We start from the raw sequence: 115,343 nt of genomic DNA, 5'->3' as shown, positions 1-115,343 counted from the left end.
ACACCAACAGAATCCTCTGCACTGGGCGGTATCGGAGCCATTATCCTGTCGGTTGTTTACGGCCAGTTCAGTTTCAAAATGCTGTATGAATCCGCTCAGGAAACCGTCAAAATTTCTTCCATGGTTTTCGCTATTCTGTTGGGCGCAACGGCATTTTCTATGGCCTTCAGCTACACTGGTGGTGATTACATCGTTGAAGAAATTTTATCCGGCTTGCCGGGTGGCCAGATGGGTTTCCTGATTCTGTCGATGGTTGCCATTCTGATTCTGGGCTTCTTTATCGATTTTGTGGAAATCAGCTTTATTATTGTTCCGATTTTGGCACCTGCAGCGATTGCGCTGGATATTGCCCCGGTTTGGTTTGCCATTCTGATCGCGATGAACTTACAGACATCGTTCCTGACGCCACCGTTTGGCTTCAGCCTGTTCTACCTCAAAGGGGTAGCACCGGACGGCGTCAGAACAACCGATATTTATCGCGGTGTGATGCCATTTATCATGATCCAGGTGGCTGTTGTAATCTCCATTCTGCTGTTCCCGGAGTTTTACGGCCTGACCGATTATTAACAACACACTATGAAAGAGTACGATACTTTTTCACAGGTTTTATGATACAGCGACACTTTGGCGGCCTATGGCCGCCCTTTTTCGTTATCCTGAGATGAAAACGATAATAAAAAACCGGCGAAAAACATGAACATCACCTTAAAAGCAAAAATTTTATTGCTGACCGTCTTACCTCTGGTCGCACTGACACTGACCATTACCTGGGTCACACAACGCCAGGCAAAAAGTTTATCTGAGCAACAACAATCGATTGTCAAAGAATCACTCATGGAAGATAAACGCCGTGCCTTACGTGATTACGTCAATCTGGCAATGACCTCCATTACACCCATTCTTGAGGAAATGGATGAAGGTTTTAACCTCTCCAGAACCCGTACCGAATACGAAATCAAACGCATTTTATCCAGCCTGACCTATGGCCCTGATGGTTACTTTTTTGCCTACGGTGACGATGGCGTCAATATCGTGCTTCCGGTACAGCCCGATTTAATTGGCCGCGATTTGATTGACACACAAGATGTGAATGGCCAGTACATCATTCGCGATATGCTGAAAATAGCCGAATCTGGTGGTGGCTTTTATCAGTATGTGTGGCATCAGCCATCCATTAATAAAAAAACCAATAAACTCAGTTATGTCGTTCATATTCCTAAGTTGAACTGGATGATGGGCACTGGTTTGTACCTTGACGATATCGAAGCAGAAGTTCAGCAACTGGAAAATAAAGTGGATGCCAATATTCGCCGCACCTTTGTGGCAGCCTCTTTATTATTGGCCGTAACGCTGGCTCTGGTGGTTGTTATCGTCATTATTATTAATATCCATGCCACACAACTGGCGGATGACCGCCTGAAAGAGCTGGCGCATCGCTCAGTCACCTTTCAGATTATGCAATGCCGGGCATTTGCCAGAGAACTACACGATGGCATCAACCAACTGCTGGTGTCCGCAAAACTGCACCTGGGTCTGATTAAACGTAAGTGGCCCGAAGACCTGGACAAACAACACCTGGGCAAAACCGAAGAGTTATTAAATCTGTCGATTCAGGAAGTTCGCCGTGTTTCACACAACCTGCGCCCTATACTACTGGATGATCTGGGATTAAAATCGGCAATCCATGGCATTCTGGACTCCCTTGAAAATCAGGGACAAATTGATGTGAAACGTAAAATCCGTTTACCGGAAGCACGTTTGCCGGATGCCATTGAAATGACCGTATATCGCCTGATTCAGGAAGCGATTACCAATATTCAGAAACATGCACACGCCACCGAAGTAAGAGTCGACATTCGCTGTAACGACCGCTTTGTGACTGTGATTGTTGAAGACAATGGCAATGGCTTTGTCCCTAAAGAGCACCTCGACTCCGGGATTGGTATGATGAATATGCGTGAACGTGTTGAGCTGCTTGGCGGTAAGTTCAATGTACGCAGTCACCACAAGCAAGGCACCAGTATTCGTGCTGAGCTTGCCCTGAACCCTACCCCGGTTCAGGATCTGAGTTCGACTACAGAACTCACTGAACACGACCCAAAAGGTCTGAGAAATATAATATCCGGTGATGAAGTCGATCCTTCAGTCACTGATTACAGTACAACCTCCACTCAACGCAGAGAGAGCAAATAATGTCTAAATCGATCCGTATTATTATTGCCGATGATCATCCGATGGTTCGCGAAGGTTTGAAAGTCAGTCTCGAGAGTGAAGAAGGTCTGAGCGTTATTGCCGACGTTAATAATGGCCTTGAGGCGTTACAAGCCGCAGAAGAGTTAAAACCGGATGTCGTTATGCTGGATATCTCAATGCCAGTAATGAATGGTATGGAAGCCTGCATTGAATTTAAAAAACGTTATCCGGATATTAAAATCCTGATAATCACCATGCATGATGACCGCGAGTATATTCTGAAAGTTGTACAAGCCGGTGCTGCCGGATATGTATTAAAAGATGTCGCTGCAGAAGAGTTAATTCTTGCGGTTCAGACGGTACATCAAGGGGGCACCTACTTCAGCTCCAGCGTTGCAAAAACTCTGTTTACCGATTTCAGCGATACCCGCCAGAAGCATAGCGACGACATACTCAGCCCTCGTGAAGAAGATGTGCTGGTGCTGCTTGCAGATGGCATGGGCAATAAAGAAATTGCCCGAGAGCTGGACATTTCTGTACGCACCGTCGAAGCCCATCGCCTGAAAATCAAACAAAAGCTGAATATTTCAACCTCCGCCGGGTTGATTCGTTACGCGCTGGATAAAGGTATCACTCGCCGCTAGCTATCTTTGTTGCGTGACCTTTCTGCCGGAACAAACAATTGTTTCAGCAGATATTCCTTAAAATCATCCGGGTATGGCTGCTGATCCGCAGCCACTTTCATACACAATAACCAGGCATCGCGTTCGGCTGGGCCAATTTCCAGATGGCGATGCGCCACCGGAATCCGTATTGGCCCGTATTTTTCGCTGAACAGTTTTGGCCCGCCGAGCCAGCCACTTAAAAAGCGTGCCAGCTTATCGCGCGATTCATCCAGATTATCCGGATGCATATCACGTACTTTTTTCGCCTCCGGCAATTCACACATGGCATCGTAAAAGGCATCCACCAGCTTACGAACACCAACAACGCCGCCAGCCGTGCGAAACGAGCCATCATCTTCGCCATAAGTGAGGCCGGTTTCATAAATAGCTTTATTCATACAATATTCCTGAGTTCACTACTAAAAACGTTTCCGAGGCAGTCAGCACAAGGCATAAAATCAGCGAAAAAGCGCAGTTTATAAGTCATAAATGAGCATTTTGAGCTGATTTTTAACGTAGTGCTGGCAACGTAGGTAGTTTTTAAGCGAACTCTTCCATAAAATCGAGACCCGCCTGATGTCGAATCGTGCGGCGATGATTCGCCCACAACTCTTTCACCTTATCCTGATTACACTGCTGTCGATCCACCAGCACCTTAGTCTGTAATTCCCCTTTGCTTTGCCCTCCCACAAGAGGCACTTTGGAGAACACAAACTGATTAGACACCAGATCCATAAACGGGCCTGATTTACTGGTTGGCATAATAAACAACAACTGCAAACCGAGGCTTTCGGTCAGGTAGTTGATCACTTCTTTAGAACGGGTTTCGTCCATCTTCGAGAAGGCTTCATCCACCAGCACCACGCGAAGGTGGGTATCCCCTTCGTTAAAACGGAATGCTGAGGTAATCGCGGCAGAGCGGATAATATACGCCGGTGTTTCCAGCTGACCGCCAGAGCCGGTACCGTATTGGCTTAACGCAATTGGGTCTTTATTGGCTGGCTGCTTATAAATTTCGTAAGAGCGGTAGTTACGGTAGTCGGAAATACGCTCCAGTTCACGCATGGCTTTTTGTTCGTCTTCGTCCAGCAACATCGCCATTAACTGATCACGCACGCGCTGGGCGGATTTTGGCAGATCCGCATCAAACAAGGTAGCGCCATCACCCAACGATGGGTTTTTGATAATTTCTTCAAAGAACTGCCAATATTCTTTGTATTCCGGCACCCATTCCCAATCGAACCAATAGGTTTCCCGGTCGGCACCAAACTGATGGTGCGCCAGTTCTTTATTGAGGTCTTCAAGAATACGTTTGCCGTCATTAATGGCTTGGTAAATTGAGTGGCACAGGTTGGTAACAAAGGCGTTGTTAAAGCTTTCACGTAGCTGTACTAACTGCTCCTGTTTTTCCACCAGAATATTATTTTTCAGGCGGTTATGAACCCGCTCCACTTCTCGCTCTAAACCACACACGGTTTTAAAGAAACCAATGCCGTGTTCATCACGGTAATTGGGGGTATACACAATGGCATCCACCGTCTGACAACGCAGGTTATGTTCGCCAATATTGCGTTCAATTTCGTAGGCGGTGCTGTTTAATTCCTGTGCGATGGATTTACGCTGGTTTTCAACTGCTTCGGCTGGGCTTTCAGCCGCTTCGTCATCGGCGGCTTTTAAGCGAGCTTCGGTATCAAACTCTGGCCATACAGAAACAATATGACGCAAGTTTTCTTCTTTTTGATCGGCAATTTCAGAAGTACGTTCCTGCTCATCCGACAGCTTTTTACACTGACGTTCACTGTCATTTAATTGCTGCTGTAAACGACCTAATTCCCCGTCCAGATCTTTGATCTGGGCATCCAGATCGTCGCCTTTTTCTTTTAATGCACTGAATTCATCTTCCAGATGGGAGAAGTCGGATACATCGACATTATTTAGCGCGTTTTCGGCCTGCTGCATCTGATACTGAGTGTCCAGCATGTTCTGAATCTGGTCAGCAAAGGTGACATGGCGTAATAAATTCACCGCATCGTGGAATTGCTCCACCTGACGCAATTGGAACTGCGCTTCGTTGGCTTGTTCCGCCATGGCATCCAGCTCGGATTTTTTCGCCGCCAAAGCCCGTTCACGAGCACCCATACCAAACACCAGCTCGGTGTCGTCAAGGTCACAACGGTAAATCGAATAGGAACCGGAACCCAGACCTTCTTTGGTGACACCACGGCGGGTCATACGCAGCACGTGCAGGTCTTCGACTTGCTCGACGGTGCCGTAACTGGCTTCTAAATAATAACGAGCAGTCGCGTGTTCAAATTCCATTAAGTGGGTTATGGAATTCGACGGCACACGAATACGATCACAGTCTTTTTTCGCTTTTTCACCCTGAATTACCCGGGCACGGCTGCCACCAGGGATCGAGCGTAATATATGCGCTGCTTCCGCTTCGAATTGAGATTCCACAATAATGCTGAAACGTGCACCACCGATATACCCTTCAATCGCGCTTTGCCAGGCCGGGTCGGTGATTTCGACGTAGTCGGCTAATACACGCGGATCGGCCTGCGGGCATTCACGACGAATCACTTCCAGCGCCTGACGCACAAAACCCGGGTAATTTAACTGACGCGCTTCCAGGCTATCGATATCCGCCTGCTTCTGCGCCATTCGGCCCTGAATCTGTTGCAGCTTTTGTTCGCGCTTATCCACCTGCTTGGAAATCTGATCGCGTAGCGAAATACCACTGCTTTCCAGCTCAACATTATGGAAACGATCACGCCATTGATTTAATAAACTCTGTTGCTCGCGGGAATCATCCAGATGCGCTTCCAGCGGCGATAAATCAATCCAGTCTTTGCCCATCAGTTTGCGGAAATCCACCGCGCCCTGATCTTTAATGGCTAATACCTGTTTCGCCTGATCGATGATTTTTTTCGAACCCAGCGATGGAATGTCCAAGCCAATCGAGGTTTTCTGCAACGCGCCATACACCAGCTCAGTAGCACGTAAGCTGGCTTGTAACATCTGTTCTTGTTCTAACAGCGGCACCGCTTGTTGTTGCAGTTGGCGCTTGCCCTCTTCAATCGCTTGCTCCGCTGCATCTTTATCCTGCAGCGCATCAATACCACGGCGCTGAGCTTCCATGGAGATTAATTGCTCACGTAATTGCTTACGACGTTCCTGAGAGACTTCACGCTCTTTTTCAGCATTGCTTAAACGTTCACGTAACGCCTGCTGACCTTCTTTTGCCGACAGGTACAAGCGCTGGTCGTTTAAATAGCGACTTTTGGCGGCAGTGTATTCCAGTACGTTGTAATCGATCCATTGGTCAATATAACGATCCGACGCACCTTTGGTATTGGTCAGAATCTGAATGGTTTCGGCCAACGTATTGGCATCTGACTCCATCGCATAAATGGTTTTCATCAGATCGGACACGCTGCGAATGGCATCCCCGAGATCTTTGGCTTCAAGAATTTCATTCTGCACAAAACCATTGATGCTTTTCACCGGCTTATACGCCATAAAACGTGAGAAGGTACGGGCGGCATTCATCGCCTCACGCTCATTCACTGCATCATGACGACCACGCAAAGCACCGTATAAACGACGCAGATATTGTTTTTTTGTGTCGTATTTTTCAACGTTGTCGCTTTTGATGCGGCGCTTTAAATTAGCGCTGAATTTATTAAGCGGTAATACGTTTTTAGCGCCTTCTAAATCTTCTGAAATAAAGTCCGACAGCGTTAACTGCTCACCGGAAACAATAAAAAATTGCAGATCATTCTGACGCGCCACTGGCTGGCTACCAGCACGATCAATCGACGCACTAACCCCAATGACAGCGGTAAAGGGTTCACCACTTTCCCCCTGAGTTGGATGAAACACCGCCGCTAAATAACCCACCGCACCGTTCGGGCGAGCGTAGGAGCCGTCATCACAACCTAAAACATAAGACGCTAACGTCCGTACGTTTTTACCACGACCACGCTGTGTGGCTTCATCCTGGCCAGGGTTGTAATGGAATAAAGTATCGTGGGCGGCGGTCATAATGGTTTGCACCGCATCCGCTGCGGTGGTTTTACCCGAGCCGTTACCGCCAGATAATAAATTAATTGGGCCAAATTCAAATTCGGTGGCTGGAATATTGCCCCAGTTTACGTATACAAATTTCTTTAAAAACATGGTGCTGTCTCTTATGCCTCCGATGAATCGCCAAATAAGCTGGCAGGCGCTTCTTTTTCAGACTGTGCCGGTTCTGAAGATGCTTCACTTTCTGCTGTCTGTTCTTCGCTTTCAGCTTCGCCTGATGGTTTCGCTTCTGCTTCTGCAACGTCCTCTTCTACAGTGTTCTCTTCTACAACGTCTGCTTTAACAGTGTTTGCGGATTCAGGTTCTTCATCAGAATTTTCAGCATTTTCTTCAGACTCTGAATTTTCTTGCTGCTCTTCTGAACCTGAAGTTTCTGCATTTTCAGCATCATCCGTTTGATTTTCAGATTCTTCGTCCGACTCATTTTCTAATAATTCGGATAACACCTGATCACTGACGTAACTCATAATCATCGGACGAACACGTAACCACATATCGCCATCGGTCAATTGATCTTCGTTACTGATTTGCACCAAACGTAATTGCTTTAAGCGGCGGAACAGTTGTTTACGTTCGGTCAGATTGTCAGGCAAAGTACGCTTCAGCAGGTTTTTCATGGCAATGCTGAGGCTTTCCAGCGATACCATGACACAGCCCTGCTCGTCGACTAAGCCTTCACGCAGCGCTTTATCGTATTGCGCTCGTAATACCAGCGTTAACGCCACTTCGTTTTGAGTTAAACGAGTGCGGAACGCCTGGTTGCCCGGCTGAGGATCTTCTTCCATACCCGGTACCTGAGCACCTGGTGGATACAACCGCACAAACTGAAAACGACGATCATGCTGAATACGAATACCCAACACGGTTAAATAATCCGCGACCAATTCTTCCAGACGTAAATAACGGTCGTATAGTTGTTGCTCTACCTGGCTTTCATCACGGCAGATCACACCGTAATCCAACAGGCGAACTAATAATTCGGAAAAGTCGCGCTGGCTGAGGCCTTCTTTTTCTAAGTCTTTATCAATGGCTTGTAACATATCGGTTCTCTCTAATCCGCCTGGGCCTCGGTATTGCTCTTTTGTTCACCAGTCTCAGGACTGGTTTCAGCGGAAGCGCTTTCTTTCATCACCAGCTCAAAACTGAAGTGGTCTTTTCGTTCAAAATATTCGCCAGCGGCACCGTCATTTTCGGCGGTGGCGTTCGGCAGGTCCGGGCCATAGCCGTCGGCGTAATCAATACGGAATTCAAATTCGCTGGATAAACCATCGGAAGCACCCAGGCCAATCGCGTGGGAAACGGCGAGGAAATCCTGAGCCGATTCAATCGGTAAATCGCGGGTGGAAATTTTGTTACCCGAGGTTAAATGCTGGCGCATATAAGACCGCAGTGCCTGCTGGTTCACCAAAAACGCCTGATCCAACACCTGCTGCACATAAATATCTTTACGTGCATCAATATCAAAATCACCGCCGCCATCATCCAGTCCGGCTTCAACGGTACGACGTTGACGAGTCGCGTGCATTTTCACGCTGGCCGGATCGACAAAACCAATCTCCGGCACCGCCATCATATCGCCTGCGCGTAATAACAATTCGTTTTGTTTTTCTTCCGGCTGAGACGCCAAATGTTTGCACACAGACAGCACATCGTTGTGCTGCTGTGATGCCAGATAACTCATCTGGCGAATAATAATATCGGCACGTTTGGTAAAGCTTTGTAGCGCTTTACGCAACGCTGGCAACATAATATCGCTGGCGTTACGCAAACGCTGATCGATACCATCTAATAAGGTCCACAACACCGAGGTGCCTTCTTGAGCCAGTTCCGGCAATAACTCACGCAGGCGCTTTTCCGCTGACGCTTTAAACACTTTATCTTGCTTGCGGATGCCTTTAATCAGCTTGCTGATCTGGTCCCGGTGTTTTTCCACGTTATCTGCTGATAAACGGACTGAAAGATCCGGCTGGAAACGATTTTCCATAAAATCAAAAAAGGCTTCACTGGCACGTTGTACCAGCAACTGATCTTCCATTTCACGCACCAGATCGCGTTTACGCTCTTCCAGCTCAGCAATCACATCGGTGAAGTCGCTGATAATACGTTCGGAATATTCGTAGGCATCCAGCAGATCGTATACATCGCCACGCTCGAGGAAAGATTCCAGCGAGTTGCGGGTGTTACGGGTATTGCGATGACGGGTACGTGCAGTGGTGCGGCTTTCCGATACAAACGGCTCGGTAAACAAACGACCATAACGACTGAAGGCAAAGGTACTTTGCAGCGTTGCTTCATCTACCTGCTTTTCAATCCAGCCGTGATCCATTAGCTGATTCAACACCCAAACCGAGTGCTCACGACTGTTTTTAAAGCGGCCTTCGTGCTCGGCTTCACCACCCGACTCAACATCAGCCTGACTGCTTTCAGGCTGACTAGTTTCAGCATCGTCGCCATCGGCCAGCTGGGGCGAGCGCACCAGCGCTTCCTGGAAAATTTCAATTAAGGTATCGCGAGCCAATGCCTGGCCGTAGTCGGCGCTGCTGGAGCTGTAAAGGCGCTGATACAACTCGCGCAGGCACTCCATTACCTGAGCCCGGTATTTACCGGTAAGAGGGCGGAAAAACTGCCCTCGTTCCTGTTCAAAAAACATACACTTCTATTTCGGCGCTGACTAAAACCGACCTAGATTACTGAAAGCAGCGGATGAACACCAGCCCACATTCACAACCATTTACAAAGCTTAATAAGAAGCGCCCAGACAGGGGTTCGCGTCGGTGAAAAGCATGGGTATACTGCGTAGGCATTTTGTTGTGGAAACCGTTATGCAGCAGCACAAAGAAACTCAGGAAAAGAGTTTATTTTTCCAGATAGGCACCGAAAAACTGATTGAGCTATCGCTAGCCTCATTTGGCCTGTTCGGCTTGGTTTGGAATTACCAGAACTGGCTACAAATTGAACGCCAGAATGGCAATGTGAACCCCTTCCTCAGAACTCTGTTCAGCATCATCTATCAATACGACCTGTATCGGCGCGTGCATCAGCAAGGCCAGCAGGATGATGAAAAACCGCGCTGGAGCCCTGCCCGAGTTTATTTATTGTATGTATTGTTTAACCTGATTCCGGTTTGGTTACTGCTGACCGACCACCCCTGGGGAGCCTTAGTGTTTATGCTGACACTGTTGCCAAATTTATTGGCTAACCAGACCATCAACCTGATACACGACAAACGCCTGCACTTTTTTGCCCAAAACACCGACCTGAACGGAGCCGACTGGGGCATCATCATTATCGGTTTTGTAATATGGCTGACGGTGATGATTGTGGCGATGGTATAAACCACTCGCCGCAACCCTGTCGTTATACCAACACGACTGACGTTATATCAGATCCAATAAAGGGTTCTGATCCCAGGGTTCTGCAAAAAAGGCGTTAATATGCGCCTCCTGAACCTCATCAAATTGGGCGGGCATCCATTTAGGCTGTCGATCTTTATCGATCAATAACGCCCTGACGCCCTCTTTAAAATGACCATATCGGGCACAGTTAACCGACAATGTCAGCTCCATCTGAAACACTTGCGGCAACGATAAATCCTGGCCACGAATCAACTGCTGCCACACCAGATAAGGAGTAACCGGACAGCCGTTCGCTAATGTTTTTGCCGCTTTAGCACACCACTTATCATCGCCATGATAGGCCGTGATATTGGCGACAACGGCGGCTAAATCGTCATCTGCACACACCTCATTAATCCAATCGATATGCGCCTCGATATTCCCCTCTGGCCGCAATGCGTTTGCCTGCTGAATAAAAGGCTGCAACACCTGATCAACATCGCGATGATTGGCAACGTCAGCCAGAGCAGCCATCACCTGTTCTTTTGCGGCATCAGCAATAAAATGATCAGCAAAGTTCAGATACAAAGCATCACTGCCATTGATTTGAGCTCCGGTAAGGCCCAGAAATAACCCTGTTTTTCCAGGAGTACGATTCAGAAACCAGGAGCCACCCACATCCGGATATAATCCAATGGTAATTTCTGGCATGGCGATACGAGTGCTTTCAGTCACCACCCGATGGGAAGCACCATTCAATAACCCCATTCCGCCTCCCATTACAAAACCATTGCCCCACACAATAATGGGCTTGGTAAAGGTATGGATCAGATAATCGAGACGGTACTCTTTCTCAAAAAAATCGGCGCATTGTGTATTGGGTAATGTTTCGCCGTAAGCCGCCGAATGTGCGTGTAAGGAAACCACATCGCCACCAGCACAAAATGCCTTTTCACCCGCACCATGCAAGAACACACACACAATATCGTTATCGGCTTGCCACTGCTGCATTTGAGGTAATAACAGATCAACCATGGATTGACTGAGCGCGTTCAACGACTTCTCAGCGTTTAATTGCGCAATACCAATTTTTTTACTGGCGACGGCTTCACGCTCTTCAAACAAAACGGCGTCTGACATGGGTTTTCCTGTATAAAAATGAGTGAGATTAAAATTACCGTAGTTTATTTACCAAGGCAGCACACTGCCATCCCAATGCAACAGCTTGCCATTATCTTCCTCTGTTAAGTGCTCCATCACGTTCAGCATTCGCTGTGCGGTTAAGTCGGCACTGTACAATTTACCCGGTTGAATATTCTTCTGGAATGGTTCTGATAATCGGGTATCGGTGGTTCCCGGGTGCACTGCAACGGCAATTGTTTTTGGGCTTTTGCGTTGCCATTCGATGGAGAGGTTTTTTATCAGCATATTCAGTGCGGCTTTGGTCATCCGATAGCTGTACCAGCCACCTAGCTGATTATCGCTGATGCTGCCGACCATGGCCGATAATGAAATCCAACGCAGGTCATGCTGCCGTGTAAGCGAGCGTTCTACGATTTGTGCCAAAGCAATATGCGGCCAGACGTTGGCATCAAGACTGTGGTGTAACCATTGGAGGTTCATGGCTTTGAGGTTTTTCTCTGGCATCTGTGATTCATCATGCAAAATGCCATTGCAACAAAACACCCGGTGTGGCGGATATTGCTCCACTACGCCCGTTAATTGTTTGCCTGCGTCTTCTGTTAGCCAATCCAACTGAATCGGAATAATCCTTGCACCGCCAGTCTCTTCTTTATTAATAGAAACCGCATTGCGTGACAACACGATGATATTAGAGACATCCGGTTGAATATTCAGTAATTGAATCAGGCTTTGTGCAATTTCTGAGCTACCTCCGGAAATCCAGACATTTTTCTTTTCAGACATCGGCGGAAATTCCCCTACGTTGATTCACCTCGGCGCATCTATCCACTATGCTAATAAAATAAATACGACGTTGGTTAAGGAAGTATAAAAAATGATCAAAGTAATTATTGAGCGTGTTATTGCTGATGGTATGGAGTCAACCTATGAGCAGGCTATTAAAAGTACACTGCGCGCAATTTTAGAAGCGGATGGCTATATTTCTGGCGCGACCTATAAAGATGCCAACAAACCCAACCATCGCTTTATCATTACTAACTGGCAAAGCGCTGAAGCGTGGAATCAATGGTCTCACTCCAAAGCACGCCAGGATGTTATTGGTGCCATTCAGCCAATTTTGGAACAGCAGGAAAAAATTACCATTCTGACAGCGTAACTCTTCTCCTGCTTATTTCTTTCGGCGTTATTCACAGCGCTTAACCCGGGCATTTTTCAGCGAGTGAGAATAGCCCGGGAGAACTCAGCCAGGCTTTGTGCCGCAGCTTGTATATTTCTCTCATGAGTAAAGCCACTGGCTTTTCTCGGCTTTAAATCATGGTCACCATCCGGCAACCACTGAATCATCAGTTCATCGGCGAGTGAATAACTACCCACTTCTTTCTGATTTCCCATTTTGTCACGCGTGCCCTGTAGAATCAGCGTCGGGCAAGATAACGCCTGCAAATGTTCGGTACGAAGGTTGTCGGGCTTGCCTAATGGGTGAAAGGGATAGCCCAATGCAGCGCATCCTTTAATCAGGGGCTGATCCTGTTCAGCCGCTAATAAAGTCGCCATCCGGCCTCCCATGGATTTGCCGGCCACGACACAAGGACGATCAAATTCCTGAATCACCTCCTGGTAGGCCTGCAACAGTTTGGATGCACGATCTGGCGGGCGCTTTTTGCCATCCTGCTCACGCTTCTGCATATAAGGAAAATCAAAGCGCACCACATATAGATCCAACTCAGCCAACCACTGAGCCATTTGCTGCATAAAAGTACTATTCATACCGGCGCCGGCGCCATGTGCCAGAAAGACCAGAGGGTGATCCGGATTACCGTCCTGTAAATACTGATTACTCACACATCACTCCATTCATTTTATCTACTGCGGATTCTTTAACCACTTACAAAACAAGGACATTTCTCTGTCACTTCTTTACATCTATTGCGTTATATCAATATTTTGACTGGGCACCAATTTAATATTCAGTCTGTGGTTTCAGGTAGTTCTTTTCGGGCTACTCTGGAGTAACGAAGTGATAAGCTTGGCTGAGGAGCGGTGGTGTTGAGAGCCATTCTCAATAGCGAGCAAATAATCACAAAAAATGTGGCTTAAGCTGCTGAAAATCATGCGTTTTTTCTGACTTTAAATTGCAAATAGCAGTTTCTGCGCGGATAATGTCGCACCGATTTTTTAACCCTCAACCCTCGCTGTTAAATGGAATATGATCATGAGCACAGCATTTGACCATCCCGAGTACAACTACAAGGTGGTAAGACAATTTGCCATTATGACTGTAGTTTGGGGCATTGTTGGCATGGCAGTCGGTGTTTTAATCGCTGCCCAGCTGGCATGGCCTGCATTAAACTTTGATACCCCTTGGTTATCGTTCGGTCGTTTACGTCCGTTACACACCAATGCGGTTATTTTCGCCTTTGGTGGTTCTGCATTATTTGCAACCTCCTACTACATTGTTCAACGTACCTGTCGCACGCGTCTGTTCTCAGACACATTAGCGTCGTTCACCTTCTGGGGCTGGAACGCGATTATTGTTGCGGCGGCGATCACTCTGCCACTGGGCATGACATCCGCTAAAGAGTACGCCGAACTGGAATGGCCAATCGATATTATGGTTGTGCTGGTATGGGTTGCTTATACCATCAACTTCCTGGGTACTGTTGCGATCCGTAAAGAAAGCCACATTTATGTTGCTAACTGGTTCTTCGCGGCGTTCATGATCATGGTTGCTATCCTGTACATCGGCAACAACCTGCAAACACCAGTATCACTGACCAAGTCTTACTCTGTTTGGGCTGGTACCGTTGATGCGATGATTCAATGGTGGTGGGGCCACAATGCGGTAGGTTTCTTCCTGACGGCGGGCTTCCTGGGCATCATGTACTACTTCGTTCCTAAGCAAGCAGGTCGTCCGGTTTATTCTTACCGTCTGTCGATCGTTCACTTCTGGGCACTGATTTCTATCTACGTTTGGGCTGGTGGTCACCACCTGCACTACTCTGCACTGCCTGACTGGGCACAAACTGCGGGTATGATTATGTCTCTGATCCTGCTGGCTCCATCCTGGGGTGGTATGATCAACGGTATGATGACGCTGTCTGGTGCATGGCACAAACTGCGTAACGATCCTATCCTGCGCTTCCTGGTTGTCTCTCTGTCTTTCTACGGTATGTCTACCTTCGAAGGCCCGATGATGTCGATCAAGACCGTAAACGCACTGTCACACAACACTGACTGGACCATTGGTCACGTACACTCCGGTGCTCTGGGCTGGGTTGCTATGGTTTCTATTGGTGCTCTGTACCACCTGATCCCAATCATGTTTGGCCGTAAAGCCGGTGAAATGTACTCAACTTCACTGATCAACGTTCACTTCTGGATGTCGACCATTGGTACCGTTCTGTACATCGCGGCACTGTGGGTTAACGGCATTATGCAAGGTCTGATGTGGCGTGCAGTAAATGCTGACGGCACCCTGACTTACAGCTTCGTAGAGTCTGTTGAAGCATCTCATGCTGGTTATGTGGTTCGTACCATCGGTGGTGGTATCTTCCTGCTGGGCATGGTGGTGATGGCTTACAACGTCTACATGACTGTGCGTGACGCCAAGAAAGAAGCTGCGAATGCAGCACCGGCTCAGGCTTAAGGAGTAACAAGACAATGATTAAGCATGATGATATTGAACGCAGCTTACCCTTAATGGTGGTCATGATTGTGATCGCTTTGAGCTGGGGTGGTATGGCTGAAATTGTTCCTCTGATCTTCCATGAAGACACTAACCAACCGGTTGAAGGCCTGAAGCCACTGAATGCAGTGGAACTGGAAGGCCGTGACATCTACATCCGTGAAGGTTGTCACGTATGTCACACTCAAATGGTTCGTCCTTTCCGTGCAGAAACCGAGCGTTATGGCCCGTACTCTGTATCTGGCGAGCACGTGTATGAGCACCCATTCCTGTGGGGTTCTAAGCGTACTGGTCCGGATCTGGCACGTTTAGGTGGTCGTTACTCTGACGAATGGCACCGTGCTCACATGTACAACCCACGTGATGTTGTACCTGAGTCCATCATGCCTTCTTACCCATGGTTATTCGAAGACACTGTTGATGGTCGTGAAACACCAAACAAAATGATTGCTCTGCGTCGTGTAGGTGTTCCTTACACAGATGAAGACATCGAAGGTGCAAAAGCGGCAGTTGATGGCGTCACTGAAATCGAAGCTCTGGTTGCTTACCTGCAACAACTGGGCACTGTGGTAACTAAGCGATAAACGACGGGAAACCCATGGATATTAACGACGTGCGCGGTTTGGGCTCTATTTTCGCCCTGATAGCTTTTAGCGGAATCTTGTGGTGGGCCTATGGCTCCAGCCGCAAACAACGGTTCGACGATGATGCTCAGATTCCATTTCATAACAATGATGATGGAATGCCGCCGCACGACGATAACGATCGGAGTAAATAAATTATGTTAGAGACATTCTGGCAAGTATGGGTCGCGGTAATTGTCGTTGGATCCATCATTGGTTGCGGCGTACTGATTCAGTACACCAGCCGCGGCATGAGAAAAGAAGAAACTGATCAAACTACCGGCCATGAGTACGATGGTATTCAGGAGCTGGACAACCCATTACCACGTTGGTGGGTAATGATGTTTTGGTCCACCATTATTTTTGCAATTGGCTATATGTTCGTATACGGCCTGGGCAACTGGAATGGTTTCCTGACGGTTGAAGTCGACGGCGAACAAGTTTCCTGGTCTTCTTCAAACCAATGGAAAGCGGAAGTTCAGTCGTTCGAAAAAGATATCGAACCTTTGTTCAACGAATATGCTGCAACGCCGATTCCAGAGCTGACCAAAAACAAAGAAGCGATGGAAACCGGTAAGCGCTTGTTCATGAGCAACTGCTCTATCTGTCACCAGACTGACGCAGCAGGCACCAAAGGCTTCCCGAATCTGACCGACAGCGACTGGCTGTATGGTGGTAAGCCTGAAAACATCGTACAAACCATTAAGCATGGCCGTATGGGTGCAATGCCAGCATGGGGCGGTGTTCTGGGTGAAGAAGGTGTTGCCGATATGACCGCTTATGTGCGTTCTCTGGCAGGCCTGAAGCATGATGCAGCATCTGCTGAACGTGCGGCACCTAAGTACCAGCAACTGTGTATGGCTTGTCACGCTGTCGACGGCACTGGCAACCAACTGGTTGGTGCACCTAACCTGACTGATGACGTATGGCTGTATGGCGGTTCTACCAAAGACATCACCTTCACTCTGAAGAATGGTCGTAACGGTAAGATGCCAGCATTCGGAGAGATTTGGGATACCAATACGGATCAGAAGATCCATATTGTATCGGCCTACATCTACTCTCTGTCTCAGAAGTAATTTGTCAAAGCCAGCCTCTGCCATGGCGGAGGTTGAGCTAAGACAATAAAAACTGAAAAAAGCGGCCTTGAGCCGCTTTTTTCGTTATAAGCTTATTCCAAAAGCTATATAATTGGAGCGTTATATAAGGAACGCCGGGGTTAACCAACCCGATAGGGAAATTTGATAATTCAGGCAAAGATAGTCTAAACCTTGACTACCGATCTGAAAAAATGATGAGAAGCGCTGCAGCTGACCTGAAAAAGAGTTACCAGACCTTTTCTGGCCGAGCAAATGCAACCAAGAGACCCAACCAAGGTGATTTGCTGTTATGAGTAATATTCCGGTTAAGGACGTTACCCCACCTCCCGCTAAACAACCTCAATCCATGTATGAAAAACGTAAGAAAATTTACGTTCGTGAAGTTGAAGGGTTGTTCCAGAAAATTCGTACCTATTCCCTGTGGGGCCTGATGCTGGCGTACTTTGGTACCGCCTGGCTCAATTGGGGTGACCGTCAGGCAGTATTTTTTGACCTGCCTGCACGACAGTTTCATATTTTTGGCATGACCTTCTGGCCACAGGACTTCCCGTTGCTGGCAGGTATCCTGATTATCTGTGCTTATGGCCTGTTTACTATTACCAACATGGCTGGGCGTATCTGGTGTGGTTATACCTGCCCACAGTCGGCCTGGTCATTTATTTTTATGTGGATCGAGGAGCGTGCAGAAGGCACTCGTAACCAACGTATTAAGCTCGACAAAGAAAAGATGTCAGCAACCAAATTCCGCAAAAAAGCTATCAAACATATTGCCTGGCTAGCTGTCGCGTTCTGGACAGGTGTTACTTTTGTCGGCTATTTCACCCCAATTCGTGAACTAATACCGGACATGCTGTCATTTGGCATGAACAGCTGGGGCGTATTCTGGATGTTATTCTTTACCGCCGCCACCTACATCAATGCCGGCTGGATGCGTGAACAAGTCTGCATCTATATGTGCCCTTACGCCCGCTTCCAGTCGGTTATGTATGACCGTGACACACTAGCGGTATCGTATGACGAAAACCGCGGCGAGCCGCGCATGCATCGCAGCAAGAAAAAGCTGGCGGAAATGGAAGCGAAAAACGAAAAACCGGGCGACTGCGTCGATTGCTCTTTGTGTGTCCAGGTATGTCCAACCGGCATCGATATTCGTGATGGTCTGCAATATCAATGTATTGGCTGTGCCCTTTGTATTGATGCCTGCGACTCGGTGATGGAAAAACTGGACCTGCCAAAAGGCCTGATTCGCTACACCACTGAAAACGAGCTGGAAGGTCAGAAAACCCATTTCTTCCGCCCTCGTCTGGTCGGTTACGCCGGTATTCTGGTACTGATGATTGGTGGCCTCATCTACTCCATTGTCACCCGCACACCGTTTGAGCTGGATATTGAACGTAGCCGTGGCGCTCTTTACACCGTCACCGCCAACGATACCGTGAAAAACTCGTACTACCTGAAACTGATGAACATGTCTCAAACCGCTGAGACGTATGTTCTTAAAGTGGAGGGCCTCGACGGAGCGACCACCAATGCACCGTCAGAATATGAGCTCGAAGTAAACGATCTGGAAGAAGTCGCTCTGACTCTGGAGTTGGATCCGGCTGAGCATCCACTGGCGACCAGCAAAACCACCATTGAGTTTGTGGTCACCCGCAAATCGAGCGGTGAAGAAGTGGCCCGTGAAGAAAGCCGCTTCATTGCTCCGCGTCAGTAAATAAACGCAAATCGTCGGGGCAAAGCCCTAGAGCAAAACCGCCCAAGTCGTTAAACTTGGGCGGTTTTTTTATGCAGGTTCAGACTGAGAGAATTATGAAACCCGAGAATCAAGAGAAAGTAACCCGGTTTTATCAGGAACCCCTGATGCTGATTGTCATCGGTATTCCGATTCTGGCCGTGATCTGGGGTTTTATCATGCTCTCAACTGCATTAAAAACCAAAGACTCTCTGGTGAGTGATAGCTACTACAAAGATGGGGTCAGCTACACCGAAAATCAGGCTGCCGATGAAAAAGCACGCTCTCATCAGATTAATGCCACTGCGGTATTCACCGCCGATGAAATGCGCCTGACACTGAATGGTTTACTGGATGAATTTCCTAATACCCTGCAAGTGCATTTGATTCATCCAACACTGGAAGATCGTGATGTCACACTGCTGCTGCAACAAATGTCGGATGGCAGTTATGCAGGTGTTAACGATATCGAATTACCCGGCCGTCGTCGCATTTGGGTTGATAGCCTCGAACAAGGCTGGCGTATACGCGCTTACCCATTCATTGAATCGGGTAAAGAGATTCAGCTGAACGCTCAATAATCATTTCTTATCTCAGTGAGTAATCGATGACGAGCGCTGAAACACATCCCGGGCCAAACAAAGAGCTTTGTTTTGGCCCTAATACCGCATGCTTTCATTGCGGTGAGTTAACCGACGAAGGTGACCGTTGGTCTACCGAAATCGACGGCCAGCAACAACCCATGTGTTGTCCGGGCTGTAAAGCCGTAGCAGAGACCATTATCGCCAGCGGCCTGAAAGATTATTACAAACATCGCACTGAACTGCCGGAACTCAGCCCTGCTAACAGCGATGACACCGACCTCACCGCCCGCGATACCCTGAAACTCTACGACTCAGCCGCTCTACAAAAAGGCTTTGTTGCTCACCTGAGCAAGAATGATCAAGGTCAGAGCGGCCATTACGCCGAAGCCACTCTGATTATTGATGGCATCAGCTGCGCCGCCTGTGCCTGGTTGATTGAACATCGGGTGAATCAACTCAGTGGCATTGAAAACGCGGTGTTAAATATGTCGAATCACCGCCTGGTGATTCGCTGGCGTTTTGATGAAATTCCACTTTCCAGCATCGTCGAAGCAATCTATCGCCTCGGCTATCGTGCTTCGCCGTTTTCGGCTACTGAGCAGGAAGCGCAGCGCAGCAAAGAAAGCAAACAAGCGATCCGCCGTCTGGCCGTTGCCGGAATCGGCATGATGCAGGTGATGATGATTTCGGTGCCGCTGTACGTTGGTATGGCGACCCAGTACGAAATTTTTATGCGCTTTGCCGCCATGGTGTTAACCTTGCCAGTAGTGCTATTCAGTGCTAAGCCATTCTTTATGGCAACTATCAGGGATCTGAAAACCCGCCATTTAACCATGGACGTGCCGGTCTCGCTGGCGATCATTCTGGCCTTTACCTCGAGTATCTGGAGTACCTTCAATCAAGGACCGGAAGTGTATTTTGACTCTGTTTGTATGTTTACCTTCTTCCTGCTGCTCGGCCGTTTTCTGGAAATGCGCGCCCGTCACCGCATGGGCAAAGCCGGTAACAACCTGATGACCTTATTGCCAAATGTGGCGTTAAAGGTAGTGCCGGGCCAAGACGACGAAGTCATCAGTAGCGAAGAGATTCAGGTGGGCGATATTCTGCGCCTGAAACCCGGCCACGCCATCCCTGCTGACGGCCTTGTTGTGGATGGTCAGAGCTCGGTGGATGAAGCCGCACTGACCGGTGAGTACATGCCAATCACCAAGTCTGCTGGTGATTCTCTGATCGGCGGCACCTTCAACGTTGAAAACCCGATGCAGATGAAAGTGACGGCCACCGGTGCTGAAGCACAGCTATCAACGATTATGCGTCTGATGGATCGTGCCCAACAGGAAAAACCACGGGTTGCTTTACTGGCCGACAAGGTTGCCAGCCATTTTGTTGCAGCCGTGTTACTGATCTCCGGCAGTGTGTTTGGCTTCTGGGCCTGGCAAGGCGATGATCATGCGTTTTTTATTGCGCTATCCGTTTTGGTGGTGACTTGCCCATGCGCCCTCTCCTTGGCGACACCCACTGCCCTGACCGCAGCCACTGCAGCATTACGCGAAGCCGGATTGCTTATCAGCAAAGGCCATGTATTAGAAACCCTGACTCAGGTTGATCGTGTTGTGTTTGATAAAACCGGCACCCTGACTCAGGGGAAACTGTCGATTGAGCAGGTCATCCCTCTTAACCAGCAAACAGAACAAGGGGTGCTGGAACTGGCTGCCGCACTGGAACAACATTCGACTCATCCGATTGCACGAGCGTTTCAGCAGATTGAACCGGCAAATAGTGCCACCGATATCGAACAGATTCCGGCTCAGGGCATCCAGGGCACCATTGCAGGCCAGCGTTATAAACTGGGGCATCTTGCCTTTGTCTCAAATCAGCCGGCTTTCACCTCAAACCAACCGCTGCAGCAACCAGAAGACAGCGAAGGCCAGTGGTTATTGCTGGCAGATGAGCAACAGCCGCTGGGCTGGATTCAGGTGAACGACTCATTGCGCAAATCCGCCTATCGGTTGTTAGCTGGGTTACGTCAGCGTGGTATTAAAACGGCGTTATTAACCGGCGACCCCAGCGGTTCCGGCGAACGGATTGCCACCGAACTGGGTATTGATGAATTACGCACGGGCGTTTCACCAGAAGAAAAGTTGCAGCAAGTCAGCCAATGGCAACAACAAGGTGAGCGCATTTTAATGGCTGGTGACGGTATAAACGATGTTCCGGTTCTGGCCGGTGCCGATATTTCACTCGCAGTGAACGAAGCCACTGATTTGGCAAAAACCAATGCCGATACGGTGCTCACCAATGGCCGCCTGGAAGTGATTCTTGCGGCTCTCGATGGCGCGGTGGCTACCCGCCGCAATATTCGCCAGAACATTGGCTGGGCACTGGGGTATAATCTGGTGGCATTACCCATTGCTGCCGCCGGACTGGTTCCCCCTTGGGCGGCGGCCATTGGCATGTCATTAAGTTCATTGATTGTTGTTACCAATGCCCTGCGCCTGACGCGCATTGGTCGTCTTATCCGGGAGAAATAAGCCATGGATATCATTTACGTTCTGGTACCTTTATCTTTGCTTCTGCTGGCGATTGCGATTGGTATTTTCTTTTGGGCCGTTAAAAGCGGGCAGTTTGATGATATGGACTCTCCCGCTCATAAAATCCTGTTTGATGACGACGACGATTTGCCCCGCCAGAAAGATTCCTCGAAAGACTCTTCAGACAACCACTGAGCGTTAGTATGAATGAACCTCTTTCGCTCATCACCGCGCTATTGCTGGGCTTATTTGGCGCAAGCCATTGCCTGGTCATGTGCGGTGGCATTGCTGCTGCAACCGGAGCCGCCGCTAACGAAACACACAGTAAAGTTGCCACCCTGCTGGCGTTTAACATCGGACGCATTTCGTCTTACACCTTTGCAGGACTCATCGTCGGATTCTTAGGCCTGTGGCTGCAACAGTTACACGATGGACTGATGCTGTCGCTGCGCTCACTCGCCGGCGTCATGCTGATACTGATGGGGCTTTACGTTGCCCGGTGGGCCAGCTGGCTAACCCGCATTGAGCAACTTGGACAAGGGTTATGGAAGCGTTTACAACCCTCGGCCGGAAAGCTGATGACCCAATCATCGCTGCGCTCCCGGATCGCTCTGGGCATGTTATGGGGCTGGTTGCCTTGTGGCCTGATCTACAGCACGCTGAGCTGGGTAGCCGCTAATGGTGATCCATTGCTGGGCGCTTTAACCATGGCCACCTTTGGCCTGGGCACTCTACCCGCATTATTTGCCGGCGGGCTGGCTACAGCCACGCTCAGCCGTTGGTTAAATCATCAACTGACGCGGCAACTAGCCGGACTATCGCTCATCATTTTTGGACTCTGGACACTGGTTTCTATTTGGCTTCCTGTTCTTGACAGATAAGCCTATCACTAGGAACATAGACCCAGTTTTTCACAGCAGTCCCATCATGGGATTATCGTTGCAGGCTTTATTTATGAAACCATCCTCTGTATCAACCCCATTGCGTGGCACTCAACCTCATTGCCAGACCTGCTCGCTGAATGCGCTGTGTCTGCCATTGTCACTGAATGACACTGACATGGAACGCCTTGACGATATCATTCGTCGTGGTCGCCCGATTCAGAAAGGCCAGCTGTTATTTCAACAGGGCGAAGCGTTTCAATCCGTATTTGCCGTTCGTACCGGCGCATTAAAGACCTATACCTTGGCTTCTAACGGCGAAGAACAAATTACCGGTTTCCATCTGGCCAGTGAGCTGGTTGGCCTGGCTGGCTATAACAACGAATACTATCCGTTATCCGCCAAAGCACTGGAAACCACAACCGTCTGTGAAATTCCGCTGACTCAGCTGGATGAACTGGCCGATGAATTGCCCGACCTGCGTAAGCAGCTGATGCGCACCATGGGTACTGAAATCCGTCACGACCAGAACATGATGCTGCTGCTGAGCAAAAAGAATGCTGAAGAGCGTGTAGCCTCCTTCTTGATGGATATTTCCACTCGTTATGCCCGTCGTGGCTTCTCGGCGACTCACTTCCGCCTACCAATGTCTCGTGTTGATATCAGTAACCATCTTGGCCTGGCAGTAGAAACCATCAGCCGTGTATTTACTCGTTTCCAGAAAAACGGACTGATCGAAACTCAGGGCAAAGAAATTATTCTGCAAGATCTGGATCTGTTAAAAGAAATGGCCGGATTATTGTCCGAAGAAGAATGTGGCCATGCCACAGAAGAAGAATAAGCCGTTTTATTATTGCCTCACCAGAATAACAGCTTATCAAAAGCGCCCGGATTGTATCCTGGCGCTTTTTTTATGTACTTTATGCAGCCCGATAATAATCATTCATTCCCACTGAGGCCTGTTTATGAGTTGCCAGGCAACCCTGACAGTTGAGCAACAAATTGCCACTATTTGCTTTAGCAATCCCGACCAGCATTACATGACGGTTGAATTGCTGGAGCAGATTCAACACGCTTTTCTCAAGGCAGAAGATGATCCTCAAGTACGTGCCATCGTTCTTAAAAATCAGCAGCCGGGTTATTTTATTACCCACTACTCACTGGATGAAATCAATCAGGTGCTGGAACTGCCGATGAAACTCAAGCCTTGGCTGAAACGGTTGTTTCCGGCAACACTTCGGCTGTCGATGGCGCTGTCGCGTCAGCTAATTCGGCTTGATCACAGGGCCAGTACTCAGCGCATATTGGATAAAGCCACGCACAATACCTTACTGCAGGGCACCATCACCTACGCCCGGGTGAATCGGTTTTTATTACGCTTAAGACAGAGCCGTAAACCGGTGATTGCTATGTTGGCTGGTAACACTCAGGGTTATGGAATGGAGCTGGCATTAGCTTGTGACTTCCGCTTAATGGCCCGTGGAGAATACCATTTAGGCCAAATCGAATCGCTGATTGGTCTGATTCCCGGCTCCGGTGGCATGCATCACCTGGCACGTTTAACCGGTACCGCAAAAGCCATGGAGTTATCCATGCTGGGAACCCGGTTGAAAGCCGACGAAGCCGAACAACTCGGACTCATTTATAAAGCCTGTGACGAAGATGCGCTGGAGCAGGAATGTTATCAATTGGCGCAACAGCTCTGTTTACGCAGCCCGTTATCGTTAAGTTATATCAAACGAAATATTAACCGGGGTCGCAGCCTGGACTTTGCTCAGGCGATCAAAATGGATGAAGTAGGATTTATGGACAGCGCTTGTACACCACAAGCCAGTGACACTTACCGGCAACAGCGGCAGCGTCTGAATCAGGGTGAGAGTATCAATAACAGCTTTGAACATTGGCAGCAGACAGATTTAAACCAGACTTTGAAGTGAGCCTGAAGTAAGTCAGCCATAAAACAAACGTGGCTGACACGATAAAATCGCGTCAGCCACGCAGGGAAAACAGACGAATCAGCTCGTGTGTGCCGCCTGCATATCTTCATTAATATGGCGACTGGCACGGGTAAACTGCCAGATACCCACCGCCGCAGCGACAAAGGATACGATCAATACCGAATAGCCAACCGAGCGGGTACCAAAGTCATCACTCAGCATGTCACTGCCAATACCAATCAGGAATGGCCCTAAACCTAAACCAATAATATTGGTGGTAAAGAACAACACAGCCGATGCTAAGGCGCGCATTCTGGCTTCAACCATACCCTGCACCATCGCAATACTTGGCCCCATAAATACCGTCGCCATCATTGCTGGCACCATAAACAGGCTCAGTACCAGATACATGGAATCCAGCGTGTAGGTTAAGTACAAAAAAGGCAACGTAATGATCACAGCTGCCGTTGGAATCCAAGTGTACCAGCGACGATCATGACGACCTTTTTTATCCGCCAGATAACCACCCACCAGTGTTCCCAAACCACCCAGAATACCGCTGCCTAACGCCAGCCAGGTACCCAGTTCACCGGTCTGAATTTCAAAATTACGCAGCATATAAGGCGCAAACCAGATCGCACCGCCATAACCAATCAGGGTAAAGCAGGAAGCACCAATCGCCACATGACGGAAGGCTTTTTTGCCCATCATCATTTTCATCGACGCCATAAAGGATGGCATTTCACCACTGCTTTTGATGGCATCCGTAGCGCCACGTACCGGTTCACGAATGGTAAACTGCAGCAACAGAGCAATCAGAATGCCCGGCACACCCACAATAATAAAGGCCATGCGCCAGCCGTAATATTCGTTAATCCAGCCACCTAATAAGAAGCCGAATAAAATACCAATATTCAGACCAACCGAATAAATCGATAACGCCGTAGCGCGTTTTTCCGCAGGGTAGATATCCGAAATAATCGAGTGCGCCGGGGGACTGCAACCGGACTCACCTACACCCACGCCAATACGGGCTAATAATAACTGCGGAAAGTTTTGCGCCATGCCACACAACACGGTCATCAGGCTCCAGGTGCCCGTGGCAATACTCATGATGCTGCGGCGTACCCAACGATCCGCCAAACGGGCAACGGGAATCCCCATAATCACGTAAAAAGCGGCGAAGGCGATGCCGGTTAACAACCCCAGCTGAGAATCACTCAGACCCAGATCCTGTTTAATCGACTCCTGCAGAATCACCATGATTTGTCGATCAATAAAATTAAAGGCGTAAGTAATGGTTAACAATAATAAAACGTAATTGCGATACAGCTTATTGTCATAAGGCCGATCATGATTGCGCTCAGGCTCTGTCGTAGAGAGCAAGGTTTGTTGCTTGTCTGGCATGAGTGTGTCCTGAAGTATGTCTGGGTTTTTATCATTATTTTTAGACTGACCTAATGAGGTATCAGGTCTGACTACAGCCGATACTATCTAAGACTTTAATCTAATTGCACCACAGGACCAGCAAGACTCTTATTCCATTCCCGACACACCAGTAACATAACAACTTAGCGCTCTTTATCCGGCAGGCTAACCATTCTCTCCAACCAGGCTTGTTCTTCAGCCGGGTTATGCAGCTGATCGGATGATGCAAGATCCAGAGTCATCTGCGAGAAAGGCTGTAAACGGGCAAACACCACCACATTGCGATAACCGGGCAAGTCGATGATACGGGTGCAAGGGAAATGTTCGCGAATCACCAACAAAAAGTCGCGCAACTGTAGGTCATCTTCAGGTATCAGATTGATCGCCAGGCAGCCATCAGAGTCCAACATCGCAGCGGCGTATTCACACTGGCTCAATACATCAACAGGGTCACGGCTGGTCAGGTGATCCATCAAAATAATGTTATAGAGTGAACTTGCAGCATCAGAAGCACGCTGTTTCAGAAAACGCTCTGCATCCATCGGAAAAATTTCCATACCACCGCGGATGTGCTCCGGCGGCAGTACAAAATTTTTTTGTATCGCAGCGATCAATTCGCGGTTAATTTCAACAGAATGGAGGGTCGCATCAGGAAGAATACGAGTAAAAAATCGCTCAACGGATGCCCCACCCATCCCCAAATTCAAAATACGAAAATGCTCTTCTTTGGCCTGATAGTTCGCAAAATAACGGGTCATCAACATCAAACGCACGGTCGGCAAATACGGTACATCCGGACAATCCATATTGATCACGGCCTGCACCGCGCGATCGCCAAAACTGAGCCAGCGCAGACTACCCTTCTGGTACAGGATGAAACTGTTATCGTCTGACTGATACAACAACTGGCTGTTCTTTTTTAAATCAGCCAAATCCTCGCCTTTGGTAAAAATAATCCCAGCCCCTTACATCATTCAATTTTCTGTTGCACAGAAACAAAAAAACCCGGCATAAGCCGGGTTTTTTCTGCATTAATCTAAATCAGATTACATGCGCTCCCAAACGGTCGCGATGCCCTGACCCAGACCAATACACATGGTAGAAACACCGAACTTCGCATCTTTCTGCTCTAATACGTTGATCAGAGTAGTCGAGATACGAGCACCGGAACAACCCAGTGGGTGACCCAGAGCGATTGCACCACCGTGAATGTTAACGCGATCTTCAGCGATGTCTTTCAGCTTCAGATCTTTAACACATGGCAGGGACTGAGCAGCAAATGCTTCGTTCAGTTCCCAGTAGTCGATATCAGTTACGTCCAGGCCAGCACGCTTCAGTGCTTTTTTGGTCGCAGGAACAGGACCGTAGCCCATGATCGCAGCATCAACACCAGCAACCGCCATACCCAGGATACGAGCACGTGGCTTCAGACCCAGTTCCTGAGCTTTTTCGTAGCTCATCAGCAGCATCGCAGACGCACCGTCGGTGATCTGAGAAGAAGTACCTGCAGTAACAGTACCAGCTTTAGGATCAAATGCAGGACGCAGTTTGCCCAGGCTTTCCGCAGTTGTTTCCGGACGAATGGTTTCGTCTTCAGTAACCAGGATTTCTTTGCCGTCAGCATCGTGACCGTACATTGGAACGATTTCGTTTTTGAAGTCGCCGTTCAGAGTCGCAGCGTGAGCACGACGGTGAGAACGAGCAGCAAACTCATCCTGCTGCTGACGAGAAATACCGTGCATTTTGCCCAGCATTTCAGCAGTCAGACCCATCATGTTCGATGCTTTCGCAGAGAACTTAGATGCTTCAGGGTTGTGGTCGAAACCGTGCTGCATGTTAACGTGGCCCATGTGCTCAACACCACCAACAACGAATACATCGCCGTTGCCAGTCTGAATCGCCTGAGCAGCTGTGTGGATTGCAGACATTGCAGAACCACACAGACGGTTAACAGTTTGTGCGCCTGCTTCTTTAGGCACAACTGATGTCAGAGAGATCTGACGTGCTACGTTGAAGCCTTGCTCCAGAGTCTGGTTTACACAGCCCCAGATTACGTCTTCTACCAGCGCTGGGTTTACACCAGTGCGCTCGAACATAGCGTTAATCAAGTTTGCAGAAATAGTCTCTGCACGTACGTTGCGGAATACACCACCTTTGGAACGACCCATCGGTGAGCGCACTGCGTCAACAACAACAACGTCTCTTGGCCCAATTGGATTTGGCGTGTTAGACATAGTTAAATTCTCCTAATGTGCTCTATTAACCAATGAGGTCAATTAACCAAAGTAGCTTTCGCCGTTCGCAGCCATTTCACGCATACGATCGGTTGGTTTGTACAGGTTGCCCAGGTCAGCGTACTTGTCACACAGAGCAACAAACTCAGCCATACCCACAGTGTCCATGTAACGGCAAGCACCGCCACGGAATGGAGGGAAACCAATACCGAAGATCAGACCCATGTCAGCTTCGTTTGGTGTATCAACGATGCCTTCTTCGATACAACGAGCCACTTCGATACACATTGGAATCATGCAGCGAGCGATGATTTCTTCAGCGTCGTATTCTTTCGCTTCAGAAACAACTGGCTTGATCAGCTCGTAAGTTGTTTCATCAACAACTTTCTTCGGCTTGCCTTTCTTATCGGTTTCGTAAATGTAGAAACCTTTACCGTTCTTCTGGCCATAACGCTCGTTTTCGAACATGACTTCCATAGAAGTTTTGAAGTCAGCCTTCATACGGTCTGGGAAGCCTTCCGCCATTACTTCGTTAGCGTGAACACCAGTATCGATGCCAACAACGTCTAACAGGTAAGCAGGACCCATTGGGAAGCCGAACTTCTCCATCACTTTGTCGACTGCCTGGAAGTCAGCGCCATCGCGAACCAGACCAGCAAAGCCTGCAAAGTAAGGGAACAGTACACGGTTAACCAGGAAGCCCGGGCAGTCGTTTACAACGATTGGGGTTTTGCCCATTTTCTTCGCGTAAGCAACGGTCGTCGCAACGGCTTCTTCAGAAGTTTTCTTACCACGAATAACTTCTACCAGAGGCATCATGTGTACTGGGTTGAAGAAGTGCATACCCAGGAAGTTTTCCGGGCGCTTCAGGTCTTCAGCCAGCAGATCGATAGAAATGGTAGACGTGTTAGAAGTAACGATGGTGTCTTCACGCACGTTGTCTTCCAGCTCAGCCAGAACCATTTTCTTAACTTTTGGATTTTCAACAACCGCTTCAACCACAGTATCAACGTCACCGAACTCAGCGTAAGACAGAGTTGGACGGATGCGGTTCAGGGTTTCACCCATCGCCAGAGGCTTCATCTTCTTGCGCTCAACACGCTTAGACAACAGCTTGTTCGCTTCGCTCAGACCCAGCTCGATACCAGCTTCCGCGATATCTTTCATCATGATTGGCGTGCCTTTAACAGCAGACTGGTAAGCAATACCACCGCCCATGATGCCTGCGCCCAATACTGCAGCCTTGTTGGTTGGCTTAGCAGTTTTGTCGTAGTCTTTTGCTTTTTTCTTCAGCAGCTGGTCGTTCAGGAACAGACCGATCAGAGCTTGAGACTCAGTGGTTTTCGCCAGTTTAGCGAAGCCTTTAGACTCAGCATCCAGTGCTTTTTCACGGCCAGCATTCGCCGCTTTTTGCATGGTTTTGATTGCCATGATTGGTGCTGGATATTGACCTTTGGTCTGACCCGCTACGAAACCTTTAGCCGTTTCGAATACCATCATTTGTTCCATGCTGTTCAGGTGCAGCTTAGATTTCTTCTCTTCGCGGCGCGCTTCCCAGTTGATGTCACCAGCAATCGCCAGTTGCAGCATAGCAACGGCTTGCTCTTGCAGCTTGTCAGCCGCAACAACAGCGTCTACAGCGCCGTCTTTCAGAGCTTTTTCTGCTTTGTTTTCAGCACCCATGCAGATCCATTCGATCGCATTGTCAGCACCAATTACACGAGGCAGACGAACAGTACCGCCAAAACCAGGCATCAGGCCCAGCTTAACTTCTGGCAGACCAACTTTTGCCTTGTCAGACATAACACGCATGTCAGCTGACAGACACATTTCAAAACCACCACCCAGTGCGATGCCATTGATAGCAACCAGAGTAGGAACAGGCAGGTCTTCAAACGCATTGAAAATGTCGTTTGCTTTGAGAGCCCATTCAGCGATTTCTTCTTCGCTGTTTTTGAATGCATCGCCGAATTCGGTGATGTCTGCACCAACGATAAAGACGTCTTTACCAGAACTTACCAGTACACCTTTAACGTCGCCGTTGCCTTGAATCGCTTCAATTGCGGCCTTCAGGTCTTCCAAAGTAACGCGGTTAAATTTGTTAACTGAGTCACCTTGCAGATCGAATTTTAACTCGGCGATGCCGCCTTCGATCATATTTACCGTGATGGCTTTACCTTCGTAAATCATCAACTGATCTCCACTTGGGTTAGCTTGGGCTGATCAGAATAGTACTGAATCAGCATTTTGCTTGTGAGTGAACCAACGCCCTGGCCGTTTGCTGAGTATTAAACGACCGATTCATACGAGCGTTTGAATCCGTGCCGCACACCTTCTGACAAAGCCAATCGAAAGTCAATACATGAAAACGAAATGCGGCAGATTTGGCCTTTAATATGAATCAGCGACCGAAATACACAGCCAAAAGAGTTGATGAATACCCTTGAAATTTGTAACCTTTTGTAACCACCTATAGGGCTAAAAGCGCCTTTCACATAAACTCCAAGAAATTCAGTCGTTCCAAAAACAAAAAAAACAACGGTGATGAATATTATGATGATTCGATTCGTGCAGCTTTTGGCACTGTTCTTACTGACCAGCATGTCTCATGCGACCCCACAACAACTCCTCACTGAATTGCAGCAAATGCGCCTCGCATCAATTGAGGTGGTGACTAACTTTTACATGTTTACCGGCCTGGACGCAGACGCCAAATACGATCGCCGTATGCAGCAATCCGCTGAACGTTTTAAAACCTCACTGGAAAATGCCAATGAGCTGGCAATCGCTAACAATGCCAGCGACAACATGGCCAACATCACCGCCGATTGGAAGAAGCTGAATGAGTTATTAATGTCTAATCGTGAAGATATGATGACTCAGGGTTTTCCCGAGGTACTTCTGGTGGATGAAATGGATCGTGCCAGCCAGAGCCTGGTGAAAAAAATCACCGGTACTTACCAGCAAATACAGCAGGAAACGGGCATTACCCCGCCGGAAATTGTTAAGAAATCACGTTCTTTAGCCCTGCTGATGGAAGAGATCACAGCTCAGTATGCTGCCCGTGCAACCACCAATCTGGGTCAGGTATTTATGGGCAATTCGGAACGTACACTGGAGCAAATGGCGGATGAGTTTCAGGTAGGACTGGAAGAATTACGGGCCATGCTTCAAGGCAAACAAGCCGACAACATCCTGAAAAGCATCGACAGTAAGTGGAAGTTCATGTCGAACTCCGTGAAAAATTACAATCAGAATACTGTTTTATTCCTGGTCGTCAGTTACAACGATCGTATTCTGATGCACCTGAAAGAGCTGGAAGAGCGCTTTCAATAAACAATTCATCAGCACCCTAGCAAGATCGGAAACCGGATAAAGAGGAACTTTATCCGGTTTTTTTGTGCTTACGGTTACCCAACAAGCCAAACCAGAACAGCCCCTCAAAGACCAATCCTAATAATAAAAAGGCAATGCCTCCCTTAGGAATCCCAAAGGTGTAACAGCCAATGGCCGCTAACAAACACACAACCATCAACACAAAGCGCTTGATCCAATCAGCCATACTTATTCCTTAATAAAACCGAGTTCCTTAATAAAACCGTGCTTCTTAATAAAACCGTGCTTCTTAATAAAACAACCACTCACCTATAAAAGCAACTGCTCCATCATATTGCCGTAACCCACTACTAACCGGCCAGAGCCTGTTTGGCGACATCCATAACAGCAGAAATAGGGAACATAAAAAATGCCCCGCCAGCATGGCTGACGGGACATTGATAAGCACTCATTTTTTAATATGAGGCCTAGAGCATCTCTGAATAATTCAGTGCCCTAGAGCAGGTACCGCGATTTATTCGGCATCGCTGGTTGAACCAATCTTATGAATGGACAAGTCAGCACCGTTAAACTCTTCTTCTTCGTCCAAGCGAATACCTGATACCGCTTTCACCAGACCGTACACCAGGAAGCCACCAACAACTGCCACAACGATACCAGCCAACGTACCAACCAGCTGAGACATAAAGGTTACGCCACCTAAGCCGCCCATCGCTTCTGTACCGAAGATACCCGCAGCGATACCACCCCATGCACCACACAGGCCATGCAGCGGCCATACGCCCAATACATCGTCAAATTTCGGGAATTTGTTTTGCGCCAGAGTGAAGATATAAACGAACAAACCACCAGCAACACCACCAATCACCAGTGCGCCAATTGGGTGTAGCAAGTCAGAACCAGCACACACTGCCACCAGACCCGCCAACGGGCCATTATGAATGAAGCCCGGGTCATTCTTACCCACCACCATGGCAACAATAATACCGCCAACCATCGCCATCAGGCTGTTTACAGCGACCAGACCAGAGATACCATCCAGTGTTTGTGCCGACATCACATTGAAGCCAAACCAACCGACGGTCAGAATCCAGGCACCCAGAGCCAGGAAAGGAATATTCGACGGTGCAAACGCAACCACACGGCCTTCACGGTAACGACCTTTACGAGAACCCAGCAGCGCAACAGCAGCAAACGCGATCCAACCGCCTACACCGTGAACCACAACAGAACCGGCAAAGTCATGGAACTGAGCACCAAAAGTTTCTTCTAACCAGCTTTGGAACCCATAGTTGCCGTTCCAGATAATGCCTTCGAAGAAAGGATAAACAAACGCAACGGTTAACGCAGATGCGATTAAAATCGGATAGAACTTAGCACGCTCAGCAATACCACCAGAAACAATGGCCGGAATCGCCGCAGCAAAGGTTAACAGGAAGAAGAACTTAACCAGCTCATAACCATTGTTTTCGGTCAGTTGCGTGGCACTGGCAAAGAAGTCCATGCCGTAAGCAATCTGATAACCGATAAAGAAATAGGCCAGGGTTGAAACACCAAAATCGGTGATGATTTTCACCAGAGCGTTTACCTGGTTCTTATGGCGAACCGTACCCACTTCTAAAAAAGCAAAACCGGCGTGCATCGCCAGTACCATAATGGCACCCAGCAGGATGAACATGGTGTTGGCACTTTGCATCAGAGTTTCGACTGCGCTGTTAATACTGGTTACGTCAAGATTTTCCACTTGAGTTCCTCTTAAATTGTTATGTTGTTCCGAGCCTGCACACTGAACTCTTATGGTTCATTGGTGCATCAAGCAAGCAGTCAGGATGCTCAACGGGAGAGCACGCCAGCCTCAATTGCTTTCTTTGGCAGCATATAAACAGCGGTTTAGCAGAATACATACCAACTTTGTCACCTTTGGCACCAAGCACGGCGATAAATCTCGTCAGTCCAGCACCATTGCGGATCACAGCGCTTCAGAAACGATCACAACCAAAACATTTATAGGGTGGAGTTCTGATTTCTATCAGCAAAAAATCCAATGCGAGCACATTATTTGTGCTCAAAATAAAAGCCAGCACCAAAATAGTGCGAAATAAAATTAACCAGCGTGACAATATGACGCAGAGAAATTCACATTCCCCAATAGATATATAGATTCAGGGTGATTAACATAACAACTCAGTTATATGAGAAAGATTCAGATGAGATTACTGACCGTCACAACCGCCGCCCTGCTTTTATTCACTCACACTGGCCAGGCAGACACAGCGCCGATCGATTCAAGGCAAGTGGTTGAACTCAACAAAGAGCAACAAGCTTTTGTGCTCGACCATATGAAGTCCATGCTGGAAACCATCAGCACGATTCAATCAGACCTGGCACAGGGGCAAGCTGAACTCGTGGCTCAACGTGTAAAGGCATTAAAAACCAACGAACATCAAAATAAGCCCAGGGGTTTGGGAAAATCATTCCCGAAAGGGTTTCGCGCGATGAGCCAACAAATGAATCAACACTGGGAGGTATTGCTGAAACCAACAACAGATGACAAAAAGATCCAGCAGGAATTACATCTGATTCTGAATCAGTGTAATGCCTGCCATAGGAGTTATCAGCTAAAACGGTGATCCTGAGGAGCAGCCGTTGTACCTTACTGATGCTCTACCCGATTACGGCCATTTTTCTTAGCTCGGTAAAGTGCGTCGTCTGCCCTTTTAATGATTGAGTCAGACGTTTCATCATTTTCGTAAACAGCCACACCAAAACTGGCTGTTTTTTGCTCTGACACACTAAACTGAAATGCTGAAACCTTCGATTTGAGTTCATTTGCCAGGAACAGCAACCCATCCAGATCAGTGTTGCTACAAATGATCATAAATTCTTCTCCCCCCCAACGGCCAACAACATCCGTTTTCCTTGAGTGGGATTTCAGAACGGTTGAGAATTCCTTTAAAACGACATCTCCGACCTGATGCCCGTAAACATCATTAACCGGCTTAAAATAGTCGACGTCTAATAAAATGATTCCAAATACAGTCCCATATCTCTGGCTTCTGTTGACTTCACAATCTAAAACCTCATCCAGCTTATTCCGGCTGGATAAACCGGTCAGAGAGTCTGTCACATAAAGACTCTCTAACTCTTTATTTTTAAATTCAAGTTCACGAGTACGCCGCTCAACCTTTTCTTCCAGGCTGATATTTAGCTGCTTTTGTTCAGAGATTAATTGATTGATGGTACTTGCCGTAGCGTCAAATGCTTCCTCCAAATCCCCTATTTCATCAAAAGCCTTACGTTTTAATTTAATATTATAGTTATTACCCGCTAACATCTTCGCAGCGCTAACCAGGCCATTAATACGCCTACTCAAGAAACTTCCGGATAAAAAAGCCAACAGGGTCAAACCCAAAAAAAGAGCCACACCCACAGTGGCAAGTCGATATAGTAAATGATTGTAGGGCTTTAGAATCTCATTTTTATTAATGACGGTTATGACAACCCACTTTTGATCAGGCATATAATGGTAGTACATAAGTTTATCAACTGCGACGCTTTCATTGCCACGCTGACGGTAAGAAAACTCCTGCCAGCCGTCGACTACATCTCCCTTATATTGCTGCTTTATGGTATCCAGCATATCCTGAATAAAATAACTCCCGGTTTTTGTATCCTGAAAATAAATGGCAGACTTTTCTTTAAAAGATGGGTGATACAACAGATTACCTTTATCATCCAATATAGTGATATAACTACCTTCAAGCGTTGTAGGCTGAACCTTTGATAAGCTATTCTCAAAATCTTCAATATCGACCAACGATTTGAGTTCATCTTTATATGGGTTAACACTGATAATCCACTGCCAGGGCTCAAAATAACTCATATACCCAACTTTTTGTCGAGCGGCTAGGTCACCCGGGTTTTTCCATGTAGTTTCAAAATAACCATTCTTCTGCTGATACATTTGCTGAATAAAATCATAACCTTCAACCCTTTGACCTTTGATATACGGGTGAATAGCAGCAGTAATATTATTTTTTCCTTTCGATATATCAGAAACAACCATGTATCCGGTTTCTCCGACAACCTGAGACAAAATGATTTCTTCAAATTGATCAATCACATCAGCTTTAGAAAGCTTACCCGCCTGATGCTGTGAATACAGATAGTTAAGAGTACTTAGGTTGGTTTCGGTAATCCCGCGCATATAGTTACGCAATGTATTCTCATATAAGGACTCGGCAGAAGCAGCTGCCAAATTGGTGGTGGTAACCAACTCTTTTCTGGCACTATTAACAATAGTATTTTTAACCCTGGGTAACGACGTTAAGATAGCAGCAGTGAAAACCAGCATCGCCATAACAAAAACGATGATGGTCTTGCTTCTTATATTCAGAGACTTAATAAAACCGACCAATGCAGAGCATCCCAGGTTATCGGAACATGACATCGCTTAGTATAGTACACACTCTGCCTTGCAGTACTGGTAAAGCACAACTTTAACCGTGCTAAATTGTGAAAATACTTTCCTTATCAAAGCGATACAGCTTAAGCGCGATATAACATGTAAGCACCTATCACGACAAAACCCGTGCCAGCTATGTCAGCCAGTATCTTTTCATTCAGATACTCTGACAACACGCTGCCCGCCAGCATACCCAGGGCTGAAGAGACAATCAGCGCAGCCGAGGCGGCCAATGCTCCGGTTAAACGCTGATCTACTTACGCTGACCCAACAGGATATATTCAAGGTAAGCGTTTTCATTACCGCATACGTAGGTGTAACCCAGCTCAACCGTTAATTGATTCGCCACCGCTAATGCCGCTACTTGTGCGGCTTCAGCTGCATTTTCCAGTGACTTAGGTATAACCACTGCTTTCACAGGATTTTCACCGGAGCAGTCCGTCTCGATCTCTTTCGCCGGATTCAGAATTACAACCTTGTTTTTAAAATCATTAATCCAAATTCCAGATATCTCGGTCGAGAGAATTCTTTGTTTTTCCTTCGCCAATCCAAGTGCTGGAACGAACAGCATTGCGATGAACAGTAACTTTTTCATTTCAGATCCTTCTTATGTTGGTGGGCAGTGACTATGCAGAATACAAAGTGTAAACATTAATCACAACAAACCAGCAGTTACTGCAATGTACTGCAAGCGGAGGTGAGGCAGTAGCTCTGGGATATGGCCAGCGCTGCTGAAGAATACGGCGATGCTGCAGATCGCCAGAATCAGCGTGGCGATGGTGAAAAGTTTCTTAACCATCAATTTCATCTAAGTCTTTATTGGTCACACTGTACTTTGCCATTAGTAAACTCAGCCTAGATTAGATTTTGGCACCTATTTTGACATGGCAAAAGCACTACCCTGCTTGAACGATTTATTATAAGCAGTTACTTGTTACACAGCGCTTACTTAGATTCGTTAACCTTTTATTTTTGCTTACCAACTTTAAACGAACATCATCCCAATCCAGAAGGATAGGAACCGTTTCGACCAATCTTTCTATTGGTTTTGATTCTTGGTATTTCTGTGCAGCAAGCCCAATACAATCCCCATTATTTACAGCTGAATATTTAGAAATGGCGCCGGATATTATTGCTCTAGCACCTGCTACAGAGTCGCTTATAAGATCTCGAATTTGTATGTGACAATCACTAATAGACTCTACGTATTTTCGTGCAGCTCCGATCAAATCAACTTTATCAGGCATTTCGCGCAACACAGGTCTTTTAAACGTGCTGTCATTTTCAAATTCGCTTCGATGTGAAAATAGCTTTATACCAAACTCCATAAGCCCGTCACTTCCTGAAGAAGTTCGCCTACTGCTATGCGAGGTAGAATGGACCGCTAACCCCCTGTGTTGAACATAGTTTCTCAACGCTTCCATAAAGCGATATTCAAACTGTTGATCATATTCATTTGAAAAATATTGTTTAACTGTTCTTTCTGCTTCAAGATCATCAGGCAAGCAAGCTTTAACGTGCTGTTTAATTTGATCCACATAAAGTCTTGTAGAAGTGAGCAAGTTAACCACTCTTTGATTAAAGGTTAACCTTACATCAAAAAATCCAGAATAGTCTTTAAACCCGTACAACATATCATCAGCAGCCACACTAAGAGACTCTTTTTCTAGCTCTAGGTAATTACTTAGGAGCAATTCGTATTTTTCTTCGACTGCCATTGCTGCATATAGAACTTCTTTTGCCTCACAAATTTCGCGATATGTAGTTTCGTCGATATCCAATTCTGGATAAGCTCCAGCGGCGTGAACTCTTAATTTATAATACATAATTTGATGACTCCCTCCACTACTTGCAACATCTACCGCAGTCACAGACATAATGGGTATTTTGTAAAACAAGCGAATTATTTTACAACTTCTACGACTATACCAGAGCTAAACACCCACAAAAAAACCCGGCTTAAAAAAGCCGGGTTTCTTCAGCGCTAAAGGCTAGCTTAGGTATTAATAGGCGATGATCACATCATGCCGCCCATGCCACCCATACCGCCCATGCCACCCATATCAGGCATTGCAGGAGCGTCGCCCGCTGGCAGTTCAGCAACCATTGCTTCGGTAGTGATCATCAGACCAGCAATAGAAGCAGCCGCTTGCAGAGAGGAGCGAGTTACTTTAGCCGGATCCAGAATACCCATGTCGATCATATCGCCGTACTCACCAGTACCCGCGTTGAAACCGAAGGAACCTTCGCCTGCTTTCACTTTATCGACTACAACAGAACCTTCTGCACCAGCGTTTTCAGCGATCTGACGGATTGGAGCTTCCATCGCACGCAGTGCCAGAGTAATACCAACGTTCTGGTCTTCATTGTCGCCGTTCACTTCAACAGAAGCCAGAGCGCGAACCAGAGCAACGCCACCACCCGCAACAACGCCTTCTTCTACGGCTGCGCGAGTTGCGTGCAGAGCGTCGTCTACGCGGTCTTTTTTCTCTTTCATTTCAACTTCAGAGCCAGCACCAACCTTGATCACGGCAACGCCGCCAGCCAGTTTGGCAACACGCTCTTGCAGTTTTTCTTTATCGTAATCAGAAGTAGAAGATGCGATTTCAGCGCGGATCTGCTCTACGCGGTTTGCCACTTCAGTTTCTGCACCAGCGCCGTCTACGATGACGGTGTTTTCTTTGCTGATTACAACTTTCTTAGCGGTACCCAGCATTTCCAGAGAAGTGGTTTCCAGAGACATACCGACTTCTTCAGAAATTACCTGACCACCAGTCAAGATTGCGATGTCTTGCAGCATAGCTTTACGACGGTCGCCGAAACCAGGAGCTTTAACCGCAGCCACTTTGAAAGTACCACGCAGGTTGTTAACAACCAGAGTTGCCAGTGCCTGACCTTCAACGTCTTCAGCAACGATCAGCAGAGGACGGCCCGCTTTTGCAACGCCTTCCAGTACTGGAATCAGTTCTTGCAGGTTGTCTACTTTCTTATCAACCAGTAACAGCAGCGGGTTTTCCAGCTCTGTGGTCATTTTTTCCTGGTTGTTTACGAAGTATGGAGACAGGTAACCACGGTCGAATTGCATACCTTCAACCACGTCCAGCTCGTCTTCCAGACCTTTACCTTCTTCAACGGTGATTACACCTTCTTTGCCCACTTTTTCCATCGCTTCTGCGATGATACGGCCAACGGTTTCGTCAGAGTTTGCAGAGATAGTACCTACCTGAGCAATCGCTTTAGAATCAGTACATGGCTGAGCTTGTTCTTTCAGAGACTCAACAACCGCAGCAGTCGCTTTGTCGATGCCGCGCTTCAGATCCATTGGGTTCATGCCAGCAGCAACAGACTTCAGACCTTCGTTAACGATGGACTGAGCCAGTACGGTGGCAGTGGTAGTACCGTCGCCCGCCTGGTCGTTGGCTTGAGACGCTACTTCTTTAACCATTTGTGCGCCCATATTTTCGAACTTGTCTTCCAGTTCGATTTCACGTGCTACGGATACACCGTCTTTGGTGATGGTTGGAGCGCCGAAAGACTTCTCCAGAACCACGTTACGGCCCTTAGGACCCAGAGTTACTTTTACCGCGTCAGCCAGAACGTTTACGCCATTCAGCATTGCAATGCGGCCATCATTTCCAAATTTAACTTCTTTAGCAGCCATCAGACTTTCCTTTTAACTTGTATGTATTCAGTAGGTGTATTAACAAAAACCGGAAGGCTTACGCTTCCAGTACACCGTAAATTTCGCTTTCGTTCAGAATCAGTAACTCTTCACCGTCGATGTCGATGGTGTTAGAACCTGAGTATTTGCCGAATACCACAATGTCGCCTTCTTTCACGGCTAATGGGCTGGTTTCGCCGTTATCCAGAACTCGACCATTGCCAACAGCGACAACCTCGCCTTGATTTGGCTTTTCAGCAGCAGCACCTGGCAGAATGATGCCACCAGCCGTTGCTTGCTCTTCTTCCTTGCGACGTACAACGACGCGATCGTGTAAAGGACGGATTTTCATTTGAAGTTTTCTCCAACATTCAATTAATTAGCCCGGCGGAGTACGTTCTCCGCAAGGCAATATGTATAGTTCAATTTCGTAAATAGGGTTAGATAAAGCGATTTCAACAGCTGATTATGAAATTTTTTTGATTTTCCCGGCGAGATTGCCAATTCCTGCTGCAGCTGTTGAAGTTTTGATCAATCTTCGCGCTTAAAGTCGCCTTCAATCACATTTTTCGGGCCATCGTTGCGATGGATATCTTTCTGATCAGGATGAAATGGATTATGTGGCTGTTCATGGCCCGGAGGCTGATGCGACTGATAGCTGTTGCCATGCTGCTGAAAGCCACCCATCACCATCTTAGGCTTCAGCATCTTCATCACCGAACCTGCCATGGCACCACGCACGCCCGGCATTAATAAAGAAAAGCCAAAGGCGTCAGTCAGAAATCCCGGAGTCAGCAATAAGGCACCTGCTAACGCCAGCAAAAAACCTTCAGCCAATTCCTGAGCCGGAATGCCCCCTTCTGCCAGACGTTGCTGGGCTCGCATCAGGGTCGATAAACCCTGCAGCTTCAGCAGACGCACACCAATAATGGCAGTGATAAAAATCAGTGCCAGAGTCCACAATACACCGATATAAGAGCCCACCTGAATTAACACGGCCAGCTCGATCATAGGAACAACAATAAAAATCAATAAAAGAGGCACAACGCTCTCCGCTTAAGTTTCATAAATGGCATAAAACCTATATGGAGCTACCCCACACAATTTCAAGGTGCTTGACGATGTCGATGTTTCGACCTCATAATTGTTACATTATAACATTTCAAGAGTTCTGGAAGTTTATCAATGAACAATGCTACTGCCCCAGATATGGCAACGTCAGGCATATCAACTGATGCCATAACCAGCGACATACAGGCCCAACCAGGCTCGTCAGCCAACAAGAAAGACATGATGGGCATTGTTTGCTCAAGTCTTTGCCTGGCTCACTGTTTATTGCTGCCGATGTTATTGGCGACAGGAGTACTGGGGTCTGTTGGTGCGTTATTGGCAAGCGAAAAAGTACACCTGATGTTACTCATCCCCGTCATTCTGCTGGCGGTTCTCAGCTTTCCATCGGGTTATAAAAACCATGGCAGTCACACCCCGGTTATAACAGGTGTAGCCGGACTCACTCTGTTACTGCTGGCACTAGTTATGGGTGAGGCGTTTGAAACGACTCTGACGGTCATTGGCGCAATCACGCTGATTAGCGCACACCTGATCAACCGTAATCTGTTAAAGCGCAGCTTATTAAAGTAGAGGTCTATCTATGGCTGAATCGGCTATCGCATGTAATGTCGCCAACGCACTAAAAGGAAACAGCCCGGATGTATTGCCTTTGATCTACCAGGAAGGCATTAACCTGATTCAATGGCAACGGAGTAATAACCCATCCATTCACAACTATGCCGAATTCCTGACTTCGGACGATTGCCGCTTTTCGGTATTTAAACACCGGGTAGAAGCACAAAATATTCAGCAAGAACTGGCAAACGAATTTCCGGATCACCCCGATAAACAGCCTTTTATCGATGACATCACACTGCTGATTGATATGTTCTGCACTCTGTTTGAACTGCCAGCGGCTTTAGTACGGCTGTCAGTTCTGGACTCAGCCATGTGTCCGAAATTTCATACCGATAAAGTGCCCTGCCGTTTGGTCACCAGCTTTTGTGGCGCAGGCACCGAATGGTTAGAAAACCATCAGGTTCGCCGTCATAAAATGGGGCATAACACCCAGGGTAAATCTGATAAACAAGCCGGTGTTTTTATTCACCAGCGTTTTATTCAAAAAGTAGACACACAAGATGTGGTATTACTGAAAGGAGAAGCCTGGGAGGGTAATGAAGGTAACGGTGCGGTACATCGTTCACCGATGCCCACGGCAGGCGAAAGCCGTTTATTACTGACTCTGGATTTTTCCGACTGATATGAAAAATAGTGTTCTTTGTAGCATGTTAACAATGCTGGCTACCTCTGTAGTATTGGCCGATACACATCAGCATGAAGCCCACGTGCATGGTGAAGCCCGGATCAACCTGGTGGTTGAAGGTCATGAGGTGCTGCTGGAGTTGCAAACTCCGGCTGCAAACCTGCTGGGTTTCGAACATGCTCCACAGACAAACGCTGAAAAACAGCAACTGAAAACCACTCAATCGTTGTTATCAGACCCATCCACCCTGTTATCCATCACCAACAATCCGTGCCAACTGGTCAATGCCGATGTCGTGTTGCCATTTTCGGATCATAAAGATCATCATCACAAAGACCATGAACACAATGACGAAGTTCATGGCGACATTCATGCTGAGTACACCCTGCGATGCCAACCTGGCAAAGCCATTAGTCAGCTGACTATTCCTGTTTTTGATCATTTTCCTGGCATGGAAAAATTGCAGCTAATGTGGATCAAAAGCAATCAACAAGGTTCTGCCACGTTAACAGCGACGAATGATCAAGTCGTTCTGCCAAAATAAACAAATACCTGAACAAATCATTGCCGGAAGAACTTCAGCAAAAGAACCTCATCGAATTATGAGCAAAGCGTTTTTTAAACACATCGAGCTATCAGAAAAAGGCAGTCGCTACCCTGCCCGCGATATCATCAGCCAATTAAGCTTTAACGAAAAAAATCTGATTCCGGTGATCACTCAGGAAGCAGAAACCGGCCAGGTATTGATGATGGCCTGGATGAATCCCGAATCGCTGCAATATTCACTCGATAGCGGCTTAATGACGTATTGGTCACGCTCCAGAAATACCCTCTGGAAAAAAGGCGAAACCAGTGGTCATTTTCAGCATATCGTTTCTATGCAGGTTGATTGTGATGGCGATACGTTATTGTTCAAAGTCAATCAGGTAGGAGCCGCCTGTCATACTGGTCGAAAACATTGTTTTTATTTTTCATTAGACTCGTCTGAGCCTGAAAACCAAACGTTTGTTATCGCAGAAAATCCATCATCGTCTTAAATAACGCGCTAAAACCGATATTAAAAAATATATTTATGAATTCTGAAGCAGTAAAACCAGCCAACGAATTATCGGATGTGGCCAGCATTTAAGTGCCACACATTGCCTATCACTAAGGCGGATATTCCGGGCGGTTTTCATCCGAGTTCTGGGTTTTAGTCTTTGTACTCTTAATCTTCGTAGTATGGCGTAACGTTATCGACCGTCATGGAATAAGCCGCTGTTGCTGTTTCATTGGTCACGGATTGAGTGGACAGGGTTCCCTCAATCCAGAAAGCATCCATCAGGGAGTATAACTCCACACCCTGCTCCATTTTCCCATAAACAATCTGATTCGGTGGTGGCGGTGGCAAATGCATGCAGGCGCCAAAAAATGGCACTAGGAAAAACTCGGTGACACGTTGTTCCTGGTTAAATTCGAGAGGCACAATAAACCCCGGCATGCGAATTTTTTTCTGATGGTACTCCGGCTTCACCTTACTGGAAGTCAGCGCTTTTTCGTAAGCCGACAGTTCTCGCTCAGGATCAAGCTCCAATGTCAATTTGCTGCTGATGGCGTCTGCTAACCCACCTTCATCACTGGTAACAATACGCTCTGGAGGGTTCTGCAGCGCCTTCAGATCTTCATCAGGAATCAAATCTGGCCATTCAATCGGCTGATACTCTCCAGCAACACCACCTCCAGCAGCAACACCACCTGCAGCAGAAACAATACCCGCACCAACCAGCAACATGCTTATAAATAATAACCGAACCATGACGACTGCTTGCCTCACCTTAGTTGCTCCATGTTAGTTGCCCCATGTTAGTAACCTCACATCAATACAAATCACGACCAATACAAACCACGATCAATACAAGTCACGACACAATGTTATATCATAACTTCAGTTAAATAAGAGTTCACTGTTCGATGATTGATCTGACCAACCTGCAGTTTTCCTACCAGCAAATTCCCTACCACCAAACACAGGTGCTGAACATACCACGCTGGCATGTTGAACCGGGTACACGGCTGTTGCTCTGCGGTGATTCGGGCAGTGGTAAATCAACCCTGCTGCATTTGTTAGCGGGTTTAAATAAGCCGGATTGTGGTCAGATAGAGATTGCTGGGCAAATGCTGACCTCAATGTCATCACGCCAAACAGATCAGTTTCGCGCCAAGCATATAGGTTTTATTTCACAACGGTTAAACCTGATCCCTTATCTTTCGGTGCTGGATAACGTACTTCTGGCAGCAAGGCTCAGTGGTAATAAAACCACTCGCAAAGCGCTGGTCAAACAAGCCAGCGAATTATTGCAGCAAGTCAATCTCGGAACTGAGTTACACCAACAGAAAGCAGAAAACCTCAGCATCGGCCAACAGCAGCGGGTTGCCATCGTTCGTGCCATGATCCATCAACCCGCGTTAATTCTCGCTGATGAACCCACTTCGGCTCTGGATAAAACCAATAGGGATGGTTTTATCCAGTTGCTGCACAACTTATGTCAGCAACACAATACAACGCTGGTAATGGTTAGCCATGACCTGTCGCTGAGCACCGGTTTTGATCAAACAATTGCCCTGTCAGACATCAACCAGCTCAATCGTGAAAAAACAAACGCTCTGGAGGTGCAATAATGTTCTGGCGCGTCGCCTATTTCAGTTTATTGCATCGCAAGGGTTCTGCATTGTTAACACTGCTGGCTGTTGCTATCAGTGTGTTTTCAGTAACCGCCGTTGAACATTTACGCCATCAAGCCAAAACCGGATTTTCGCAAACGGTGTCTGGCGTTGACTTAATTGTTGGGGCCCGTGGTGGAGAGATTAACTTATTGCTGTATTCAGTATTTTATATCGGCAATGCCAGCCGTAATATTTCTTACCAGAGCTTTGAAAAGATCCGTGATTCACGTGACGTGAAGTGGGCGATTCCATTATCCATGGGCGATTCGCATCGTGGTTTTCGGGTTGTGGGGACTCACCCGGACTTGTTTAAACATTTTCGTTATGGTCAAAAGCAGCTTTTAGAGTTCGAACACGGGCATGGTTTCAGCAATGCACACAGCGTGGTGATCGGCGCCTCCGTCGCGGAAAAGCTCAACTATCAGGTCGGCGATAAAATCACCATTGCTCATGGGCTGGGACGACAGAGTTTCCAGCAACACGATCAATATCCATTTGAAATTGTGGGTGTATTAAAAACCACCGGAACACCCGTAGACCAGGCGTTATACGTTAGCCTGGCTGGATTGGAGGCGGTACACAAACCCGGCGTCACTCATGATCAGACGGAATCACTCCAACCAGACAGCATCACGGCGACCCTTGTCAGCCTTAAATCCCGTTTAAAAACGTTTCATTTACAGCGCCAGATTAATCAGTCTGAATCCGAGCCATTAATGGCCATTTTACCGGGAGTGTCGTTGAGCCAATTATGGGAAAGCATGAATATGATGGAGAACACCTTGAGGGTAATTTCCTGGCTGATTCTCAGTGCCGCACTGATGGGCTTAAGCGCTACCTTGCTGGCTTCCATGCGAGAACGGCAGAAAGAACTGGCCGTACTACGCACGTTAGGGGCAAGGTCTTGGTTTATTTTTGCGTTGATTCAGGCCGAAACCTGGTTGGTGTCCTTAACCGCAATCGCAACCGCGCTAGTCTGTTTCAGCCTGATACTGGCCGGGGCACAAGATCTGATCAGCAGCCGTTTTGGCATCAGTATTGATCCGAATTTTCTGACTCCTGACGTGATCAAAACGCTGGGCATTATTGTGATTGCCAGCCAGTTAGTGAGTATTTATCCGGGGTATAAAGCGTATCGATTGTCGTTGGGGTAACCCGCTACGAGCCATCAGGAATCAAAAAATTTTAAATCATTTTTTCGCTGTTTTTTCATATCCTGATAAAAGTTTTCATGAGCGCCTAAGCTCAAAAGATACAGCTCTAATCGGTTTTCAACCCAGGAGTACCCCAGCAGCATTTCCTGGGCATCGACTTTAAATTTATGAACCCGTAAATAAGACAAGTCGCCTTTTTTCTGCACGCCAATCGTGGGTTCTGAAATAATCAACTCAATTTGATCTTCAACCTGCCGCAGCTGTGAATCAGGCAGTTTTGTTAACGCCCTAGCAAAACGCCTGGATTCATAAACATCAATCTTTTTTGGTTCGTCTGACATAAGGCGTAACCAATCCTTGATTCGCTTCCTGAACAGCCAACAGCGATTCTCTGACAAACTCGTAAGATAAGTCCGGGTTATCAATCATGATTTGCCCGATTTTAGCCCAGTATTCAATTTGCTTCGGCACAGAACGATTCTCTGCTTCGGCATACACCTTGGCCTGGGTGACAAAGGTATCATCCAAACGGACGCTAGTAGCCATAAGCCACCTCCAATGAATGGTGTTAACAGGCCTCAGTATGCGACAAAATGTCGCAAAGTGCATCAGGCTAATATAAGGAAGGCGTAAAAAAGGCGGATCAAACTCTATCTGATCCGCCTTTTCACCGACTTTGCCGGCTTTTTATCGACTCTTCTCAACAGGCAAAGCCGCTTAACAGCAGCGCTTAACGATTTTTATCGCGAATCACTAACAGACGCAGCTCGGTCATATCTTCCATCGCGAACTTAATGCCCTCCCGGCCAACGCCCGAGTCTTTTACACCACCGTATGGCATATTATCAACACGCCAGCTTGGTACATCGCCAATCACCACGCCACCCACTTCCAGTTCATCCCAGGCTTTCTGAATTTTGTAGATGTCTTTGGTGAAAATACCGGCCTGCAGGCCAAACTTACTGTCGTTAACCTGCGCCAGTGCCTCATCAAAGTCGGAGAATGGACTCAGAATAGCCGCCGGGCCAAAGGCTTCTTCAGTATTTAACTGAGCATGTGGTGGCACATTTTCCAGTACGGTGGCTTGCAACATCGCACCATCCTGCTCACCACCCGCCAACAGCTGACCACCCAACTCTTGAGCTTCGTCAATCCAGCCCTTTAAGCGATTGGCTTCCGACAACGAAATCATTGGGCCAATAAAAGTATCTTCATCTTTTGGATCGCCCATTTTTAACTCGGCCACTTTTTTCACGAAGTCGGCTTTAAAGCGATCGTATAAAGACTCATGCACCATAATACGCTGCACACCAATACAGCTCTGGCCTGACTGGTAATACGCACCAAAAATAATGCGTTCAATAGCATCATCTAAGTCACCGTTATCTGGAGAGGTATCTTCATCAACGATACACGCCGCGTTACCACCCAGCTCCAACACTACCGGCTTTTTACCAGCACGGGCTTTTAAGTCCCAGCCAACATCCGGAGAACCAGTAAAGCTCAGCAGTTTTAAACGATCATCCGTGGTGAATAAATCAGCCCCGTCACGCGAGCATGGCAGAATCGAAAATGCACCTTCCGGCAGATCAGTTTCTGCCAGAATTTCACCAATAATCAACGCACCAATCGGGGTACGGCTGGCAGGTTTTAAAACAAACGGGCAACCCACCGCTAATGCCGGTGCAATTTTGTGGGCAGCTAAGTTCAACGGGAAGTTAAACGGCGAAATAAAAGAGCAAGGGCCAATCGGCACACGCTTATACATGCCGGAGTAACCGCGGGCACGCGGCGCCACTTCAAGGTTCATGACTTCACCGTTCATACGCACGGCTTCTTCTGCTGCAACACGGAAGGTGTCAATCAAACGCCCCACTTCACCACGCGCGTCTTTAATCGGTTTGCCTGCTTCAATGCATAAAGCCTGGGCCATTTCTTCAAAACGTTCTTCGAAACGTTTGACGCAGTGATTCAAAATTGCCTGGCGTTCGTACGGCGCCATTTTACGTAGCGCTTCCTGGCTGGCATCTGCTGCGGCTATCGCTTCGTCAATGACTTTGGCATCCGCCAGCGCCACATGAGTGGCCACCTCACCAGAATATTTATCGGTGACTTCCAAATCTTCGTTGGCAAATACCGCTTTATTCGCCAGATAATAAGGGTAATTTTTGGCTAACATCATGTTTCCCTCGTATTAAACCTTTGCACTGAGCAGGCGTAATTGGTTATTCAGAATTTCATCGTTTTCACTGTAGTCGATTGGAATATCAATCAGATGCACGGCGTGTTCCTGCATACATTTCTTCAGCAATGGTAATAACTGGTCCGCCGCTTCAATGCGATGCCCTTTACCGCCATAAGCCTCAACGTATTTAACGTAATCCGGGTTGCCATAATCCAGACCAAAATTATCAAAATTCATATTGGCCTGCTTCCATTTGATCATGCCATAGGCATCATCGCGTAAAATCAGAATAATCAAATGCTGGTTTAAACGCACAGCCGTTTCCAGCTCCTGACTATTCATCATAAAACCACCATCGCCACAAATAGCGACAACCGGGCGATCCGGATACACCAGCTTGGAGGCCATTGCTGACGGCAAACCTGCACCCATGGTGGCTAAAGCGTTATCCAGCAATACCGTATTGGGCTTTCTGGCTTTGTAATTACGCGCAAACCAGATTTTATAAACGCCGTTATCTAACGCAATAATGCCATCGTCGGGCATGGCTTTGCGTACGTCTGAAACCAAACGCTGAGGGTAAATCGGAAAACGGTCATCATCACAACCGTGTGGCAACTCTTTTTCTTCGGCTTTTTTCACTTTATCGAAGTAGCTGAAATCCCAGTGCTTCTGTGTTTGCAGTTGCTCTTTAATGGCCCAGATGCTATTCGCAATATCACCAACCACTTCAACCTGTGGGAAATACACCGGATCAACTTCAGCCGCGTTATAATTAATATGAATCACTTTTTTATCGTTATTGCGCATAAAAAACGGTGGTTTCTCAACCACATCATGACCCACATTGATGATCAAATCGGCATGTTCAATCGCACGGTGAACAAAATCACCGTCGGATAAAGTTGTGTTACCGAGGAATAATTCCTTGGTTTCATCCACCACACCTTTACCCATCTGAGTCGTGACAAACGGAATACCAAAATCATCCACCAGCTCAGTCAGCATGTTACTCGACATTTTGCGATTCGCGCCCGCACCAATTAACAACAAGGGCGACTTAGCTAGCTCAATCATGTCTACTGCGTGCTTAATGGCTTTTGGTTCCGCAGTTGGCCGGCGCACATAACTTTCGGTGATTAAATTCGGCGACGTTTCTTCATCCGCGATATCTTCCGGCAATTCAAGATGCACCGCTCCCGGGCGCTCTGCACTGGCAATGCGAAACGCTTCACGTACCTGGGAAGCGATACGTTCACCACTGACAATCTGTGCCGTGTATTTGGTAATTGGCCGCATCATATCGACCACATCCAACACCTGGAAACGGCCTTGTTTACTGGCTTTAATCGGCTTTTGTCCGGTGATCATTAACATTGGCATCGCACCTAACTGAGCATACGCGGCAGCCGTTACAAAGTTGGTCGCTCCTGGGCCCAGTGTTGACATGCAAACTCCGACTTTACCGGTTAAGCGACCGTAAGTTGCTGCCATAAAACCAGCCGCCTGTTCGTGACGAGTCAGAATCAGTTTGATCGATGAGGTCCGTAACGACTCCAGTAAATCCAGATTCTCTTCACCGGGAATACCAAAAATGTATTCCACACCTTCTTGCTCGAGTGCTTTAACAAATAAATCGGATGCTTTCATAGCGGTTTCCATTCTAATGAGTGATGTAGCGAGCCAATGCCGTTGCTGCTTGTTTAACACTAGCAGCTGATTGCAATACGGTTTGTCATAACCGTGTTACAGACAGGTGTTGATACCAGGTGTTCCCCGAACTAACTGTTCCAACTGAATGTGTAATGAAGTCTTTAAAAGCACTTTTGTTTCTGAATAACTGTCTTATAGTTTTAACACTCATACTCATGCAGCTTTGAATACGGAACACCACTATGACGACATATACACCTCCAAAAGTTTGGAAATGGGATCAGGAGAACGGCGGTAAATTCGCTAAAATTAACCGCCCGATATCCGGTGCAACCTTTGAAAAAGAGCTTCCCGTGGGTGACAACCCGTTTAATCTTTATTCGGTTGCTACCCCCAACGGCGTTAAGGTCACCATTCTGTTTGAAGAACTGCTGGAGTTAGGAGTCAAAGACGCTGAGTACGATGCCTGGTTGATCAATATTTTTGATGGCGATCAGTTTGGTAGTGGTTTTACCGACATTAACCCAAATTCAAAAATTCCGGCTCTGGTCGATCGTTCAGGCGACAAGCCGGTACGCATTTTTGAATCCGGTGCCATCCTGCTATATCTGGCAGAAAAGTTTTCAGCCTTTGTACCGTCTGACCCAGCACAAAAAGCTGAATGCCTGTCCTGGTTATTCTGGCAGATGGGCAGTGCACCTTATCTGGGTGGAGGCTTTGGCCATTTTTACGCCTATGCACCAGAGAAATTTGAATACCCCATTGATCGTTTCACCATGGAAGTCAAACGCCAGTTGGATGTACTGGATAAACACCTGGCAAACAATACCTATCTTTGTGGTGATGACTACACCATTGCCGATATGGCCGTTTATCCCTGGTATGGCGTACTGGTTCAGGGGTTGTTGTATGACGCGGCAGAATTCCTGGATGTCAGCAGCTATCAACATGTCAATCGCTGGAGTGACCTGATCAAACAACGCCCAGCGGTAATACGAGGCCGGAAAGTGAATCGAGTATGGGGCACACCAGAAGAACAAGTACCAGAACGTCACTCTGCGGAAGACTTTAAGTAACCTCTGTGCTGTTCGTGATTCTGGCATCGATAAAAAGTCGGCGCCGGATCACGTTATTATTAATGACTTATCTGAATTCATAGCACCTTTTCCTGATAATCACGCAAAATACGTAGTATCCACAATGTCAAGAGCACCATTACTGACGGCTTTTGTCTATACTCCTGCTGCGCCAGCAACTCGTAGATTGGTTGGCTGCGACCGGTTTCAGTGACGTTTTGTTTTGCAGTAGAAAACCGGCCAAATACTATTTTTAACCCCTTTTTATAAAAGCAAAGCGGAGTTCGCGATGAACTTACAAGACAAAGTAATTGCCATTACCGGTGCCGGCCAGGGTTTAGGCCGTTCGATGGCCGTTTATATGGCACAGAAAGGGGCAAGGATCGCCGTTATCGACCTGAGTCAGGAACACATGGATGAAACCAAAGCACAAATTGAAGCCGCTGGCTCAAGTGCGTCAACCTTCCTTTGCAACGTTGCTAATGAGCAACAAGTGGAAGAGACTTTCAGCGCTATCGTGTCACAAATGGGTGGCTTGCATGGCCTGGTTAACAACGCAGGCATTTTGCGTGATGGCCTGATGGTTAAAGCCAAAGATGGTGAAATCAGCAAGATGAGCCTGGCGAACTGGCAAGCTGTGATCGACGTTAACCTGACGGGTGTTTTCCTGTGTGGCCGTGAAGCAGCCGTGAAAATGATCGAGTCCGGTGAAGGCGGTTGTATTATTAATATCTCCAGCATTTCGCGCGCTGGTAACATGGGCCAGAGCAACTACTCTGCTGCAAAAGCCGGCGTTGCTTCCATGGCAACCGTTTGGGCAAAAGAGCTGGCACGTTACAACATTCGCGCAAACGCCATTGCTCCGGGTTTTATTGCTACTGAAATGACGGCTGGTATGAAACCAGAAGCACTGGATAAAATGACCGCAGGTATTCCGGCTAAGCGTATGGGCCAGCCTGAAGAAATCGCGCACACAGTCGCGTATCTGATGGAAAACGACTATGTATCAGGTCGGGTTGTTGAAGTAGACGGTGGTTTACGTTTGTAAACTCCCGGGGCCTGTTAATGAACAGGCCGCAGTCCCCTTTAGCACCGCGTGCTAAAGGGGCTAAACCCAAAAAGGTTACGCACTTTCCTGGAATAAGTGAACATCGCGTTGAGGGAAAGGAATAGAACAACCCGCCTGCTCAACAGCGTCTTTTAATAACGGACGAATATCAAAGAATAACGACCAATAATCCTCTGTTTTCACAAACGCACGCACCAGAAAATCAACCGAACTGCTGCCCAGATCCACAACCGCAACAACGTTATCCTGATCCTGCAGAACTCGCGCATCATTTTTCAGAACAGCTTCCAATGCTAATTTAGCGTCCGGGATATTATCGGAATAGGCAATTCCAATCGGGATTTCAACGGCACGAACGTCACTCTTGGTATGATTAATAATATTGCCATTGGCCAATGGGCCATTCGGAATAATCAGAATACGCTTATCAAACGTTTCAAAGGTTGTAACAAAAATACCAATATCCTGAATAACACCTTCGACGCCCTGAGCTTCAACATAGTCTCCGACTTTAAATGGCCGGAAAATCAATACCATCACGCCACCGGCAAAGTTTGACAAACTCCCCTGTAATGCCAGGCCAACCGCCAAACCTGCAGCACCCAATACAGCAACAAAACTGGTTGTTTCAATACCAACCATCGACGCAGCCGAAATCACTAATAATACTTTCAGAACAACTTCAAATATATTGCTCAGAAATTTCGCCAGCGTTTCATCCGGCAGGGCTTTTTGCGACTGATTACTCACCAGTCGGGTTAATTTATTGATAATCCAAATACCAATAACCAACACCAGAATTGCTGACAACAACTTGCCGCCGTACTCAACACCAATACCAGCAGCTTGCTGATACATGTTATTAATCGTCTCATTAATGTTATCCATTTTATCTCCTTGATATTCCAATCAGTTGTTAGTCACAGCATAAAGAGAGGCACTCTTGTTTCCTATAGCGGCAGGCATAACGACGCTCATATTTTTCATAATTTGATAAATACCCATACCCCAGAACTACCCTGGTGATACAAGCTCATACTAAAAAGTGCCGTTTCAGCTGAACTTTCTGCAACGGGGTCTACTCTATAAAAACGCTGGAACGGAAAATTACCCCAGCCGAACGATGGGGCACCGCAGCTGGCAAGTACGTATATTGACTTCAAACAGGAAACGACCATGAATAAAAAAGCTCAAAATCTGCTGTCTGGTGCTGCGTTAGCAGTCGCCGTTGCTGGCCTGGCTGGCTGCGCAAGCTATAACACCGATACCGCAGCAGCGCCTGCTGGTTCAACGGATCTGGTACATTGTTACGGCGTGAACGTCTGTAAAGGCCACAACGACTGTGGTGGTGCCAACAACTCATGTTCTGGTCAGGCTTCCTGTAAAGGTACTGGCTTTGTTGGTATGCCGTCTAAAGCCTGTAAAGACGTTGGTGGTGAAATCAAAGATGACTGGCGTGGCACTGTTGCCAAAGCCGACCTGGTTCATTGCTATGGCGTGAATATCTGTAAAGGTCACAATGACTGTAAAACAGCAAACAACGCGTGTGGCGGCCATGCTTCCTGTAAAGGGACTGGTTTTGTTGCAACAACCGCTAAGTCTTGTGCCGATATTGGTGGTAAAGAAGGCGCATAAGTCGTTTGGCAGGTGATATAACATCTGTACTACCCGACAGAGTGGCCAGTCGTTTAACTAACGGTTACCACTCTGTCTTTTTATCCGATAACAACCATTTTGTGGCAATCCATACCATGACAAAAGACACCGATCATTCCATCACACATCCGTTTCTGGGCTTTGGCCTGGGGTTGAGAACCCAACATTTTGAGCATGTATTGCAACATCAGCCGGATATAGATTGGTTTGAAATTTTGTCAGAAAACTACATGGTTGCCGGTGGCAAACCCCGCTATTACCTCGAGGCCATCGCAGAACGTTATCCGTTAGTCATGCATGGTGTATCCATGTCGATTGGCAGCACCGATCCATTGGATATGGATTATTTAAAAGCGTTAAAAAAACTGGCCAACGATGTACAACCTAAATGGATTTCTGATCACATTTGCTGGACCTCAATCCACGGTCAGAACAGCCACGATTTATTACCCCTACCCTACACTCAGGAAACCGTCCGCCATGTGGCAGAGCGGGTAAAACAGGTTCAGGACTTTTTAGGCCGCCGCATTTTATTAGAGAATGTCTCCAGCTATTTGTCATACAACAACAGCGAAATGGATGAATGGACGTTTTTATCTCAGGTGGCTGAAGAAGCCGATTGTTTAATTCTGCTCGACATTAACAATATTTATGTCAGTGCGCGTAACCACCATTTTGAGCCGCTGGATTTTTTAAACAAAATTGACCCCAAACGTGTGCAACAATTTCATTTAGCTGGCCACAGTGACTTTGGTGATCATGTGATTGATACCCACGACCATGACGTTCCGGATGCCGTATGGCAACTGTACAAAGAAGCGCTCAATCGTTTTGGTGCAGTCAGTACGATGATTGAACGCGACGACAATATCCCGGATTTTCCCGAGTTGTACGCTGAATTACAAATAGCCAAAGATATAGCTCAGCAGCAGCTAACGCCTGAACAACTTACTATTCATTCCAAAGCAACACAGGAAGTGAAATATGGCTGATCAGGACTGTAACGTACCGGAATTAAAAAAACTGCAGCAGGATTTTATGCAATACCTGCTAACGCCGAACCAACAAACTGGCGAACAGTTTCACAGTTGGGTCAGTGAACAAACGGGCTTGCCCGCTGCCAGCCGTATGCAAATTTACGCCAATGGCTATGTATTGCGTCTGCGCGAAACCATCGATACCGACCATGAAATTCTTGGCTTGTATCTGGGTGATGACTTGTTTGAACAAATGGTTGAAGGTTATGTCCGCCAGTACCCATCGACCTTCCGCTCGTTGCGTCAGTTTGCGGATGCATTGCCGGAATATCTGGCCAACGATGAATTCTTTTGCCAATACCCGTTATTGTCAGAGCTGGCTGCTTTTGAACGCCGCTTGATAACAGCCTTTGATGCCGCCGACAGTGAGCATGCCAGCTTTGCCGAATTACAGGCCATCTCGCCCGATTTATGGCCTGCGATTCAGTTTCGTTTTCATGCCAGCGTCCAGTTATTCAGCTGCCACACTAATGCCGTAGAGAGCTGGCAGGCTTTAAAAGCAGAACAAATACCATCACAGCCAGAAACCGGTGAACTACGACATTGGTTGATCTGGCGAGGCTCTGAACGACTGACCGAGTTTATTTCACTACAACCTTATCAACACGCATTAATCAGCGGTTTTTTAGCTGGCCATAATTTTGCGCAACAGTGCGAACTGATGTTGACCTGGTTTGATGAAGAAAATGCCGCCATTCAGGTATTACAGGCTTTACAGGCCTGGTTTGACATGGGCATTATCCGCGCCATTATTGTCAACGACTGAACGGTAAATACCAGAACGAATCCGATGACAGAAACGTTATCCGCCAGCGAACGGTTGTACACCGTTCTCGCCAATATACCCAGCGGTAAGGTCGTTACTTATGGCCAGCTAGCAGAACTGGCCGGGATGCCGCGACGTGCTCGCTGGGTCGGACAAACCTTAAAAAAGCTTCCTGCCGACAGTACCTTACCGTGGTACCGGGTGATCAATGCTCAGGGCAAGATCAGCTTTCCGGCGGGCAGTAATGCCGCCGACCGCCAGGCCAACCGGCTGCGTGAAGAAGGCGTTGAAGTCAGTGAGCAATATCGCATCAATTTGTCGCACTTTGGCTTGTAACTGCCAGGACTGAGCCCTCCAGAACATCGCATACAGTATTAGCCCTTTTGAGCAGGGCATTTCCCGGTGACTTTCCTATAATTAAGGCAATATTCGCTTTGGGCAGCCCAAATGAACGCCTCCCGCGCTTTTACATTAATAGAGCTAATCGTAGCTATTGTTTTAATAGGTATTCTTTCTGCCGTCATTCTTCCGCGATTTTCCGATTTATCAGATGAAGCCGTAATTGCACAGGCAGAAGGAGTTGCCGGTAGTCTGCGCAGCTCCGTTAACACCGTAAAAGCCCTGTTTCAGAGCCAAGGGCACGCTACCCGGGTGCAGAATCTGCAAGGCTTTGGTAACGACAATGTTGATACCAATAACCAGGGATATCCAATTGGTATTGATAAGGGCAATGGCAATGAAAATATCGGTCGCCAAAGCAAAGGCTGTGCAGAGTTGTGGCAAGGGTTGCTGAGTGAAGCGCCAAGTGTGGCTCACAACAATAATAACCAGCAATACCGTTCCTTCCGGCATACCCAGAATCGGGTTTGCAGCTACGTGTATCGTGCTCAGGGTGACACCGGCAATCAAAATACCGGGCAAATTATTATTCGCTATGATTCTCGCGACGGTAGTGTCAGAGTATGCGGACAGAGTCCATTATTACCCGCGTGTTGAGAATGTTAGTGTGAAGTCTTTTTTATTAGCGTTATTGCTGTCATTTGTTGCCATTTCCAGCAGCGCTCAGGCAAACGCCGACCTAACAATCCCCAAACCCAATAAGTCCCTGATATTGGCCACGTCTGAAGGCCCGCCTTATATGATCCGGGATCCGCTGGGAGGCCTCGATATTGAAACGGTTGTGTCCTCTCTGGAGCAGCAAGGTTATCAGGTTCAGGTGCAATTTATGAGCTTACACAGAGCCATGGCAGAATTGCAGATGAAACGTGTGGATGTGATTGTGCCCAGCTTCGCCCCGGACCAGGCAGATCTGTACACCGGCGACCCACATATTCTGTATCACCCCACCTTGTTTTCGCTGAAAAGCAACCCTGTTACCCTGACATCGATTGATGACCTGAAACATTATCGTCTGGCAACCTTTCAGGGAGCTGGCGGGTATTTTGGCTCAGCATTTATTCAGGCCTGCGAACAGGCACCGGAATATTATGAACACCGCGATATGTCGCGACTTATTGATTTATTAATCAACCAACGCACTGACCTGGTGTTGTTAGATCGCCGGATTTTTCATTATTTTTATCAGCAGGCGGGCTTCAAGAAAGCCATTAGTGAATATCATCATATATTTAATGATGTCCCAGCCATGCCGGTTTTCAATAACCCAGCCATTCGTGATGATTACAATCAGGGATTAAAAGATATTAAAAAGCTCGGCATTTATCAGCAAATTATGGATAAATACGGGCATCAGTGAAGACTGTTCAGGTATTCCGCCGGGGGCACGCCCTGCCAACGCTTAAAGGCTCGCCTGAAATTCGCCACATCCGAATACCCCAGTGCATAAGCCACCTGCTGAATGGTTAAATCACCTTTTTTAAGATGCTGCAGCGCCAGACGATGACGTATATCCTCAATCAGTTTTTTATAACTGGTGCCTTCTTCCTGTAGGCGTCGATGTAAGGTTCTGGGGGTCATATAAACACTTTTTGCGGCCGCTTCCAACGTCGGAAACGGATGATGGCCCGATAACAACAATTGCTGTATCTGCGCCGCTAATGTTCCCTGATTTTCTAACGCTTCCAACTCTTTCTGACAAATATCAATGGCTTCACGAAAACTGGCATTATTGGCCATTTTTAACGGCTGATCGACAACCGATAGAGGAACTGAAATGCCCACCCAATCCTGATTAAAATCCACCGGCGACTGAAATAAACCGGGCAATAAGTCGGCATACGTATGTGGGGAATAAGGCAGTGCAATACGCGCCTGTAACGCTGTTCCCATGCTGATAAAATCAAGAATATTTTTAATGGCCAATACAATAGCTTCTAAGACACTGGCGCGGATAACACCGAGTTCCCGTTGCTGCTGAAATACAATCTGATATTGATCACCCTGCTGCCCGCCGTTGATATGAATCAGGTCAGTACGTAATGGAATAAACCGGGCGACCAGCTCCACAACCTGGCGAATTGAACCGCTGTTCATGGCGGCAAATCCGAGGATGCCATGAGTATTCACGGCCAACCGCTGCCCCACCAATAAACCAACCGCCTGATCACCCGCATAATGCTCAGCCTGTTGTACCAGGCGCATAAAAGTGTCCCAGGGCATGGTGACGGAATCCGAGTCTTCTGAGACATGACTTAATCCAAGCTGTGCCTGCCATTCCGCCGTATCAATACCAAAGCCGGCCACCACCTCAAAAATCTGCAAGACGTAAAAACCCGGCAACGTGATGTCGTCCGTTGTTTTTTCTTTCAAGCCGCTCTTCACCATGTTGTTAGCTCCGCTCTAGCCCAGGTCGTTTTTTATTATTGTTTTGCGGTTGTCAAAAAATGACCCCCTACTGTCAATCTCTGCTCTCTGGCAAAACCGATTCATGCCCTAACCTGATCATTATCTTGAAGGCACTCATCAGATACTCAGGACCTAACTATGTTTTCATTTTTCCAGAAAAATAAAAAGCCGGAAAATAAAAAGCCGCACACTGCCAATATCAACGGCCAGACAATTGAGGTTAACCCTCAGGAAACATTGCTGAATGCGGCATTACGACATGACATTGAATTTCCACACTCCTGTCGGGTAGGCGGTTGTGCCGCCTGTAAGTGCCAGCTGAGAGCTGGCAAAGTAAAAGAGCTGACCGATGTCGGCTACATTTTGTCGGATGAGGATCTGGATAATGGCTATATCCTGGCTTGCCAGAGCGTACCTGAAACGGATATCAGCATCAGGCTTGATCTGCCACAGCAGTCCATCGAGCATACCGCAGGGAAAGTGATTGCCCAGAAGCGCCTGACTCATGATATTACCGAATTGGTCGTTCGTACTGACACGCCGGTTTCTTACCAACCCGGCCAGTTTGCCGACCTCACCTTAGCAAGCTTACCTGACCTGGCGCGCAGCTATTCTTTTGCTTCTGTTCCCGCCTCTCCGTCAAATCGTTCTCAAAACAAAGAAAATACACTGAGCTTTTTTGTTCGAGAAGTGCCTAGTGGGCGTTTTTCAGGAGCCGTTAATCAAAAAGATCTGACCGGAGAACGAATTGACATCAAAGGGCCGCTCGGTGATTTCTGGCTCAGACCGGCGCAAAACCCCATTGTAATGGTCGCCGGTGGTAGTGGTCTGGCACCCGTTATTGCCATGTTAGAAGCGGAAGTCCAACAGTCACGCCATCGCCCATTGTTATTACTGTTCGGAGCACGCAGCCAGCAAGATTTATACGCTCTGGAGCGCATCGACAACATCCGACGACACTGGCATGCCAGCTTTGAATTTACTCCTGTGTTATCCGACGAAGCAGACACCTCCAACTGGAATGGAAAACGCGGTTTGGTCAGTGATTTTATTCAACCCGCTTTATTGCCAGAGAGTCATGCTTATTTATGTGGCCCTCCGGCCATGATTGACGCCGCTGAAACCGTATTAAAAAAACTGGGCATCAGCGCTAACCATATTTATGCCGATCGTTTTATCACGGTTGATATGCAAAAGGCTGTCGATGTGAAAAAAAGCGCCTGACAACAGGCCCTAAAACAAAAATAAAAGGAGAACAACATGAAAATTTTCCATTACTTAAAATTTTTTCTGTTTCATCTTATTGGCCTTGCGGCTCTGGCATCGCTGTTCGCCGGTGGCGCATGGATCAGTTATGGCTTAATCACGTTACTGTTATTTTATATTGTGGGAGATGCAATCTCCGGCGATGACACCAGCACCCCGGATTTTGCTCATCCAACCATTCTCACCGTACAACTGTGGATGGCTTTGCCATTGTTGAGCCTGATTATGTTTGCTTCCATCTGGAGTGTCAGCGATACCGATGTTTTTGGCATAGGGGCATGGCTAACTCAGATCACCGGTTATGACGTACTTGCCGCACGCGAAAATACTGCCTGGATTCATCACATCTCGGCTTTTGTCACAAGTGGTTTGATGATTGGCTTGATCGGTACCATTACCGCACACGAATTAACGCATCGCACCTGGGACCCAATCTCTATGTTGGTTGGGCGTTGGTTATTGGCTTTCAGCTTCGACACCATTTTTTCGATCGAGCACGTATACGGCCATCATCGTTATGTTTCCACCAAAGAAGATCCGGCAACCGCGCCCCGTGGTCGTAATGTTTATTTTCATATTCTGGTCTCTACCCTCAAAGGTAATATCAGTGCCTGGAACATTGAGAAAAAGCGCCTGAAACGCAAACGCCTGTCTTTATTTGGCTGGCACAATGCTGTGATTCGTGGTCATCTGATGAGCATGTTATTGGTTGCTGCGGCGTATGCCATGGGCGGTTTTGTGGCAATGATGTTTTTTATTGCCTGTATGTTATGGGGCAAATCGCTGCTTGAAATTGTTAATTACATGGAACATTACGGCATGGTGCGCAACCCGGAAACATCGGTTCAGCCACGCCATTCATGGAATACCAACAAACGTATCAGTTCATGGTCGATGTTTAACCTGACCCGCCACTCACACCATCATGCTCAGGGTGAAGTCCCTTATCAGGACCTGAAACCTTACCCGGATGCGCCAATGATGATCAGCGGCTACCTCACCACCATCGTCATCGCCCTGATTCCTCCGCTGTGGCACAAATTAATGACACCCAAAGTGTTAGAGTGGGATTCCAAATACGCAACCACTGAAGAGCTGGAGCTGGTTAAGGAAGCCAACGCAAAAAGCGGCATCAAAGCGTTTCAGCAATCAACCAGTGGCAACCCACTGGCCAAAACTCAGATCGCTTAACTCGCCGCTGACCAGAGGCCGCACAGGCCTCTTTCTTAATCAAAGATCACTGATAGTATTGAATTAGTCTTCAAACAAAAATATCGATAAACTTAAAGTTTCTAACTATCGACACTTAGAAATACGAGAGACATCAATATGCTAACTGACAATTTTTATGTTACAGCAATTTGGGTGCATTTAGGGATGGTACTTTTTACAATTGCCACTGTTGCAATCGTCGATGTGGTCAATGAAAAACAGAAAAAAGCCCAAGCGCTATTCAGTCTAGTAGTTCCTTATCTTGGCCCGATCATAATTTTCTTTTTCACTATCAATAACTCTAATAGCAATTCCAGTAATCAAGTTTACGTTAGAAGTAAAAACCATGATTCGAATACTGATGCGACAGGGTTTCATGCGGGGCACCAGCATAATAATTCATCGGATAATAGTGATTAACTCACTCCTTCCGCAAATCATAATCTGAGCGGGCTTGTTTCACATCATCCAGATGCTGATCGGCCCAGGAAACCAGCCCCCAAGCAGCTTTAGCCAATCCTCGACCCAGCTCCGTTAATTCATATTCCACTTTTACCGGCACCTCTGGATAAACAGTACGCAGTACATATCCATCGCGCTCCAGGTCACGCAGCGTTTGTGTCAGCATTCGCTGTGAAATCCCTTCGATGCGTTTCTTTAACGAATTAAAGCGATCGGCTCCATCAACCAGCGCAAACACAATCAAAACCGACCATTTATCACCAATATGAACCACCACATTGCGGATCGGGCAGTTTTCATCCTGCACAAAAATTCGTTTTTCAGCTGTACTCATCGCAATTTCCTGAACTATTAACCAGTGCCTGACTATCAATCGATTGTTTATTATGAAATAGAGTAACCTGGTATTCAATGATAACCTACATGCCGAGTTGCACACCTCCTGCAATCCAGAGCGCCACAGTATTAGGAAAGAGTGTCACGGTGTTCAGAAAGAGTCCCACAGTGTTCAGAAAATCCCAGGCCTCGTGTTAGCCTGTATCTGAATTATGTTCGGATAGCATCATGCAAGCAGAATTACAGGAAATCGCCCGCTTTCTTCAACAACACCCACCGTTTGAAGAACTCCCCGAAGAAGCACTGCTGTTATTAGCACAACAAGCCGAAATCAGTTATGTCCGGGCCGGACAAGAGATTCTGAATTATGGTGATCCGATTCAGGATCTGTATGTGGTGCGCAGTGGTGCCGTCGAAACGTACCGCCGTAATGGCGAACTCTATAATCGCCTCGACAGTGGTGATGTGTTTGGGCAAATGGCGCTATTGATGAACCGGCGGGTACGTTATCCGGTGAAAGCCATCGAAGACACTCTGCTCTACTGCCTACCGGCGGATTTATTCGACCAGTTTTGTGATGACTTTGATTTTTTCGCCGATTATTTTGAAGCAGAAGGTGGTGATTTATTACGCCGTACTATTTCAAAACAAGCCGATGATAATGATTTAACCACGGTCAAAATTAAATCGCTCATCACCCGTGAAGCTGTGACCATTACCAAGGATATCGATGTACCCGCTATTGCCAAAATAATGAGCGAAGAGCGGGTGTCGTCCATTCTGGTTACCGACCCGGATAAACCCATTGCCACCGACCCTGACGATGACGATGGCCAGGTCGTTGGCATTATCACCGACCGTGACTTGCGGGTTCGGGTGCTGGCCGAAGGTTTACCCTTATCCACCCAGGCGGGCGAAATTATGTCACCGGATATGGTGATGATTGATGACAACGCTTACGTGTTTGAAGCCATGTTGCTGATGCTGCGCCAGAACGTGCACCACCTGCCCATCGTGCATCGCTACAAGCCTATTGGCGTGGTGGCCTTGTCGGATATTGTTCAACACGAGTCACAAAACAGCCTGTTATTCGTGCGTAGTATCTTTTCACAAAACAGCGTTGACGATTTAGCGAAACTCGCGGAACAGTTGCCCAATATTTATGTGCGTATGGTGAATGAAGATGCCAATTCACACATGATTGGTTCTGCTATGGCAGTAATTGGCCGAAGTTTTAAACAACGCTTGTTAGAATTGGCGGAAGAAATTTTTGGCCCTCCTCCGATTCCTTATTGCTTTCTGGCGCTGGGCTCTATGGCACGGGATGAGCAGCTGATTGTAACTGATCAGGACAATGCCATTATCCTTGATAACCGTTATAACGAAGCCGAACATGGCGAATATTTCCACCAGCTTTCTGAATTTGTTTGTGATGGTCTGGCCGCCTGTGGCTACAAATATTGTGACGGTGACATCATGGCCAAAAACCCGGAATGGCGATTAACTCTGAAGCAATGGCAGCAACAGTTTTCAGACTGGATGGAAAACCCTTCCCCTAAAGCATTGCTGCACTCGTCGATCTTTTTTGATTTAGATGGCGTACACGGTAAAGAAAAATGGGCAGACCAGCTCACCGGGTTTATTGCCCGCAAAGCCAGACAATCGCCTAAATTTCTAGCCTATCTGGCGCGTAATTCTCTCAATCGAACACCACCGCTGGGCTTCTTTAAAGGATTTGTGATGGAGCAGGATGGCCGCCATAACAATTCCATTAATTTAAAACGTCGTGGCACCGCCCCGCTGTCGGATGTGATTCGGGTTCACTCACTGGCGGTTGGCTCACGGGCACAAAACTCCTTCGAGCGGTTGGACGATATTATTCGTGCAAACCTGTTACCACCTGGTAAAGGTCGCGATTTAAGTGATGCATTGGAATACATCGCCATGGTTCGTATTCGTCATCAGGCGTTGGATATCGAGCGCGGTGATGAGCCGGATAACAATATTGAACCGGATAATTTATCCACCTTTGAACGTCGTAATTTAAAAGAGGCGTTTCAGGTATTGGATAAAGCTCAGGCATTTTTAAAATTCCGCTATCAATCAGGCCGCCCGCTGGATGTTAAATAAACGATGAATAATCAAGCGAAAAACTGGGCGGAATATTTTGTACAGGCACATGCCAACGCCAGCGATCGTCGTCTGCGCGACTATTATGCCGAAGGCATGGTCAATAATGACTGCCTGCTCAGCCATACTCCCTTTGTGGCACTGGATTTTGAGACCACTGGTTTGAATCCTCAGGAAGACGACATCATCAGTATTGGCCTGGTACCTTTTACTCTGAAACGTATTCAGCTCAGCCAGTCCGCAGAATGGTTAGTCAAACCCAATCAGCCTCTGGAAGAAGAGTCGGTAGTGATTCATGGCATCACACATGATGAAGTTCGCCGGGCACCGGATCTCGATACCATCCTGCAGCCATTATTAACGGCACTGGCTGGTCGTGTAGTGGTAGTGCATCACCGGGCGATCGAGCGTCAGTTTATTCATCATGCGTTGATGCAGCGCATCGAAGAAACACTGGATTTTCCGGTGATCGATACCATGGAAATTGAGCAGCAGGCACTGTTACGCCGCCAGGGGTTGATTGGACGCTTAATGAGACGACCAACAGGCTCTGTACGTTTACACGATTGTCGTCGGCGGTATTCATTGCCTTATTACAAAGCACACCATGCGTTAACCGATGCGATTGCCACCGCTGAATTATTTCAGGCTCAGGCCGCGTATCATTATCGTGATGATGCACGGATTGGTGATGTCTGGTTATAACACAAGCATAAAAAAGCCCGCGTTCTTTTCAGAACACGGGCCGTTATAAAGAATACGACTAACTATTAATCAGCGCTTTTCCGTTCGTAGCCCCATGACCAGGCTCACACACATTAACAGCAGAACAAAGGTAAACGGCAACCCGGTTGAAATAGCGCCGGCTTGTAATGCCTGAATGGCTTCTGTGCCACCAATCCACAATAATGCCGCAGCAATAGCACCTTCAATGGCCGCCCAGAAAATACGTTGAGGCACTGGCGCATCAATTTTTCCACCCGCTGTAATGCTATCAATCACCAGAGAGCCGGAGTCGGAAGACGTAATAAAGAATACCAGCACTAACACAATGGCAATCACGGACAACACGTGGCCCAGCGGCAACTGATCGAACATCTGGAACATCGCCAGAGGCACATCGGTCAACCCTTCTGTCCCCAGCGCTCCGACCTTTGCCATCACCTGCTCAATCGCAATGCCACCAAATACCGACATCCAGATAATGGTCACCGCGGTTGGCACCAATAACACACCGGCTATAAATTCACGGATGGTACGACCTTTGGAAACACGCGCAATAAACATTCCGACAAATGGCGACCAGGAAATCCACCAGGCCCAATAAAATACCGTCCAACCCTGGAACCAGGCTTCGTCTTCACGGCCATGCGGATTACTTAAAGGGATAATATTTTCCAGATACGCGCCAATGGTTACGGGAATATTGGCGATTGCCGGGCCAAATGCCACAACAGCAACAAAAAGCAATAAGCCAACAGCCACCAGCATATTAATATTACTGAGAACTTTCACCCCGCCTTCCAGGCCACGGACTACCGACACGATTGCCAGCAAGGTTACCGCAACAATAACAAGGATCTGAACCGTTACCGTACTTTCGATGCCAAAGACGTGCTGCAGGCCACTGGCTGCTTGCTGAGCGCCTAAGCCCAACGAAGTAGCCAAGCCAAATAGGGTCGCCAACACTGCCAGAATATCAACGATATGCCCGGCCCAACCCCAGGCACGATCACCCAACAGCGGATAAAAAATGGAACGAATGGATAATGGCAGGCCTTTGTTATAAGCAAAAAATGCCAACGATAACGCCACGACGGCATAAATAGCCCATGGGTGCAGTCCCCAGTGATACATGGTTGCTCCCATCGCCATACGGGCGGCTTCCGGGGTATTGGCTTCAACACCTAACGGGGTTTTATACCAGCCAGTCAGGTAGGCAACGGGTTCTGCCACCGCCCAAAACATCAGGCCAATCCCCATGCCTGCGGCAAATAACATCGCCAGCCAGGAAATCATCGAATGCTCAGCACGGGCGGTATCGCCACCTAAGCGAATTTTGCCGAAGGGGGAAAAAAACAGAACCAGACAGAACAACACAAAAATATTGCCCGACCACATAAAAAAAGCATCGAAGCTACCGATAATATCCCACTTGATACCATCCAAAGAGGCCTTTGCTGTCGCGGGTTCTACCAACAAAACCGCCGCCAGAAACAGCAGAATTAACGCTGCACTGGTCCCAAAAACCGGGTTGTGAACATCGAAACCCCACTTCTGAACATTATCTTGCCCAATGGTGTAATCGGTGTTTTCGATGCTGTACTTATCTTCCGGGTGACTCATTGTTACCTCGTTAGTTTGAACTCTAAACAAGCGCAGGATAACAAATTGTTAAGAAGATAATCAAAAAGGCTGCCACGATTGGCAATGTCGCTCAGAGAGTTCTGAGCGACTGAAGAGTAGAGCGGAGATGCTGACAATAATCAGGCTTTCTCAGCGCTTTTCCGTTCGCAAGCCTAAAATCAGACTGACACACATCAGCAGCAAGACAAAGGTGAACGGTAATCCGGTTGAAATAGTACCTGCCTGCAATGCCTGCATCGCTTCGGTACCGCCAATCCATAACAAGGCAGCGGCAATCGCGCCTTCAATGGTGGCCCAGAAAATACGCTGTGGCACAGGCGCATCAATTTTACCGCCCGCCGTAATGCTGTCGATTACCAGCGAGCCAGAGTCAGAAGAAGTAATAAAGAAAATCAGAACCAGAGCAATACCAATCACCGACATAATATTTGCCAGCGGTAACTGCTCAATCATCTGGAAGGTCGTCATAGACGCTTCGGTAATACCGTTCGCACCCAGCGAACCAATATTATTAGCAACCTGATCAATCGCAATGCCACCAAAAACAGCCATCCAGATCGCGGTGATCACGGTTGGAACGATTAATACGCCAGCAATAAATTCTCTCAGCGTACGTCCTTTGGAAACACGGGCGATAAACATACCGACGAATGGTGACCAGGAAACCCACCACGCCCAGTAAAATACCGACCAACCTTGCAGCCAGGCTTCGTCTTCACGACCATGCGGATTGCTCAACGGAATGATATTTTCCAAGTAGGCGCCAAATGTCACCGGGATATTCGCCATAGCAGGACCAAAACCAACCGCCGCTACAAAGAGTAAAAACGCCAGTGCCATTAACATATTGACGTTACTGAGCACCTTCACACCACCTTCAAGGCCACGCACAACGGATACAATGGCCAGCGCCGTGACAAAAACAATCACCAGAACCTGCAGACCAATGCCACCTTCAACACCAAACACATGGTTAATACCACCAGCAGCTTGCTGTGCGCCTAAGCCCAATGACGTTGCCAAACCAAACAGCGTGGCCAATACCGCTAAAATATCCACTAAATGGCCTGCCCAGCCCCAGGTACGGTCGCCCAATAATGGGTAAAAAACTGAACGAATCGATAACGGCAGCCCTTTGTTATACGCAAAAAAGGCCAGAGACAAAGCCACAATCCCGTAAATCGCCCAGGCGTGGAAACCCCAGTGGTACATGGTTGCCGCCATTGCCAGTTCAGCCGCTTCCGGAGTTTTGGCTTCAACACCTAACGGCGTTTCATACCAACCCGTGTAATAAGCTACCGGCTCCGCAGTTCCCCAGAACATCAAGCCAATACCAATACCCGCAGCAAATAACATCGCCACCCAGGATAATAACGAGTGCTCAGTTTCAGCATTTTCACCGCCCAGGCGAATTTTTCCAAAAGGGGAAATAAACAGAGCAATAAAAAACAGCAGCAGAATATTGGCAGACCAGATAAAGAAAGAATCAAAAGTGCCAATAATGTTCCATTTCAGGCCATCCAGTGTGGCTTTAGCGGTTGCGGTATCACTGATCAGTACCGCGAGTAGAAAAATAACAATCAGCGCAGCACTGATACCAAACACGGGGTTATGAACATCAAACCCCCATTTCTGCACATTGTCCTGCCCAATGGTGTAATCCGTATTTTCAATACTGTATTTGTCTTCCGAGTGACTCATTCCTGCCTCTTTTTTATTAGAACTCTAAATACAACTGAGCATAACAAACTTGTATTCACTAAGGCAAAGCAGAAAAAACCTGGGTTCAGGCCTGCACTTAAAGTTAGATCTCAATTTATTTGAGGTCTAATCAATACATTTCCCTACTCCTTCTAACAACAAAACAGATTACCGTACCATCACTGAACTACGGTTTTTTTATCCGATAATCATTCAACATTCCTGAATCACAAAAAAGCCATTGATTTTAAAAATGAGACTTAACCTTCAACTTTTTTAATTTTAAAAATCGCCGCTTGTATCGTCTGAATTCCTCGCGTCTAAATAATAGAGATACCACTCAACAGTGAAGACGCCATGAAAAAGAAACACCATCAAAAACACTTACCAGCAATTATGTTTGCTGCATTTATTTTATCCGCGTGTGGCTCGGGTTCTGACTCTGATTCAGGGCCAGGCTCAGACACCCAGGAAAGCCTGAGCCAACCACAAACCGCACCGGCGATGCAGGTTGTGCCACAACCGAATTATCAAAATCAGGACGGCTCGTTTAATCAGGAAAAATACCGGAACACTCAGCAAGCTTATGTGGTTAACGGCAACCAGAGCCGCTAATAAAAAAGAATAAACAGGTGAAATTGATGAGCAATTTTTATTATTTACCGACCTTACTAGCCGTCTCCATTCAGGCTGCTGCCAGCGTGTCTGTTACGCCTGCATTGGTTGCTAGTGAAATATTTAACCCTAACACCAGCTACAGCCAAACAGGCACTTTGGTTCGTCATGCGCAACAGCAAGCCGATGGCAGCTATTTGGTCGGTGACTTTCGCAATAAGTGGTTTGCCGATGCTGGTAATGTCCCTCAGTTTTATCCGGGAAACTCCCCCTGGGAATTAGTCAGTATTGCGCTACAGGTACAGACTGACCTGTCGACAGCTGAATTATTAAGTGCATCTCTATCAGGGCAATCGGTAGCCTTACCCTGGAATGCCAACGCTGCCTACCCCGGTGGCCACACTGTTAAACTGGAATCACAGTGCTACACCAATAAGTGGTGGACTCAGGAAAAACCCTCGGCCAGCAGCTCAGTGTGGGTTTTACAAAACAGTTGCCCGGAATCTGCGGCCACGTTAGCCGCCCTGGGAACGCCATCGGCTGCTGAAGGGGAAGCAGGTAATGACTCCGGCAACAGCTCCGATAACAGCAACGACTCCGGCGATGGTAGTTCCACCGATGATAATGCCGGGCAACCTAACGATTCAGACTCAAACTCTGGCAACGATTCAGAGAATACAGTACCACCCAATGACAATGGCATTGCACACCCGGACGTACCCGTCTGGGACAGTGCTGCCATCTATACCGAAGGCAACTATGTCCGCCTGAACAACCTTTATTATCAGGCACAATGGTGGACACGAGGTGACCTGCCACCAACAACAGAGCCCACCATCGCGTGGTCGACGCCGTGGAAGTGGTTAGGCGATAAACCCGAGCTGACGATTGCTGATAACTGTCAGGGCAATATTGGCTCCTGCGGCGTGACCGACGGTAGCGATACACCCGATGGCACGGGTTCGGAAACGGATTCAGGCAATACCCCGGTACCCAACGACGGTGACGATCAGGGAGCAACCGATCAAGCAGGCGACAATACCGACCAGAATCCAACGCCAGAAATCCCACCCGTAATTCCGGAAGATTCCGGTGATGATTCGGATGCCGTCGCGACGCCTGCACCAGTCGACTTACCCGCGACGGGTTATGAGTTTTTACGTCAGGTCACCAGCCAGGATTGGGATTGGTTATTCCCGCTACGCTCCGGCAAACGGGTTTCTCCTGAGCCTTGTAGCGCTGGTCAATTCCTCGATTGTGGTGGCGGCGTGCGTAATGATGGCTCTAACGATGCCTTTACGTTAAATGCCTTTGTGAAAGCCGTGTTGGAATACAACCACTGGGCTGCCAGCAATGGTTACAAACAATTCTTAAACGAAGGCACAGCAAAACAGCAGGCAGAAGAATTTGTCGCATTCTGGGCGAAGTCTTCCCGTGAAACGTCGGGCAGCTGGTCAAGTGCTAACGAGCCCTGGATCGTCACCCAACAAATTGGCCAGGAAACCCTGACCATCTGGAAAGGCGGCCTGTATTGGGTTGAAGAAGTGGGCTACAGCACAGACCCAACAACCGGAGCCAGCAGTGCTATTAATTATGTTGACGCGGGTTCGGCATCCTACCCACCGGCACCTGGCCGCTCGTATTATGGCCGCGGTGTGATTCAGCTGTCGTGGAACTACAACTACGGTGCCTTCTCGTACTGGTTGTACGATAACGGCCTGATGAAAGATGTGGTGGTTAACCGTGATGAATTATTAAAGTTCCCAAATCTGGTGGCCAGCAATGGTGAACTCTCCATTTTGTCGGGCATCTGGTTCTGGATGACCCCGCAAGGGGCCAAACCATCCTCCCATGATGTGATGTTTGGTGATGCCTTTAATATTTCAGCGTCCACTCAGGATCAGGGCTTACCACAAAGCAACCAGGCTGGTTTTGTTATTCCAACCGCTGCGGGCGATACGTCGGATGCGGATGTATTTGCCTATCGTTTGGGTACCGTCATCAATATCGTCAACGGCGGACTGGAATGTAATAAAGCCGCCGCCTGGCATGGCGGTCCGGTACAACGGGTAATGTATTACGATGCCTATGCGGCGTACTTTAATCAGCAATACGATCTGGGTATCACCCGTATGCCTGAAGTACGGGCGGACAGCCGTGATCGCTGGACACAAAGCATCTCGGATAACAGCCCAACGCAGCTGCAGAGTGCGACCTGTTATAACCAGAGATCCTACTATGGTTGGTAAAAATAGGTAAGTAGCTAAACAAAAAGCCTTCTCAGATACTTTCTGAGAAGGCTTTTCATATATTCCAGCTAATTAACTCACTCAAATATCAGATAATTTTACTGCGGGTTTTGACAAGTCACCGTCCCAACAATCTGGGGAAAGTACAATGGAACAACCGCCCCACCTGTAAAAAGGGTATGATTAATATCGTCTTCATTCAGGTATTCAAAGTCATACAAACCATCACACAACTCGGCTGCTCTTCGATGCCACATTTTTCTTACTTTCTCTTTTGATGTAACACCGTTGCCAACATAGCTCAGGTTATATTCACCTTCAGCTGTTTTTTCATCCTGGTAGCCACCTGAAAAACCGTAAGGTTTATAAGGGGTGGAGCACGCAGTTAACAGTAAGGTGATGCTTAAGAGTATTGGTTTCTTCTTTAGCCAATTCATTGAATATTGCTCTCAAGACTACCGCTCACATAAAAAAATATGAAGAAAGATACCCCAGCACACCACCAACGATAGCTCTCCAGTTTTTTTTGTAAGAAAAACATACTATTACAGACATAAAAAGTGGAAATATAATAAAAAATGTAAAACTATTTGTTAATTTCAAAACCACCATTGATACTGTAAAAATAATAATAAAAGAAACAAAGATTGAGATATTTTGCTTAATCATGACCATAAATCACTACAGGAATAAGTGCTTCAGCGCTCATTGCTCCGTCAAGCACAGCATTTTCAATTGCGCAATGAGTGCTAATAAGACCTGCACCAGTTAGAACACCAACAACAGTTCTAGTAGCTACTCTGGCACGAAAATAAGCGCTATCATTAGCCTTAATATAATCCTCAACTGCAATCAACACATTTTCTTTACACGAAGAAGATGAAAAGCAGTCAGAGACAATTCCATCAACAACCAACCCTTCGTGCCTGGCCATATTGGCTTGCTCACTACCATATAGCCCTACACTTCTTTATTATTATCAATCCAAATACTCTGTCGTTACGGCAACCAACTTCCAGCGACCATTATCAAAATAGAACTGAGCAAGAATAAAATTAACATCAACATAATGATGATCAACATATATTTCCAATATTCCCTTATCACCGTAACATCTTGATCCTTCGACATTACCAAACCGTTTAATTGCTGCCATAGTTGCAAGAGATCTCCATACAACACCTGCAACATACTTTTTACTTAATATCTCGCTATCATTACCACCATGACCAATATATTTAATGGCAAATATATTATCAACTCCACCTCCTGGAATATCATAACTCAGCTCAACTAATTTTTTGAATTCCACCTCAAGAGAACAATCCCTTGCATTTGCAACATTACAAAGAAGAATTAATAAAAATAACACATACCGCACCAACACACCCTCCCATGATTCATACCAATATAATTATTGACAAAAAACCAATACTGATTTTATAGCAAGCGGCAAGACTCGATAGCATCAGATAAAAAATACCACATAAAACCTTAGATCTTCTGACATTGGCGATAGCACCCAGCTAACCAACCAACTTCAAATAATTTCCACTGCAAAAATCAATCTAAAGCAATTATACAACAATCAAATAAATATTAATCTTTCACATATTTAACAAAACTCATATAAAAACTACCTCCTCAAATAAAATACAAGATTAAACGCCAGTAATGAATTAAAGGCAAACCCACAATAAAAAACATAAGCTGCCTCACTTCCATAATACCCAAAGAGCATATATACGATTAAAAAAAGGTAGCAAAATCCAAAAAAGCTAACGAATACCGGCTTCTTCAACTCATAGCAATTCGCCATCAGAATATACATCGCAAATGGAGATAGAAACAACAATAAAAGCGAATAAAAATCCCAAGAAGGATCAAAAGAAAAAATTACAGTCAACAACAAAAAACACACGTACAAAAACATGTATCCTTTATTCAACTCAATTAAAGCTCTCTTCATAAAACCTTCCTTCCTGAAAACCTTGAGCTACCATTATATCCCCACCTAATTCACAAACAACAGATGGCAAGCATACCTCAATCATGGATACTTTTTACGAAGTTTCTTCTCTGAAAGAATCAGGGGAACATACGCAAAAAGATAAAGCTCAACAATTGATAAAACATACTAACTCCCCGAACACTTCTAGTCAGTATTTTATCCACGGAATGATTAATTGCGTCACTCGTTAACTTCACAGGCATTGACGCAAAAGCATTCACTGCCTCAGCAATAGTATCAGCAGCGTATTGCTGACCACCCAAAGGGGTAGGGTTAAAAATTTTAAGCAACCCTAACATGACAACAATATCAGTTAAAGCACTTAAACCATGAGCCTAACAACCAACATCCATAGATATAGCCTATCAAAACTGACTCGTATTAATATGGCCGCACTATGATGAAAGCTATTTATGGCTATTTATTAAAAACAAAAAAGCCTTCTCAAATATTTTCAGAGAAGGCTTTGGTCATTCACTATTTGTCGTTTATTTCTGCCGTGATAAACGAGCTAATCGCTTACCACAGCAACATTATTCACACACGCGGAAATGGCGACTGGCTTGCGCCAGATCTAATAGTTCCCGCAGTGCCACCGACACCATCGGGAACTCCACCACATCGACATTTTTTAATTCGTTCAACATACGCTGCCAGCGATCCACCAGCACCGATTGTTCTTCTTCCCAAACATCCAGTGCCTTAATCAAATCACCCTCGTGCTGTTGTAATAAACCAAGCACCCCTTCGGTCAGAGCACGTTGTTGCCAGTCGAGGTCGTCACGCAGACTTTCACGCGCTAACCCTTCCCAGTGTGACGGTGACGGTAAGGCATTAATTTGCTGCATAAACCAGTTCAGTGATAAGTGTTCGCCAATCACAAAATAGGTTTCTGCGACTTCTGGTAACGGCGAACAACTTTGTTCGGCCACTTCGATAATCCCGAGGCTGGAATACAGGTTTGCAGTTCCTGCGGTCACAGCTGCCAGCGCTTCCGGCACACCAGCATCAACTCGCTGTTGATACAACTCCTGCCAGCGTGACAATTCTGAGCCTTTTAACGTATCTCCCAGCGAAGCCATCATGGATTGCACCGGTTCACGGAAACGTTCGACCTCTTCGGCAATATCAACACTGACGCGACGATTACGCAGGAACCAGCGAGTAGCACGACGTACCAGACGCATCAGGTCTGACATCATGTCTTCCTGAACCTGGGTATCAATCTGATAATCCAGTGCTGAAATCTGCTGCCAGTAATCCGGTAACGCAAAAATATCACGGGCTGTCAGATACGCTCTGGCAATATCACTGATGCTGGCACCGGTCGAATCGTGCAGGCGATTAACAAAGGTGATACCCATGTAATTCACCATATCGTTTGCCAGTTGAGTGGCAATGATTTCACTGCTTAAGCGGTGATTCGACATCGGCTCGCCAAATTGTTCAGACAACTGCTGTGGGAAAGCTGTCTTCAGAATATCCGAGATATAACTGTCTGAGCTGATATCCGGGTGATTCAGTAATTCTTTTAAATCCGCTTTCGTGTAAGAAATTAAAACGGATAATTCCGGACGGGTTAAACCATATGATGAGGCTCGGCGTTCTGCCAGGATTTCCTCGTCAGGTAAGAATTCCAGCGCACGATTCAGCTTACCTTTATTTTCATAGTCACGCATCAGGCGCACGTACTCATCCAGACGCAGCTGGCAATCACGATACGCCAGTGCAATCGCCTGGGTTTGACGATAATTATTCATCAATACCAGGTCAGCCACCTGATCGGTCATTTCCATAAAGGTCTGATTACGCTGCTTACGGGTGAGATCTCCAGCATCGAGAATCTCGTTCAGCATAATCTTGATATTCACTTCGTGGTCAGAGCAATCAACACCGGCCGCGTTATCAATAAAGTCGGTGTAAGATGCGCCACCATTTAAGCCATATTCAATCCGGGCTAATTGAGTAACACCTAAGTTACCACCTTCACCAATCACCTTGGCACGGACTTCACGAGCATCGATACGCAGCGCGTCGTTGGCTTTATCACCCACATCCGCATGGGTTTCGCTGCTGGCTTTGATGTAAGTACCAATGCCGCCATTCCAGATCAGATCCACCGGTGCTTTTAATAACGCACTGATTAAATCATTTGGCGCCATACGGTCTTCGGTGATACCAAAGGTTTGTTTCATTTCTAATGAGATTGGAATGCTCTTAGCAGCACGCGAAAAAATACCGCCGCCTTTGGAAATCAGTTTTTTATCGTAGTCATCCCAGGTGGAACGTGGCAGCTCAAACAAACGTTGACGCTCAACAAAGCTGGAAGCGGAATCCGGTGATGGGTCAATAAAAATATGCATGTGGTTAAAGGCCGCAACCAGGCAAATATGTTCTGATAACAACATACCGTTGCCGAATACGTCACCGGCCATATCACCAATGCCGACCACACTGAAATCCTGTTCCTGAACATTGTGTCCTTGCTCGCGGAAGTGGCGCTGCACCGATACCCAGGCCCCCCGTGCGGTAATGCCCATTTTTTTATGGTCATAACCAATCGAACCACCGGAGGCAAAACCATCGCCCATCCAGAAGCCACGATTCACCGCAATTTCATTGGCAATATCAGAGAAAGTTGCCGTGCCTTTATCAGCCGCGACCACTAGATATGGATCGTCCTCATCATGACGAACCACGGCTTTAGGCGGCACAATCGCACCTTCCACCAGGTTATCAGTCACGTCGAGTAAGGCGCTGATAAAGGTTTGATAACAGGCAATACCTTCCGCCATAAAGGCATCACGCCCGCCCTCTTTTGGCAGTTGTTTGGCAACAAAACCACCCTTTGCCCCAACCGGCACAATGACCGCATTTTTCACCTGCTGTGCTTTGACCAGCCCCAGCACTTCGGTACGGAAATCTTCAGTACGGTCAGACCAACGCAAACCACCCCGGGCAACCTTACCGCCGCGTAAATGCACACCTTCAATACGAGGTGAATAAACAAAGATTTCAAACACCGGGCGCGGCAGTGGCATGTCACTGATTGCCGCCGGATTAATCTTGAACGAAATATAATCTTTGTTATTACCGTCTTCATCCGGCTGGAAGAAGTTAGTACGCAGGGTCGCATTAATAAGTTCAATATAACGACGAATGGTGCGGTCTTCGTTCAGCTGATCAACACCGTCCAGTGCTTCGATTAATTTTTGCTCACACTGCTCCACCTGAGCCTGACGGACTTCTTCTTTAACCTCTTCCAGGCCAAAGCGCTGATGGAATAAGTCCACCAGCCCGGCGCTGATTGGGATATAACGTCCTAAGGTTTCGGCAATATAAGCTTCGGAAATACCAAAACGAATTTGTTTCATATAGCGGGCATAGCCGCGTAATAAAGCAATATCACGCCAGCCCAATTGAGCGCCGAGCACCAGGCGGTTAAAGCTGTCATTTTCTGCACGCCCCTGCCAGATAGCCCGGAACGATTCCTGGAACAGGCATTTCACTTGCGAAATATTGATACTATCGGCTAAGTCGTATTTCAGCAGGAAATTGTGAATCCAGATTTTTTTACCATCGGCCAGGTGAATCTCATAAGGGTGTTCACCCAACACCCGTAATCCCAGGTTTTCCAGAATCGGAATCACATCGGATAACGGCAAAATGGTATCGCGGTTAAATAACTTAAAACGCAGTTGATCCGGTGCTTCTTCCAGCTCACGATAAAAACTCATCGCCAGCTCACCTGGCTCACGATCCAGCAAGGTTTCCATGTGCTGAACATCGGTTACCGCGGTACGCGCTGAAAAGCTCTCACGATAACCGGCCGGGAACGCATCACGATAACGATGGAACTGGATATTGCCTTTTTCTTCACCAACCTGTTCGGTTAATGCCAGATGCAGGTCATCCTGCCAGGAACGCACGACCTGAGTAATTTTCCGGGCAATCAGGTCAGCATTAAAGTCAACATTTTCTTCCGGATTCAGGCGCAACATAAAGTGAGTGCGAGCCAGAATGGATTCGGAAAAATACGTATTAAATTCCACATCCAGTGGGTTAAATTCAGATTCCAGTACCTGTTGAATTTTTTCCCGTAGCTCGGTGTTGTAAATATCCCGGGGAACATACGTCATGCAAGATAAAAACTTGCTGTATTTATCTTTTCGCAGGAACACCCGGCTTTGGCGACGCTCCTGAATATTCAGAATGGCAACTGCCGTTTCACTCAGCTCTTTGGCACTGGACTGAAACAGTTCATCCCGCGGATACACTTCAAGAATACGGTTTAATTCTTTTGCGCTGTGGCTATTTCCGGCAAAACCCGCCAGCTCTCGCACCGCTTGCAGCTTGTCGTTAATAATCGGAATATTGTTCGGTGTTTCGATGTAGACGATGGAGGTGTATAAACCAACAAAGCGCATCGCACCAATCAATTCACCGTTGTCGTTATATTGCTTGATCACCACATAATCCGGGTATGCCGGGCGGTGCACCCGGCTGCGGGTTCCGGACTTCAGAAACGAAATCAGGCTTTTTTGTTCAATAAAGTGTTGGGTGTTGGCATCCAGCTCCCGTACCGCTGACTTAGCCTGGTCATTATTGCGGAAGCGAAAAGTACCTAAATCGGCTGATAATTCACGCTGCACTTCGGCACCTTGTGCCGAGTGTTTCACCGCAAATTCGTCATACGCCAAAAAGGTGTAGTGATTGTCTTTGAGCCACTCCAGGAATGCCTTAGCCTGTTTACGCTCTGCGGCCGGGAATTGTTTACTGTTTTCCACCAGCTTCAGTGCATCATCGGCCTTACTGAGAATGGCGTCATAATCTTCAACACAATGCTGTACTTCGGCCAATACCGACAATAATTCCTGTGTCAGACTGTCCAACGTTTGTGGATCAGAGTGATGATCGATTTCGATGTAGATAATCGCTTCGGCGGTGGTTTTGTCACTCGCATGTTGCCAGCGACTGCCATCAGCACTGGCTTTGGTCTGCAGCTTATGAGATTTATTGCGTTGCAAATGCATAGCGCAATAATGAATGGCGTGCAGCGACATCTGGCGCTGGTTCAGCTCCATTCGTACTGAGTCCACCAAAAACGGCATATCTTCACAGACAATTTCAATCACGGTATGTAACGACTGCCAGCCATGATTTTCGTAATCCGGATTAAAGACCCTGACCTTGGCTTCACCAGGCTTACGCGATTGAATCAGATGCCAGCACGATAATGTCGAACCGTATAAGTCTTCAACTGAACGAGCCAACAGCTCTTCCATGGGGGCTGCAGAATAATAAAGACTGGAGAAGTCTTTCAGCAGTTCGGCCTGCTGTTCGTCATTACGTTCGTCAATCAGTTGGTGCAAAGCGGTTAACATGGAGCATTCCTTGTAACAAACACAGTTAACCTAAGCGTAGCAGTTAGTTACAAAAGATCCTTATTATCCTTAAGCTAAATAATATCCACCAAGCGAAACACTCTTTACACTCCCTGACAGCATTCGACGAAACTTGTGCTGATCGGCCCGACAGAGACATTGACCCTTCGTTGAGATCCAATAAAATCGTAACTAAAACAAGGCTCTAGGAATTGCTGGACATGACACAACAAGAGTTTCCAGAACAACAAGGATTTGCACAACTCAAGCAATCGCTGCAACAGCAAATCATCGGACAACCCCATTTAGTCGAGCGCTTATTAATCAGTTTGCTGGCCGATGGCCATCTGTTAGTGGAAGGCGCACCGGGCTTGGCAAAAACCAAAGCCATTAATGCACTGGCTGAACGTCTGGAAGGCGATTTCAAACGGGTGCAGTTCACTCCGGACTTATTGCCCGGCGATATCACCGGTACCGAGGTGTACCGCCCGGAGCAACAATCGTTTGATTTTCAGGCTGGTCCTATTTTCCATAACCTGATTCTGGCCGACGAAATTAACCGGGCTCCGGCTAAAGTCCAGAGCGCCTTACTGGAAGCCATGGCAGAACGTCAGGTCACCGTCGGGGGCGTTACCCGCGCTCTGCCCGAGCTGTTTCTGGTAATGGCCACACAAAACCCGATTGAACAGGAAGGCACCTATCCACTGCCGGAAGCTCAGCTGGATCGTTTCCTGATGCACGTCAGCATTGATTATCCGGATGCCGAGGCAGAACAACAGATTCTACGCCTGGCACGAGGCGAAGCCTTACATCAGGACAACCACATCGATGTGACACTCAGCCAGCAGGATATTTTTGCCGCACGCCAGCAGGCATTGGCATTACACATGAGCGAGCCAGTTGAACAATATATCGTTCAGTTAATTATGGCGACGCGCAAACCTCAGGATTACGGTGACGACCTGGCCAGCTGGATTGAATTTGGCGCCAGCCCGCGAGGCACCATTGCACTTGATCGTTGTGCCCGCGCACACGCTTGGTTACAAGGCCGTGACTTTGTCAGCCCGGATGATGTTCAGGCGGTATTACATGATGTGTTACGTCATCGTTTGTTATTAAGCTTTGAAGCGGAAGCCAGTGGCATGACGGCCAATAAAGTGATCAACGAATTAATCCAGCGAGTGGCTGTAGGCTGATCATGCTCACCGAACGTTTTTCCAGCGGCGTTGATATTTTGCCCTCCAATCTGGTTGGCCTGAGAGAGTTAGCCAGCCAGATTCCACTGCGCAAGCAGAAACGTATTTTAAATGATCTGGCCGGCACCCATACCTCAGGAATTCGGGGCCGCGGTCTCGACTTTGCCGAAGTGCGCCAGTACCAGGCAGGAGATGATATCCGCGCGATGGATTGGCGGGTCACCGCACGCACCGGAGAAGCGCATATAAAACTGTTCCGGGAAGAGCGAGAGCGCCCGGTGATGATTGTCTGTGACCTCAGAGCAAATATGCAGTTTGGCACCCGTCGTACCTTAAAAAGTGTGCTGGCTGCCGACCTGAGCGCCCTGCTCAGCTGGGCAGCACTGAACAATGGTGATCGCATCGGTGGTCTGGTGTTTGATGATCAGCAGGAAATTGATTTACGTCCGAAAACTGGCCGCAAGCAGGTATTACAGCTGCTGCATAATCTGGCCGACCTACCTTCGTCGTTGACGTCCAATTCTCATACAAAACCTGAAGCTACAGCATCGCCTGAAACTGCCTCATCGCCTGCACAACGGATGCAGCAGATTTGTCGTCATTTACGACGCGTGGTTCGCCCCGGCAGCGCTATCTTTTTTATCAGTGATTGGCATGGCTTTGATGATCATTGTGAGCAGCAATTATTTAATGTCAGTCGCCACAGTGAACTGACCGCCATTCATTTATCCGATCCGATGGAAGCCGAACTGCCACCAGCGGGTTTATATAACCTCACTGACGGCACGAACAAACTGATGCTGGATACGCACTCTCAACAGGCGCGCCAACAACATCGACAACTCTTTGCCCAGCAACAACAACAGCTGGCGCAACATATGTCACGCCTGAAGGTTCCTTTGATTTCACTCTCTACCAATGATGAGCCCCTGAATAAATTGCGGCAGGGATTAGGCATAGGACGAGCAGGATGAATCCAACAGCATTACCTTCAGCTGCGCCTCAACACCAGGCCCAAGCCCAGTCACTGCCATTAAAAGAGCTGCACTTACCAGAAGCCATTCACTGGTGGCCTCTGGCACCCGGATGGTGGCTGTTGATTGTCCTGGTTATTGGACTATCCGTCTTATTCGGTTGGCTGTTGTATCGGCGTTATCAATCCAACCGTGATAAACGAGCCGCCAAGCGCGCTTTGCAACAGAGCTATCAGGCATGGCAACAGCACCAAAATAATCAGTTATTTTTGCAACAAGCCAATCAGATTCTGAAGCGCCTGTGCCGTTCACGCCTGCCGCAAGGTTTGTCGCTCAGTGGAGATGCCTGGGTGGATTTTCTTAATCAGTCAGCCACCACCACACCGTTTACCGGCAATAATGCCCAAGCATTAAGCCAGGGCTTATATTGCCCGGCGGAACAGCTCGCTGAACTGCAACCCGATGCCTTTCTAGCGGCTTGTAACAACTGGCTGAAACACCTCAACCGCCACAAGGAAACTGTGTAATGGAATTAACCTGGCACTGGCCCTGGGCGTTTTTATTCATTCCGCTGCCCTGGATTATTCGTGCGTTTATCCCGGCAGCCAAAACCCAGCAAGCCGCGCTACGCGTGCCATCGTTATCAGGTTGGAGCCGCGATCAACATCAGCAAACCCAATCCCTCGACAGCCAGCGTGGCCAATGGCTATTGCCTCTGGCCATCTGGCTCTGTGTACTCACCGCATTGGCCCGACCTTATCAATCCGGAGACGTTGTGCAAATGCCCATCAGCGGTCGTGACCTGATGCTGGCCGTGGATATTTCACAAAGCATGGAAGCGGAAGACATGAGCTGGAATAACCGGCCGGTTAATCGCTTATTTGTGGTGAAACAGGTGCTGAATGATTTTATTCAACAACGCCAGGGTGACCGGCTGGGGCTGTTGTTATTTGGTTCTAATGCCTATTTGCAGGCACCACTGACGTTTGATACGGCGACGGTGAACCAATTTATGACGGAAGCACAAATTGGTCTTGCCGGTAAAAAGACAGCCATTGGTGACGCCATTGGCCTGACCATCAAACGTTTACAGAATAATCCCGAAAACAGCCGGGTGATGATTTTATTAACCGACGGTGCTAACACCGCCGGCGAAGTTGAGCCGTTAAAAGCCGCTGAATTAGCCGCTCAGAACAGCGTGAAAATTTACACCATTGGCCTGGGCGCGGATGTTATGGAAGTGCCGAGTTTCTTTGGCACCCGTCGCATTAATCCGTCCCGTGACCTCGATGAAACAGCCTTACGCCAAATTGCTCAGCAAACCGACGGTGCGTTTTTCCGTGCCCGAAACAGTGAAGAGTTGCAGCAAATTTATCAGTTTATCGATGAATTAGAACCAACCGAAAAAGACCCACAAATATATCGTCCCCAACAAAATTTGTATCACTGGCCATTATTAACGGCATTTATTCTGAGCTTGTTGCTGACACTAAAACAGCTGTCTGTTTTTCAGCGTCTGATGCCTCCTTCCAATAACTCAAATAATGAGAGCAACAATGCCGGAGGATCGCAATGATGGAGTGGATTCAGCAGTTTCATTTTCTCCGCCCGTTATGGTTATTAGCCCTGCTCCCGGCTTTGCTGTTTTTTATCCTGTTACTGAAACGCCAGCTCGGTGCCGGACAATGGCACAAAGCGGTGGACGCTCACCTGCTGCCGCACCTGCTGGATAATAGCCTGCAACGCAATAATCACAGCGGTACCTGGTTGATATTATTCGCCTGGTTAATCACCACACTGGCACTGGCTGGCCCAAGCTGGCAAAAACTTCCGGCACCAGTACAAAAAAATCAGGATGCACTGGTTATTTTATTGGATATGTCACTGTCTATGGCGGCGCAAGACGTAACACCCGATCGCGCCACCCGGGCTATTCAGAAAATTACCGATATTATTCGTGCGCGTCAGGATGGTCTGACGGCATTAATCAGTTATTCCGGTGAAGCTCATACCGTTACACCACTCACCGATGACCGCGATACCATTCAGAACCTGCTGCCGTCACTGTCACCGTTTATTATGCCTAAGCCAGGCAGTCGCCCGGACAAAGCCATTGCTCTGGCACAGCAGCTGGTCAGTGATACGGGCATTAATCACGCCCAATTATTGTTAATTACCGATGGCATACAGCATAAAGATATCCGCCGCATTAAAACGGTATTGGACCCACAACGCTTCCGACTATCGGTATTAGCGGTAGGTACCGCCGAAGGAGCCCCGGTTGCGGTCCCTAACAGTGGATTTTTACGCGATGGCAGCGGCAATATTGTTTTGCCACAGTTAGATTTAAAACCCATACGCGAATTATCACAGCAGTTGTCGACACCCTGGCAAGCGCTGCGCTTCGACGATAGCGATTGGCAAAGCCTGCTCACTAACGACGTGCAGCTTGAACAACAATTATCGTCGCAACAAACGCAATTTGATCAATGGCATGACCAGGGTTATTGGTTAATTTTTCTGCTGTTACCCATCACCTTAATGTTATTCCGGCGCGGCGTATTATTTATGCCGCCGGCGACATTACTACTGACCTTATTCATTATTATGCCGCTGTTACAGCCACAATCCGCGTTGGCTGACGACCAAAGCAGTCCATCGCTGTGGGATAACTTATGGCAAACACCAAATCAGCAAGGTGCAAAATTATTGGAATCCAACCCAGCTGAAGCTGCCTCTCGATTTGAACATCCGGATTGGCAAGGGGTTGCTGCTTATCGTGCCGGTGATTACCAGCAATCACTCGACGCTTTCGCCAATAATCAAACCGCGACAGGTCGTTACAACTATGGCAATGCACTGGCGCAGAACGGTCAGTATCAGGAAGCACTGGCGGCCTACGATGAAGCATTGCAACAAAACCCTGATTTTGCCGATGCTCGCGAGAATCGTGCGATTGTTGAGCAAGCACTGAAGCAGCAGCAACAAGAGCAGCAACAGAACCAACAAAGTTCAAACCAGCAACAAGATTCAGAACAACAACAAAAACAGGATCAACAGCAGCAAGGTTCAGATCAGCAACAGAGTTCTGAACAACAAAACTCTAACCAACAAAACTCAGAACAACAGAAGCCGGGTCAACAGAAACCGGCTAAACAGAAAAACGCTTCCGAACAAAACCAATCTAGTCAGGAAGATGATTCTTTTGCAGAACAAAAAGCAAGGGAGAACGCCGAGCAAAAAGCGAAAGAAAGCGCCGAGCAGAAAGCAAAGGAAAACTCCGAGCAAGAGTCAAAAGCGAACATAGAACAAGAAGCCAAAGAAAATGCTGTGCAGGAAAATCAGGCTCAACAACCTCAACCCCAAACCGAAACCCAAACAGACCTGAGCCGTGAAGAACAAGCCGCGATGCAGCAATGGCTCAATCGAATTCCCGATGAACCCGGCAATTTATTACAGCGAAAATTTCTTTATCAGTATCGCCAACAAGCCGGAGACAATGAACAACAGGAGGATGTTTTATGGTAACGCCTGTCAAACGAATACATAACCTGCCCATTCAATGGTGGCTGACTTTACTCTTCGGTTTGTTAATTGCCAATATCAGTATGGCAGCCGATCTGACGGCCAGTGTTGATCGTAAAGTGGTTGGTGAAAACGACACCTTCACCTTACTGCTGCGTTATAACGAACAGGTCAGTTTCCGTAGCCCGGATCTGTCACCACTGGAAAAAGATTTTCGGGTATTAAATAAAAAACAATCGACCCAGTTTCGTTCCATCAACGGCAACTCAGAATATTTCACCGACTGGGCCATTGTGCTGTCTCCTCAAAAAACCGGAAAAATCACCATACCCGCCATCCGTTTTAACGGTGCCAGCACACAACCCATTGTGATCGATGTTCAGCCTGTATCGGCTTCCGTAAAAGAAAAACTCGCCAAGGAATTTTTCTTTGATATCAGCATCAGCGAAGGCCCTGTTTATGTGCAGGGGCAAATCCTCTATACCGAAAAGTTTTATTACACCACATCGCCAGAAGGTGCTTCTCTGTCTGATTTTAAAGTCACTGACGCCCGGGTACAGCAACTTGGCGAAGTTCGCTCTTATCAGACCATTATTGAAGGCCAGCGTTTTGGTGTATTTGAACGCCAGTTTGCTGTCTTCCCAGAGGAAAGTGGCACATTGGTGATTCCCGGGCAACGCTTCAGTGGGCGTATCAGCAACCCTTATGACCGCTGGAGCCGCGGCCAACCGCTCAGTGTGGTCAGCAAACCGATTGAAATTAATGTGCTCCCTATCCCCGCGGAATATCCACAATCTCCCTGGTTGCCGAGCACTAAGGTGAGCATCCGTGAGTCCTTTTCAGATAACAACCAGAACTGGACGGTGGGTGAACCCATTACCCGCAGCATTATTCTCAAAGCACAGGGCTTAAGCGGAAGTCAGTTACCGGCAATTGCCCTGCCTGTGGTTGATAAGTTGCGTTATTACCCAGACCAGTCCAATCATTCAGAAACGGTCAATGAAGCTGGTATTAATGGTGAACTGGAACAATCGATGGCAGTAGTGCCAACCGCTGCAGGCCGACTGGTTCTGCCTGAAATTCGGGTTCCCTGGTGGAATACCCGGCTGCAAAAAACAGAATATGCCGTACTGCCATCTCGAACTATCGAGGTTCAGGCCGCCACACAAACGGCTGATTCAGCTGCCATTGGCTCAACCGCAACGGATACAGCAGCAAGCAACCCTGGCCACACACAGCAGCAATCATCCTCCTCACTTACCCTTTCTCACAACGGGCAAGGTATCTGGGTCATTGTTTCGGCCTTATTACTCATCACCAACCTGCTCAGTGTTTTCTGGCTGTGGCGTGTTTATCACCGCAATCCGGCAAAGCCGACCCAGAAGCCTGATTCGCACCTCCGTGAAAAAGACAGCTGGAAGGCTTTCCAGCAGGCTTGCCGGGCAAACAATGCCAACACCATCAGAACCAGCCTGATAGCCTGGGCCAAACTGCGTTACCCGGATAATCACATCAACCAACTGACTCAACTTAAGCAATTAAGCAACGAACCCAAATTGCATGCCGCACTCGATGAACTGAACGCACATTTGTACGCAGCAGATACCAGCAGCGCGTTTAATGGTGGAAACTTACTTGCGTTGGTAAAAAATATGGAAAGTCAGCAGAAAAACAATCGTGGCTCTTCTGAGTTAAAGCCGCTTTATGGCACTTAACAAGCCGAGACAATCACCAACAAAGAGTGCTTTTAGGTACTTTAGATATTAAAAAAATATAATATATAACTTCTTAATCTTGGGACCACGCCAAACCTCAGCTACGGGTCAATATTCAGTACTTTTACAATGCTATTATTCTTTGTATAAGTGTGGCTGGAGATTGTGATGCCAGATAAAAAAGCATGGTTGCTTGATCAACCTTTAGAGCTGGTTCCTTTCAGTAAATGGCAAAAAACCGTCGACCTGATGACAACCTTATTCCAGGCTCCGGCAGGTTTTATTGTGCAGCATACCCATCAAGGTTACCAAACCACGATCGCCAGTCAGCAAGATGAAAACCCTTACGGCCCAGGTGCAGTCATTGAGCCGGATGAGAATATTTTTTGCCGTAAAATTGTACAAACAGGGCAAGAACTGTACGTACAAAAAGCAACGGAAGAGCATGAGTGGCAAACGAACCCAGAAGTCGCCAATGATGGCTTTAACTCGTATCTCGGCGTTCCCATTCATTGGCCCAATGGCCAACCGTTCGGCACCATTTGTGTGATGGACTTTAAAGTCACGAACTATGACGACAGTTACATGGAACTGATTCGTCAGTTCCGCGATATTGTTCAGGCTGACCTGCTATTACTGGATCACTTCGATCAATTCCGTGAATTGGCCATGACTGATGAATTAACCAGACTCTACAATCGCCGTGGTTTTGAAACCGTTGCGCAACAGCGCATTCAGCTGGCGAAGCGCAATGATGCCCGTTTAGCTCTGATCTATATGGATATGAACGGTTTAAAAGGTATCAATGATCAGTTAGGACATCATCTGGGCGATAAAGCCCTGACTTATGTTGCTGAATCTTTGCGCCAACATTTCAGAAGCAGCGATGTGTTGGCCAGGATTGGTGGTGACGAGTTTTTGTTATTGGCTGAAACTGACAACCTGAACGCTTTAAATGACAGTTGCGATAAAGTTGACCAGGCTTTAAAACAGTATTTTTCTGAGCATCCGACCATCACGACCGGTGTGAGTTTTGGTGTACTGCAGATAGACGATATGCATTTACCACTGGCCCATTGGATTAACCATGCAGACGAAAAGATGTATCGACATAAGGCCAGCCGCTCAGCATAACTCCAGCTAAACGGTACACAGCCTGCCCTATTCAAATGAGGTGTGTTTAAGCGAGGGGCACGGTTAAACGATTTTTCTCTTCACCGAATAATGTTCGCCAGAACCAACCACGTTCAAGGTCTTCCTGGCACTGCACTAATTGACGTTGGTATTGCTGCGCTCGGCGATCGACCTTTTTCGCAACATTGATCAGCCAGGGTTTGTTTTTGTAGGTACCACGAAGATAACCGCCAGCACCATCGTGGTAAGCCAAATATAAACGATTGGCATCATGAGGCTGAATACCGGTACGTTTGATCGTCCGGGTGTTATACCAACCGATAAAGTCCACGGCATCTTCAAAGTCGTCACGGTCTGCACCCCAATGGCCCGTGTTCTTCTGATATTCGGCCCAGGTAGAATCTAATGCCTGCGCGTAACCATAAGCCGACGAAGGGCGAGGACCGGGAATAATCCATAAAAACCATTCCCGCGGCGGGCGATTATCACCAATAAATTTGGATTCCTGATGAATAAACGCCATCGTGACTGAAATTGGTATGCCGTACTTTTTTTCGACTTCTTTTGACGCGTTATACCAGTCGTAATATTCGTCGAATATCTCACACACATCACCAATATTTTTAGGCTGTGGTGTAGAACAGGCGGCCAGTAAAACCACTGTCAACATTAATGATATTCGACGAATCATGAATAAACCCTTGTTAAGAAAGCTGCTAAACGTGCTCAATTCCATGTTCTGCCAATAATGCCATAAAGGCATCGTTATCCAGTACTTCCACATCGAGGCTTTGGGCTTTGGTCAGTTTGCTGCCGGCTTTTTCTCCAGCCACCAAAAAGTCGGTTTTCTTCGACACACTGCCCGTGACTTTCACACCCAGTTGCTCCAGGTATTCTTTTGCCTGATCACGCCCCATGGAGGCCAGTGTTCCAGTGATTACAGCGACTTTACCACTGAGTGGTGCATCATCGGCTGCCGTCACGGGTTCCTGTTCCGGCCATTGAATACCCGCCAATTTCAGCTGTTCAATAATGTTGCGGTTATGCGCTTCAGCAAAAAAGTTCACGATATGAGAAGCCACAATGTCACCGACATCATTAACGGCTAATAACGTTTCTTTATCCGCAACCATAATCCACTGTAAAAAACCAAAATAAGACGCCAGATTATTCGCTGTCACCGTGCCCACTTCACGAATACCTAAAGCGTATAAAAAGCGACCTAAGGTGGTTTGTTTAGACTGTTCCAGCGCGTCCAAAACATTCTGCGCTGATTTTTCAGCCATACGCTCAAGACCTGCCAGTTGCTCCAGCGTCAGGTGAAATAAATCATCCACTGAGTGAATTAAATCCTGCTCCACCAGCTGATCAATTAACTTATCACCTAATCCTTCAACATCCAGCGCTTTACGCGAGACAAAATGTTTAATCGCTTCTTTACGCTGTGCAGAACAAACCAGACCGCCAGTGCAACGGGCAACGGCTTCACCTTCGACCCGCTCAACATCCGAGTCACACACTGGGCAAGTATTCGGAAAAATAATGTCTGAGGCATTATCCGGGCGACGATCAGTCACCACTGAAACCACCTGTGGGATTACATCACCAGCACGACGAATAATGACGGTATCGCCAATTTTTACATCCAGCCGAGCGATTTCATCAGCATTGTGCAAAGTGGCATTACTGACGACAACACCAGCAACTTTTACCGGGTTTAAACGTGCAACCGGAGTAATGGCTCCGGTACGCCCTACCTGAAAATCGACATTCTCCAGCACCGTCATTTCTTCAACCGCTGGGAATTTATAGGCAATCGCCCAGCGTGGCGCGCGAGCGACAAAACCTAATTGCTGCTGCAGTGCCAGGTTATTCACCTTAAAAACGGTACCATCGATTTCATAGGGCAATGAATGACGTTTTTCACCCAAGCCATCATAAAACGCCTGAGCTTCGATCAGATTTTTAGCGACGGTTAACTCGTCATTAATTTTAATGCCCCAGCTTTTCACCCGTTGGAAAATGCCACTCAGGCTTTCCGGCATGTCAAAATCATCGCTGACCACACCAATACCGTAAGAACAGAATTCCAACGGACGTTTGGCGGTGATTTTTGAATCCAGCTGACGTAAAGAACCCGCTGCGGCATTGCGCGGATTAGCAAACACTTTTTCCTCGGCGGCTAACGCTTTGGCATTGTAGGCTTCAAAACCGTCCAGTGGCATATACACTTCACCACGAACTTCCACTCGCTGCGGATAGTCGCCCACCAGCTTTAACGGTACGTTTTTAATGGTACGCACATTCTGGGTAATATTTTCACCGGTCTGACCATCACCCCGGGTTGCCGCACGCACAAGAACGCCATTTTCATAAAGAATACTCACTGCGGCGCCATCCAGCTTAGGCTCGCAGGCAAATTCAATATCATCAGAGGTATTCAGTTGTTTTTGTACCCGCGCGTAAAAATCAGCAAACTCTTCGGCATTCATGGCGTTATCCAGCGATAACATCGCCATTTCATGCGCAACCTGCTCAAACGCCGATAACGGCATGGCACCCACTTTCTGAGTGGGTGAATCCGGAGTTTTTAACTCGGGGTGCTCACGCTCAATATCCTGCAGTTCACGTAACAGACGATCATACTCCGCGTCCGGTACAGTAGGATTATCGAGAACATAATATTGATGGTTATAGTCGTTCAGCTGATTACGCAAAATCTCAGCACGCTGTGCGGTTTTGCTTTGCTCTGAAACGGAAACCGCCGCAGGGTCTGCGGCGGAAAAAAGATCATCTTGTTGGCTCATAACGGCTTTTAGTCTAATCCAGCAAATACCAATGCCGGAGTTTTTAAGCCGCCGCATCGGAGGCACATCCCTGTGCCTTCGATGCTACCGCAACATCCTGTTGCTGCTTTTTAAAAACCCCGGCATTAGCATTGCTTACGTTTTCTATCATCAGAAAACATACAGTTAGTATTATCGAGTACCTTGCTTCTTCATCAGTAAATGCTGATGACGTTCAAAGGTCATGATTTCTTCACGGTTGGCTTCAACCGTTTGCGGCGTTAATGCACTCTGGCTTTCATCCAGTACATCCGCCTGTAAATTACGGGAAACCACCATCGCCATTTCATACATGGCCTCATAGGCTTCCAGCGGACGGCTGGCACCCGGTAAGCTCATAAAGAAGCTTAAGCCACGGAACGTCTGGTCGGCCATTTTAGCGGGTTCAAAAGTGCCGGGCTCATGGCTCTGTGAAACGGAGAACTGAATACAACCTTCACCGTCTTTTTCTTCAAAACGATGAAAGATATTTTTTTCGCCGTAGCGCAGGTCGCAGGAGTTAAACAGATAAATTAAGTCACTGCCCTTAAACCCTTCAGTGGTACGTGAAATTGCATGAATCACCAAAACCACCTCTGCCGGTGGGCGATGAGCCAGAATTTCTGCATTGCTGCCAGCAAAATTCACTGGCTGAGTGATGATTTGTACCGTCTCTGCCAGTGGCTCTGGCATTTCATCCTGAACTAATGCTTCGGCTGCGGCTTCTTCAACTGTGTTTTGTGTTTCCACATCATCCAGCAGCTCTTCATGCTCAGCAGACATTGACAGCTCAGTTTGCTCTGGCACTGATTCAGTTGACTCATTCGCAGTCAGAACTTCTTCAACTTCCTCTTCAGCCTGAAGCGTTTCAGCACTTGTTGATGCCGTTTCAACCACAACACTGGTTTCTTCACCCAGCTCTTCAACGTCCAGTAATACCGGTACCTGTTCATCCAGATTCACGGGAGCAGGCTCTTCGACGGCCTCAATAGGCTCATCGGCTGCAATGACAGTTTCTTTCAGCTGGCCCGAATGATCACCTGATTCAGAAACAACATCACTCAGATCGTTAGTAACCGACTCATCAACACTCAAGATACCTTCAGGTTCAGGCGTGGAAGCCAGTTCATCACCTTCCAGAGCAGAAAATACCGGCAGTTCAATATCGTCTGCGGTGTCGTTTTCCAGCGTCGTGGTGATATTTTCAAAGGAATCAGAGTCAGCAAAAGCAGGCTCGGTAACGGCTGCCTGCTCTTCAGTTACTTGCGAAGCTTTTGAGACAGACTCGTCTGCAATCGAAACAAGCTCGTCTGCAATCGGAGCTTCGTTGGTCGCAGGCGTTTCGCCAACAACACGAACCTCGCCAGGAAGCTCCGGGTTATAGCCCTCTTCAGGGAACTTAAAATCATGCGAGACATCCAATCTCAAGGCTTCAGCGCGTGCACGACGCATACGACGAAAACCATCAATCAGGATTGCGATCATCACCACTAATCCAATCAGGATCATTACGGTGCGCCAGCTCCATTCCATAATTGCCTCTAACTTTTTCAATGACACAAAAATTAATAACTCAATCCCCCTGCGAACTCCGATTTACTTGCAGGGCAGATTAACGGATAAGTGTGTCATAAGCCTGAGACTGATGACAGACCCCACCCGGATATTCTGCTACTTTTCTTAGCGAATTTTACAGTTTTTGAGTCAAATGACTGACACGTCAATTATTGGTCAATCATTTCCGCCGCTTCTTCGACATCAACAGACACTAATCGCGATACACCGGGCTCATGCATGGTTACCCCCATCAGCTGCGATGCTTTTTCCATAGCAATCTTATTGTGGGTGATATAGATGAACTGCACCTTTTCTGACATGGCTTTAACCAAACGCGCATAACGGCCAACGTTGGCGTCATCCAGAGGTGCATCCACTTCATCCAACATACAGAACGGGGCCGGGTTCAGCTGGAAGATCGAGAAGACCAATGCAATCGCCGTTAACGCCTTTTCGCCACCAGAGAGCAAATGAATGGTGCTGTTTTTCTTGCCCGGTGGCCGCGCCATAATCGCTACACCGGTATCGAGCAAGTCATCGCCGGTCAGCTCCAGTGAAGCATGACCACCACCAAAGACTTTCGGGAACAGTTCGGCCAGACCAGCATTCATCTTGTCGAAGGTTTCTTTGAAGCGGGTGCGGGTTTCACGGTCAATTTTGTGAATGGCGCCTTCTAAGGTCGATAGCGCCTTCTCCAGGTCGGCATGTTGTGCATCCAGATATACTTTGCGTTCTGACTGAGTTTTGTATTCCTCGATCGCAGCCAGGTTAATCGCACCCAAACGCTGAATGCGCTCCGCCAGTTTTTGCAGCTCTTGTTGCCAGATATCGGGGTCAGCCTCTTCCGGCATGGTCTCCAATACCTGTTCCAGGCTGAGTTTGGCTTCCTGAAGCTGTTCCACCAACGCCTGACGGCGAATATCCAGCGCCTGACATTCCATCCGTACTTTTTCCAGCTCATTACGGACTTCCAGCGCTTTCTTCTCGGCGTCAGCGCGTTTCTGCTCCAACTGACGTAACTGAGTGTCGACACTTTCGAGCGCATGACGTGCAGCCTGCATCACTTGTTCGGCACTGAGCTTCTGTTCCAGTAACTCTTCCAGCTGAGCTTTTAACTCTTCTAAATCGAGGGAGTGGTCACGCTGCTGATTCGCGGCAATCTGGTCACGGCGTTCACGTAAACGCTGCATTTGTGCCGCCAAGCGCTCAATCGCCTGATTCAGCCCCTGCTCTTTGCTGGATAAGCCCTGAACCTGCAGTTGCAATTGATGGCTGCGATCTTTGTTTTGTCCGGCGGCCATACGCGCCTGATCCAGCGCCAGTTGCACCTGAGTTTTTTCTGCCAGTAACCGCTCACGCTGACCACTGTCTTCATCAATGGCCGACATCGCTTCCTGCCATTGCAGGCGTACTTCTTCCAGGCTTTCGCGCTCCAGCTCCTGAGATTCACGGGTTTCAGCAATATCCTGATCCAGCTTGTCACTGCGTAACGCAAACTGTTCGGCACGGGCCTGCTTACCGGATAACTGCGACTTCAGGTGAATTAACTGCTGGCTGGCCTGCTGCAATTCCCGTTGTGCCACTTCGCGCTGCTGCTCGGTACTGCGCAGTTTCAGTTGATCAGCCTCCAGATCCACTTCCCATTCTTCGACCTGAATATCCAGCTCTTCAATTTGTTCTTCTAAGGTCTCCAGCTCTTGCTGGCGCGCCAGCACACCGCCTTCACCATCGGCGGTCTTCGCAACCCGCAACCATTGCTTGCCCAGCCAGATACCTTCAGGGGTAATGACCGACTCATCGCCACTCAGTTGTGAACGCATGGCCAGCGCCTGGGGTAAATCGTTGGCGATTTTTACCCGAGCCAGAAAACCAGAGACATCCTGTTCACTACGCACTTTGCTTAACAGGGAATTTGCTTCAACGGCCTCTTGTCCTTGCCCAATGGCGTGCTGCCCCTGTTCAATCGCATGCTGCCCCTGCTCAACAGCGTGTTGCCAAAGCGCTAACTGACCTTCTTTTAAATTACCTAACCAGTGCTGCGTTGGATCAAGGTCATCAATCACCACTGCTTGTAAATAATCGCCCAGCACGGTTTCGACCGCGCGTTCCCAACCTTCATCCACATGCAGTTGTTCCGCCAGCCGTGGTTTACGAGACAGCTGATGGCTTTCCAGCCAATGACTGACCGCCTCGGAACCTTCGCCCAGAGCGGCTTTTTGTAAGGCATCCAACGTGGCTTTACGATTAATAAAATGCTGCAGCTGATTTTTGCCATCTTCTAGCTGGCGGCGGCGGGCATCGAGCTGTTCACGGTTTTGCTGCACCTGTTGCTGTAATTCATCAACCCGCTCCTGCAAACCTTCAGAGGCCATTTCCTGTTCTGAAACTTCTTCTTGCAGCAGCTGAATTTCTTCTAATTCCGGGTTTTCCGCCAGTTCACGCTTCTCATCCTGCAGGCGGCTAATCTGTTGTTGCAAACGCGACAGCTGCTGCTCAATATTTTGCATGCGTGTTTGCGCAACTTCGGCCTGGCGGGTTGGTTCAGACGCTCGTTGGGTAAACTGCTCCCATTGTTCTTGCCAGCCCTGTTGTTTTTCTTCCGCCACGGCTAATGCTTCTGTCGACTCTTCTTCACCGGCCAACAACATTTCCAGCTCAGGTTCGAGCATCAGCTTTTCTTCAACAATGCCTTCCAATTGCAGCTGATCGTCTTCCAACGAGCGCTGGGTATCGAGAATGGACTTTTCAACCTCAGCCATTTCCTGGTCGAGTTGTAATGCCATTTGCGCCTGATGTTCAACCTTCTGCTCCTGACGGGCAATCTGAGAGCCAATTTCGTAGAACTTTGCCTGTGCCGTGGCAAATTCGTCACTTTTGTCGGTGTGCTCTAAGCGCAAGGCTTCGATATCGGCATCGGCTGAGCGTTGCTCTGCCGTATGGGCTTCAAACTGCACCTGATGCTGGGCAATTTGCTGCTCACGCTGGCGGTAATCGTTATCCAGAATCTGCCATTTAAGCGCCTGTAGCTGAGCTTTTTTCTCGCGCTCCTGAGCCTTATATTCCTTGTACTTTTCAGCCGCATCGGCCTGGCGTTTCAGGTGCGATAACTGACGCTCCAGCTCTTCACGAATATCCTGCAAGCGCTCCAGATTTTCATTGGTACGGCGCATGCGGTTTTCGGTTTCACGACGGCGCTCTTTGTACTTGGAAATACCGGCCGCTTCTTCCACATACACCCGCAGCTCTTCGGGCTTGGCTTCAATCAAACGCGAGATCATGCCCTGCTCGATAATGGCGTAAGAACGCGGGCCTAAACCGGTGCCGAGGAAAATATCGGTAATGTCTTTTTTACGGCACTTAGTGCCATTGAGGTAATAACTGGATTGTCCATCACGGGTCACCTGACGGCGCAGGCTGATTTCGCTGTAGGCAGCGTATTCACCACGCAAGGTGCCATCGGAGTTATCAAAGATCAGATCAACACTGGCTTTACCGACGGGCTTACGTTCAGCCGAGCCGTTAAAGATCACATCGGTCATGGCATCGCCACGCAGGTACTTGGCTGAGCTTTCGCCCATCACCCAACGCACCGCGTCAATGGTATTGGATTTACCACAACCGTTCGGCCCAACAATGCCCGTCATATTGGTATTAAACGGCACGGTTGTTGGGTCAACAAAGGATTTAAAGCCAGCCAGCTTGATCGCTTTTAAGCGCATAAGACGTGATCTTTCCTGTGATTCAGTCGGAGTCAAAGGCGGCAGTTTATCACTGCAAACCGGCAGCAACAAAACCAGCAGTAACGAAACCAGCAATAACAAAAAGAGGCACCGAAGTGCCTCTGATCGTTTAAAGCATCACAATGGACGCTTGAGTGGTTAAACCTCTCCCGAGGCACGCTTACGTGTGTGATCAGCCAGTTGCTGAATTTCTTCAACCGTCGTGTTGAGTGCATCCATTACTGCAGTATTAAGTGCTGACTCAATCATTACCGATAAGCCATCAAAATCCTTATCACTCACTTCAGCTGAAATTCTGGCACCAACTTCTTCACGAAATTGCTTCACAATTCGGTCAGCGTGAGGTTTATGTGGACGATCATGCATAGTGTTTACCTCTTAGCCTTTAACATCTTACTAGTCATTAACAACTTAGTGTGTTCTTAACAATCCATCGCCTGAGTCGCTGGCTGAATGATCAGCGGATCCGGAGTCAGATCATGCTCAGTTGACTTATTGGTGTAGTCAAGGCGGTTCAATACTTCACGCATGGTGTTCAAACGAGCACGTTTTTTATCGTCGGAACGAACCACAGTCCATGGTGCATCCATGTGATTGGAGTAATAGAACATCGCTTCTTTGGCTTCGGTGTAATCATCCCACTTATCCAGAGACGCAAGGTCAATCGGGCTCAGTTTCCACTGTTTCAGTGGATCAACCTGACGCTTCTGGAAACGACGCAGCTGCTCATGGCGGCTGACTGAGAACCAGAATTTGAACAGGTGAACACCTGAGCGAACAAACATGCGCTCCAGTTCAGGAACCTCACGCATAAACTCCAGATATTCTGAGTTTTTACAAAAGCCCATCACACGCTCTACACCAGCACGGTTGTACCAGGAACGGTCCAACAGAACAATTTCACCTTCTGCTGGTAAATGCTGAATGTAGCGTTGGAAATACCATTGGGTTTTTTCGATGTCACTCGGTTTTTCCAGTGCCACAACACGCGCACCCCGAGGATTCAGGTGTTCCATAAAGCGTTTGATGGCACCACCCTTACCGGCCGCATCACGACCTTCAAAAAGAATCACCACCTTCTGACCGGTTTCTTTCACCCAACCTTGCATTTTCAGCAGCTCAATCTGTAACTGCTTCTTTTCCTTTTCATATTGAGAACGAGAGATGCGCTCACCGTAAGGCAGGTGTGGCGTTTTTTCGATTTCCGTATCCGGAACAATTAACGGCGGATGTTCGATGATTTCAGACATATTCCCTCCTTTTTTTCGTTGATGAGCATACATTAATATATTGCTCAAAAATGGCCTTGATGCACGTCAGTATTCGATGCTCAGAGCATTATTGTTCAACACTTAAAAAGCGGTTTCGTCCTTGTTTTTTAGCCTGATAAAGGTAGGTATCGAGGAAGTCCAGCACCTGCGCTAGTTTAAGCTCCTGGTGCGGCCTTGGGGTAATGGAAATATAACTGCCGGAGGCGGTTAGCGGTACAATTTTACCCAGATCATTTTCAACCCGCATACCACGAATTGCTTGTTGCACACGCTCGACGACTTTAGACAACTGATCAGGCTGACAGCCTGGCAGAATCAGTGCAAATTCCTCGCCGCCTAACCGACCAATATGATCCGTCGGACGCATCACACCCTTCATGGTTTTACACAACTGCTTTAAAACCCGATCACCAGTACCATGACCATGTACATCATTCACTTTTTTAAAGTGATCAATATCCAGCAGAATCATGGCAAACACATGATACTGACGTTGGCCACGCGACCATTCACGGTCATAAGCACGTTCAAAACCGCGACGGTTTTCAGCGCCGGTCAATGGATCCGTTAATGCCAGCCGAGCCTGTTCCTCCGATTGTTTCACCATCACCAGACAAGCGGCGGTAACCGCAGCCAGGTGCTGCATAAAGTCCGTTGCCATGCCTTGCTGAAAGCGTTCAGGATTACTGGAATACAAGCGCAACTGGCCCAAATACACCTCATTGCGAACCAGAGGTAACGCCAGGCCGCTTTTCCATGGCGGTGGCGGTGTCACCGCCTGGGCTTCAATCCGGGGAATACGACCCTGAAACTCGAGTTGATTGAGCAGCACCCCTTGCTCGATATCCAGTGACTGCAACATCGCGGCCTTCAGATCACCGTCAGGATCACAGACCTTCAACGTCGCAGCATCCAGATCAAACTGACTGGGCAGACCATCTAATAACAGAGTCAGGAAATCCAGCCAGGTCTGGCAAGATAATAGTTGTAGTTCAAAAGCCTGAAGGCGTCGTAGCAGCGCTTCATTGCGCCTGGCATTTTCAAGCAGCTCCGTAAGTTCCACTCAGGTACAGCTCCATTGATCGTTGTCATCAGTATAGTTGGTTGTTTCAATTTCACCTGCCAATCCATGAAATTAGCGGATAATTTTGCGTTTCTTTGCTAGACTGCCGCGCTTTTCCAACATCCCTAATTCACTGCATCCTGTAATTCAATGACGCAATCTGTACTGTTTTTTGACTCAGGCGTTGGCGGCCTGAGTGTACTGCAACAAGTGCGCCTGCATTCGCAACCGCTTAATTTGCGTTATGTCATGGATGATGCCGCGTTTCCTTATGGCACCAAATCGGATGATGAACTGGCTCACCGCGTACTTCAGGTGTGCCTCAACGCCGTAAATCAACTAGCCCCCGATGTACTGGTTATTGCCTGTAACACCGCCAGCACACTGACGCTGCCAGCATTACGTCAAATATTAGACATCCCGGTAGTGGGTGTTGTACCGGCGATCAAACCCGCAGCAAAACTGGCACAGCAAGGCCACATTGGTTTATTGGCGACACCGGCAACCGTCGAACGCCTTTATATTAATGACTTAATTCAGGACTTTGCCGAGCACTGTAAAGTAGACCGTTTTGGCAGCAGTGAATTGGTTTATTGGGCGGAAGATTTTTTACTGAATGGCGACCCAGTTACTGGTTTAAAAGACCACCTGCAACCCTGGTTTGACCAGTTTCCACAAATGTCTCACGTGGTTTTAGGCTGCACTCACTTTCCATTATTAAAGCCACAATTACATCAGCACTGGCCGCACATTCACTGGATTGATTCAGGGGAAGCCATCGCCCGCAGAGTCGCGGTGGTTTTAGAACAAGAGCAAGGGCAACTCAGCACGACGCAGTGCAACTCCGGGCCGCCGGGTTCAATAAGCTTGCATTGGACCTCAGAGCAGAAACAACAAATAGCCGCCCAGCAATTTTTACAACAACTGGGCGATCTGACTGAGGCCTCTCAGCTCCACCTGGCAGAAATCGACAGACTTAGTCCTGATGCCAGCCGTGGAGCTGATAACAACCCCGAGCCAGGTAGCGAATAAAATCTTATACACAAACCAAAACTTGTATAAGTTTTAATTAATTGAGTAAAATACTCAGGCTTTAATTTAACCGACCACATTTAACCAACTACGATTTACAAATTACGGAATTGTCATGTCAAACCTTGACCAACACTACAAGCAAATCCTGGCCGAGCTGGGTGAAGATGTCGACCGTGAAGGTCTGCTCGACACCCCGAAACGTGCAGCCAAAGCCATGCAATTTCTGACCAGTGGCTACACCACCAGTATCGATGAAGTGGTGAATGGTGCCGTATTCAGTAGTGACAATGACGAAATGGTGGTTGTGGAAGGCATCGAGTTCTATTCCATGTGTGAGCACCACATGCTGCCATTTCTGGGTAAATGCCACATTGGCTATCTGCCCAACGGCAAGGTGTTAGGCCTGTCGAAATTTGCCCGTATTGTTGATGTATTTGGTCGTCGCTTCCAGATTCAGGAAAACATGACCAAACAGATTGCTGATGCCGTGACCGAAGTCACCGGGTGCCGTGGTGTGGGAGTAATCATTGAAGCCAAACACATGTGTATGATGATGCGTGGCGTGCAGAAGCAGAATTCCATGATGCGTACATCGGTCATGCAAGGTGCATTTCGTGATAATCAGGCAACCCGCAACGAGTTTATGCGCCTGGTTGGTCTGTAACTGATTGGCCCGTAAATGGACTCTGATATCATCACGGTAACCTAAAGCATTTTCAGGAAGCCGTGATGATGACTCCAGACTGGCTATCAGTCGCTCTTCTTCTTTTCTACTTATCAGGCATTGTGTTTGCTGCTGATGCCATCTGGCAAGGCAGAACCGTACAAGGCACCATTGCCTGGACCCTGACTCTGCTCTTTATGCCGTTTATCGGCATCCCGCTGTACGCATTATTTGGTACCCGAAAATTTCATGGTTATCGCCAGGCGCGTCGTCATGGGGATAAAAAGCTGAACGCCCTCGGGCAACAAATCCGCAACAATCTACAACCCTTTTCATCGCCTGCGGATTCTTTCACTCGTCCGTTTTACCACTTCTTTCGCCTTCCAATGACGGCTAACAATCAGTGTCAGCTGCTGATTGATGGAACAAACACCTTCCAAAGCATGCACCAAGCCATTGCTGCGGCAACACACTCCATCTGCGTGCAATTTTATATTGTTCGTGATGATGCCACGGCACAAGCAATGGCTGAGCTATTAATCGAACGCGCTCAAGCCGGGGTCAGGGTGTATTTTTTATACGATGAAATAGGCAGCCACCAGCTCAGCCGGCGGTTTATTCAACAACTGAAGCAAGGCGGCATCCGGGTCAGTCGTTTTAATTCCTGGCAAGTGCGCCACCGCTTACAAATTAACTTTCGTAACCACCGAAAGTTATTACTGATTGATGGCGAGCACGCCTTTGTAGGAGGGCTTAACCTGGCCAACGAATATCAGAGTCATGGTTGGCGTGATACCCATGTCAGAATATCCGGCCCGGCCGCTCTGCCGTTCCAGCTTTCATTTTGCGAAGACTGGTATTGGGCAACACAATATCTTCCACAACTGCAGTGGCAGGCCCGGATTGCCTCTGCCCAAATACCGACATCAGCATCAGGACAAGTACAACCGCAAACCAGCGATGCTTGTGAAGTCATGTGTATTAACAGTGGCCCGGCGGACATTCAGGAAAGTGCGAGTTTATCCTTTACTCATATGATCCATCAGGCACAAAAACGCGTCTGGATTGCAACTCCGTATTTTATCCCGGATGTGCCGACAGTCACCGCCTTACGCCTGGCAGCTGCAAGAGGATTGGATATCCGCATAATTGTGCCGCAAAAAACGGACCGCTGGTTTGTTAAACATGCGATGCAGAATTATGTTGATGAACTGCTAAAAAGTGGCATTCGTTTTTATCAGTATCAAACGGGATTTATGCATCAAAAGGTACTATTGATCGATCAGCAATGGAGCTGTATTGGCAGTGCTAACTTTGATAACCGTTCCTTGCGCATTAATTTTGAAGCCAATGCGTTGATCAGAGATATTCGTTTTGCCAAACAAGTGGAAAACATGCTTAAAGAAGATTTCAAGCAAACCATCGAAGCAAAACCAGAAAAAAGTATTAGTCAGCGACTGTTAAATAAATTATTACGCCTTACCGCACCGCTGCTTTGATTCCTGAATAAAAAGCAAAAGAAAACCCCGGCTTATAAAATAAACCGGGGTTTTCTTTGAGCGGTTAATCGGTTCAGATCAGAACTTCATACCAGCTCCAACCATGAATACCAGCGGGTCGATTTCTACGTCAACGCCGTCAGCAGGGCCACCGTTAATCTCGGTATCAATATCCAGCTTCCATACAGCAACATTCGCCAGGAAACGTTCGTCGATATCGTAGTTCACACCCGCTGAGTAAGACAGACCCCAGCTCTTTTCCAGATGTGGAGCAGCACCATCTTCTTCAAAGAAGAACGTGTGGTTTACACCTAAACCAACGTATGGCTGGATTTTAGACGCAGGATCCAGCAAGTAGTACTGAGCTGAAACGGTTGGTGGCAGATGCTTGGTTTCAGCAATTTTGTTACCGCTTACGGTTACATCATGGCGAAATGGTGTCGCAGCCAGTACTTCAACACCTACTTTTGGAGTTACCATGTAAGTCAGTGTCAGACCCAGTTGAGTATCGTCACTCACTTGACCATCAGTAGTAATACCAAGGCCCGCAAGGTCTTTCTGATCGATGTTATCTTCTTTCGGGTTTACGTTAATAACGCCCGCTTTAACAACAATATCACCAGCTTCATAAGCCAGAGCAGGCATAGCAGAAATAGCAACAGCGCTAGCTAACAGGGTTTTCAACAGTTTCATTAAGCACTCCTTAATTATGTGCGTCATAAAAGATGTGCTCAGATTAACGACTTGTTGCTGCACCATTTTGATACAAATCAAGAAAAAACAGTGCATTGTTTCATAACCAAGGGTTTTATGGTGTCAGATCAACAAAAACGGGCTTTTTTCTTTCAAATGACTTTCTGGCACATTTTTTTACAGATAACCCATATTTTGCTTAAAAAAAACACGAATTCTGCGTAATTTAAGTACACTGAAAGCTATAGTAAGAAAATCGTACATCATGAGGATGTGAATTTGACGTCAGGTCAACACCAAGACCCCCCTGTTAAGCGCCGCCATGTTGGCCTGAAGCTGCTGTCTTACCTGCTAGGGTTTAGCTTTATTGTCACACTGATTACCTTTGGTGCCATTTTGCTGAGTGATTATTACCGTGGCATCAATGAATATGGCAACAGTATCTCGCAAATTCGCTCAGGCTATCAGCAGAGTATCAGTTACAGCCTGTGGAACTTTGATACCCGCCAGATTAACTCGCAGCTTGAGGGCATTCTGAATTTCCCCGGAGTCGTCTACGTCTATATTGAATCAGAAGGAAGCCTTGCGCACAGTGCCGGAAATGTTCTGGCCAGCAGCGATGAGCGCCATTCATTTCCGCTATCCTATCAAAGTACCGGCAACATCTATGAGCTGGGAGAGCTGTATATTGATATTGATTACACTGGCTTATATCAGGAGTTGATGGATAAGACCTTTGAAATTTTAATTACTCAGTTTCTTAAAACCTTTTCTGTTTCTGTCTTTGTACTGTTTATCGTCCGCTTATTAATCACCCGACGTCTCAAGGTGATGTCTGACTGGGCAGATTCTTTTTCTTTAAACAAACTCGACCAGCCGCTCAACCTGAGGCTTCACCAGAATGAACATGATGAACTTGACCTGGTTGCTGATGCCATCAATGAAATGCGGGAGAAGCTGAAGCAGGATGTAGTTGAACGACAACAAGCTCAGACTCTGCTGGAAGACACCAAAGAGCGTCTGGCACTGGCTATTGATAACGCCGCTTTAGGGTTTTGCCAATACCATAGCCATAATGATCGAGTGGTTTGCAACCATCACTTTGCCAAGCTAATGGGTTCCACACAGTCCGAACTGGAACAACTGTCGCACCCAATGGAACATTTGCGGGATCTGGTCAGTGGCGAGATGGCTGCCGAACAAAGAGAACGCTTTAACCAGCTACTCTATGGCCGTATTAACCGACTTCAGGCGTGCCTTAATCTCACGGATTTTTCCGGCCAGGATAAATGGGTTGATACCACCATTCAGGTCACTCGGTTTGAAGAGAATCTACCCGCCGAAATTCTGATTTGTGTCGTTGATAAAACCAAAGAACAACAAGCCAGTCGCCAGGCACAGGAGTTGACTCTGTCGTTGGAAAATAAAGTCGCCAAACGCACAGAAGAACTTTACGAAGAGCAACAGCGTACCAAGGTCAATATTCAGAAGTTATCGCAACAATTAGAAAGACAGCAAAAGAATCAAAGTAACTGCCTTCAGAATCCGTTCAATCAGCTACTGTTGCAATACATGAACCAGGGAAATGCTGAGCTGTTAACGCTGACTCAGGCTTACCTGGATATTGCATTAAATGGCCAACAAGACACCTTAGACCTGAGCCAAAGTATCAAGCACTGGATGACTAACAAACTACCATTGGATTCTATCGAGGTCGATCAGGATCTGCCTCTGTCACTGATCCTGGAAGAAAATGAGCGCCTGATTTATTTTTTACTCGACAATATCATTCTCAAAGATCCGGTATTCCCAACATGCGAGCGTATTGGGCTGAAGCTATCGCTGCTGGGCAATTATGCCAGCATCCATATTTCAATGGCGAACCACCAACCTCTTGACTCTCAACCATCTGCTCCACCTGCTGCAACACATCTGTACGAATACATCATTGGTAATCAAATGCAGGGAGAGTTCAAACGCAAGCTGACGGATAATCAGCTCACGATTGAATTCAGCTTTGCCCTGATCCGCGAAACCTAAGGTTTCAGGCGCTCAAGGGCTAAGGCAGATCATGGGTTGAGACGCCGCTTAGACCAGCTTCCGCCTTGCAGCTGATATTCAACGCGGTCATGTAAACGGTGCGCGCCACCCTGCCAGAATTCCATTCTCTCAGGCTTCACACGGTAGCCGCCCCAATAATCTGGCAATGGAACATCCTGACCTTCAAACTGCTGAGAAACTTCAGCAAACTTATCTTCCAGCTGTTGACGATTATCCAGTGGCCGACTCTGTGCGGAAGCCCATGCACCTAACTGACTCTCGCGCGGACGGGAATGAAAATAACGCTGCGCGTCTTCTCGCGAAATTTTTTCCACAGATCCCTGAATCTGAATCTGGCGTTCCATTTCAATCCAGAAAAAATGAAGGCTGGCCTGCGCATTGTCGCTTAGCTGCTGCCCTTTATTACTGTCAAAGTTGGTGAAAAAGACGAAGCCGTTATCGTCATAACCTTTCAGCAATAAAATACGTTGCCATGGACAACCGGTTTGATCGACCGTTGCTACCGTCATAATCGTAGGCTCTGGAGGAGTGGTCTCACGGTATTGTTCAAACCAGGCGTGAAACTGTAGTAACGGATGCTCAGCACAGGTTTGTTCGTCCAGTCGGCCCTGAGTATATTCTTTACGGATATCGGCAAGATTCAGCATATCGGATACCTAATTACATTCTTAAAACGATTGTCTCTTCTTTGCAGCTTATAAAAGATGACCTGCAACAAATAATAACGCATACACCAGACAAAAGGCGGCGGTTTGCGCCAGTAGCTGGTTGAGCTTCGCGCCATCATTATGGAAAACACGCCAGCAAAGCCCCAATGCTAATATCAATGCCAGCCACCCCAATACTGTTTCAGTAATCAGCCAGGATGACGGAGCCAGCAGCATCAGGCTGTAGATCCCTCGGGCGTAGGTAGGACCTACTAATATGACCAACGTGGTTTTATCCGCTTTTTCATCAGATACCCGATCCCTCAGGTTATTGACTAACATAATGGCCGCCGTTAAAAAGCCCATCATAACGCCTATCCGCCAGGCCTGTGGTGAAACATCAAATGTGTGTAAATAATAACCACCACAAACCGCCAATAAACCAAAAAATAAAAAAACGGTTATTTCGCCAAGAGCATTGGATGATAAAGGCCACGGGCCAGCACTGTACGCTAACGCAGCGATCACACTGGCGATGCCAAAGAGCAGGAACAACCAGCCACCGTGCAACACCAAAACCGCACCGGATATCACAGCAACCAACAAAACCCATAACACAGCCCGCATCAGCTGCTGTGGAGTTAACCAACCTTGATGCGCTGCACGGCGCGGTCCTAAACGATCTGAAGAATCAACGCCTCGTTTAAAATCGAAAACATCATTGGCCAGATTAACGGCTATTTGCAGACACACAGCACAGATCAGGATGCAGGCAAAGATGGCCTTATCGAAGGACCCAGAAGAATGGCAATAAGCCAGAAACTGGCCTGTCAGAACAGGAGCAATGACAGCAGGCAGTGTTTTTGGGCGAATGGCCAACCACCAGGCCACCCAAGGCGCAACATTTGTTGTCATCTGCGCGCCTGCTCCTGAACTGTACACTCTCTTTTGTTATCATGCCGCCACATACTGTTCACTCTGGTTTTGTTATGTCTGAAAAACACTTCCCAACCGCACCGCTGTCGCGTCGCCTGGCTGCGCTGGTGTACGATGGCTTGATCCTGATTGCGCTGTACATTATGGCGGGCTTTGCAGTAGTTGGCGTGATTAAAGCTGTTAATGATGGAGAATTCCCGGGGACTTTGCCAGCAGCGATCAACCTGTCTTTGATGTTTATCATCGCCTTTTTTTATTACAGTGATTCATGGCGGCGCCGTAATGGACAAACGGTGGGAATGAAAGCCTGGGGCATTCGTTTGATCAATGAAAATGAAGGGCCCGTACAACTCAGCCAGTGCATGCTTCGGGTTGGCATCGGCTTTTTCTCATTGGCTGTCTTTGGGTTGGGCTTTTTCTGGATGTTATTCGATAAACGTCAACGCAACTGGCATGACATTGCATCAGTGACCCGGGTTATTTATATCCCGAAAGAAATGCGTCAATCGTGAAATAAGACAGGCCGTTACGACAACGGCCTGATTCGACAAACAGCGGTTATTCGTCGTCCCAATCGCCATCGGTGCTGTCATCGGCTATTTCTGTCACGATCAGCTCACCACATTCCTTACATTTTCCCTCAATATAAATCACCTCATCCAGCTCATATTCCTGAGGTTCGGTCATCCCCAGGTCCGCTTTCATACAGGCGTTACACCAGGTCTGTGTTAAAAAGTCGTTTTGATCATCTTCTGTACGTGCAAAGAAATCACGCTCAACCCGGGACATAGTAAAACCCCTCTCCTGTTATCAGTATTATCACTTAAAAAGTTTACTGCTGGTTATTTTTAAACCGTGCAAAATGTAAAGGGTATTCTAATCTTAATCCCGATGTATGGACACCAGCGTGAGCAATAACCGGGAAAAACCATGAAAGTTAAGCATCAGATTATCACAACCGTCACCTTAACCGCGGTTATCGCCGTATTAGCCTCTATTTTTATCAGCTATCAGATTGCAGAAAGCTCCGCCAGAGACAATGCCTACACGCAAATTGAGCAAAGTCTGATCAGCAAGCGAGATCTGACCCGGAAAAGTATTGAACGCTACCTTCACACCATTGAGGCTCAGTTAATAACCATGGCTTCCAGCCCGTTGATACAGGAAGCCAGTACACAAATGACAGAAGCGTTTCATGATTACCCTGATCAGGTAAATTCAGTGAACGACTCTGAATTACAACAGTTTTATCAGACCTTTGACCGCCGTTACCAGCAACTCAATCAAAATCAATCGTCACAGCCACAAAACCTTTATCGCCAGCTGGATCATCACGGACGGCTCTTACAAACACATTATATCAGCCAGAATCCACACCCTCTGGGAGAAAAAAACGCACTGAACCAGAAGAATAACAACACCCGATATGATCAATGGCACAGCAATTTACATCCATATCTGAATGATTTTTTACAACAATTTGGCTACTACGATATTTTTCTGGTGGAGCCGGAAAGCGGTCATATTATTTATTCTGTGTTTAAAGAATTAGACTTCGCTACTTCATTAAAGCATGGTCCTTATGCAAGCAGCGGTATCGCAGAGGCCTTTAATAAGGCGCTTTCGCTATCGCCCGGACAAGCCGCTTTTGTTGATTTTAAGCACTATATCCCGTCGTACAACGCACCCGCTTCGTTTATATCAGCCCCGGTCTACAATAATGGCAACCTGTCGGGTGTACTGATCTATCAAATGCCCATTGATGAAATAAACAACATCATGACCAATAACCAAAAATGGCAGGAAATGGGCTTTGGCAAATCAGGAGAGAGTTATCTGGTTGGCAGTGATAAAACCTTACGCAGCCAAAGTCGTTTTCTGGTTGAAGATAAAACCGGCTACCTGGATGCCTTAAGAAAATCAGGCTTAAACGAAAATATCATCAAAGAAATTGAGCTTCGCGACAGCGCCATTGGTATCCAGCCGATTAACAGCGATGCCAGCCAACAAGCATTATCAGGTGCAAGCGCCGTTAAAACCATTCGCGACTACCGCAATATTGAAGTGTTATCAGCGTTTACCAGCATCAACTTTTTGGGAAGTCGCTGGGCACTGCTCACTGAAATTGATAGCGAAGAAGCCTATGCTGGCGTCCATGAAATGCAGAGCAAACTAATCAACAGTTCTCTGCTGACAGCGGTGATATTACTGAGCATTGTTATGGTTGTTAGTTTTTGGGTGAGCACACGATTAACCGCTCCGATTGATCTGTTTATTAAAAAAATCCGTAATATCGCCAACAATAACGACTTGAATGCCCGGTTCCGTGACAGTGGCAATGATGAATTTGCCGAACTAGGGAAAGCGCTCAATCAGTTATTTGATCAGCTGAGTAGCTTCTTTCAGAGTATGAAAGATACCGCAACAACCCTGAGTCGGAATTCAACACTGCTCAAGGAAACAACGACACAAACCGCCGATAAAGTGCACCGCCAGAATGAAGAAGTGAATTCGGCAGCAACCGCTACCACAGAGGTCAGCGCTTCGGTATCAGAGGTCGCTGGTCATGCGGAGTTAGCCTCAGAAAGCATGCGAAACACTCGTCAGAAAGTGAAAGATAGCCAACTGAAATCGACTGATGCAAAAGAAACGATTCACCAGCTTAGCAAAACAATGAACCGCACTATCGAGGATATGCAACAGCTGGAGCACGAAAGCGAAAGCATTGGTGCAGTGCTCGATGTTATTCAACAAATTGCAGAACAGACCAACCTGCTGGCTTTAAATGCAGCGATTGAAGCAGCACGAGCCGGAGAGCAAGGACGAGGGTTTGCCGTTGTTGCCGATGAAGTGCGCACCTTAGCCAGCCGCACAGCACAAAGCACCGAAGAAATTCGCGACAAAATTCAATCGTTACAAACACAGGTGGGTGCCGTTCAGAGCTCGATGCAAACCTCTCATCAGGAAACAGAAAACAGCATGGACACAGTCGAGCAAACCGCTCAACAAATGGACGAGGTTTCAATGATGATTGATCAGGCTGAAGAAATGAGTGCACAAATAGCCACCGCCGCTGAAGAACAAAGTGCAGTAACCAGCGAAATTGATAAAAACGTGACACACGTTAAAGATTTATCCGATGGTATTCTTGAGGCCGCTTCGCATATTCAACAAGCCAGTGGTGAATTGGATGACGTTACAGTTGCGATTAATCAGAAGATTTCCCAGTTCAGATTTTAACACAAGAATCATTTAGAAATGATTCTTATTTAAGTTATAATCCGGCAGCTTTTCCTCTCAGTTGTCGGATTACGTATGAAACCATTTTCTTCCTTCCCTTCTTTTCAGAATCTTGCCAGCACCGGATTCATTGTCACCGCATTGGCATTCTCTTCAGCGAGCGTTGCTGAAACATACGACCACTTCTGGTCTGTGGCCATTGCCGATACCAAAACAGACTTCGGTTCGGAAAGTAATGGCTTTGGTGGCAATAACGAACTGGCTCAAAATGCCAACCTGAAAAGACACACCCCAGAGGAAGGGAGTGAGACCAGTTACCTGATTCGTGCTGGACATTATTTCGACCATTACCGCGCCTATGTTCAATACCATCTCCGACCTTCAGGCGATACTGAATACGATGCTGATGGTAATTTAGAAGGTAATTTACACGACCTGTGGAGCTTCAGTGGCAATATCGACGTTACCACCAACCGTAACAAATTAGTCAGCGGCTTTGTTGGCGTTGGTATTGGTATTGCTGGGGTTTATTGGGAAGATCAGAATCGTAATGAGTTTGACGATCAAAGCCTGGCATTATCCGCACGTGTCGGATTTATGTTAAATCCCAGAGATAACTGGTTTGCCGAACTCGGTTTTCGTTTTGAAAAAACCAACCTTCAAGTCAATGCGTTGGATAATGCGGCAACGGAAGATGTGGATGAATCTATCGCTCTGCCACAGGTTGATTTAAAAAGTAACCATGGAGCCTACCTGGCTATTGGTATGAACTTTTAAGGCGTTATTTAACACACATTAGAGACTTCACTGCCTTAAATCACGGTGTGGGCTCTGAATATAGCGAAGCTGTTTCAGAGCCTCTTCAGTTTTAAGGTAAATCCGACTTTCTCAGCAATATCCTGAAACGCCTGCTGTAATGTCTGAGTATCCCCCGCGAGATAATAATGCTGTGAATCAGTTGCACAGTTTTTCAGCGCTGTGTTTTCACTGCCAAACTGAATAGCAAATACTTCAATAATTGGCGTTTGAGTCCGTAACTGCTGACACACCTGATTAAAAACACCCGAATCTGCATAACCTTCACCGTCCGTAAAAAGTACAATGACTTTTTTCACTTTTTCCAGCAAAGGTCTGCCCGGCACTTCCTGCCACTGTCCCTGCCACTGAGGTGCTAAGGTTCTCCAGGCCCAGGCCAGACCGTTATCAATTTCGGTGTAACCCGAGTCTACCAGCGCATTTAAACTGTTATTAATTGTTGTTTCATCATTAGATAAAGGTAATAAGCGTGATGAATTACAGTCACTGCTACCCTTGAATAAGGTATTACCACCGGTCGGTAAATCAAGAATATGTTGTGCTGCCTGATTATTTTCAAAGCGGTAGGCATGTACACAGTGGCCTCCACTGGTCCAGCCCGTCCGGGGGTTACCGATATTTACCTTATGATTGAATGGAACCAGACTGATATACACCTGCTCACTATCAATTTGCGAATCAAACAAGGTACTGACAAAGCTTTTGGCACTGTTTTTTAATACTCCCATACGGGATGCCATCGAGCCCGACACATCCAGAACCAGAGAAACTTCTAATCGCTCTCTCTCTTTTAATACCTGAACATCAGACTCTACCGCAATACGAGTCGCATTTCCCTGTAACGATTGCGAGAAGAAAAAGCGCGTTTCAAGCTCACCTCCCACGGTATAATTCCCTCCCCGGGTAGCCGGTGGGTTAACACTGATAGTGACACGCTGGCGCTGCTCAGGTGTAAAAAAGGCATTACGATAGGTATCCGCGATGGCCTGATAATCATTACTTTGCAAATTATCTCCGGCCAAACCAACCGCTAACGCCGTGGCTTCAATCGCCTGATCCAATTTAAGCTTTTCCTGAGCAACCAGAGCGGTATTCATTGAAAATGCCGTGATCGACAGCATGGCAAATAAGGCAACAAAAAAACTGATCGCCAGAATATGACCCTGCTGTTTTTTCCGGTTAAGTGAAATATTGATCGTCATGGTGCAAATGCCGAAGGAGAAACGGGATAATAGGAATTACGCTGAATATTGCCGAGACCAGAGGCAAAATTGCCAGCGGTAAAAGCAGCCAGTGGTAATGCCTGAGTCAGGTTGATGCATACACTCAGCATGGCAATATTACGGGGCTCCATACGATTACTGGTACCGACACCAAACTGACTGATATTCTGGATAGCAGGCTTGTCATAACAATTCGCCCCAGCCTGAGCCGTCATATTGCGTGAATTGATATCACTCAATATTGAAAACCGAACGCCCACATCCGAAACAGAACCGCCATAAACATCGGCATCAGTGAGTTCCCGTAATACCACAGCAGCTTCATCGCCGTTAAACCCCTGCCCTTTTGATTGCTCTAATACCACTAGTTTTAACAAACGATGGGCAGCATTATCCAGCTGATTCTGCCAATAAAGATACATACCAAAATGAAATACCAGCGCCAACACGACCGCCATCAGCGGTAATATAATCGCCAGTTCAATGGTGATATTACCCGCGGATTTTTGTTGAAAAAGACCGGTACTAATTGATTTCATTTTCGGTCTCCGCCAACCAGGTGATTGACGAGATCGTCAGAGTGCCATCCGGTAAAAAACGCTGAAACAACATAAAGTTTAACTCAGCTTCAGCACGGTAACGGGTAATCTGTCCGTTCGCGTTATTGAACCAGCTCAGCTGCTTTTCATAGACATTCACTTTATTAGCAGACACCAACACACCGGCTTGCGTTAACTGATCAGCTAGCCGGTCTTGCACGCCGTTTTCAGGGTTTAATGCTTCGACCCGAGCCGCGTGATGTAAATTGTAATTCAACCAGTGCTGAGTCCAGAAAAAGCGGGCTATTTCAATGGAAAACAGTAAAAATAATAAAAACACGGGTAACGCAAACGCCATTTCAATCACAATAATGCCGCGCGCTTTTTGTCTGTTCATAGCTTAGGCCCGGACTGATGCAGATGGCGATATGCCGACTGATTCTTGATCGCTTGATGCTCGCCATACAGTTCAAGATCAATCTTATACGCCTGATCGAACTCTCCCTGCATTGCAAACGCAATGGCGAGATTATGCTTCACCGCCGGGAAGGGATATACATTCGCCAGGTATTTCAGATCTTTAAACGCCTGCTGAACATTGCCCTGCAACAAACGCGAATAAGCCAGATTATTTTGCAATGGCCAGGAATCCGGATAACGACTGATGCCCTGGCGGTAATAATTTTGGGCATCGTCATGATTATCGGCGTAGTCCGCACAAATCCCAAGCCCCAAAAAAATATCCGCATCCTCAGCCTCTAAACCCAAAGCCTGTTTAAACGCAACCGTCGCACCATAACAATCACCGGCTTTTAGAGATAAACGTCCACTTTGCAGCCAGATGCGTGCGTCTTGTGGATACTCTTGGCGCAACTGCTGTAGCTCATTCAATTGCTGCTGAATCGATTGTGGAGAAAGCTCTGTGCCGTCTTGTCCTGTCGTCGTTTGTATACGCTGCAAACGCTGCTCAACGGATGGCTGAAATACCGAACAACCCGTCATCACAAGACTGAATAGCAACCAGACACTGGTCGATCTAAAAGACCTCAACATCACAAATTCCTCAGTGAACGAACCAACATCACCACAGAAGGTCCAGCAAGCATCACCACCAGTGGAATAAGTACAAATAACATCAGGGGCAAACTGATGGTGGCCGGTATTTTTCCAATCCGTTCTTCCACATGTAATAAATGCAAACGTCTGGATTCATGTGCCAGGTCTCGCAGTGCTTTGACTAACGGCGTTCCGTATTGATCGGCCTGAATTAATGCTGAAACCAAATGATCCAGCTCGGTTACCTGAGTTCGCTCAGATAACCCCCGCAATGCCTGATAACGTTCTTTACCCATTTGAATATCCGCATGGGTGTATAACATTTCGTCCGCCAGAATCGGCGACCATTCATGAATATCAAGGGCAACTTGCTGCAAAATGGCATCTATGTGTAAGCCACTCTCCGCACAAATCACCATCAGATCCACGGCATCAGGCACCGATGTACGAACCTGTTCTTTATTAAACCGTGCGCGTCGTTTTAACCACCATTCAGGCATTAAAGAGCCAAACAAAGCCGCCAGAGTCAGCTTGGCTAATAAACCCAAAGTAAACGGTCCACTGGCAAATACCCAAACCAACAGCGGTAATAACAGCAATGCCATCAGTTTAATGGCAACCAATACCAAAACAGCTTGTGGATGACGAAAACCGGCCTGATTTAATAAGGCACCTAATTCAAACCGATCTTTTTCGGTCACCGGCAACCAGTGCAGATAATCGGTTAACGAGATGACCGCATCGGATAATGGAGAGGAAGGTTGATAATATTCACAACGGCGACGAAAACGTTTTAACACCAATTCTTTTTGTTGTGCCCCTGCCGTTTGCAGTGAAATAAACAACAACACAATAACCACCAAACACAATGCCAGCAGAGCTAACAACAAACCCCATTGCGATAGAGAAAAACCAGCAACGCCTTCAAGCCATTGGAATCGGGTAATGATTTCATTCATCAGGCCAGACCTCCACGCGCCATACGATGAACAGCCGTCAGGCCAAACGTGACACTACCAATCACATAAAGAGAGATCATCTGTCCGGTTGGGTCTTGCAATAAAAATTCAACCTGATGCGGCTGGAAAAATATCAGCCCTAATAAGGTCAAAGGGGGGAAAGCACTGACAATTAATGCCGTTGCTTTTGGCTCAGAGGTCATAGAAGCCAGCTTCATTTTCATTGCTTTTCGTTCACGCAACCCCGTGGATAAATTTTCCAGTGCTTCGGCTAAACGACCACCGGTTTTCTGATTTAGCACCAGAATCATACCGAGGAAATGAAACTCTCTGACCGGGATCCGCAGGCGTGATTCCGCAATCACCTGGTTTAATGCGATACCCAGTTGCAGTTGTTGCGAAATTCGCTGCAACTCAATGGCCACCGGCGCGTCTGCCTGAAGAGCCGAACTCGCCAACGCTTGTGGCACCGATAACCCTGAACTCACTGCCCGGCGAATGTGATCCACCACACCAGGCAACTGCTCTTCGTACAGACTCAACAATTTCTTTTTTAATGATTGCCAACGCAACCAGGCAAAAAAAGCCGCACCCGCCGTTGCTAATAAAAAGATAGAAAACCCTGAAAACCCTGCCTGAAATTGAATGAGCAACACGAGTACCAGTAACCAGACGAACAGCACCTGAACCACAAACACCCGTTCAAATCTGTCTTCATCCTCAACCGCCAGCCCACGTAATTTTTCGCGAGTGCTTTTCATCCATACCACGGCAACATGCAGCCATTGTTGCCGGGAAAACACCGCCATCAAACGCTCTGGTATCGATAACAGTGGCTGTGCTGGCTGATCATTAACAAGCAACAGCTTTTGTTGCCAGCGCTGCTGAACTTTGTGCAGTCGTTTATCACCGGAAAACACCCACAACAAAGCCAGCAATGCCATCACCAGCAACATCAGAGCAATAATTAATGCTTGCATGCCGTTCATAAAGGTTGTCTCTGACACTGCTGCAATGCGTCTTCTAAACCGGCATAACGAATTTTATCGATAAAACTTTCTGACGATGCCGCCGTACAACAATATTCTCCTTCAATACCCTGCTGGCCAACACGGTGTAATTTAAAGGCAAACAATTCATGAGTGATCGGTGTATCGTCTTCCAGACCCACCAATTCCGTAATCGACGTGACCCGGCGCGTGCCATCCCTCATGCGTTCGATCTGAACAATAATATCCACCGATGACATAATCTGACGGCGCAATACCGCAATCGGTAAATTGCCATGGGCCATCAACATCATATTTTCTAAACGATAAATAGCATCACGCGGACTGTTTGCGTGTAACGTCGACATCGAGCCTTCATGGCCGGTGTTCATTGCCTGCAACATATCAAAGGCTTCACCACCACGAACCTCGCCGAGAATAATCCGCCGTGGGTTCATCCGTAGCGCATTTTTCACCAGCTCGGTCTGAGTAATGGCTCCGTCACCTTCAAGGCTGGCTGGCCGGGTTTCAAGACGAATCACCTGACGCTGGCGTAACTTTAATTCAGCGGCATCTTCAATGGTGACAATCCGTTCGTCACTATCAATCGGATGAGACAGGGCATTTAATAACGTGGTTTTACCGGCACCGGTGCCACCGGATACCAGAATATTCAATCGTGCCCGGGCGGCGATATTCAGAAAATCGGCCATGGCATCCGACAAGCTGCCCTTAGCCGCCAGCTGATGTAATGAAAACGTGTGTTCGCTGAATTTACGAATCGAAATACAGGTGCCATCCAATGCCAGCGGCGGAATAATAATATTCACCCGGCTGCCGTCCATCAGGCGGGCATCGACCATCGGCGACGATTCATCCACGCGACGACCAATCGAACTGGCAATTCGCTGCGCTACATGACGAACGTGGTTTTCATCACGAAAACAATGATCAACAGCCTGCAAATGACCGGCACGTTCAACGTAAACCTGTGCATGACCATTTACCATAATATCGGTCACGTGCGGGTCATCCAGCAAGCTCTGAATCGGCCCGACACCGACCATATCGTCGAGTAATTCCTGCAACAATGAAGCTTGCTGATCAGCGGTTAACAACCAACGATGCTGATCCGCCAGACGCTGAATCCACTGTTCAATATGCTCGGTTAACTCCGACCGATCCATTTGCGTGACTTGCATCGGATCCAACCGTGACAACACCATGGAGCGCATTTCATGACGATTATGGTCATCCACGGCTGACGAAAATTCTTTCGCATTGATTGCAGCGGCAGTCACTCCAGAAACTCTGGCTTTATCAACGGTCATCGCAGGTGCCATCGCCGCAGATGAATTCACGGCCATATCAGAGCCAGGTATATCAGAGCTAGGCGAATCAGCCGGTTTTACCGACTCTGACGTGCTGACCTTACGACCAAACATCAGACCTCTCCAGCCACAGCGGTGCGTAGACGCTGCCAGAAGCCCGGCGTTGTTTTTTCAGTTGAGTGTTTACGCAACTGAATGGTATCCACTAACTGAGCAACCGCCGAACCAAACTTACCCGTGTTTAACTGACTGGCCTCGCCCAGGTTCGCAGCAAATACCGGCTGCTCTTTGCAATACGGAATCACCAGCGGTGCCTGATCAAATAACTGAGCCAGCTGTTCTGCAGGAATCTGGCGTGCCCTTTCCGGGCGGGTTTGATTCACCACCCAGATATGACGCTGGTGTGAGTGCCCGGAAAAACGGCTACGAATGCGCTGCCACTGATCAACCAGAGACACGCTGGATTCCAGCACCCAAACACAAATATCAGCCTGAGCCCATAAAGACGGAGCCAACACATGGTGTTTTTCACAATCCCAGACAACCCGGGTGTACTGTTCCGCTAACAACTGATTAACCATGGTTAGTTGTTCTTCCGAAGTGTAACGGGCTTCACTGCTGCACAACCAATCCAGTCGTGTGTTTAGCTGCTCGGTTGCGCGGGGAATTAACTGCGACTGAAATAACTGATGCAACGCCAAAGGCGAATCAACCGAGCGATTCGGCCAAAACCCACCTAAGTCGCCAAACTCATCATCCAGCTGCGCTAATAATGTATGGCTACCCTGCTGCGCTAATTGCTGAGCCAATGCTGCGGTCACGGACGTTGTACCCACACCGCCCTGAATGCCCGATACCGTAATGATCCGCCCATGATGGCTG

General features: G+C 47.4%; 106 protein-coding genes (2 of these 106 running past the window's edge). 53 read left to right on the top strand and 53 right to left on the bottom strand.

The window, feature by feature from the left end; all coding sequences use genetic code 11:
• The 3 genes from KFF03_RS07115 to KFF03_RS07105 form a co-directional block, all read left to right on the top strand.
• A protein-coding gene (locus KFF03_RS07115) for a TRAP transporter large permease subunit (protein WP_255860188.1) crosses the window boundary here: on the top strand, positions 1 to 567 show its end. The gene continues 729 nt to the left of window position 1, outside the view; only the last 567 of its 1,296 coding nucleotides appear in the window; the start codon falls outside the window, past its left edge; it ends in the stop codon at positions 565 to 567.
• A gap of 126 nt (positions 568 to 693) precedes the next feature.
• Positions 694 to 2,193 carry a cache domain-containing protein gene (locus tag KFF03_RS07110; RefSeq protein ID WP_255860187.1) on the top strand — a complete coding sequence of 500 codons (1,500 nt, stop codon included), beginning with the start codon at positions 694 to 696 and terminating at the stop codon, positions 2,191 to 2,193.
• Positions 2,193 to 2,837 carry a response regulator transcription factor gene (locus tag KFF03_RS07105; protein WP_255860179.1) on the top strand — a complete coding sequence of 215 codons (645 nt, stop codon included), beginning with the start codon at positions 2,193 to 2,195 and terminating at the stop codon, positions 2,835 to 2,837. The genes KFF03_RS07110 and KFF03_RS07105 overlap by 1 nt, the downstream gene beginning before the upstream one ends.
• On the opposite strand, the gene KFF03_RS07100 is transcribed toward KFF03_RS07105, so the two are convergent.
• The 4 genes from KFF03_RS07100 to KFF03_RS07085 form a co-directional block, all read right to left on the bottom strand.
• A complete protein-coding gene (locus KFF03_RS07100) occupies positions 2,834 to 3,256 on the bottom strand; it encodes a group II truncated hemoglobin (RefSeq protein WP_255860177.1) in 423 nt (140 codons plus the stop codon). The two genes, KFF03_RS07105 and KFF03_RS07100, sit on opposite strands and share 4 nt — an antisense overlap.
• Before the next feature lie 142 nt (positions 3,257 to 3,398).
• Complete coding sequence (locus KFF03_RS07095; protein WP_255860176.1) at positions 3,399 to 7,040, bottom strand: ATP-binding protein; 3,642 nt, start codon at positions 7,038 to 7,040, stop codon at positions 3,399 to 3,401.
• A gap of 11 nt (positions 7,041 to 7,051) precedes the next feature.
• Complete coding sequence (locus KFF03_RS07090; RefSeq protein WP_255860174.1) at positions 7,052 to 7,987, bottom strand: DUF4194 domain-containing protein; 936 nt, start codon at positions 7,985 to 7,987, stop codon at positions 7,052 to 7,054.
• An 11-nt stretch (positions 7,988 to 7,998) separates the two neighbouring features.
• Complete coding sequence (locus KFF03_RS07085) at positions 7,999 to 9,597, bottom strand: Wadjet anti-phage system protein JetA family protein (protein WP_255860172.1); 1,599 nt, start codon at positions 9,595 to 9,597, stop codon at positions 7,999 to 8,001.
• A 172-nt stretch (positions 9,598 to 9,769) separates the two neighbouring features.
• Between KFF03_RS07085 and KFF03_RS07080 the strand changes: the two genes are divergently transcribed.
• Positions 9,770 to 10,282: a hypothetical protein gene (locus KFF03_RS07080; RefSeq protein WP_255860170.1), complete on the top strand. Its 513-nt coding sequence runs from the start codon at positions 9,770 to 9,772 to the stop codon at positions 10,280 to 10,282.
• A gap of 42 nt (positions 10,283 to 10,324) precedes the next feature.
• Here the strand turns inward: KFF03_RS07080 and KFF03_RS07075 are convergent, their stop codons facing one another.
• Positions 10,325 to 11,422 carry an enoyl-CoA hydratase/isomerase family protein gene (locus KFF03_RS07075; protein WP_255860168.1) on the bottom strand — a complete coding sequence of 366 codons (1,098 nt, stop codon included), beginning with the start codon at positions 11,420 to 11,422 and terminating at the stop codon, positions 10,325 to 10,327.
• Positions 11,423 to 11,470: 48 nt separating this feature from the next.
• Positions 11,471 to 12,208 carry an SDR family NAD(P)-dependent oxidoreductase gene (locus KFF03_RS07070; RefSeq protein WP_255860166.1) on the bottom strand — a complete coding sequence of 246 codons (738 nt, stop codon included), beginning with the start codon at positions 12,206 to 12,208 and terminating at the stop codon, positions 11,471 to 11,473.
• Between the two features lie 91 nt (positions 12,209 to 12,299).
• On the opposite strand from KFF03_RS07070, the gene KFF03_RS07065 reads away from it, so the two are divergent.
• Complete coding sequence (locus KFF03_RS07065) at positions 12,300 to 12,581, top strand: antibiotic biosynthesis monooxygenase (protein ID WP_255860165.1); 282 nt, start codon at positions 12,300 to 12,302, stop codon at positions 12,579 to 12,581.
• 56 nt (positions 12,582 to 12,637) lie between these two features.
• On the opposite strand, the gene KFF03_RS07060 is transcribed toward KFF03_RS07065, so the two are convergent.
• Positions 12,638 to 13,267 carry an alpha/beta fold hydrolase gene (locus tag KFF03_RS07060; RefSeq protein ID WP_255860164.1) on the bottom strand — a complete coding sequence of 210 codons (630 nt, stop codon included), beginning with the start codon at positions 13,265 to 13,267 and terminating at the stop codon, positions 12,638 to 12,640.
• A gap of 370 nt (positions 13,268 to 13,637) precedes the next feature.
• Between KFF03_RS07060 and ccoN the strand changes: the two genes are divergently transcribed.
• The 11 genes from ccoN to KFF03_RS07005 all read left to right on the top strand — a co-directional run bounded on the left by ccoN (position 13,638) and on the right by KFF03_RS07005 (position 24,498).
• Entirely contained in the window at positions 13,638 to 15,071 is a 1,434-nt protein-coding gene (gene ccoN, locus KFF03_RS07055; protein WP_255860162.1) for a cytochrome-c oxidase, cbb3-type subunit I, read from the top strand.
• Positions 15,072 to 15,088: 17 nt separating this feature from the next.
• Positions 15,089 to 15,694, top strand: coding sequence for a cytochrome-c oxidase, cbb3-type subunit II (gene ccoO, locus KFF03_RS07050; RefSeq protein ID WP_255860857.1), 606 nt, complete (start codon positions 15,089 to 15,091; stop codon positions 15,692 to 15,694).
• A 14-nt stretch (positions 15,695 to 15,708) separates the two neighbouring features.
• Complete coding sequence (locus KFF03_RS07045) at positions 15,709 to 15,888, top strand: cbb3-type cytochrome c oxidase subunit 3 (protein WP_255860161.1); 180 nt, start codon at positions 15,709 to 15,711, stop codon at positions 15,886 to 15,888.
• Between the two features lie 3 nt (positions 15,889 to 15,891).
• A complete protein-coding gene (ccoP, locus tag KFF03_RS07040) occupies positions 15,892 to 16,812 on the top strand; it encodes a cytochrome-c oxidase, cbb3-type subunit III (RefSeq protein WP_255860159.1) in 921 nt (306 codons plus the stop codon).
• Positions 16,813 to 17,122: 310 nt separating this feature from the next.
• Complete coding sequence (ccoG, locus tag KFF03_RS07035; RefSeq protein ID WP_255860157.1) at positions 17,123 to 18,547, top strand: cytochrome c oxidase accessory protein CcoG; 1,425 nt, start codon at positions 17,123 to 17,125, stop codon at positions 18,545 to 18,547.
• A 95-nt stretch (positions 18,548 to 18,642) separates the two neighbouring features.
• Positions 18,643 to 19,146: a FixH family protein gene (locus tag KFF03_RS07030; protein ID WP_255860156.1), complete on the top strand. Its 504-nt coding sequence runs from the start codon at positions 18,643 to 18,645 to the stop codon at positions 19,144 to 19,146.
• 26 nt (positions 19,147 to 19,172) lie between these two features.
• Complete coding sequence (locus tag KFF03_RS07025; protein ID WP_255860155.1) at positions 19,173 to 21,680, top strand: heavy metal translocating P-type ATPase; 2,508 nt, start codon at positions 19,173 to 19,175, stop codon at positions 21,678 to 21,680.
• Positions 21,681 to 21,683: 3 nt separating this feature from the next.
• Positions 21,684 to 21,875 (top strand): cbb3-type cytochrome oxidase assembly protein CcoS, encoded by a 192-nt coding sequence (gene ccoS / locus KFF03_RS07020; protein ID WP_255860153.1) that lies wholly within the window; start codon positions 21,684 to 21,686, stop codon positions 21,873 to 21,875.
• A gap of 8 nt (positions 21,876 to 21,883) precedes the next feature.
• Positions 21,884 to 22,561, top strand: coding sequence for a sulfite exporter TauE/SafE family protein (locus KFF03_RS07015; protein ID WP_255860152.1), 678 nt, complete (start codon positions 21,884 to 21,886; stop codon positions 22,559 to 22,561).
• A 73-nt stretch (positions 22,562 to 22,634) separates the two neighbouring features.
• Entirely contained in the window at positions 22,635 to 23,402 is a 768-nt protein-coding gene (gene fnr, locus KFF03_RS07010; protein ID WP_255860149.1) for a fumarate/nitrate reduction transcriptional regulator Fnr, read from the top strand.
• A 124-nt stretch (positions 23,403 to 23,526) separates the two neighbouring features.
• Positions 23,527 to 24,498 carry an enoyl-CoA hydratase/isomerase family protein gene (locus KFF03_RS07005; RefSeq protein WP_255860148.1) on the top strand — a complete coding sequence of 324 codons (972 nt, stop codon included), beginning with the start codon at positions 23,527 to 23,529 and terminating at the stop codon, positions 24,496 to 24,498.
• A 78-nt stretch (positions 24,499 to 24,576) separates the two neighbouring features.
• On the opposite strand, the gene KFF03_RS07000 is transcribed toward KFF03_RS07005, so the two are convergent.
• The 4 genes from KFF03_RS07000 to fadB all read right to left on the bottom strand — a co-directional run bounded on the left by KFF03_RS07000 (position 24,577) and on the right by fadB (position 30,350).
• The gene (locus KFF03_RS07000; RefSeq protein ID WP_255860146.1) at positions 24,577 to 25,905 is read right to left on the bottom strand and encodes an MFS transporter; all 1,329 of its coding nucleotides are present in this window, start codon (positions 25,903 to 25,905) and stop codon (positions 24,577 to 24,579) included.
• A gap of 164 nt (positions 25,906 to 26,069) precedes the next feature.
• The gene (locus KFF03_RS06995; RefSeq protein WP_255860145.1) at positions 26,070 to 26,858 is read right to left on the bottom strand and encodes a hypothetical protein; all 789 of its coding nucleotides are present in this window, start codon (positions 26,856 to 26,858) and stop codon (positions 26,070 to 26,072) included.
• Positions 26,859 to 26,972: 114 nt separating this feature from the next.
• The gene (gene fadA, locus KFF03_RS06990) at positions 26,973 to 28,160 is read right to left on the bottom strand and encodes an acetyl-CoA C-acyltransferase FadA (protein WP_255860144.1); all 1,188 of its coding nucleotides are present in this window, start codon (positions 28,158 to 28,160) and stop codon (positions 26,973 to 26,975) included.
• A gap of 42 nt (positions 28,161 to 28,202) precedes the next feature.
• Positions 28,203 to 30,350, bottom strand: a complete 2,148-nt coding sequence (gene fadB / locus KFF03_RS06985) for a fatty acid oxidation complex subunit alpha FadB (protein WP_255860143.1) — start codon at positions 30,348 to 30,350, stop codon at positions 28,203 to 28,205.
• A gap of 363 nt (positions 30,351 to 30,713) precedes the next feature.
• Between fadB and KFF03_RS06980 the strand changes: the two genes are divergently transcribed.
• Entirely contained in the window at positions 30,714 to 31,496 is a 783-nt protein-coding gene (locus tag KFF03_RS06980) for a hypothetical protein (protein ID WP_255860139.1), read from the top strand.
• 49 nt (positions 31,497 to 31,545) lie between these two features.
• Here KFF03_RS06980 and KFF03_RS06975 read toward each other — a convergent pair whose 3' ends face one another.
• Together KFF03_RS06975 and KFF03_RS06970 are read right to left on the bottom strand one after the other, a co-directional pair.
• Positions 31,546 to 31,722: a hypothetical protein gene (locus tag KFF03_RS06975; RefSeq protein WP_255860136.1), complete on the bottom strand. Its 177-nt coding sequence runs from the start codon at positions 31,720 to 31,722 to the stop codon at positions 31,546 to 31,548.
• A 288-nt stretch (positions 31,723 to 32,010) separates the two neighbouring features.
• The gene (locus KFF03_RS06970) at positions 32,011 to 33,192 is read right to left on the bottom strand and encodes an ammonium transporter (RefSeq protein WP_255860856.1); all 1,182 of its coding nucleotides are present in this window, start codon (positions 33,190 to 33,192) and stop codon (positions 32,011 to 32,013) included.
• Between the two features lie 511 nt (positions 33,193 to 33,703).
• On the opposite strand from KFF03_RS06970, the gene KFF03_RS06965 reads away from it, so the two are divergent.
• On the top strand, positions 33,704 to 34,126 hold the full coding sequence (locus KFF03_RS06965) for a hypothetical protein (protein WP_255860134.1): 423 nt from the start codon (positions 33,704 to 33,706) through the stop codon (positions 34,124 to 34,126).
• A 23-nt stretch (positions 34,127 to 34,149) separates the two neighbouring features.
• On the opposite strand, the gene KFF03_RS06960 is transcribed toward KFF03_RS06965, so the two are convergent.
• From KFF03_RS06960 to KFF03_RS06930, 7 genes are all read right to left on the bottom strand, one after another.
• A complete protein-coding gene (locus KFF03_RS06960; protein WP_255860133.1) occupies positions 34,150 to 35,856 on the bottom strand; it encodes a diguanylate cyclase in 1,707 nt (568 codons plus the stop codon).
• Between the two features lie 358 nt (positions 35,857 to 36,214).
• The gene (locus tag KFF03_RS06955) at positions 36,215 to 36,556 is read right to left on the bottom strand and encodes a hypothetical protein (protein WP_255860131.1); all 342 of its coding nucleotides are present in this window, start codon (positions 36,554 to 36,556) and stop codon (positions 36,215 to 36,217) included.
• A gap of 60 nt (positions 36,557 to 36,616) precedes the next feature.
• Entirely contained in the window at positions 36,617 to 36,760 is a 144-nt protein-coding gene (locus KFF03_RS06950; RefSeq protein ID WP_255860129.1) for a hypothetical protein, read from the bottom strand.
• A 118-nt stretch (positions 36,761 to 36,878) separates the two neighbouring features.
• Complete coding sequence (locus tag KFF03_RS06945; RefSeq protein ID WP_255860127.1) at positions 36,879 to 37,838, bottom strand: hypothetical protein; 960 nt, start codon at positions 37,836 to 37,838, stop codon at positions 36,879 to 36,881.
• A gap of 140 nt (positions 37,839 to 37,978) precedes the next feature.
• The gene (gene groL / locus KFF03_RS06940) at positions 37,979 to 39,622 is read right to left on the bottom strand and encodes a chaperonin GroEL (protein ID WP_255860126.1); all 1,644 of its coding nucleotides are present in this window, start codon (positions 39,620 to 39,622) and stop codon (positions 37,979 to 37,981) included.
• 58 nt (positions 39,623 to 39,680) lie between these two features.
• Positions 39,681 to 39,974 carry a co-chaperone GroES gene (locus KFF03_RS06935; protein ID WP_255860124.1) on the bottom strand — a complete coding sequence of 98 codons (294 nt, stop codon included), beginning with the start codon at positions 39,972 to 39,974 and terminating at the stop codon, positions 39,681 to 39,683.
• A gap of 179 nt (positions 39,975 to 40,153) precedes the next feature.
• Positions 40,154 to 40,666: an FxsA family protein gene (locus tag KFF03_RS06930; protein ID WP_255860123.1), complete on the bottom strand. Its 513-nt coding sequence runs from the start codon at positions 40,664 to 40,666 to the stop codon at positions 40,154 to 40,156.
• Positions 40,667 to 40,807: 141 nt separating this feature from the next.
• Here KFF03_RS06930 and KFF03_RS06925 point away from each other — a divergent pair, with 141 nt between their 5' ends.
• From KFF03_RS06925 to hisI, 4 genes are read left to right on the top strand one after another with little or no spacing between them, the layout of a single operon-like run.
• Positions 40,808 to 41,263, top strand: a complete 456-nt coding sequence (locus KFF03_RS06925) for a MerC domain-containing protein (protein WP_255860117.1) — start codon at positions 40,808 to 40,810, stop codon at positions 41,261 to 41,263.
• Positions 41,264 to 41,273: 10 nt separating this feature from the next.
• Positions 41,274 to 41,933 carry a DUF1826 domain-containing protein gene (locus tag KFF03_RS06920; protein ID WP_255860116.1) on the top strand — a complete coding sequence of 220 codons (660 nt, stop codon included), beginning with the start codon at positions 41,274 to 41,276 and terminating at the stop codon, positions 41,931 to 41,933.
• A 34-nt stretch (positions 41,934 to 41,967) separates the two neighbouring features.
• Positions 41,968 to 42,480, top strand: a complete 513-nt coding sequence (locus KFF03_RS06915; protein WP_255860114.1) for a DUF2796 domain-containing protein — start codon at positions 41,968 to 41,970, stop codon at positions 42,478 to 42,480.
• A gap of 58 nt (positions 42,481 to 42,538) precedes the next feature.
• Positions 42,539 to 42,973: a phosphoribosyl-AMP cyclohydrolase gene (gene hisI, locus KFF03_RS06910; RefSeq protein WP_255860112.1), complete on the top strand. Its 435-nt coding sequence runs from the start codon at positions 42,539 to 42,541 to the stop codon at positions 42,971 to 42,973.
• Positions 42,974 to 43,143: 170 nt separating this feature from the next.
• On the opposite strand, the gene KFF03_RS06905 is transcribed toward hisI, so the two are convergent.
• Positions 43,144 to 43,731 carry a DUF3299 domain-containing protein gene (locus KFF03_RS06905; RefSeq protein WP_255860107.1) on the bottom strand — a complete coding sequence of 196 codons (588 nt, stop codon included), beginning with the start codon at positions 43,729 to 43,731 and terminating at the stop codon, positions 43,144 to 43,146.
• A 155-nt stretch (positions 43,732 to 43,886) separates the two neighbouring features.
• Between KFF03_RS06905 and KFF03_RS06900 the strand changes: the two genes are divergently transcribed.
• Together KFF03_RS06900 and KFF03_RS06895 are read left to right on the top strand one after the other, a co-directional pair.
• Positions 43,887 to 44,594 (top strand): ABC transporter ATP-binding protein, encoded by a 708-nt coding sequence (locus KFF03_RS06900; protein ID WP_255860105.1) that lies wholly within the window; start codon positions 43,887 to 43,889, stop codon positions 44,592 to 44,594.
• Complete coding sequence (locus KFF03_RS06895; RefSeq protein WP_255860104.1) at positions 44,594 to 45,793, top strand: ABC transporter permease; 1,200 nt, start codon at positions 44,594 to 44,596, stop codon at positions 45,791 to 45,793. Before KFF03_RS06900 ends, KFF03_RS06895 begins: the two co-directional genes overlap by 1 nt.
• A gap of 14 nt (positions 45,794 to 45,807) precedes the next feature.
• Here the strand turns inward: KFF03_RS06895 and KFF03_RS06890 are convergent, their stop codons facing one another.
• The 4 genes from KFF03_RS06890 to KFF03_RS06875 form a co-directional block, all read right to left on the bottom strand.
• A complete protein-coding gene (locus KFF03_RS06890) occupies positions 45,808 to 46,134 on the bottom strand; it encodes a type II toxin-antitoxin system RelE/ParE family toxin (RefSeq protein WP_255860103.1) in 327 nt (108 codons plus the stop codon).
• A complete protein-coding gene (locus KFF03_RS06885; RefSeq protein ID WP_255860101.1) occupies positions 46,109 to 46,339 on the bottom strand; it encodes a ParD-like family protein in 231 nt (76 codons plus the stop codon). Before KFF03_RS06885 ends, KFF03_RS06890 begins: the two co-directional genes overlap by 26 nt.
• Before the next feature lie 184 nt (positions 46,340 to 46,523).
• A complete protein-coding gene (locus tag KFF03_RS06880; RefSeq protein ID WP_255860855.1) occupies positions 46,524 to 47,972 on the bottom strand; it encodes an aldehyde dehydrogenase family protein in 1,449 nt (482 codons plus the stop codon).
• A gap of 15 nt (positions 47,973 to 47,987) precedes the next feature.
• Positions 47,988 to 49,628 (bottom strand): acetolactate synthase large subunit, encoded by a 1,641-nt coding sequence (locus tag KFF03_RS06875; protein WP_255860100.1) that lies wholly within the window; start codon positions 49,626 to 49,628, stop codon positions 47,988 to 47,990.
• Between the two features lie 245 nt (positions 49,629 to 49,873).
• On the opposite strand from KFF03_RS06875, the gene yghU reads away from it, so the two are divergent.
• Complete coding sequence (yghU, locus tag KFF03_RS06870) at positions 49,874 to 50,707, top strand: glutathione-dependent disulfide-bond oxidoreductase (RefSeq protein WP_255860099.1); 834 nt, start codon at positions 49,874 to 49,876, stop codon at positions 50,705 to 50,707.
• 289 nt (positions 50,708 to 50,996) lie between these two features.
• Positions 50,997 to 51,755, top strand: coding sequence for an SDR family oxidoreductase (locus KFF03_RS06865; RefSeq protein ID WP_255860098.1), 759 nt, complete (start codon positions 50,997 to 50,999; stop codon positions 51,753 to 51,755).
• A gap of 75 nt (positions 51,756 to 51,830) precedes the next feature.
• On the opposite strand, the gene KFF03_RS06860 is transcribed toward KFF03_RS06865, so the two are convergent.
• The gene (locus KFF03_RS06860) at positions 51,831 to 52,664 is read right to left on the bottom strand and encodes a mechanosensitive ion channel family protein (protein ID WP_255860097.1); all 834 of its coding nucleotides are present in this window, start codon (positions 52,662 to 52,664) and stop codon (positions 51,831 to 51,833) included.
• A 288-nt stretch (positions 52,665 to 52,952) separates the two neighbouring features.
• Between KFF03_RS06860 and KFF03_RS06855 the strand changes: the two genes are divergently transcribed.
• The 6 genes from KFF03_RS06855 (at position 52,953) to KFF03_RS06830 (ending at position 56,991) form a co-directional block, all read left to right on the top strand.
• Positions 52,953 to 53,411: a hypothetical protein gene (locus tag KFF03_RS06855; protein ID WP_255860096.1), complete on the top strand. Its 459-nt coding sequence runs from the start codon at positions 52,953 to 52,955 to the stop codon at positions 53,409 to 53,411.
• A 5-nt stretch (positions 53,412 to 53,416) separates the two neighbouring features.
• Positions 53,417 to 54,424, top strand: coding sequence for a DUF692 domain-containing protein (locus tag KFF03_RS06850; RefSeq protein WP_255860095.1), 1,008 nt, complete (start codon positions 53,417 to 53,419; stop codon positions 54,422 to 54,424).
• Entirely contained in the window at positions 54,417 to 55,235 is an 819-nt protein-coding gene (locus KFF03_RS06845) for a DNA-binding domain-containing protein (RefSeq protein WP_255860094.1), read from the top strand. Before KFF03_RS06850 ends, KFF03_RS06845 begins: the two co-directional genes overlap by 8 nt.
• A 24-nt stretch (positions 55,236 to 55,259) precedes the next feature.
• Positions 55,260 to 55,571 carry an MGMT family protein gene (locus KFF03_RS06840; RefSeq protein ID WP_255860092.1) on the top strand — a complete coding sequence of 104 codons (312 nt, stop codon included), beginning with the start codon at positions 55,260 to 55,262 and terminating at the stop codon, positions 55,569 to 55,571.
• Positions 55,572 to 55,682: 111 nt separating this feature from the next.
• Entirely contained in the window at positions 55,683 to 56,231 is a 549-nt protein-coding gene (locus KFF03_RS06835) for a type II secretion system protein (RefSeq protein WP_255860091.1), read from the top strand.
• A gap of 10 nt (positions 56,232 to 56,241) precedes the next feature.
• Positions 56,242 to 56,991: an ABC transporter substrate-binding protein gene (locus KFF03_RS06830; protein ID WP_255860090.1), complete on the top strand. Its 750-nt coding sequence runs from the start codon at positions 56,242 to 56,244 to the stop codon at positions 56,989 to 56,991.
• Here the strand turns inward: KFF03_RS06830 and KFF03_RS06825 are convergent.
• Positions 56,985 to 58,019, bottom strand: coding sequence for an AraC family transcriptional regulator (locus KFF03_RS06825; RefSeq protein WP_255860089.1), 1,035 nt, complete (start codon positions 58,017 to 58,019; stop codon positions 56,985 to 56,987). The two genes, KFF03_RS06830 and KFF03_RS06825, sit on opposite strands and share 7 nt — an antisense overlap.
• Positions 58,020 to 58,178: 159 nt before the next feature.
• Between KFF03_RS06825 and KFF03_RS06820 the strand changes: the two genes are divergently transcribed.
• The 3 genes from KFF03_RS06820 (at position 58,179) to KFF03_RS06810 (ending at position 60,938) form a co-directional block, all read left to right on the top strand.
• Positions 58,179 to 59,264, top strand: coding sequence for a 2Fe-2S iron-sulfur cluster binding domain-containing protein (locus KFF03_RS06820; protein ID WP_255860087.1), 1,086 nt, complete (start codon positions 58,179 to 58,181; stop codon positions 59,262 to 59,264).
• A gap of 36 nt (positions 59,265 to 59,300) precedes the next feature.
• A complete protein-coding gene (locus KFF03_RS06815; protein ID WP_255860085.1) occupies positions 59,301 to 60,497 on the top strand; it encodes an alkane 1-monooxygenase in 1,197 nt (398 codons plus the stop codon).
• Between the two features lie 138 nt (positions 60,498 to 60,635).
• Complete coding sequence (locus tag KFF03_RS06810) at positions 60,636 to 60,938, top strand: hypothetical protein (protein ID WP_255860083.1); 303 nt, start codon at positions 60,636 to 60,638, stop codon at positions 60,936 to 60,938.
• A 1-nt stretch (position 60,939) separates the two neighbouring features.
• On the opposite strand, the gene KFF03_RS06805 is transcribed toward KFF03_RS06810, so the two are convergent.
• Entirely contained in the window at positions 60,940 to 61,314 is a 375-nt protein-coding gene (locus KFF03_RS06805) for a helix-turn-helix domain-containing protein (protein WP_255860081.1), read from the bottom strand.
• 230 nt (positions 61,315 to 61,544) lie between these two features.
• Between KFF03_RS06805 and KFF03_RS06800 the strand changes: the two genes are divergently transcribed.
• Positions 61,545 to 63,446, top strand: a complete 1,902-nt coding sequence (locus tag KFF03_RS06800) for a DUF294 nucleotidyltransferase-like domain-containing protein (RefSeq protein WP_255860079.1) — start codon at positions 61,545 to 61,547, stop codon at positions 63,444 to 63,446.
• A 3-nt stretch (positions 63,447 to 63,449) separates the two neighbouring features.
• Positions 63,450 to 64,151, top strand: a complete 702-nt coding sequence (locus KFF03_RS06795; protein ID WP_255860070.1) for a 3'-5' exonuclease — start codon at positions 63,450 to 63,452, stop codon at positions 64,149 to 64,151.
• 69 nt (positions 64,152 to 64,220) lie between these two features.
• Here the strand turns inward: KFF03_RS06795 and KFF03_RS06790 are convergent, their stop codons facing one another.
• Positions 64,221 to 65,792, bottom strand: a complete 1,572-nt coding sequence (locus KFF03_RS06790) for a BCCT family transporter (protein WP_255860068.1) — start codon at positions 65,790 to 65,792, stop codon at positions 64,221 to 64,223.
• A 150-nt stretch (positions 65,793 to 65,942) separates the two neighbouring features.
• Complete coding sequence (locus KFF03_RS06785; protein ID WP_255860052.1) at positions 65,943 to 67,514, bottom strand: BCCT family transporter; 1,572 nt, start codon at positions 67,512 to 67,514, stop codon at positions 65,943 to 65,945.
• A 357-nt stretch (positions 67,515 to 67,871) separates the two neighbouring features.
• On the opposite strand from KFF03_RS06785, the gene KFF03_RS06780 reads away from it, so the two are divergent.
• Positions 67,872 to 68,129 carry a hypothetical protein gene (locus KFF03_RS06780; RefSeq protein WP_255860043.1) on the top strand — a complete coding sequence of 86 codons (258 nt, stop codon included), beginning with the start codon at positions 67,872 to 67,874 and terminating at the stop codon, positions 68,127 to 68,129.
• A 26-nt stretch (positions 68,130 to 68,155) separates the two neighbouring features.
• On the top strand, positions 68,156 to 70,378 hold the full coding sequence (locus KFF03_RS06775) for a glycoside hydrolase family 19 protein (protein ID WP_255860034.1): 2,223 nt from the start codon (positions 68,156 to 68,158) through the stop codon (positions 70,376 to 70,378).
• A gap of 98 nt (positions 70,379 to 70,476) precedes the next feature.
• Here the strand turns inward: KFF03_RS06775 and KFF03_RS06770 are convergent, their stop codons facing one another.
• The 4 genes from KFF03_RS06770 to KFF03_RS06755 all read right to left on the bottom strand — a co-directional run bounded on the left by KFF03_RS06770 (position 70,477) and on the right by KFF03_RS06755 (position 77,773).
• Positions 70,477 to 70,815: a hypothetical protein gene (locus KFF03_RS06770; protein WP_255860032.1), complete on the bottom strand. Its 339-nt coding sequence runs from the start codon at positions 70,813 to 70,815 to the stop codon at positions 70,477 to 70,479.
• Between the two features lie 224 nt (positions 70,816 to 71,039).
• Complete coding sequence (locus tag KFF03_RS06765; protein WP_255860023.1) at positions 71,040 to 71,312, bottom strand: hypothetical protein; 273 nt, start codon at positions 71,310 to 71,312, stop codon at positions 71,040 to 71,042.
• Between the two features lie 45 nt (positions 71,313 to 71,357).
• Positions 71,358 to 71,750 carry a hypothetical protein gene (locus tag KFF03_RS06760; protein ID WP_255860021.1) on the bottom strand — a complete coding sequence of 131 codons (393 nt, stop codon included), beginning with the start codon at positions 71,748 to 71,750 and terminating at the stop codon, positions 71,358 to 71,360.
• 1,172 nt (positions 71,751 to 72,922) lie between these two features.
• Positions 72,923 to 77,773, bottom strand: a complete 4,851-nt coding sequence (locus KFF03_RS06755; RefSeq protein ID WP_255860019.1) for an NAD-glutamate dehydrogenase — start codon at positions 77,771 to 77,773, stop codon at positions 72,923 to 72,925.
• Positions 77,774 to 77,994: 221 nt separating this feature from the next.
• Between KFF03_RS06755 and KFF03_RS06750 the strand changes: the two genes are divergently transcribed.
• From KFF03_RS06750 to KFF03_RS06720, 7 genes are all read left to right on the top strand, one after another.
• Positions 77,995 to 78,969, top strand: a complete 975-nt coding sequence (locus tag KFF03_RS06750) for a MoxR family ATPase (protein WP_255860017.1) — start codon at positions 77,995 to 77,997, stop codon at positions 78,967 to 78,969.
• A gap of 2 nt (positions 78,970 to 78,971) precedes the next feature.
• Positions 78,972 to 79,943 (top strand): DUF58 domain-containing protein, encoded by a 972-nt coding sequence (locus tag KFF03_RS06745; RefSeq protein ID WP_255860015.1) that lies wholly within the window; start codon positions 78,972 to 78,974, stop codon positions 79,941 to 79,943.
• On the top strand, positions 79,940 to 80,470 hold the full coding sequence (locus KFF03_RS06740; RefSeq protein ID WP_255860013.1) for a DUF4381 domain-containing protein: 531 nt from the start codon (positions 79,940 to 79,942) through the stop codon (positions 80,468 to 80,470). Before KFF03_RS06745 ends, KFF03_RS06740 begins: the two co-directional genes overlap by 4 nt.
• On the top strand, positions 80,470 to 81,519 hold the full coding sequence (locus KFF03_RS06735; protein ID WP_255860011.1) for a VWA domain-containing protein: 1,050 nt from the start codon (positions 80,470 to 80,472) through the stop codon (positions 81,517 to 81,519). The genes KFF03_RS06740 and KFF03_RS06735 overlap by 1 nt, the downstream gene beginning before the upstream one ends.
• Positions 81,516 to 83,471 carry a VWA domain-containing protein gene (locus tag KFF03_RS06730; RefSeq protein ID WP_255860009.1) on the top strand — a complete coding sequence of 652 codons (1,956 nt, stop codon included), beginning with the start codon at positions 81,516 to 81,518 and terminating at the stop codon, positions 83,469 to 83,471. Before KFF03_RS06735 ends, KFF03_RS06730 begins: the two co-directional genes overlap by 4 nt.
• Entirely contained in the window at positions 83,465 to 85,183 is a 1,719-nt protein-coding gene (locus KFF03_RS06725) for a BatD family protein (RefSeq protein WP_255860007.1), read from the top strand. Before KFF03_RS06730 ends, KFF03_RS06725 begins: the two co-directional genes overlap by 7 nt.
• 168 nt (positions 85,184 to 85,351) lie before the next feature.
• A complete protein-coding gene (locus KFF03_RS06720; protein WP_255860005.1) occupies positions 85,352 to 86,317 on the top strand; it encodes a sensor domain-containing diguanylate cyclase in 966 nt (321 codons plus the stop codon).
• A gap of 46 nt (positions 86,318 to 86,363) precedes the next feature.
• Here KFF03_RS06720 and KFF03_RS06715 read toward each other — a convergent pair whose 3' ends face one another.
• The 7 genes from KFF03_RS06715 to KFF03_RS17680 form a co-directional block, all read right to left on the bottom strand.
• Positions 86,364 to 87,008, bottom strand: a complete 645-nt coding sequence (locus tag KFF03_RS06715) for a hypothetical protein (protein WP_255860003.1) — start codon at positions 87,006 to 87,008, stop codon at positions 86,364 to 86,366.
• Between the two features lie 25 nt (positions 87,009 to 87,033).
• Positions 87,034 to 89,124: an NAD-dependent DNA ligase LigA gene (gene ligA / locus KFF03_RS06710; protein ID WP_255860001.1), complete on the bottom strand. Its 2,091-nt coding sequence runs from the start codon at positions 89,122 to 89,124 to the stop codon at positions 87,034 to 87,036.
• 171 nt (positions 89,125 to 89,295) lie between these two features.
• On the bottom strand, positions 89,296 to 90,675 hold the full coding sequence (locus KFF03_RS06705) for a cell division protein ZipA C-terminal FtsZ-binding domain-containing protein (RefSeq protein ID WP_255859999.1): 1,380 nt from the start codon (positions 90,673 to 90,675) through the stop codon (positions 89,296 to 89,298).
• Between the two features lie 191 nt (positions 90,676 to 90,866).
• Entirely contained in the window at positions 90,867 to 94,418 is a 3,552-nt protein-coding gene (smc, locus tag KFF03_RS06700) for a chromosome segregation protein SMC (protein ID WP_255859997.1), read from the bottom strand.
• A gap of 159 nt (positions 94,419 to 94,577) precedes the next feature.
• Complete coding sequence (locus KFF03_RS06695; RefSeq protein WP_255859995.1) at positions 94,578 to 94,805, bottom strand: hypothetical protein; 228 nt, start codon at positions 94,803 to 94,805, stop codon at positions 94,578 to 94,580.
• Between the two features lie 56 nt (positions 94,806 to 94,861).
• Positions 94,862 to 95,689: a polyphosphate kinase 2 gene (gene ppk2 / locus KFF03_RS06690; protein ID WP_255859993.1), complete on the bottom strand. Its 828-nt coding sequence runs from the start codon at positions 95,687 to 95,689 to the stop codon at positions 94,862 to 94,864.
• An 88-nt stretch (positions 95,690 to 95,777) separates the two neighbouring features.
• Complete coding sequence (locus KFF03_RS17680) at positions 95,778 to 96,773, bottom strand: GGDEF domain-containing protein (protein ID WP_304941525.1); 996 nt, start codon at positions 96,771 to 96,773, stop codon at positions 95,778 to 95,780.
• 150 nt (positions 96,774 to 96,923) lie between these two features.
• On the opposite strand from KFF03_RS17680, the gene murI reads away from it, so the two are divergent.
• The 3 genes from murI to cls all read left to right on the top strand — a co-directional run bounded on the left by murI (position 96,924) and on the right by cls (position 99,971).
• On the top strand, positions 96,924 to 97,805 hold the full coding sequence (gene murI / locus KFF03_RS06675; RefSeq protein WP_255859991.1) for a glutamate racemase: 882 nt from the start codon (positions 96,924 to 96,926) through the stop codon (positions 97,803 to 97,805).
• A gap of 115 nt (positions 97,806 to 97,920) precedes the next feature.
• Positions 97,921 to 98,472, top strand: coding sequence for a GTP cyclohydrolase I FolE (folE, locus tag KFF03_RS06670; protein WP_255859989.1), 552 nt, complete (start codon positions 97,921 to 97,923; stop codon positions 98,470 to 98,472).
• 65 nt (positions 98,473 to 98,537) lie between these two features.
• On the top strand, positions 98,538 to 99,971 hold the full coding sequence (cls, locus tag KFF03_RS06665) for a cardiolipin synthase (protein ID WP_255859987.1): 1,434 nt from the start codon (positions 98,538 to 98,540) through the stop codon (positions 99,969 to 99,971).
• 78 nt (positions 99,972 to 100,049) lie between these two features.
• Here the strand turns inward: cls and KFF03_RS06660 are convergent, their stop codons facing one another.
• Positions 100,050 to 100,664, bottom strand: a complete 615-nt coding sequence (locus tag KFF03_RS06660) for an OmpW family protein (RefSeq protein WP_255859986.1) — start codon at positions 100,662 to 100,664, stop codon at positions 100,050 to 100,052.
• Positions 100,665 to 100,943: 279 nt separating this feature from the next.
• Here KFF03_RS06660 and KFF03_RS06655 point away from each other — a divergent pair, with 279 nt between their 5' ends.
• On the top strand, positions 100,944 to 102,704 hold the full coding sequence (locus tag KFF03_RS06655; RefSeq protein WP_255859982.1) for a HAMP domain-containing protein: 1,761 nt from the start codon (positions 100,944 to 100,946) through the stop codon (positions 102,702 to 102,704).
• 29 nt (positions 102,705 to 102,733) lie between these two features.
• Here KFF03_RS06655 and pdxH read toward each other — a convergent pair whose 3' ends face one another.
• The gene (pdxH, locus tag KFF03_RS06650) at positions 102,734 to 103,372 is read right to left on the bottom strand and encodes a pyridoxamine 5'-phosphate oxidase (protein ID WP_255859978.1); all 639 of its coding nucleotides are present in this window, start codon (positions 103,370 to 103,372) and stop codon (positions 102,734 to 102,736) included.
• A 48-nt stretch (positions 103,373 to 103,420) separates the two neighbouring features.
• Entirely contained in the window at positions 103,421 to 104,287 is an 867-nt protein-coding gene (gene menA / locus KFF03_RS06645) for a 1,4-dihydroxy-2-naphthoate octaprenyltransferase (protein ID WP_255859976.1), read from the bottom strand.
• Positions 104,288 to 104,361: 74 nt separating this feature from the next.
• Between menA and KFF03_RS06640 the strand changes: the two genes are divergently transcribed.
• Positions 104,362 to 104,820, top strand: a complete 459-nt coding sequence (locus tag KFF03_RS06640) for an RDD family protein (RefSeq protein WP_255859974.1) — start codon at positions 104,362 to 104,364, stop codon at positions 104,818 to 104,820.
• Between the two features lie 46 nt (positions 104,821 to 104,866).
• Here KFF03_RS06640 and KFF03_RS06635 read toward each other — a convergent pair whose 3' ends face one another.
• A complete protein-coding gene (locus KFF03_RS06635; RefSeq protein ID WP_255859973.1) occupies positions 104,867 to 105,097 on the bottom strand; it encodes a hypothetical protein in 231 nt (76 codons plus the stop codon).
• Between the two features lie 141 nt (positions 105,098 to 105,238).
• Between KFF03_RS06635 and KFF03_RS06630 the strand changes: the two genes are divergently transcribed.
• Positions 105,239 to 107,548, top strand: coding sequence for a methyl-accepting chemotaxis protein (locus KFF03_RS06630; RefSeq protein ID WP_255859972.1), 2,310 nt, complete (start codon positions 105,239 to 105,241; stop codon positions 107,546 to 107,548).
• A 75-nt stretch (positions 107,549 to 107,623) separates the two neighbouring features.
• Positions 107,624 to 108,325 (top strand): hypothetical protein, encoded by a 702-nt coding sequence (locus KFF03_RS06625; protein WP_255859970.1) that lies wholly within the window; start codon positions 107,624 to 107,626, stop codon positions 108,323 to 108,325.
• A 74-nt stretch (positions 108,326 to 108,399) separates the two neighbouring features.
• Here KFF03_RS06625 and KFF03_RS06620 read toward each other — a convergent pair whose 3' ends face one another.
• The 8 genes in view from KFF03_RS06620 to KFF03_RS06585 are tightly spaced (each overlapping or abutting the next) and all read right to left on the bottom strand, a layout consistent with a single transcriptional unit that may run on beyond the window.
• Positions 108,400 to 109,566 (bottom strand): VWA domain-containing protein, encoded by a 1,167-nt coding sequence (locus KFF03_RS06620; protein ID WP_255859969.1) that lies wholly within the window; start codon positions 109,564 to 109,566, stop codon positions 108,400 to 108,402.
• On the bottom strand, positions 109,563 to 110,126 hold the full coding sequence (locus KFF03_RS06615) for a TadE/TadG family type IV pilus assembly protein (RefSeq protein ID WP_255859968.1): 564 nt from the start codon (positions 110,124 to 110,126) through the stop codon (positions 109,563 to 109,565). The genes KFF03_RS06620 and KFF03_RS06615 overlap by 4 nt, the downstream gene beginning before the upstream one ends.
• The gene (locus KFF03_RS06610) at positions 110,113 to 110,523 is read right to left on the bottom strand and encodes a TadE/TadG family type IV pilus assembly protein (RefSeq protein ID WP_255859967.1); all 411 of its coding nucleotides are present in this window, start codon (positions 110,521 to 110,523) and stop codon (positions 110,113 to 110,115) included. The genes KFF03_RS06615 and KFF03_RS06610 overlap by 14 nt, the downstream gene beginning before the upstream one ends.
• Entirely contained in the window at positions 110,520 to 111,179 is a 660-nt protein-coding gene (locus tag KFF03_RS06605) for a M48 family metallopeptidase (RefSeq protein WP_255859965.1), read from the bottom strand. The genes KFF03_RS06610 and KFF03_RS06605 overlap by 4 nt, the downstream gene beginning before the upstream one ends.
• Entirely contained in the window at positions 111,179 to 112,141 is a 963-nt protein-coding gene (locus KFF03_RS06600) for a type II secretion system F family protein (protein ID WP_255859963.1), read from the bottom strand. The genes KFF03_RS06605 and KFF03_RS06600 overlap by 1 nt, the downstream gene beginning before the upstream one ends.
• Positions 112,141 to 113,130 carry a type II secretion system F family protein gene (locus KFF03_RS06595; RefSeq protein WP_255859961.1) on the bottom strand — a complete coding sequence of 330 codons (990 nt, stop codon included), beginning with the start codon at positions 113,128 to 113,130 and terminating at the stop codon, positions 112,141 to 112,143. Before KFF03_RS06595 ends, KFF03_RS06600 begins: the two co-directional genes overlap by 1 nt.
• Positions 113,127 to 114,575: a CpaF family protein gene (locus KFF03_RS06590; RefSeq protein ID WP_255859960.1), complete on the bottom strand. Its 1,449-nt coding sequence runs from the start codon at positions 114,573 to 114,575 to the stop codon at positions 113,127 to 113,129. Before KFF03_RS06590 ends, KFF03_RS06595 begins: the two co-directional genes overlap by 4 nt.
• Positions 114,575 to 115,343, bottom strand: partial view of a cellulose synthase operon protein YhjQ/BcsQ gene (locus KFF03_RS06585; protein ID WP_255859958.1) — the 3' portion only. It continues 392 nt past the right edge of the window; 769 of the gene's 1,161 nt are visible here — the last part of the coding sequence; the start codon falls outside the window, past its right edge; its stop codon occupies positions 114,575 to 114,577. Before KFF03_RS06585 ends, KFF03_RS06590 begins: the two co-directional genes overlap by 1 nt.

Source organism: Bacterioplanoides sp. SCSIO 12839, assembly GCF_024397975.1.
Classification (GTDB): Bacteria; Pseudomonadota; Gammaproteobacteria; order Pseudomonadales; family Oceanobacteraceae; genus Bacterioplanoides.
The sequence above is the reverse complement of the archived record's forward strand: the minus strand, read 5'-3'. Positions and strand labels throughout refer to the sequence as shown.

Excerpts from the sequence above, each read along its gene's own strand:
- KFF03_RS06950 (WP_255860129.1), bottom strand. The coding sequence starts at position 36,760 with ATGGTTAAGAAACTTTTCACCATCGCCACGCTGATTCTGGCGATCTGC.
- KFF03_RS07080 (WP_255860170.1), top strand. The coding sequence starts at position 9,770 with ATGCAGCAGCACAAAGAAACTCAGGAAAAGAGTTTATTTTTCCAGATA.
- KFF03_RS06825 (WP_255860089.1), bottom strand. The coding sequence starts at position 58,019 with ATGGTGAAGAGCGGCTTGAAAGAAAAAACAACGGACGACATCACGTTG.
- KFF03_RS06880 (WP_255860855.1), bottom strand. The coding sequence starts at position 47,972 with ATGTTAGCCAAAAATTACCCTTATTATCTGGCGAATAAAGCGGTATTT.
- KFF03_RS06775 (WP_255860034.1), top strand. The coding sequence starts at position 68,156 with ATGAGCAATTTTTATTATTTACCGACCTTACTAGCCGTCTCCATTCAG.
- KFF03_RS07025 (WP_255860155.1), top strand. The coding sequence starts at position 19,173 with ATGACGAGCGCTGAAACACATCCCGGGCCAAACAAAGAGCTTTGTTTT.
- KFF03_RS06905 (WP_255860107.1), bottom strand. The coding sequence starts at position 43,731 with ATGGTTCGGTTATTATTTATAAGCATGTTGCTGGTTGGTGCGGGTATT.
- KFF03_RS06740 (WP_255860013.1), top strand. The coding sequence starts at position 79,940 with ATGAATCCAACAGCATTACCTTCAGCTGCGCCTCAACACCAGGCCCAA.
- KFF03_RS06835 (WP_255860091.1), top strand. The coding sequence starts at position 55,683 with ATGAACGCCTCCCGCGCTTTTACATTAATAGAGCTAATCGTAGCTATT.
- KFF03_RS06720 (WP_255860005.1), top strand. The coding sequence starts at position 85,352 with ATGCCAGATAAAAAAGCATGGTTGCTTGATCAACCTTTAGAGCTGGTT.
- KFF03_RS07000 (WP_255860146.1), bottom strand. The coding sequence starts at position 25,905 with ATGCCAGACAAGCAACAAACCTTGCTCTCTACGACAGAGCCTGAGCGC.
- KFF03_RS07085 (WP_255860172.1), bottom strand. The coding sequence starts at position 9,597 with ATGTTTTTTGAACAGGAACGAGGGCAGTTTTTCCGCCCTCTTACCGGT.
- KFF03_RS06750 (WP_255860017.1), top strand. The coding sequence starts at position 77,995 with ATGACACAACAAGAGTTTCCAGAACAACAAGGATTTGCACAACTCAAG.
- ccoP (WP_255860159.1), top strand. The coding sequence starts at position 15,892 with ATGTTAGAGACATTCTGGCAAGTATGGGTCGCGGTAATTGTCGTTGGA.
- KFF03_RS06815 (WP_255860085.1), top strand. The coding sequence starts at position 59,301 with ATGAAAATTTTCCATTACTTAAAATTTTTTCTGTTTCATCTTATTGGC.
- yghU (WP_255860099.1), top strand. The coding sequence starts at position 49,874 with ATGACGACATATACACCTCCAAAAGTTTGGAAATGGGATCAGGAGAAC.
- KFF03_RS06855 (WP_255860096.1), top strand. The coding sequence starts at position 52,953 with ATGAATAAAAAAGCTCAAAATCTGCTGTCTGGTGCTGCGTTAGCAGTC.
- KFF03_RS06635 (WP_255859973.1), bottom strand. The coding sequence starts at position 105,097 with ATGTCCCGGGTTGAGCGTGATTTCTTTGCACGTACAGAAGATGATCAA.
- KFF03_RS07110 (WP_255860187.1), top strand. The coding sequence starts at position 694 with ATGAACATCACCTTAAAAGCAAAAATTTTATTGCTGACCGTCTTACCT.
- KFF03_RS07030 (WP_255860156.1), top strand. The coding sequence starts at position 18,643 with ATGAAACCCGAGAATCAAGAGAAAGTAACCCGGTTTTATCAGGAACCC.
- KFF03_RS06595 (WP_255859961.1), bottom strand. The coding sequence starts at position 113,130 with ATGAACGGCATGCAAGCATTAATTATTGCTCTGATGTTGCTGGTGATG.
- murI (WP_255859991.1), top strand. The coding sequence starts at position 96,924 with ATGACGCAATCTGTACTGTTTTTTGACTCAGGCGTTGGCGGCCTGAGT.
- KFF03_RS07075 (WP_255860168.1), bottom strand. The coding sequence starts at position 11,422 with ATGTCAGACGCCGTTTTGTTTGAAGAGCGTGAAGCCGTCGCCAGTAAA.
- KFF03_RS06945 (WP_255860127.1), bottom strand. The coding sequence starts at position 37,838 with ATGTCTGTGACTGCGGTAGATGTTGCAAGTAGTGGAGGGAGTCATCAA.
- KFF03_RS06860 (WP_255860097.1), bottom strand. The coding sequence starts at position 52,664 with ATGGATAACATTAATGAGACGATTAATAACATGTATCAGCAAGCTGCT.
- KFF03_RS06620 (WP_255859969.1), bottom strand. The coding sequence starts at position 109,566 with ATGACGATCAATATTTCACTTAACCGGAAAAAACAGCAGGGTCATATT.
- KFF03_RS06900 (WP_255860105.1), top strand. The coding sequence starts at position 43,887 with ATGATTGATCTGACCAACCTGCAGTTTTCCTACCAGCAAATTCCCTAC.
- KFF03_RS06770 (WP_255860032.1), bottom strand. The coding sequence starts at position 70,815 with ATGAATTGGCTAAAGAAGAAACCAATACTCTTAAGCATCACCTTACTG.
- KFF03_RS06925 (WP_255860117.1), top strand. The coding sequence starts at position 40,808 with ATGAACAATGCTACTGCCCCAGATATGGCAACGTCAGGCATATCAACT.
- KFF03_RS06640 (WP_255859974.1), top strand. The coding sequence starts at position 104,362 with ATGTCTGAAAAACACTTCCCAACCGCACCGCTGTCGCGTCGCCTGGCT.
- cls (WP_255859987.1), top strand. The coding sequence starts at position 98,538 with ATGATGACTCCAGACTGGCTATCAGTCGCTCTTCTTCTTTTCTACTTA.
- KFF03_RS06755 (WP_255860019.1), bottom strand. The coding sequence starts at position 77,773 with ATGTTAACCGCTTTGCACCAACTGATTGACGAACGTAATGACGAACAG.
- KFF03_RS06875 (WP_255860100.1), bottom strand. The coding sequence starts at position 49,628 with ATGAAAGCATCCGATTTATTTGTTAAAGCACTCGAGCAAGAAGGTGTG.
- hisI (WP_255860112.1), top strand. The coding sequence starts at position 42,539 with ATGAGCAAAGCGTTTTTTAAACACATCGAGCTATCAGAAAAAGGCAGT.
- groL (WP_255860126.1), bottom strand. The coding sequence starts at position 39,622 with ATGGCTGCTAAAGAAGTTAAATTTGGAAATGATGGCCGCATTGCAATG.
- KFF03_RS06780 (WP_255860043.1), top strand. The coding sequence starts at position 67,872 with ATGAAAAAGAAACACCATCAAAAACACTTACCAGCAATTATGTTTGCT.
- KFF03_RS06885 (WP_255860101.1), bottom strand. The coding sequence starts at position 46,339 with ATGGCTACTAGCGTCCGTTTGGATGATACCTTTGTCACCCAGGCCAAG.
- KFF03_RS07070 (WP_255860166.1), bottom strand. The coding sequence starts at position 12,208 with ATGTCTGAAAAGAAAAATGTCTGGATTTCCGGAGGTAGCTCAGAAATT.
- KFF03_RS06730 (WP_255860009.1), top strand. The coding sequence starts at position 81,516 with ATGATGGAGTGGATTCAGCAGTTTCATTTTCTCCGCCCGTTATGGTTA.
- KFF03_RS06725 (WP_255860007.1), top strand. The coding sequence starts at position 83,465 with ATGGTAACGCCTGTCAAACGAATACATAACCTGCCCATTCAATGGTGG.
- smc (WP_255859997.1), bottom strand. The coding sequence starts at position 94,418 with ATGCGCTTAAAAGCGATCAAGCTGGCTGGCTTTAAATCCTTTGTTGAC.
- ppk2 (WP_255859993.1), bottom strand. The coding sequence starts at position 95,689 with ATGTCTGAAATCATCGAACATCCGCCGTTAATTGTTCCGGATACGGAA.
- KFF03_RS06965 (WP_255860134.1), top strand. The coding sequence starts at position 33,704 with ATGAGATTACTGACCGTCACAACCGCCGCCCTGCTTTTATTCACTCAC.
- KFF03_RS06800 (WP_255860079.1), top strand. The coding sequence starts at position 61,545 with ATGCAAGCAGAATTACAGGAAATCGCCCGCTTTCTTCAACAACACCCA.
- ccoG (WP_255860157.1), top strand. The coding sequence starts at position 17,123 with ATGAGTAATATTCCGGTTAAGGACGTTACCCCACCTCCCGCTAAACAA.
- KFF03_RS06840 (WP_255860092.1), top strand. The coding sequence starts at position 55,260 with ATGACAGAAACGTTATCCGCCAGCGAACGGTTGTACACCGTTCTCGCC.
- KFF03_RS07015 (WP_255860152.1), top strand. The coding sequence starts at position 21,884 with ATGAATGAACCTCTTTCGCTCATCACCGCGCTATTGCTGGGCTTATTT.
- KFF03_RS07095 (WP_255860176.1), bottom strand. The coding sequence starts at position 7,040 with ATGTTTTTAAAGAAATTTGTATACGTAAACTGGGGCAATATTCCAGCC.
- KFF03_RS06960 (WP_255860133.1), bottom strand. The coding sequence starts at position 35,856 with ATGGCGATGCTGGTTTTCACTGCTGCTATCTTAACGTCGTTACCCAGG.
- KFF03_RS06895 (WP_255860104.1), top strand. The coding sequence starts at position 44,594 with ATGTTCTGGCGCGTCGCCTATTTCAGTTTATTGCATCGCAAGGGTTCT.
- KFF03_RS07100 (WP_255860177.1), bottom strand. The coding sequence starts at position 3,256 with ATGAATAAAGCTATTTATGAAACCGGCCTCACTTATGGCGAAGATGAT.
- KFF03_RS06955 (WP_255860131.1), bottom strand. The coding sequence starts at position 36,556 with ATGAAAAAGTTACTGTTCATCGCAATGCTGTTCGTTCCAGCACTTGGA.
- KFF03_RS06625 (WP_255859970.1), top strand. The coding sequence starts at position 107,624 with ATGAAACCATTTTCTTCCTTCCCTTCTTTTCAGAATCTTGCCAGCACC.
- KFF03_RS06600 (WP_255859963.1), bottom strand. The coding sequence starts at position 112,141 with ATGAATGAAATCATTACCCGATTCCAATGGCTTGAAGGCGTTGCTGGT.
- menA (WP_255859976.1), bottom strand. The coding sequence starts at position 104,287 with ATGACAACAAATGTTGCGCCTTGGGTGGCCTGGTGGTTGGCCATTCGC.
- KFF03_RS06935 (WP_255860124.1), bottom strand. The coding sequence starts at position 39,974 with ATGAAAATCCGTCCTTTACACGATCGCGTCGTTGTACGTCGCAAGGAA.
- KFF03_RS06590 (WP_255859960.1), bottom strand. The coding sequence starts at position 114,575 with ATGTTTGGTCGTAAGGTCAGCACGTCAGAGTCGGTAAAACCGGCTGAT.
- KFF03_RS06785 (WP_255860052.1), bottom strand. The coding sequence starts at position 67,514 with ATGAGTCACTCGGAAGACAAATACAGTATTGAAAATACGGATTACACC.
- KFF03_RS06735 (WP_255860011.1), top strand. The coding sequence starts at position 80,470 with ATGGAATTAACCTGGCACTGGCCCTGGGCGTTTTTATTCATTCCGCTG.
- fadA (WP_255860144.1), bottom strand. The coding sequence starts at position 28,160 with ATGTCTAACACGCCAAATCCAATTGGGCCAAGAGACGTTGTTGTTGTT.
- KFF03_RS06795 (WP_255860070.1), top strand. The coding sequence starts at position 63,450 with ATGAATAATCAAGCGAAAAACTGGGCGGAATATTTTGTACAGGCACAT.
- fadB (WP_255860143.1), bottom strand. The coding sequence starts at position 30,350 with ATGATTTACGAAGGTAAAGCCATCACGGTAAATATGATCGAAGGCGGC.
- KFF03_RS06920 (WP_255860116.1), top strand. The coding sequence starts at position 41,274 with ATGGCTGAATCGGCTATCGCATGTAATGTCGCCAACGCACTAAAAGGA.
- KFF03_RS07105 (WP_255860179.1), top strand. The coding sequence starts at position 2,193 with ATGTCTAAATCGATCCGTATTATTATTGCCGATGATCATCCGATGGTT.
- pdxH (WP_255859978.1), bottom strand. The coding sequence starts at position 103,372 with ATGCTGAATCTTGCCGATATCCGTAAAGAATATACTCAGGGCCGACTG.
- KFF03_RS06660 (WP_255859986.1), bottom strand. The coding sequence starts at position 100,664 with ATGAAACTGTTGAAAACCCTGTTAGCTAGCGCTGTTGCTATTTCTGCT.
- KFF03_RS06745 (WP_255860015.1), top strand. The coding sequence starts at position 78,972 with ATGCTCACCGAACGTTTTTCCAGCGGCGTTGATATTTTGCCCTCCAAT.
- KFF03_RS06630 (WP_255859972.1), top strand. The coding sequence starts at position 105,239 with ATGAAAGTTAAGCATCAGATTATCACAACCGTCACCTTAACCGCGGTT.
- KFF03_RS06890 (WP_255860103.1), bottom strand. The coding sequence starts at position 46,134 with ATGTCAGACGAACCAAAAAAGATTGATGTTTATGAATCCAGGCGTTTT.
- KFF03_RS06805 (WP_255860081.1), bottom strand. The coding sequence starts at position 61,314 with ATGAGTACAGCTGAAAAACGAATTTTTGTGCAGGATGAAAACTGCCCG.
- KFF03_RS06695 (WP_255859995.1), bottom strand. The coding sequence starts at position 94,805 with ATGCATGATCGTCCACATAAACCTCACGCTGACCGAATTGTGAAGCAA.
- KFF03_RS07090 (WP_255860174.1), bottom strand. The coding sequence starts at position 7,987 with ATGTTACAAGCCATTGATAAAGACTTAGAAAAAGAAGGCCTCAGCCAG.
- KFF03_RS07045 (WP_255860161.1), top strand. The coding sequence starts at position 15,709 with ATGGATATTAACGACGTGCGCGGTTTGGGCTCTATTTTCGCCCTGATA.
- KFF03_RS06970 (WP_255860856.1), bottom strand. The coding sequence starts at position 33,192 with ATGCAAAGTGCCAACACCATGTTCATCCTGCTGGGTGCCATTATGGTA.
- KFF03_RS07065 (WP_255860165.1), top strand. The coding sequence starts at position 12,300 with ATGATCAAAGTAATTATTGAGCGTGTTATTGCTGATGGTATGGAGTCA.
- KFF03_RS06975 (WP_255860136.1), bottom strand. The coding sequence starts at position 31,722 with ATGGCTGATTGGATCAAGCGCTTTGTGTTGATGGTTGTGTGTTTGTTA.
- KFF03_RS07005 (WP_255860148.1), top strand. The coding sequence starts at position 23,527 with ATGAGTTGCCAGGCAACCCTGACAGTTGAGCAACAAATTGCCACTATT.
- ligA (WP_255860001.1), bottom strand. The coding sequence starts at position 89,124 with ATGAGCCAACAAGATGATCTTTTTTCCGCCGCAGACCCTGCGGCGGTT.
- KFF03_RS06790 (WP_255860068.1), bottom strand. The coding sequence starts at position 65,792 with ATGAGTCACCCGGAAGATAAGTACAGCATCGAAAACACCGATTACACC.
- ccoN (WP_255860162.1), top strand. The coding sequence starts at position 13,638 with ATGAGCACAGCATTTGACCATCCCGAGTACAACTACAAGGTGGTAAGA.
- KFF03_RS06705 (WP_255859999.1), bottom strand. The coding sequence starts at position 90,675 with ATGGAATGGAGCTGGCGCACCGTAATGATCCTGATTGGATTAGTGGTG.
- KFF03_RS06715 (WP_255860003.1), bottom strand. The coding sequence starts at position 87,008 with ATGATTCGTCGAATATCATTAATGTTGACAGTGGTTTTACTGGCCGCC.
- KFF03_RS06865 (WP_255860098.1), top strand. The coding sequence starts at position 50,997 with ATGAACTTACAAGACAAAGTAATTGCCATTACCGGTGCCGGCCAGGGT.
- KFF03_RS06980 (WP_255860139.1), top strand. The coding sequence starts at position 30,714 with ATGATGATTCGATTCGTGCAGCTTTTGGCACTGTTCTTACTGACCAGC.
- folE (WP_255859989.1), top strand. The coding sequence starts at position 97,921 with ATGTCAAACCTTGACCAACACTACAAGCAAATCCTGGCCGAGCTGGGT.
- KFF03_RS06610 (WP_255859967.1), bottom strand. The coding sequence starts at position 110,523 with ATGAACAGACAAAAAGCGCGCGGCATTATTGTGATTGAAATGGCGTTT.
- KFF03_RS06810 (WP_255860083.1), top strand. The coding sequence starts at position 60,636 with ATGCTAACTGACAATTTTTATGTTACAGCAATTTGGGTGCATTTAGGG.
- ccoS (WP_255860153.1), top strand. The coding sequence starts at position 21,684 with ATGGATATCATTTACGTTCTGGTACCTTTATCTTTGCTTCTGCTGGCG.
- KFF03_RS06765 (WP_255860023.1), bottom strand. The coding sequence starts at position 71,312 with ATGGCCAGGCACGAAGGGTTGGTTGTTGATGGAATTGTCTCTGACTGC.
- KFF03_RS06915 (WP_255860114.1), top strand. The coding sequence starts at position 41,968 with ATGCTGGCTACCTCTGTAGTATTGGCCGATACACATCAGCATGAAGCC.
- KFF03_RS06615 (WP_255859968.1), bottom strand. The coding sequence starts at position 110,126 with ATGAAATCAATTAGTACCGGTCTTTTTCAACAAAAATCCGCGGGTAAT.
- fnr (WP_255860149.1), top strand. The coding sequence starts at position 22,635 with ATGAAACCATCCTCTGTATCAACCCCATTGCGTGGCACTCAACCTCAT.
- KFF03_RS06605 (WP_255859965.1), bottom strand. The coding sequence starts at position 111,179 with ATGTTGAGGTCTTTTAGATCGACCAGTGTCTGGTTGCTATTCAGTCTT.
- KFF03_RS06820 (WP_255860087.1), top strand. The coding sequence starts at position 58,179 with ATGTTTTCATTTTTCCAGAAAAATAAAAAGCCGGAAAATAAAAAGCCG.
- KFF03_RS06845 (WP_255860094.1), top strand. The coding sequence starts at position 54,417 with ATGGCTGATCAGGACTGTAACGTACCGGAATTAAAAAAACTGCAGCAG.